Source organism: Endozoicomonas elysicola (assembly GCF_000710775.1).
Lineage (GTDB): Bacteria > Pseudomonadota > Gammaproteobacteria > Pseudomonadales > Endozoicomonadaceae > Endozoicomonas > Endozoicomonas elysicola.
In genome coordinates, this window is sequence record NZ_JOJP01000001.1 from 3,022,086 (window position 1) to 3,137,428 (window position 115,343).

99 protein-coding genes, 1 tRNA gene, 1 other RNA gene and 1 riboswitch (2 of these 102 cut by a window edge) are annotated in these 115,343 nt (G+C 46.6%); of the genes, 61 read left to right on the top strand and 40 right to left on the bottom strand.

The window, feature by feature from the left end; genetic code table 11:
* Nucleotides 1–1,030, top strand: partial view of an enoyl-ACP reductase FabV gene (gene fabV / locus GV64_RS12955; protein ID WP_020583339.1) — the 3' portion only. Its footprint begins 173 nt before the window's first position; the window shows 1,030 of its 1,203 coding nt (coding positions 174–1,203); its start codon lies beyond the left edge, outside the window; the stop codon is at nucleotides 1,028–1,030.
* Nucleotides 1,031–1,052: 22 nt separating this feature from the next.
* The gene (locus GV64_RS12960) at nucleotides 1,053–1,895 is read left to right on the top strand and encodes a hypothetical protein (protein WP_020583340.1); all 843 of its coding nucleotides are present in this window, start codon (nucleotides 1,053–1,055) and stop codon (nucleotides 1,893–1,895) included.
* A gap of 5 nt (nucleotides 1,896–1,900) precedes the next feature.
* On the opposite strand, the gene GV64_RS12965 is transcribed toward GV64_RS12960, so the two are convergent.
* The 4 genes from GV64_RS12965 to GV64_RS12980 form a co-directional block, all read right to left on the bottom strand.
* Nucleotides 1,901–2,989 (bottom strand): hypothetical protein, encoded by a 1,089-nt coding sequence (locus GV64_RS12965; RefSeq protein ID WP_020583341.1) that lies wholly within the window; start codon nucleotides 2,987–2,989, stop codon nucleotides 1,901–1,903.
* Between the two features lie 182 nt (nucleotides 2,990–3,171).
* Nucleotides 3,172–4,149, bottom strand: coding sequence for a YHYH protein (locus tag GV64_RS12970; RefSeq protein WP_020583342.1), 978 nt, complete (start codon nucleotides 4,147–4,149; stop codon nucleotides 3,172–3,174).
* A gap of 249 nt (nucleotides 4,150–4,398) precedes the next feature.
* Complete coding sequence (speG, locus tag GV64_RS12975) at nucleotides 4,399–4,950, bottom strand: spermidine N1-acetyltransferase (protein ID WP_020583343.1); 552 nt, start codon at nucleotides 4,948–4,950, stop codon at nucleotides 4,399–4,401.
* 261 nt (nucleotides 4,951–5,211) lie between these two features.
* The gene (locus GV64_RS12980) at nucleotides 5,212–6,174 is read right to left on the bottom strand and encodes a carcinine hydrolase/isopenicillin-N N-acyltransferase family protein (RefSeq protein ID WP_020583344.1); all 963 of its coding nucleotides are present in this window, start codon (nucleotides 6,172–6,174) and stop codon (nucleotides 5,212–5,214) included.
* Between the two features lie 378 nt (nucleotides 6,175–6,552).
* On the opposite strand from GV64_RS12980, the gene GV64_RS12985 reads away from it, so the two are divergent.
* The 6 genes from GV64_RS12985 to GV64_RS13010 all read left to right on the top strand — a co-directional run bounded on the left by GV64_RS12985 (nucleotide 6,553) and on the right by GV64_RS13010 (nucleotide 12,837).
* Entirely contained in the window at nucleotides 6,553–7,740 is a 1,188-nt protein-coding gene (locus GV64_RS12985) for a thiolase family protein (RefSeq protein WP_033403282.1), read from the top strand.
* Nucleotides 7,741–7,830: 90 nt separating this feature from the next.
* Entirely contained in the window at nucleotides 7,831–9,000 is a 1,170-nt protein-coding gene (locus GV64_RS12990) for an acyl-CoA dehydrogenase family protein (protein WP_020583347.1), read from the top strand.
* 2 nt (nucleotides 9,001–9,002) lie between these two features.
* Nucleotides 9,003–9,791, top strand: a complete 789-nt coding sequence (locus tag GV64_RS12995; RefSeq protein WP_020583348.1) for an enoyl-CoA hydratase — start codon at nucleotides 9,003–9,005, stop codon at nucleotides 9,789–9,791.
* Between the two features lie 73 nt (nucleotides 9,792–9,864).
* A complete protein-coding gene (mmsB, locus tag GV64_RS13000) occupies nucleotides 9,865–10,755 on the top strand; it encodes a 3-hydroxyisobutyrate dehydrogenase (protein ID WP_020583349.1) in 891 nt (296 codons plus the stop codon).
* A 317-nt stretch (nucleotides 10,756–11,072) separates the two neighbouring features.
* Nucleotides 11,073–12,323 carry a NupC/NupG family nucleoside CNT transporter gene (locus GV64_RS13005; RefSeq protein WP_026258365.1) on the top strand — a complete coding sequence of 417 codons (1,251 nt, stop codon included), beginning with the start codon at nucleotides 11,073–11,075 and terminating at the stop codon, nucleotides 12,321–12,323.
* A gap of 184 nt (nucleotides 12,324–12,507) precedes the next feature.
* Complete coding sequence (locus GV64_RS13010) at nucleotides 12,508–12,837, top strand: helix-turn-helix domain-containing protein (RefSeq protein WP_020583351.1); 330 nt, start codon at nucleotides 12,508–12,510, stop codon at nucleotides 12,835–12,837.
* A gap of 305 nt (nucleotides 12,838–13,142) precedes the next feature.
* Here GV64_RS13010 and GV64_RS13015 read toward each other — a convergent pair whose 3' ends face one another.
* Both GV64_RS13015 and GV64_RS13020 read right to left on the bottom strand, forming a co-directional pair.
* A complete protein-coding gene (locus GV64_RS13015) occupies nucleotides 13,143–13,415 on the bottom strand; it encodes an HU family DNA-binding protein (RefSeq protein WP_026258366.1) in 273 nt (90 codons plus the stop codon).
* Nucleotides 13,416–13,690: 275 nt separating this feature from the next.
* On the bottom strand, nucleotides 13,691–14,551 hold the full coding sequence (locus GV64_RS13020; RefSeq protein ID WP_020583353.1) for a universal stress protein: 861 nt from the start codon (nucleotides 14,549–14,551) through the stop codon (nucleotides 13,691–13,693).
* A gap of 270 nt (nucleotides 14,552–14,821) precedes the next feature.
* Here GV64_RS13020 and GV64_RS13025 point away from each other — a divergent pair, with 270 nt between their 5' ends.
* Nucleotides 14,822–15,496 carry an OmpW/AlkL family protein gene (locus tag GV64_RS13025; protein ID WP_020583354.1) on the top strand — a complete coding sequence of 225 codons (675 nt, stop codon included), beginning with the start codon at nucleotides 14,822–14,824 and terminating at the stop codon, nucleotides 15,494–15,496.
* Nucleotides 15,497–15,558: 62 nt separating this feature from the next.
* On the opposite strand, the gene GV64_RS13030 is transcribed toward GV64_RS13025, so the two are convergent.
* Nucleotides 15,559–16,818 carry a pepsin-like aspartyl protease gene (locus GV64_RS13030; protein WP_020583355.1) on the bottom strand — a complete coding sequence of 420 codons (1,260 nt, stop codon included), beginning with the start codon at nucleotides 16,816–16,818 and terminating at the stop codon, nucleotides 15,559–15,561.
* Nucleotides 16,819–16,978: 160 nt separating this feature from the next.
* On the opposite strand from GV64_RS13030, the gene GV64_RS13035 reads away from it, so the two are divergent.
* Complete coding sequence (locus tag GV64_RS13035; protein WP_020583356.1) at nucleotides 16,979–17,494, top strand: TIGR00645 family protein; 516 nt, start codon at nucleotides 16,979–16,981, stop codon at nucleotides 17,492–17,494.
* Nucleotides 17,495–17,565: 71 nt separating this feature from the next.
* Nucleotides 17,566–18,240 (top strand): tRNA-(ms[2]io[6]A)-hydroxylase, encoded by a 675-nt coding sequence (miaE, locus tag GV64_RS13040; protein ID WP_020583357.1) that lies wholly within the window; start codon nucleotides 17,566–17,568, stop codon nucleotides 18,238–18,240.
* An 83-nt stretch (nucleotides 18,241–18,323) separates the two neighbouring features.
* On the opposite strand, the gene GV64_RS13045 is transcribed toward miaE, so the two are convergent.
* Both GV64_RS13045 and GV64_RS13050 read right to left on the bottom strand, forming a co-directional pair.
* Nucleotides 18,324–19,052 (bottom strand): UDP-2,3-diacylglucosamine diphosphatase, encoded by a 729-nt coding sequence (locus tag GV64_RS13045; protein WP_020583358.1) that lies wholly within the window; start codon nucleotides 19,050–19,052, stop codon nucleotides 18,324–18,326.
* On the bottom strand, nucleotides 19,052–19,564 hold the full coding sequence (locus tag GV64_RS13050; protein WP_020583359.1) for a peptidylprolyl isomerase: 513 nt from the start codon (nucleotides 19,562–19,564) through the stop codon (nucleotides 19,052–19,054). Before GV64_RS13050 ends, GV64_RS13045 begins: the two co-directional genes overlap by 1 nt.
* A gap of 351 nt (nucleotides 19,565–19,915) precedes the next feature.
* Here GV64_RS13050 and GV64_RS13055 point away from each other — a divergent pair, with 351 nt between their 5' ends.
* The 3 genes from GV64_RS13055 to cysS all read left to right on the top strand — a co-directional run bounded on the left by GV64_RS13055 (nucleotide 19,916) and on the right by cysS (nucleotide 23,425).
* Entirely contained in the window at nucleotides 19,916–21,589 is a 1,674-nt protein-coding gene (locus GV64_RS13055) for a glutamine--tRNA ligase/YqeY domain fusion protein (RefSeq protein WP_020583360.1), read from the top strand.
* 66 nt (nucleotides 21,590–21,655) lie between these two features.
* A complete protein-coding gene (locus GV64_RS13060; protein WP_020583361.1) occupies nucleotides 21,656–22,015 on the top strand; it encodes a nuclear transport factor 2 family protein in 360 nt (119 codons plus the stop codon).
* A gap of 30 nt (nucleotides 22,016–22,045) precedes the next feature.
* Nucleotides 22,046–23,425, top strand: coding sequence for a cysteine--tRNA ligase (cysS, locus tag GV64_RS13065; protein WP_201772545.1), 1,380 nt, complete (start codon nucleotides 22,046–22,048; stop codon nucleotides 23,423–23,425).
* Between the two features lie 24 nt (nucleotides 23,426–23,449).
* On the opposite strand, the gene GV64_RS24730 is transcribed toward cysS, so the two are convergent.
* From GV64_RS24730 to GV64_RS13080, 3 genes are all read right to left on the bottom strand, one after another.
* Nucleotides 23,450–24,871, bottom strand: a complete 1,422-nt coding sequence (locus tag GV64_RS24730) for a hypothetical protein (RefSeq protein WP_152554047.1) — start codon at nucleotides 24,869–24,871, stop codon at nucleotides 23,450–23,452.
* Between the two features lie 49 nt (nucleotides 24,872–24,920).
* Complete coding sequence (locus GV64_RS24735; protein ID WP_152554048.1) at nucleotides 24,921–25,946, bottom strand: hypothetical protein; 1,026 nt, start codon at nucleotides 25,944–25,946, stop codon at nucleotides 24,921–24,923.
* Between the two features lie 180 nt (nucleotides 25,947–26,126).
* Nucleotides 26,127–26,801 carry an NUDIX hydrolase gene (locus tag GV64_RS13080; RefSeq protein WP_020583366.1) on the bottom strand — a complete coding sequence of 225 codons (675 nt, stop codon included), beginning with the start codon at nucleotides 26,799–26,801 and terminating at the stop codon, nucleotides 26,127–26,129.
* Between the two features lie 94 nt (nucleotides 26,802–26,895).
* Between GV64_RS13080 and GV64_RS13085 the strand changes: the two genes are divergently transcribed.
* The 10 genes from GV64_RS13085 (at nucleotide 26,896) to GV64_RS13125 (ending at nucleotide 36,329) form a co-directional block, all read left to right on the top strand.
* On the top strand, nucleotides 26,896–27,570 hold the full coding sequence (locus tag GV64_RS13085) for an isochorismatase family protein (RefSeq protein ID WP_033403285.1): 675 nt from the start codon (nucleotides 26,896–26,898) through the stop codon (nucleotides 27,568–27,570).
* A gap of 11 nt (nucleotides 27,571–27,581) precedes the next feature.
* On the top strand, nucleotides 27,582–28,766 hold the full coding sequence (gene pncB / locus GV64_RS13090; RefSeq protein ID WP_020583368.1) for a nicotinate phosphoribosyltransferase: 1,185 nt from the start codon (nucleotides 27,582–27,584) through the stop codon (nucleotides 28,764–28,766).
* A gap of 39 nt (nucleotides 28,767–28,805) precedes the next feature.
* A riboswitch (yybP-ykoY riboswitch) is annotated at nucleotides 28,806–28,920 on the top strand.
* Nucleotides 28,921–28,999: 79 nt separating this feature from the next.
* Nucleotides 29,000–29,551, top strand: a complete 552-nt coding sequence (locus GV64_RS13095; RefSeq protein WP_020583369.1) for a TMEM165/GDT1 family protein — start codon at nucleotides 29,000–29,002, stop codon at nucleotides 29,549–29,551.
* Between the two features lie 362 nt (nucleotides 29,552–29,913).
* Entirely contained in the window at nucleotides 29,914–31,218 is a 1,305-nt protein-coding gene (locus tag GV64_RS13100) for a hypothetical protein (RefSeq protein ID WP_020583370.1), read from the top strand.
* Between the two features lie 130 nt (nucleotides 31,219–31,348).
* On the top strand, nucleotides 31,349–31,573 hold the full coding sequence (locus GV64_RS13105; protein ID WP_020583371.1) for a hypothetical protein: 225 nt from the start codon (nucleotides 31,349–31,351) through the stop codon (nucleotides 31,571–31,573).
* 414 nt (nucleotides 31,574–31,987) lie between these two features.
* An RNA gene (ffs, locus tag GV64_RS24255) (signal recognition particle sRNA small type) lies at nucleotides 31,988–32,084 on the top strand.
* A gap of 167 nt (nucleotides 32,085–32,251) precedes the next feature.
* Nucleotides 32,252–34,381, top strand: a complete 2,130-nt coding sequence (gene dnaX, locus GV64_RS13110) for a DNA polymerase III subunit gamma/tau (protein WP_020583372.1) — start codon at nucleotides 32,252–32,254, stop codon at nucleotides 34,379–34,381.
* Between the two features lie 67 nt (nucleotides 34,382–34,448).
* Complete coding sequence (locus GV64_RS13115; protein ID WP_020583373.1) at nucleotides 34,449–34,775, top strand: YbaB/EbfC family nucleoid-associated protein; 327 nt, start codon at nucleotides 34,449–34,451, stop codon at nucleotides 34,773–34,775.
* Nucleotides 34,776–34,858: 83 nt separating this feature from the next.
* The gene (gene recR / locus GV64_RS13120; protein WP_020583374.1) at nucleotides 34,859–35,458 is read left to right on the top strand and encodes a recombination mediator RecR; all 600 of its coding nucleotides are present in this window, start codon (nucleotides 34,859–34,861) and stop codon (nucleotides 35,456–35,458) included.
* 16 nt (nucleotides 35,459–35,474) lie between these two features.
* A complete protein-coding gene (locus GV64_RS13125; protein ID WP_026258370.1) occupies nucleotides 35,475–36,329 on the top strand; it encodes a DUF72 domain-containing protein in 855 nt (284 codons plus the stop codon).
* Between the two features lie 154 nt (nucleotides 36,330–36,483).
* Here the strand turns inward: GV64_RS13125 and GV64_RS13130 are convergent.
* A tRNA-Pro gene (locus GV64_RS13130) sits at nucleotides 36,484–36,560 on the bottom strand.
* 560 nt (nucleotides 36,561–37,120) lie between these two features.
* On the opposite strand from GV64_RS13130, the gene lon reads away from it, so the two are divergent.
* The 3 genes from lon to GV64_RS13145 all read left to right on the top strand — a co-directional run bounded on the left by lon (nucleotide 37,121) and on the right by GV64_RS13145 (nucleotide 42,629).
* On the top strand, nucleotides 37,121–39,544 hold the full coding sequence (gene lon, locus GV64_RS13135; protein WP_020583376.1) for an endopeptidase La: 2,424 nt from the start codon (nucleotides 37,121–37,123) through the stop codon (nucleotides 39,542–39,544).
* A gap of 697 nt (nucleotides 39,545–40,241) precedes the next feature.
* Nucleotides 40,242–40,514, top strand: coding sequence for a nucleoid-associated protein HU-beta (gene hupB, locus GV64_RS13140; RefSeq protein WP_020583377.1), 273 nt, complete (start codon nucleotides 40,242–40,244; stop codon nucleotides 40,512–40,514).
* A gap of 213 nt (nucleotides 40,515–40,727) precedes the next feature.
* Nucleotides 40,728–42,629 (top strand): SurA N-terminal domain-containing protein, encoded by a 1,902-nt coding sequence (locus tag GV64_RS13145; protein ID WP_020583378.1) that lies wholly within the window; start codon nucleotides 40,728–40,730, stop codon nucleotides 42,627–42,629.
* Between the two features lie 117 nt (nucleotides 42,630–42,746).
* Here the strand turns inward: GV64_RS13145 and GV64_RS13150 are convergent, their stop codons facing one another.
* The gene (locus GV64_RS13150; RefSeq protein WP_020583379.1) at nucleotides 42,747–43,622 is read right to left on the bottom strand and encodes a LysR family transcriptional regulator; all 876 of its coding nucleotides are present in this window, start codon (nucleotides 43,620–43,622) and stop codon (nucleotides 42,747–42,749) included.
* Nucleotides 43,623–43,765: 143 nt separating this feature from the next.
* Between GV64_RS13150 and GV64_RS13155 the strand changes: the two genes are divergently transcribed.
* Together GV64_RS13155 and fghA are read left to right on the top strand one after the other, a co-directional pair.
* Entirely contained in the window at nucleotides 43,766–44,896 is a 1,131-nt protein-coding gene (locus GV64_RS13155; RefSeq protein ID WP_026258372.1) for an S-(hydroxymethyl)glutathione dehydrogenase/class III alcohol dehydrogenase, read from the top strand.
* A 113-nt stretch (nucleotides 44,897–45,009) separates the two neighbouring features.
* Nucleotides 45,010–45,849, top strand: a complete 840-nt coding sequence (fghA, locus tag GV64_RS13160; RefSeq protein ID WP_020583381.1) for an S-formylglutathione hydrolase — start codon at nucleotides 45,010–45,012, stop codon at nucleotides 45,847–45,849.
* Between the two features lie 79 nt (nucleotides 45,850–45,928).
* On the opposite strand, the gene GV64_RS13165 is transcribed toward fghA, so the two are convergent.
* The 3 genes from GV64_RS13165 to GV64_RS13175 all read right to left on the bottom strand — a co-directional run bounded on the left by GV64_RS13165 (nucleotide 45,929) and on the right by GV64_RS13175 (nucleotide 48,030).
* The gene (locus GV64_RS13165; protein WP_020583382.1) at nucleotides 45,929–46,498 is read right to left on the bottom strand and encodes a cytidine/deoxycytidylate deaminase family protein; all 570 of its coding nucleotides are present in this window, start codon (nucleotides 46,496–46,498) and stop codon (nucleotides 45,929–45,931) included.
* A 282-nt stretch (nucleotides 46,499–46,780) separates the two neighbouring features.
* Complete coding sequence (gene phnP, locus GV64_RS13170) at nucleotides 46,781–47,533, bottom strand: phosphonate metabolism protein PhnP (protein WP_020583383.1); 753 nt, start codon at nucleotides 47,531–47,533, stop codon at nucleotides 46,781–46,783.
* Between the two features lie 20 nt (nucleotides 47,534–47,553).
* The gene (locus GV64_RS13175) at nucleotides 47,554–48,030 is read right to left on the bottom strand and encodes an Lrp/AsnC family transcriptional regulator (protein ID WP_033403288.1); all 477 of its coding nucleotides are present in this window, start codon (nucleotides 48,028–48,030) and stop codon (nucleotides 47,554–47,556) included.
* Between the two features lie 426 nt (nucleotides 48,031–48,456).
* On the opposite strand from GV64_RS13175, the gene hppD reads away from it, so the two are divergent.
* From hppD to GV64_RS13205, 6 genes are all read left to right on the top strand, one after another.
* On the top strand, nucleotides 48,457–49,536 hold the full coding sequence (gene hppD, locus GV64_RS13180; RefSeq protein ID WP_236632952.1) for a 4-hydroxyphenylpyruvate dioxygenase: 1,080 nt from the start codon (nucleotides 48,457–48,459) through the stop codon (nucleotides 49,534–49,536).
* Between the two features lie 172 nt (nucleotides 49,537–49,708).
* Complete coding sequence (gene phhA / locus GV64_RS13185) at nucleotides 49,709–50,509, top strand: phenylalanine 4-monooxygenase (RefSeq protein ID WP_020583387.1); 801 nt, start codon at nucleotides 49,709–49,711, stop codon at nucleotides 50,507–50,509.
* A gap of 274 nt (nucleotides 50,510–50,783) precedes the next feature.
* Nucleotides 50,784–51,560, top strand: coding sequence for a cyclase family protein (locus GV64_RS13190; RefSeq protein ID WP_026258374.1), 777 nt, complete (start codon nucleotides 50,784–50,786; stop codon nucleotides 51,558–51,560).
* 161 nt (nucleotides 51,561–51,721) lie between these two features.
* Nucleotides 51,722–52,396, top strand: coding sequence for a Bax inhibitor-1 family protein (locus GV64_RS13195; protein ID WP_152554049.1), 675 nt, complete (start codon nucleotides 51,722–51,724; stop codon nucleotides 52,394–52,396).
* Nucleotides 52,397–52,616: 220 nt separating this feature from the next.
* Nucleotides 52,617–53,474: an alpha/beta fold hydrolase gene (locus tag GV64_RS13200; RefSeq protein ID WP_020583391.1), complete on the top strand. Its 858-nt coding sequence runs from the start codon at nucleotides 52,617–52,619 to the stop codon at nucleotides 53,472–53,474.
* Nucleotides 53,475–53,513: 39 nt separating this feature from the next.
* Entirely contained in the window at nucleotides 53,514–54,434 is a 921-nt protein-coding gene (locus GV64_RS13205) for a DUF4892 domain-containing protein (RefSeq protein WP_157237051.1), read from the top strand.
* A gap of 12 nt (nucleotides 54,435–54,446) precedes the next feature.
* Here the strand turns inward: GV64_RS13205 and GV64_RS13210 are convergent, their stop codons facing one another.
* The 4 genes from GV64_RS13210 to GV64_RS13225 form a co-directional block, all read right to left on the bottom strand.
* Nucleotides 54,447–55,094, bottom strand: a complete 648-nt coding sequence (locus tag GV64_RS13210; RefSeq protein WP_020583393.1) for a hemerythrin domain-containing protein — start codon at nucleotides 55,092–55,094, stop codon at nucleotides 54,447–54,449.
* Nucleotides 55,095–55,203: 109 nt separating this feature from the next.
* The gene (locus GV64_RS13215) at nucleotides 55,204–55,746 is read right to left on the bottom strand and encodes a YaeQ family protein (RefSeq protein ID WP_020583394.1); all 543 of its coding nucleotides are present in this window, start codon (nucleotides 55,744–55,746) and stop codon (nucleotides 55,204–55,206) included.
* 88 nt (nucleotides 55,747–55,834) lie between these two features.
* Nucleotides 55,835–56,716, bottom strand: a complete 882-nt coding sequence (locus tag GV64_RS13220) for a hypothetical protein (RefSeq protein WP_152554050.1) — start codon at nucleotides 56,714–56,716, stop codon at nucleotides 55,835–55,837.
* A 437-nt stretch (nucleotides 56,717–57,153) separates the two neighbouring features.
* Nucleotides 57,154–57,393: a YecH family metal-binding protein gene (locus GV64_RS13225; protein ID WP_020583396.1), complete on the bottom strand. Its 240-nt coding sequence runs from the start codon at nucleotides 57,391–57,393 to the stop codon at nucleotides 57,154–57,156.
* A gap of 233 nt (nucleotides 57,394–57,626) precedes the next feature.
* Between GV64_RS13225 and GV64_RS13230 the strand changes: the two genes are divergently transcribed.
* Nucleotides 57,627–58,679, top strand: a complete 1,053-nt coding sequence (locus tag GV64_RS13230) for an ADP-ribosylglycohydrolase family protein (protein WP_020583397.1) — start codon at nucleotides 57,627–57,629, stop codon at nucleotides 58,677–58,679.
* Nucleotides 58,679–59,014: a hypothetical protein gene (locus GV64_RS24740; RefSeq protein ID WP_152554051.1), complete on the top strand. Its 336-nt coding sequence runs from the start codon at nucleotides 58,679–58,681 to the stop codon at nucleotides 59,012–59,014. The genes GV64_RS13230 and GV64_RS24740 overlap by 1 nt, the downstream gene beginning before the upstream one ends.
* A gap of 392 nt (nucleotides 59,015–59,406) precedes the next feature.
* On the opposite strand, the gene GV64_RS23835 is transcribed toward GV64_RS24740, so the two are convergent.
* Nucleotides 59,407–60,072, bottom strand: a complete 666-nt coding sequence (locus tag GV64_RS23835; protein WP_051700872.1) for a potassium channel family protein — start codon at nucleotides 60,070–60,072, stop codon at nucleotides 59,407–59,409.
* A gap of 339 nt (nucleotides 60,073–60,411) precedes the next feature.
* Between GV64_RS23835 and GV64_RS13245 the strand changes: the two genes are divergently transcribed.
* The 4 genes from GV64_RS13245 (at nucleotide 60,412) to GV64_RS13260 (ending at nucleotide 65,427) form a co-directional block, all read left to right on the top strand.
* The gene (locus GV64_RS13245) at nucleotides 60,412–62,820 is read left to right on the top strand and encodes a DNA translocase FtsK (RefSeq protein WP_020583400.1); all 2,409 of its coding nucleotides are present in this window, start codon (nucleotides 60,412–60,414) and stop codon (nucleotides 62,818–62,820) included.
* A gap of 27 nt (nucleotides 62,821–62,847) precedes the next feature.
* Complete coding sequence (lolA, locus tag GV64_RS13250) at nucleotides 62,848–63,567, top strand: outer membrane lipoprotein chaperone LolA (protein ID WP_020583401.1); 720 nt, start codon at nucleotides 62,848–62,850, stop codon at nucleotides 63,565–63,567.
* Nucleotides 63,564–64,889, top strand: a complete 1,326-nt coding sequence (locus tag GV64_RS13255; protein ID WP_020583402.1) for a replication-associated recombination protein A — start codon at nucleotides 63,564–63,566, stop codon at nucleotides 64,887–64,889. Before lolA ends, GV64_RS13255 begins: the two co-directional genes overlap by 4 nt.
* 160 nt (nucleotides 64,890–65,049) lie before the next feature.
* Nucleotides 65,050–65,427 carry a nuclear transport factor 2 family protein gene (locus tag GV64_RS13260; protein ID WP_026258378.1) on the top strand — a complete coding sequence of 126 codons (378 nt, stop codon included), beginning with the start codon at nucleotides 65,050–65,052 and terminating at the stop codon, nucleotides 65,425–65,427.
* 22 nt (nucleotides 65,428–65,449) lie between these two features.
* Here GV64_RS13260 and GV64_RS13265 read toward each other — a convergent pair whose 3' ends face one another.
* Both GV64_RS13265 and GV64_RS13270 read right to left on the bottom strand, forming a co-directional pair.
* Complete coding sequence (locus GV64_RS13265) at nucleotides 65,450–67,465, bottom strand: amidase (RefSeq protein ID WP_020583404.1); 2,016 nt, start codon at nucleotides 67,463–67,465, stop codon at nucleotides 65,450–65,452.
* 107 nt (nucleotides 67,466–67,572) lie between these two features.
* Nucleotides 67,573–68,004, bottom strand: coding sequence for a hypothetical protein (locus tag GV64_RS13270; RefSeq protein WP_020583405.1), 432 nt, complete (start codon nucleotides 68,002–68,004; stop codon nucleotides 67,573–67,575).
* Nucleotides 68,005–68,271: 267 nt separating this feature from the next.
* On the opposite strand from GV64_RS13270, the gene crcB reads away from it, so the two are divergent.
* Both crcB and serS read left to right on the top strand, forming a co-directional pair.
* Nucleotides 68,272–68,667: a fluoride efflux transporter CrcB gene (crcB, locus tag GV64_RS13275; RefSeq protein ID WP_020583406.1), complete on the top strand. Its 396-nt coding sequence runs from the start codon at nucleotides 68,272–68,274 to the stop codon at nucleotides 68,665–68,667.
* A gap of 135 nt (nucleotides 68,668–68,802) precedes the next feature.
* Nucleotides 68,803–70,092 (top strand): serine--tRNA ligase, encoded by a 1,290-nt coding sequence (serS, locus tag GV64_RS13280; protein ID WP_020583407.1) that lies wholly within the window; start codon nucleotides 68,803–68,805, stop codon nucleotides 70,090–70,092.
* 61 nt (nucleotides 70,093–70,153) lie between these two features.
* Here the strand turns inward: serS and GV64_RS13285 are convergent, their stop codons facing one another.
* On the bottom strand, nucleotides 70,154–71,539 hold the full coding sequence (locus tag GV64_RS13285) for an MATE family efflux transporter (protein ID WP_020583408.1): 1,386 nt from the start codon (nucleotides 71,537–71,539) through the stop codon (nucleotides 70,154–70,156).
* Between the two features lie 321 nt (nucleotides 71,540–71,860).
* On the opposite strand from GV64_RS13285, the gene cysG reads away from it, so the two are divergent.
* Nucleotides 71,861–73,258: a siroheme synthase CysG gene (gene cysG / locus GV64_RS13290; protein ID WP_020583409.1), complete on the top strand. Its 1,398-nt coding sequence runs from the start codon at nucleotides 71,861–71,863 to the stop codon at nucleotides 73,256–73,258.
* 23 nt (nucleotides 73,259–73,281) lie between these two features.
* Here cysG and GV64_RS13295 read toward each other — a convergent pair whose 3' ends face one another.
* Entirely contained in the window at nucleotides 73,282–74,097 is an 816-nt protein-coding gene (locus GV64_RS13295; protein WP_020583410.1) for a Rossmann-fold NAD(P)-binding domain-containing protein, read from the bottom strand.
* 175 nt (nucleotides 74,098–74,272) lie between these two features.
* Between GV64_RS13295 and nfuA the strand changes: the two genes are divergently transcribed.
* From nfuA to GV64_RS13310, 3 genes are all read left to right on the top strand, one after another.
* A complete protein-coding gene (nfuA, locus tag GV64_RS13300) occupies nucleotides 74,273–74,854 on the top strand; it encodes a Fe-S biogenesis protein NfuA (RefSeq protein WP_020583411.1) in 582 nt (193 codons plus the stop codon).
* Between the two features lie 81 nt (nucleotides 74,855–74,935).
* Nucleotides 74,936–75,418 carry a transcription elongation factor GreB gene (gene greB / locus GV64_RS13305; protein ID WP_020583412.1) on the top strand — a complete coding sequence of 161 codons (483 nt, stop codon included), beginning with the start codon at nucleotides 74,936–74,938 and terminating at the stop codon, nucleotides 75,416–75,418.
* A gap of 162 nt (nucleotides 75,419–75,580) precedes the next feature.
* Nucleotides 75,581–75,976: a hypothetical protein gene (locus tag GV64_RS13310; RefSeq protein ID WP_020583413.1), complete on the top strand. Its 396-nt coding sequence runs from the start codon at nucleotides 75,581–75,583 to the stop codon at nucleotides 75,974–75,976.
* A 23-nt stretch (nucleotides 75,977–75,999) separates the two neighbouring features.
* On the opposite strand, the gene GV64_RS13315 is transcribed toward GV64_RS13310, so the two are convergent.
* Both GV64_RS13315 and GV64_RS13320 read right to left on the bottom strand, forming a co-directional pair.
* Nucleotides 76,000–77,073 carry a 3-deoxy-7-phosphoheptulonate synthase gene (locus tag GV64_RS13315; protein ID WP_020583414.1) on the bottom strand — a complete coding sequence of 358 codons (1,074 nt, stop codon included), beginning with the start codon at nucleotides 77,071–77,073 and terminating at the stop codon, nucleotides 76,000–76,002.
* A gap of 350 nt (nucleotides 77,074–77,423) precedes the next feature.
* Entirely contained in the window at nucleotides 77,424–78,194 is a 771-nt protein-coding gene (locus GV64_RS13320) for a sulfite exporter TauE/SafE family protein (RefSeq protein ID WP_020583415.1), read from the bottom strand.
* 213 nt (nucleotides 78,195–78,407) lie between these two features.
* On the opposite strand from GV64_RS13320, the gene cysB reads away from it, so the two are divergent.
* Nucleotides 78,408–79,382 (top strand): HTH-type transcriptional regulator CysB, encoded by a 975-nt coding sequence (cysB, locus tag GV64_RS13325; RefSeq protein WP_020583416.1) that lies wholly within the window; start codon nucleotides 78,408–78,410, stop codon nucleotides 79,380–79,382.
* A 20-nt stretch (nucleotides 79,383–79,402) separates the two neighbouring features.
* Here cysB and GV64_RS13330 read toward each other — a convergent pair whose 3' ends face one another.
* Nucleotides 79,403–79,681, bottom strand: coding sequence for a hypothetical protein (locus GV64_RS13330; RefSeq protein ID WP_020583417.1), 279 nt, complete (start codon nucleotides 79,679–79,681; stop codon nucleotides 79,403–79,405).
* Nucleotides 79,682–79,848: 167 nt separating this feature from the next.
* On the opposite strand from GV64_RS13330, the gene thrH reads away from it, so the two are divergent.
* Nucleotides 79,849–80,451, top strand: coding sequence for a bifunctional phosphoserine phosphatase/homoserine phosphotransferase ThrH (thrH, locus tag GV64_RS13335; RefSeq protein WP_020583418.1), 603 nt, complete (start codon nucleotides 79,849–79,851; stop codon nucleotides 80,449–80,451).
* A gap of 106 nt (nucleotides 80,452–80,557) precedes the next feature.
* Here thrH and GV64_RS13340 read toward each other — a convergent pair whose 3' ends face one another.
* The 5 genes from GV64_RS13340 to GV64_RS13360 all read right to left on the bottom strand — a co-directional run bounded on the left by GV64_RS13340 (nucleotide 80,558) and on the right by GV64_RS13360 (nucleotide 90,101).
* Nucleotides 80,558–81,553: an ATP-grasp domain-containing protein gene (locus tag GV64_RS13340; RefSeq protein WP_020583419.1), complete on the bottom strand. Its 996-nt coding sequence runs from the start codon at nucleotides 81,551–81,553 to the stop codon at nucleotides 80,558–80,560.
* Between the two features lie 45 nt (nucleotides 81,554–81,598).
* Complete coding sequence (locus tag GV64_RS13345; RefSeq protein ID WP_020583420.1) at nucleotides 81,599–82,351, bottom strand: methyltransferase domain-containing protein; 753 nt, start codon at nucleotides 82,349–82,351, stop codon at nucleotides 81,599–81,601.
* 160 nt (nucleotides 82,352–82,511) lie between these two features.
* Nucleotides 82,512–82,784, bottom strand: coding sequence for a ComEA family DNA-binding protein (locus GV64_RS13350; RefSeq protein WP_020583421.1), 273 nt, complete (start codon nucleotides 82,782–82,784; stop codon nucleotides 82,512–82,514).
* A gap of 229 nt (nucleotides 82,785–83,013) precedes the next feature.
* Complete coding sequence (locus GV64_RS13355; RefSeq protein WP_020583422.1) at nucleotides 83,014–88,611, bottom strand: autotransporter domain-containing protein; 5,598 nt, start codon at nucleotides 88,609–88,611, stop codon at nucleotides 83,014–83,016.
* A gap of 44 nt (nucleotides 88,612–88,655) precedes the next feature.
* A complete protein-coding gene (locus GV64_RS13360) occupies nucleotides 88,656–90,101 on the bottom strand; it encodes a hypothetical protein (RefSeq protein ID WP_020583423.1) in 1,446 nt (481 codons plus the stop codon).
* Nucleotides 90,102–90,282: 181 nt separating this feature from the next.
* On the opposite strand from GV64_RS13360, the gene GV64_RS13365 reads away from it, so the two are divergent.
* Nucleotides 90,283–91,110 carry an alpha/beta fold hydrolase gene (locus tag GV64_RS13365; RefSeq protein WP_152554052.1) on the top strand — a complete coding sequence of 276 codons (828 nt, stop codon included), beginning with the start codon at nucleotides 90,283–90,285 and terminating at the stop codon, nucleotides 91,108–91,110.
* A gap of 12 nt (nucleotides 91,111–91,122) precedes the next feature.
* Here GV64_RS13365 and pabB read toward each other — a convergent pair whose 3' ends face one another.
* A complete protein-coding gene (gene pabB / locus GV64_RS13370) occupies nucleotides 91,123–92,523 on the bottom strand; it encodes an aminodeoxychorismate synthase component I (protein WP_020583425.1) in 1,401 nt (466 codons plus the stop codon).
* A 181-nt stretch (nucleotides 92,524–92,704) separates the two neighbouring features.
* Here pabB and GV64_RS13375 point away from each other — a divergent pair, with 181 nt between their 5' ends.
* Entirely contained in the window at nucleotides 92,705–94,402 is a 1,698-nt protein-coding gene (locus GV64_RS13375; protein WP_020583426.1) for an amidohydrolase, read from the top strand.
* A 95-nt stretch (nucleotides 94,403–94,497) separates the two neighbouring features.
* On the opposite strand, the gene GV64_RS13380 is transcribed toward GV64_RS13375, so the two are convergent.
* Nucleotides 94,498–95,205 carry a hypothetical protein gene (locus GV64_RS13380; protein WP_020583427.1) on the bottom strand — a complete coding sequence of 236 codons (708 nt, stop codon included), beginning with the start codon at nucleotides 95,203–95,205 and terminating at the stop codon, nucleotides 94,498–94,500.
* A 289-nt stretch (nucleotides 95,206–95,494) separates the two neighbouring features.
* Between GV64_RS13380 and GV64_RS13385 the strand changes: the two genes are divergently transcribed.
* From GV64_RS13385 to prpF, 5 genes are all read left to right on the top strand, one after another.
* Entirely contained in the window at nucleotides 95,495–96,172 is a 678-nt protein-coding gene (locus GV64_RS13385) for a GntR family transcriptional regulator (protein ID WP_020583428.1), read from the top strand.
* Nucleotides 96,173–96,223: 51 nt separating this feature from the next.
* Nucleotides 96,224–97,063: an isocitrate lyase/PEP mutase family protein gene (locus GV64_RS13390; protein ID WP_020583429.1), complete on the top strand. Its 840-nt coding sequence runs from the start codon at nucleotides 96,224–96,226 to the stop codon at nucleotides 97,061–97,063.
* Nucleotides 97,064–97,245: 182 nt separating this feature from the next.
* Complete coding sequence (prpC, locus tag GV64_RS13395) at nucleotides 97,246–98,373, top strand: bifunctional 2-methylcitrate synthase/citrate synthase (RefSeq protein WP_026258383.1); 1,128 nt, start codon at nucleotides 97,246–97,248, stop codon at nucleotides 98,371–98,373.
* A gap of 103 nt (nucleotides 98,374–98,476) precedes the next feature.
* Nucleotides 98,477–101,071 carry a Fe/S-dependent 2-methylisocitrate dehydratase AcnD gene (gene acnD / locus GV64_RS13400; RefSeq protein WP_020583431.1) on the top strand — a complete coding sequence of 865 codons (2,595 nt, stop codon included), beginning with the start codon at nucleotides 98,477–98,479 and terminating at the stop codon, nucleotides 101,069–101,071.
* A 139-nt stretch (nucleotides 101,072–101,210) separates the two neighbouring features.
* Nucleotides 101,211–102,383: a 2-methylaconitate cis-trans isomerase PrpF gene (gene prpF / locus GV64_RS13405; protein WP_020583432.1), complete on the top strand. Its 1,173-nt coding sequence runs from the start codon at nucleotides 101,211–101,213 to the stop codon at nucleotides 102,381–102,383.
* Between the two features lie 319 nt (nucleotides 102,384–102,702).
* Here prpF and ppsR read toward each other — a convergent pair whose 3' ends face one another.
* Nucleotides 102,703–103,524, bottom strand: coding sequence for a posphoenolpyruvate synthetase regulatory kinase/phosphorylase PpsR (gene ppsR, locus GV64_RS13410; RefSeq protein WP_020583433.1), 822 nt, complete (start codon nucleotides 103,522–103,524; stop codon nucleotides 102,703–102,705).
* A gap of 206 nt (nucleotides 103,525–103,730) precedes the next feature.
* Between ppsR and ppsA the strand changes: the two genes are divergently transcribed.
* The 5 genes from ppsA (at nucleotide 103,731) to GV64_RS13435 (ending at nucleotide 110,898) form a co-directional block, all read left to right on the top strand.
* Nucleotides 103,731–106,106, top strand: coding sequence for a phosphoenolpyruvate synthase (ppsA, locus tag GV64_RS13415; protein WP_020583434.1), 2,376 nt, complete (start codon nucleotides 103,731–103,733; stop codon nucleotides 106,104–106,106).
* 373 nt (nucleotides 106,107–106,479) lie between these two features.
* Nucleotides 106,480–106,959: a ribonuclease E activity regulator RraA gene (rraA, locus tag GV64_RS13420; RefSeq protein ID WP_020583436.1), complete on the top strand. Its 480-nt coding sequence runs from the start codon at nucleotides 106,480–106,482 to the stop codon at nucleotides 106,957–106,959.
* A gap of 306 nt (nucleotides 106,960–107,265) precedes the next feature.
* On the top strand, nucleotides 107,266–108,687 hold the full coding sequence (gene pykF / locus GV64_RS13425; protein WP_026258384.1) for a pyruvate kinase PykF: 1,422 nt from the start codon (nucleotides 107,266–107,268) through the stop codon (nucleotides 108,685–108,687).
* A 204-nt stretch (nucleotides 108,688–108,891) separates the two neighbouring features.
* Complete coding sequence (locus GV64_RS13430; RefSeq protein ID WP_020583438.1) at nucleotides 108,892–109,440, top strand: heme NO-binding domain-containing protein; 549 nt, start codon at nucleotides 108,892–108,894, stop codon at nucleotides 109,438–109,440.
* Between the two features lie 6 nt (nucleotides 109,441–109,446).
* On the top strand, nucleotides 109,447–110,898 hold the full coding sequence (locus tag GV64_RS13435) for an ATP-binding protein (RefSeq protein WP_020583439.1): 1,452 nt from the start codon (nucleotides 109,447–109,449) through the stop codon (nucleotides 110,896–110,898).
* 20 nt (nucleotides 110,899–110,918) lie between these two features.
* Here the strand turns inward: GV64_RS13435 and GV64_RS13440 are convergent, their stop codons facing one another.
* From GV64_RS13440 to GV64_RS13450, 3 genes are all read right to left on the bottom strand, one after another.
* Nucleotides 110,919–111,917 (bottom strand): threonine ammonia-lyase, encoded by a 999-nt coding sequence (locus GV64_RS13440; RefSeq protein WP_020583440.1) that lies wholly within the window; start codon nucleotides 111,915–111,917, stop codon nucleotides 110,919–110,921.
* Nucleotides 111,918–112,044: 127 nt separating this feature from the next.
* On the bottom strand, nucleotides 112,045–113,832 hold the full coding sequence (locus tag GV64_RS13445) for a hypothetical protein (RefSeq protein ID WP_152554056.1): 1,788 nt from the start codon (nucleotides 113,830–113,832) through the stop codon (nucleotides 112,045–112,047).
* A 134-nt stretch (nucleotides 113,833–113,966) separates the two neighbouring features.
* On the bottom strand, nucleotides 113,967–115,343 hold the 3' portion of the coding sequence (locus GV64_RS13450) for a sulfatase-like hydrolase/transferase (protein ID WP_020583442.1). 285 nt of this gene lie beyond the right edge of the window; the window shows 1,377 of its 1,662 coding nt (coding positions 286–1,662); the start codon falls outside the window, past its right edge — the gene reads right to left on this strand; it ends in the stop codon at nucleotides 113,967–113,969.

Genomic DNA, 115,343 nt, shown 5'->3' on the forward strand with positions numbered 1-115,343 from the left:
CATTACGGCTGCTTTTGGCTCACAAGCTGCCACTATTGGTGTGTTCTTTGAAAAGTCAGCGACAGAAACCAAGCCGGGCACTGCAGGCTGGCACAATTCTGCTGCCTTTGAAAAGCTGGCCCATGAAGCGGGCTTGTATGCAAAAAGTTTAAATGGCGATGCCTTCAGCCATGAAGCGAAGCAAAAAGCCATTGAACTGATCAAGCAGGATCTGGGGCAGGTGGATATGGTTGTTTATTCACTGGCATCGCCAGTGCGCAAACTGCCGGATACTGGTGAGGTGATCCGTTCTGTTCTGAAGCCGATGGGTGAAACCTATCGTGCTACTGCTGTGGATACCAATAAAGACACTTTGTTTGAAGCCACTGTCGAACCCGCTACTGCAGAGGAAGTAGCGGCGACTGTCACCGTAATGGGTGGTCAGGACTGGGAGCTCTGGATGAAGGCATTGTCTGAAGCGGGTGTTCTGGCAGAAGGCTGCAAGACGGTTGCTTACAGCTATATTGGTACTGAACTGACTTGGCCGATCTATTGGGATGGCGCCCTCGGTGAAGCCAAGAAAGACCTGGATCGCGCAGCCCATACTATTGATGACCAGATGAAGGCCCTGCACGGTTCTGCCAATATTGCCGTACTGAAGAGTGTGGTCACGCAAGCGAGTTCTGCAATTCCGGTCATGCCACTGTATATTTCCATGGTCTTTAAGAAGATGCGGGAAGAGGGTGTGCATGAGGGCTGTATTGAACAGATCAACCGGATGTTCCGTGAACGCCTCTACCGTTCGGATGGTGCTGCTCCAGAAGTTGATGAAAATAATCGCCTGCGTCTGGATGACCTGGAACTGAGAGAAGATATTCAGAAGCATTGCCAGGCTATCTGGCCGCAGCTGACCAATGAAAATCTGGCTGAACTGACAGATTACATCCTCTATAAAGAGGAGTTTCTGAAGCTGTTTGGTTTTGGCGTTGATGGTGTGGATTACGATGCCGATGTTAATCCCTTAGTACCTTTTGAGGTTATCAATATCTGAGAGGATTGATCAGGAGGCAGGGATGCCACAGGTTGAGATCACTGGCAGGGCTGACTTATCAGGTGCTTTGCCAGCAGTTAAGCGTACTCCTGAAAGTAGTCAATGGGGACATTGGCAGGTGAAGCCTGCTTCCGTTGAGAAGCAGATGCCTGTGATGGATTCTTCCAGTAGGACATGCTCTGAAAATACCAATATTCAGAAAAGCCGTAAGGTGAGTCTTGATTCAGGTATCGGTTCTATCAGTTCTTCCGGAGCTCTTGATATAAGCCGTGAGGATGCTGGAGAAATCAGCAAAGAACTTGAACGGATCTATCTGGGGCTGTTCGCAGGTGGCGCCCAGGTCAAGAACCTCCCTAAGGTGCGACAGGCTTTGGAGGGTAAAGGTTGCGAAGCTCTTTTTGACACGCTGGCAACCTATGGTTTACAGCATTACGCTGAAGGTTTAGTTGAATCTGGTACTAATATTTTAGATTGGTGTGAAAAAACGCCGACGCCTGAGGTCCCTAACGATTTAATAAAGAAGTCGAAGTATAGTGACAAGCTTCGAGCAGAGAGCAATAAATTAACCCAAAAGGTCAACCTGAAAGATACGCCTGCTAATGTCAAAAAGGCCATCCGAAAAAATGAAGAGTTGACTCAGTTTAAAAGGGATCAACTTGAGCCTGCCAGGCGGAAGTTTGACAATATGCTTTATTCACTGATTGACCAGCACCCCTCCACTCAGGAGCTAAAATCCTGCCTCCAATCGATTAAAGCCCTGCTGCCTGAAAGTGTGGAAGTCAGTGCTCCTATTGATACTACCATCAGAACCTGGGCTTTTAATGTTCTGTTGGAACGGGCAAAAACTGTTGCCGGGATCAATTAGTTAAATCAACCGCCACCCTGTAGGTTACCCGGACTGACAACTTGCGGAACAATGGGTTGCATGACATTGCTGTATTGCACGGTCTTTATGGTTGATGTCTGTGCCAGTTGGTGATGAAGGCCATTTTGTATATGAGCCAGTACTTGCCTGACATCTACGGATGAAGCAGGCTGGCCGGGCCGCTGTGCAAATATGCTACTACTGAATGCACATAGCCGTAATACGGGTACTGGTGCCAGACCATTTCTTATGCGCCATAGATTGTGCTCCTCAAAAGCTCGTACAGTGTTTATGGCCATTTTCTCAACAGCGTGGCAGAAAGACTGGTCATCAGGATAGTCCACCCGGTTGGGTGGAATGATATATAGCATGATACGGTTATTCAGGTTACCGTGAGGACATGCGGAATCTGTAAACTCTTCGACAAAGACTGTGCCATCACTTATCTGGTATTTGGGGTGGCCTTTTGGATGAGTTGCCAGACAGTCATACAGCACAGTAGCAGCCTGAAGTTTTGATGGAAAAATACCGAGCCTGGTTGCTGGTATTGCATGGACCAGTTGTTCACGACGAACCCCTTTCATAAACTGGTCGTGGAAATTGATAAACTCCAGATCATCCTGGCTGCCCTTTTGAATTCCCAGTGCATCTGCATGTCCTTTATTAATTCCTTTTCCACCAACATATTTGAACGGATCACCAGCATTCACGGAGCCTAAAGGCAGGTCTCCCGGCTGACTTACACGGTCATATATTGGACTAAAGCCTGACCTGCCGCTGCCAAGTAGCTGGTAATTGATAGAAGCAGGTGCTGTTCTTGGGGGGGCTGAGAATGAAGTTTGAGCTATCGTGGCAGGCATGGAAGCGGGTATGGCCTGACCGGGCATCGCAGCAGTAACCTGGCGGTTATCAATCGGTGTCGAGGGCGATTGCTTCTGGGTAGTTTGTCCAGAATTACCTGTCAGGTAGTTATAGACATTGGAAACCGCCTTGACCATTTTACCAATAAAAAAACAGCCAATACGCACAGGCAGAGTGACTGCCTTGTATAGGAAGCTTGCTACCGTCGATGCAGCATTAGAGAGTGTTTCCATTATTTCTATACCCTGTATTGCGGGTTTTGCCTCCAGGAAAAACGGATCTGTGTTTTTTTCTTTATTTGAGAGGTGCAAACCTGCTTTTTATATAAGACAGGCATAGAACGATTTAGTTTCAAATGGTCATACAGCTGGCTTTTGGGTGAGATGAGCAGGAGGGGGAGGTATTTGAATGATTGTTAATGCCGCCTTGCCGGAATACAGGCCAGGTTTTGCGCTGGTGTTCTTCTACAGGTTCCTGTGACCCTTTGTCCTCGACCCGGGGTTCTGAACTGGCAGTAATCATCTGACTGTTTACCGTAACAAGCATTGATGGCTTCCTGAGGCGCGGCAGGTTTTCGAGACCTCCTTTGAGAATCCTGGTTACGGCGGCTTTCACGATTGCTGTTTTTGTGAAGAAAGTCAGTGCTGATCTCTCCCCATAGACACCTTGGGTAGAACGGGTAGGTGTCCGTTGCGTAATAGACGAATGCTCCCTCGAGAGTCCCACCATTACATTCATCCAGCGTTCCTGATCCAACCTGATATTCCCAGTCCTGATTGTAGGTGCCATCGTATAGGCCTCCCGGGGGAGCGGGGCGGTTTCCTGGCTTCAGCTGGTAGCTGGATGTTTGCTGCTCGTATGCATAATGAATTTCAAATCCGTCCGCCGCATAGCCAATCAATGTTGAGTCAACGGTTTCTACCAGTACCTCAGGAATGCCGTGGTAATGGTATAAACCCCGCTGATCGACATGGGCGTTATTTTGGTCCATGCCTAACCGGTCTCTTGCACCGATGCCTTCAAGGTTCCAGCCAGAGCTGCGGTCACGACTGAATCCCCTGGGGCTTGATGCATCATAGTATTCCGCGGTGCCAGGACGGATCTGTACACCATTAATGGCAACACCAATAGAACCCCGTACGCTCTGTGGGATGCTTCCTTTATGGGGGACTTTTGAGAAGCAGAGACGTACATCCTGTTCTGTGATTGAGTTCGGGTTGCCCGGGTTGGGAAAACGACCGGTATCGTGGTCTGGTAAACCATTGGAGATAACACATCGTTTTCCATTGTCTATGGTGATGGTTACCGCATTATTGTGTGCCCATCCGGCAGAGGGTAATTGGGTAAGAATGACGGATAATAGGAGTGAGTTCCATCTGGTGGTTACTGGCATGGTCAATCCCTGATATAGCCATAATTGTTTTTATTCAAGATTATTATATGGGGATAGTTACAGGGGGTACTACTGTTTTCTACCGAGTAACACCGGACAAAATGTCCGGTGTTATAGAAGGGCTGGTGGTATTAAGAAGCATAGGGCCTGTTGACGTTTCGTTGCGGCATTTTGAAAGGCAACCAGCCTTCCTGCAATGCCGCGCCTCGTCATAGGAGCGGCCTGATACGCTGAGCACGCAACGAAACGTCAACTGGCCCTAGCCTGTTTGATTTTATTCAAATAGTCACGTTGGAGAATGTACATCCTTAATACATCACAGTAATGGCCATTGGTGAAGTATTCCTGAATCATACGACCTTCTTCAATAAAGCCGGTCTGCTGGTAGAGATGAATGGCTTTTTCATTTTCAACGGCGACCACCAGATAAACCTTATTCAGGTTCAGTATGGTAAAGGCATAATCCAGAGCGGACTTGATCAATGCCCGGGCATGGCCTTTGCCCTGATGACCCGGTGCAATAATGATCTGGAACTCTGCCTTGCGATGGACATAGTCGATTTCAATCAACTCAACCAAACCAATAGACTCAGCTTCATTGCTTTGTGTCGCGGTATGTTCCGCAACAAAACGGCGCTCGGTGTTGTCATGGATGTGTTTGCCATAGAGGTCTTCCAGTTCATCGAAAGACTCATAAGGCTCTTCAAACCAATAGGACATTATGCTGCGGTTATTATTGAGAGAGTGCACAAAACGCAGGTCTTTCTTTTCCAGCGCTCTCAAACGGATACTGCTTTTCATCCTGGAATCTCGTTAGCCAGAGACTGACTCTGTATAAAAAATTAGTGCTTAAAGTGCCAGCAGAAGGAGTGGCAAAAGCATCGGTATTTTACGTGAATTTAGGGGTAAATAACTATCTAATTGTTTGAGTATTTATTGATTATTCAATGAGTTATAGGGATATGTTTGAGGTGGGTATGACCTTTCGTTTTGATAATGTTTCAGGGGCTGGTCACATGTCTAATTGTGGACACCCCTAAGCTCTTTGATTTGCAGGTGAGGTTAAAGTTCACCTTCGGTATAGGTGTATCGTCGCTCACTGCCTACCGGTTCACTATCAATGCCGTCGGCATTCAGGGGAAGGGGCTGGATTTTTGCAGGGGGATAATTCCAGAACTCCGAATTTAGCTCCAGTTCATAGCGTTGAAAGGTCTGGCTGGGTGAAGTAAAGCGCACATTAAGATCAGGTGTGCCATTTTCAGGCAGGCTGACAACCCAGCTGGCAACGGTAACTTCCCGAAGAATACTGTTGTAGGGGCCATTCTGGGCGCTGTTCATCCAGCGGTAATAGTTACCTTCTGCCGTTAGCTGGCCAGGTGCACCCTTCATCAGCGCTTTTATGGTTTCAAACCGGTCTGCAGAGTCGGGGTAGAAAACCTTATTAAACCCTCGCATAGGTTCCAATACATAATGATTGGTATGGTATAGAAGGTTATTGTTTTCACTGGCATGGAGTATTTGATAGGAACCTTCTTTGGGCCCGACCTCGACCAGAATTGCTCCGGATTTATCGCCGATGATCAGAAAATTTGCCAGGCCATTGCCAAACAGTTTTTCCTGGTTTTCCAAAACTTCCGCAACGGAACGATGATCTTTAAGGATGGCGTAAATAGCCGCAGACTGGTCTGCATCATTAAATTTGTCTGCATTGTTAATAGAAGCGGACTCATTCTGTACCACTGATAGGCCATGCTCATTAATGCCTGCGGCAATATAAGGGTACGGTGTCTGATCAACACTGTTATAGAAAAGGCCAAGATAAGCATTTTCTCCGGGCTCTCTTTTTACTGCTAACTGTTCATATGCTGCCAGGGAGTCCCGGTTCTTGGCCATTAATAGCCCACCCTCATCATTAGCTGTGCCCACTGAGGCAAAAGTGGTACAGGCCTTGGCTTCTGATGGCTGGAACAGGAGGGATGAAAACAAAAGACTGGTCGAAATAGTAAGGCCTGATAAGAGGCGCATGGCCGGGTCCTTATACTGATGTTGTCTTTTAAAAAGTATCAGTGATCTGTTGTTTGTCCATCCTGTACCCGAAATGTGTATGCATAAATTGCATTCTTTGTAGTTCAAAAGGGTGAGCTGCAAGTGTTCAATGGGCCTTATAATTGCCGTCGGTAAGATTAAGGTCAGAAGGTGCTGGTTTGCTCCTGCCGTGTTCGCTCTGATATCGTTTTTTGGTAACAATAGAGCTATGATGCAAAAAGGCAGTAAATAGAAATAAACGATAAAACACTGTCTTTCTTAAAAAAATACAATGTGTAAATGCTGTTTTGATTCACTGGCAATGCATCCTGTGGCGTTTACAAAGAAAGAATAAATAACAAAAAAGCGAGTTTCAGTATGTCTTCTTCACGTAATCCGTTACAAGAGAGCATCGTCATTGTCTCCGCAGCCCGGACTCCCATGGGCGGATTTCAGGGTGATCTGTCGTCTACTACCGCTGTAGATCTGGGTACCATTGCCATCAAATCAGCCCTGGAACGTGCAGGTGTGGCTCCTGAAAAGGTTTCTGAGGTGCTGATGGGCTGTGTGTTGCCTGCTGGAACAGGGCAGGGGCCTGCACGACAGTCAGCGCTGAATGCAGGAATCCCAGTTCATGTACCCACCACAACACTCAATAAACTCTGCGGATCTGGGATGAAAACCGTGATGCTGGGTGCTACCCAGTTGCAAACTGGCGAAGCGGATATGGTGGTTGCCGGTGGTATGGAAAGCATGACCAATGCACCTTATCTGCTTGATAAAGCCCGGGGTGGTATGCGTCTTGGTCATGGTCAGGTGAAAGATCACATGTTTACTGATGGCCTTGAAGACGCTTACCGCGGTATAGCCATGGGGGTTTTTGCCCAGGAAACGGCTGATCGTTTTGGTTTAACCCGTGAGGCGATGGATGACTATGCTCTGACTTCTCTGGAACGGGCAAATAAGGCGATAGAGTCCGGTGCTTTTGCTGATGAAATTGTTCCTGTTGAAACCCGCAAAGGGCTGGTGGACATTGATGAGCAGCCTGGTAAAGCCAGACCGGAGAAAATACGTCAGCTTCGGCCGGCATTTACCAAAGATGGAACAGTAACTGCCGCTAACTCAAGCTCTATTTCTGATGGTGCAGCCGCGCTGGTGCTCATGCGAGAAGAAGATGCAAAAGCGCAGGGACTTCGGCCTATTGCCCGGATTCTTGGTTATCAGAGTCATGCCCAGAAGCCAGAGGAGTTTACCATTGCACCTATTGACTGTGTTCGTAAGCTTCTGGAGAAAATAGACTGGCAGGCCGGTGATGTTGATCTGTTCGAAATTAATGAGGCCTTCGCGGTAGTTGCCATGATGGCCATGCGTGAACTGGGGCTTGATCATAGTAAAGTAAATATTAACGGTGGTGCCTGTGCGCTTGGTCATCCTCTGGGTGCCAGTGGTGCCCGTATTCTGGTGACATTGCTGCATGCATTGAAAAAGACGGGTGGTAAAAAAGGTGTTGCTTCACTCTGCATTGGTGGTGGCGAAGCGACAGCCATTGCGGTTGAAATGATTTGATCAAGTAAAAGGGCTCTGTTGCCCTTTCTTTTTGTTGTCGAATGAGCCTTCCGGTCATTTGCTGTTAAATAAGAACAAGAGACTGAAGTCATGGATTACAACCTTTCTGAAGAGCAGATCGCCTTTCGTGATCTGGCCAGGCAATTTGCCGACGCTGAATTGGCTCCCCATGCTGCGCAGTGGGATCTTGATTCTCATTTTCCAGTTGATGTTATCAAGGCAGCGGGTGACCTTGGCTTCTGTGCCCTGTATACCAATGAATCCATGGGGGGGCTTGGTCTTTCCCGACTCGATTCACATATTGTCTTTGAGCAGCTGGCTATGGGATGTACGGCTACGACTGCCTATATCACCATTCATAATATGGTGACCTGGATGGTCAGTGAGTTTGCTACTGACAGGGTTAAGTCCGACTGGGGGGAAGGTTTGATCAGTGGCAGCAAGCTGTCTTCTTATTGTCTCACAGAGCCGGGGGCAGGCAGTGATGCTGCTTCACTGAAGACTAAAGCTGTTCGTGATGGTGGTGAGTATGTTCTCAACGGCTCTAAAATGTTTATTTCTGGTGCGGGTAGTACTGATCTGCTGCTGGTGATGGCCAGAACCGGAGAAGAAGGTCCGAAAGGTATATCGGCCTTTGCTGTACCTGCGAACCTTGAAGGCATTCACTATGGCAAGAAAGAAGAGAAAATGGGCTGGAATGCCCAGCCAACCCGACTGATTTCCTTTGATAATGTTCGTATACCCGCTGATCACCTGTTGGGATCCGAAGGTGAGGGGTTTTCGTTTGCCATGAAGGGGTTGGATGGTGGACGTATCAACATTGCTACCTGCTCGGTAGGTACGGCACAACAGGCATTGAATACCGCCAGAGCGTATATGAAAGAGCGCAAGCAGTTCGGCCGTGAACTGGCAGGATTTCAGGCGTTGCAGTTCAAGCTTGCTGATATGAATACTGAGCTGGTCGCTGCCCGTCAGATGGTGCGGCTGGCTGCGTTTAAACTGGATAATGGGGATCCGGAAGCAACGGCCTATTGTGCCATGGCCAAGCGTTTTGCCACGGATATCGGTTTCCAGGTGTGTAATGAGGCGCTCCAGATTCATGGTGGTTATGGCTACATCAAAGAATACCCACTGGAACGACATGTTCGTGATAACCGTGTGCACCAGATACTGGAAGGCACTAATGAAATCATGCGGCTGATCGTCGCTCGTCGTCTGCTCTCAGAGAGCATCTCTGAAACTGGTATGGAGTTACAGTAATTATGTCTGAGGCTATGTCTGAAAAGCTGCGCCTTACTTATGAAGGGCGTACCGCCATTCTGACCCTGGATAACCCGCCGGCTAATACCTGGACGCCTGAGAGTCTGGAAAAACTGGAGCAGATTATTCAGGAGTTAAACCGCAAACCGGATGTTGTTGCGCTGATTATTACTTCAGCTTCTGAGAAGTTTTTCAGTGCCGGTGCTGATTTAAAACGCTTTGATAACCTGACGCCTGAAGAAGCGAGACCTTTTGCAGAAGGGTTTGGCAAGGCCTTCGAAGCTCTCAGTGATTTTAATGGACTCACCATTGCGGCTATTAATGGTTATGCGATGGGCGGTGGTCTGGAAGTTGCGTTGGCTTGCGACTTGAGAGTGGCTGAAGAGCGAGCCATTATGGCTTTGCCGGAAGCTGCAGTGGGTTTGCTGCCTTGTGCTGGGGGAACTCAGAACCTGGCAATTCTTGTAGGAGAAGCTTGGGCCAAGCGCATGATTCTCTGTGGTGAGAAGGTAGGGGCCGAAAAAGCATTGGAAATTGGTCTGGTGGAAGAGGTTGTGGGGGCTGGTGAAAGTGTGGGGCGTGCGAAAGCATTGGCCGCTAATGCTGAAAAGCAGAGCCCCGATGCGTTGAGAGCTTGTAAAAAATTGGTACAAATGAGTCGATCAGGCTTCTCAAGGGATGCTTTGCCCAACGAAAGAGAGTTGTTTCTGGAATTGTTCAATGGCAAAAACCAGCAGGAAGGGGTTCGTGCATTTCTTGAGAAGCGCAAGCCTGAGTGGAGCTATGAATAAGCGCTGGGAATAAACGTATTTTGCCAGCAGGCTTTTGTCCTCATTTGGCCTGCTTTGGATAAGGATCATAATAATGACAAAAATTGCATTTATCGGCCTTGGTAATATGGGTGGTCCCATGGCTCAGAATCTGGTGAAAGCCGGTTATGAAGTCTGTGGTTTTGACCTGATGCCTGAAGCACTGGATCAGCTGGAGCAAGCAGGAGGCTCAAGAGCTGAGTCGGTAACCGATGCTGCTCAGGATGCCAGTGTTGTGATCAGTATGTTGCCTGCTGGCAAACATGTGGAAGCGCTTTATCTTGGTGATGAAGGCCTTTTTAATGTTATTGGCAGCCGTTGTCTGGTTATAGACTGCAGCACCATTGAGGCAGATGTTGCCAAAAAGGTGGGTGTAAAGGCCGAAGAGCAGGGCATTGATTTTATTGATGCTCCGGTTTCGGGTGGAACTGCCGGGGCTGCCGCCGGTACATTGACGTTTATGGTTGGAGGCAGTGCAGAAACAGTCGAACGAGCCAGACCTTACCTGGAGGTGATGGGGCAGAATATTTTTCATGCTGGTGGCGCTGGTGCCGGACAGCTGGCAAAAATATGTAACAATATGCTGTTGGCTGTTCTTATGACGGGGACATCGGAAGCCCTCAAGTTGGGTATTGATAATGGCCTTGATCCAGCAGTGCTCTCTGAAATCATGAATAAGAGTTCTGGGGGCAACTGGGTTCTGGAAAAATATAATCCAGTCCCGGGAGTCATGCCTCAAGCGCCAGCCAGTAATGGCTATCAGGGTGGCTTTATGGTGGGCTTGATGGCAAAGGATCTTGATTTGGCCCTGAATGCGGCGGCAGGCAGCAAGACAGCAACACCAATGGCCTCGCTGGCGGAAAACCTGTATAAAATGCATTCGATCCGCTCTGGAAACACTCAGGATTTTTCGAGCATTATTCAACTCTACGATCCAGCAGATTAGTGCGCATGGTGATCACTTATAACGGCTTTTTGTGAATTCATGAGATCCGTTGAGGAGTTTGTTTATCCTGGCAGCTGTTTTTCTGAATGCATGATCAAAATTATTATTCAATAGATAGTTGCCGGTCATCGTGCAGTTTGTTTTCCTTCTCTTGATTTAGCTCAATGTTTTGCTCTGAAGTTGTTCTAAATTTGAACAGTTGTGTCAGATAACTGTTCTGTTTTTGTAAATCAGGTTATACAATTCCGTGGATTTATCTATAGTTCTGGCTGGGTAACTGGTCGGAGCTGATCATCCATTTGAGGTAACCTGTTCCCATGCAAATACTTATGAGTCTGGTTGGTATTGCCAGCTTGTTGGCAATCGCCTTTTTGTTATCCGATAACCGGAAAGCCATTAACCTGCGAACGGTCGGTGGTGCGTTTGCCATCCAGGCTGTACTGGGGGCCTTGGTTCTTTATGTGCCATTGGGTCAGGAGATTCTGGGTAATGTCTCCAATGCGGTCAGTAATGTTATCAGTTATGCGAATCAGGGTATTGGTTTTCTTTTCGGTGATCTGGGTAATTTCAAGGTAGGTTTTATCTTCGCGATAAACGTTCTGCCCATTATCATCTTCTTCTCATCTCTCGTTGCTGTTCTGTACTATCTTGGCGTTATGCAGAAAGTGGTTACCATTCTCGGTGGTGCTCTGCAGAAGTTACTGGGTACCAGTCGTACAGAATCCCTGTCTGCAACCGCTAACATCTTTGTTGGTCAGACTGAAGCACCATTGGTGGTCAGACCTTATATTGGTCGTATGACAAACTCTGAGCTGTTCGCCGTTATGGTTGGTGGTCTTGCTTCCGTTGCCGGCTCTGTTCTGGCGGGCTATGCCAGTATGGGGGTTGAGCTGAAATACCTCATTGCAGCAAGTTTCATGGCTGCGCCGGGTGGTTTGTTGATGGCTAAGATGATCAAGCCAGAAACCGATACGCCTGATGACTCTGAACTGGTTGATGAGGAAGGTGACACTGATAAGCCTGCAAACCTGATTGATGCTGCTGCTTCTGGTGCTTCTTCTGGTATGAAGCTGGCAGCCAATGTGGGCGCCATGCTGCTGGCCTTCATCGCCCTGATTGCAATGCTCAATGGCATCATGGGCTGGGTTGGTGGGTTCTTTGATTATCCAGATCTGAGCCTTGAGATAATTCTGGGTTATCTGTTCAGTCCTTTGGCATTCCTGATTGGCGTGCCTATGAATGAGATTGTTACTGCAGGCAGTTTCATTGGACAGAAGTTGGTAGTTAATGAATTTGTTGCCTACATGGACTTCGTGAATTACCTGGACCCTCAGGCAGCCGCTGCTGCTGGTGTTGAGGTGCTGTCACAGCGTACTCAGATCATTATCACATTTGCTTTGTGTGGTTTTGCCAACCTGTCTTCCATTGCGATTCTGCTGGGTGGTCTGGGTGTTATGGCGCCACACCGTCGTCAGGACATTGCCCGTATGGGTGTTAAGGCGGTGGCTGCAGGTACTCTGTCTAACCTGATGAGTGCTACCATTGCTGGTCTAATGCTCTCTCTGTAATTCTTTTCCCTCAGGCCATGGTTATACTATGGCCTGTCTTAGCTTTTCTCCCGCTCTCCTTTTATCAACAGAATCTAACGCTTTTAAAGAAACAGCCGAATCACATAGTGAATATTATGTGTAGGGATTTCTGTGTGCTGATTGATCATGGAACTCTTTCTGAACCTTTCCTGAGTGTGCAAGGATGAACCTGACAACAAGGATTTTATGCTCCCGCAAAGATAAGAAGTTCTCACAGCAGGCACTGGCTGATTTGATTGGTATCTCCAGAAGTGCGCTGGCCCAGTGGGAAACCAGTATGAGTAGTCCCAGTCTGGATAATCTGCGTAAAATGGCAGAGATACTCGAAGTTTCCTTTGAGTGGCTGGCCACCGGGCGGGGAAATCAGTATCTGATTATATCCGATGAGGTGGTCAGTGATTCAGAGGTGGATGGGGAAATCATCAGCCAGCTGCACAGAATGAATCTGCTGAAGAAAAGGGCGATTCTCAATGTTATGAGGGCCATGGCATAAAAAGGATGGGTATTGCATAAAAAAGCGCCGTAAAGGCGCTTTTTTATGTCAAAGTACTTGTGCAGCAGTATGTGATATTACAGAAGTATTCGGCGGGCGTTCTCAATTAGACAGGTGGCCGACTATTCATGGTTTGTGCCAGAGAATACCCAAAGGGTATAAAGGCGCGAGCTGATTAGTAAGCAACGTAGAATGACGTAAACCATAGGGCGGCCCTTCGGTTTTTTCACACGCATTCAGACGAAGCGTGTGTGAAGAACGGGTCTCATGGCTAATTGAGAGCGCCCTTTGCAATATAAGCCTGTCTATTTGATCATTTCCCGGAACTTATTACCTGGTTTGAACTGTGGCAGTTTGCAGGCGGGTATATGAATTTCTTCACCGGTCTGGGGGTTACGCCCCTTTCTGGCCGCCCGGTCCGCCACTGAGAATGTGCCAAAACCAATGAGTTGAACGACATCTCCGCTTGCCAGCGTGTCCTGCGTGTTGCTGATAAAGGCATTGACAACCAGTTCTGCCTTGCTTCGTGGCAGGTTTGCTTGTTCAGCGACTTGCTCAACCAGTTCTTTCTTGTTCATATCCAGTCTCAGGGAATTACCAGTTATGTGGAAAGAAAATACCAGAAAATCTGATTGATCAGATTCTGGTTTCGCTCGGCCCAGGAAAATCCTGGGCAGGTGGTGAAACACAATCAGCCTGGGGGTTAATCTCTTGCTTGAAAAGATTGAAGGGAGAAAAGCCTCGATAAGACAATATAGAAGTTTTTAAGCGCTTTATCCGGTTTCGTTACAGAATGAGGGCAATTAATTTAAGTGATGCCTGTCAGATGGTGCTGACAAGGCATCACTGTTAGTCACTGACTCAATTCACGCTCAAGGGGGATCATATGGTGCTTTGGTTGAAGAACCAGGATGTCGGTTTTAACCTCTGAGATCAGCTGTTCAGCTGTATTACCAATGGCAATGGCACTGATGCCTGTTCGGGCATGCGTGCCAAGAATCAGTAATTTGGCATCAATTTCTTTCAGTAATGCCGGAATCATCGTTTCGGTAGGGCCGGGTTCAATATGGAAATGGCTCTCATTCAGGTTGAATTCACGGGCATATTCTCGACAATGCTTTTCGTAGTGGTTTTTGTCAGTTAAGCCATCACCCTGGTCTTGAATGGCCAGCATGGTAGTAGGGTATGCGGTAGCCAGATGCAGTTCTGAGGAGAAGTCATCGGCAATATCCGTAGCGTATTGTAGGATGGCCTGATTGAGAACACTGTGATAATGATCTCTTGGGTCTGCATTAATGGCTGCAAGTATTTTGCCTTTGGTCCAGTCGCTTCTCTCCTGGACCAGAAGGACAGGAACGCGGCAACGTCGCAACAGACTCCAGTCTTCAGGGGTGGAAAACGCTTTTTTCAGAGCGCTTATCAGCTTGGCATCTTTGACAACAAGGTGGCAACGTTCCATCTGGCGAACATGGATGATGGTTTCGATGACAGAGTCGTGCCAAGTTTCATGAAGATACACTTCTCGACCTTCTGCCATCAGGGGTTCAGCCAGGGCTTCCAGGCGAACCATGGACTCACCATCGGCTTTTGGGTTGGGTGCAAGAATATGCAGCGCAGCCCCGGTTACCCGACAGATCTGGTTGGCCCGCTCAAGGGCCAGTTGCTCTTCCTTTCTGGTATCAACAACGGCCAGAACTTTGGTGATTCCACGCATTTGTCTCTCCTTCTTGCTTGAAATTCTGTTTCTTTTGATTCCATCATGCATGAGATTAACTGATGATTTAATGATCTAAGTCAATAAAATACTGTGCTGTTAGGAGTATGTGAGCGTTGTTTTGTGAAAATTTACATTATTAAAAGAAATGGTGTGAATAAATTTGATGTTTTTTGTTGGTTTGATCTAAGTCAATAAATTTGCTGAATGAAGTTCATACAATAAAAAGATCTTACATATCCAGCCCATTAATAAAAAAAAGGATAAGGAATGAAGATCAAATCTCTTTCGCTTGCCATTATCAGTGCAACGGCTTTGTTATCTGGTGCTGCACAGGCTTATGAAGCTGGCGACTTTATTGTTCGTGCTGGCTTGGTCAGTGTTAATCCGGATGTTGATAGCGGTAATCTGCATGCAGCTGGCATTGAACAAGCTGATCAGAAAGTAGATGTTAATAACGATTCTCAGCTGGGCTTATCTTTGACCTATATGGTTCAGGATAATATTGGTATTGAATTGCTGGCAGCAACGCCTTTCTCGCATAACTTACAGGGCAAGGGTGGGCTTTCTGGCTTGAATGACTTTGCCGAAGTTAAGCATCTGCCGCCAACACTGACTGTCCAGTACTACCCTATGCAGAACAATTCTGCATTCCAGCCTTATGTTGGCCTTGGCTTGAATTACACCATCTTTTTCAGTGAGAAATTTATTAATGGAGCCGATGCTGCTTTTGGCAGTCTCGAGCTGGATGATTCGCTCGGTTTGGCGGCTCAGGCTGGTTTTGATTACCAGATTACTGATAACTGGAGTTTGAATGCTGCTGTCTGGTATATGGATATTGATACCACCGGAACATTTAAAAATGCAGATGGGTCCGGTGATTACAAAATCGACGTATCTCTCGATCCCTGGGTTTATATGGCAGGTGTAGCCTACCGTTTTTAATACCTTAGGTGTTCGTTGAACAACAAACCGCTGTCAGTTTTCTGTCAGCGGTTTTTTTCCTATTACTGTATCGGGTCTGAGACGATCATGGGGTGTGATGTGAAGTGCTTTCGCATTTCCTGAGGTGCTCCTAGCTCATCTACCAGTTTGGCAAAAGCAATCTGGCTATCAGTTTTATTAAAGACAACATAGAATCCCCGCATATAGGCATCCCCAAAGATCCAGAAATCCTGGTTTCCCGGTGCGAGCCCTGCGGTACACTGCTCCTGACCCCACCAGTCAACTTGCTTAACTATGTAGAACTCAGGCGGTACTGTGTACTTTGTGGCATCAATGGTGAAGACAAGGTCAGGCTGTTCATCAAGGTTTGAACAATCCGGGTTAATATTCAAGGCATTTTGGATGCTGGCAATATCATTGGCGGGACCAACAATCAGTGAGGTGCCGGAGTCAATGATGGCTCTACATTTGCCCTGATATTGGCAGGTCAGAGGAATGCTGTCTGAATTAACAGCTATACCATCGAAGGCAATGTTGTAATAAAAATCTATAGGGCTACCAGTCTCAAGAGATTGCAGGGAGTGCCAGTTAATATCTCCCTGATAATAGTCAGGATCAGGCTCGCCGATAATGAGCCGGCCGGCCCCATTGCCCGGGGAGTTTGACAGATAGAATGAGAAAATGGCTTTTGGGATGAGTCCTTGTGCAACGGCATTGTCCATCCACGGAGTAACCTGATCGCTGGCAATGGATTTGTAGGCAAGACCAAAAATGCCATCGAAGGGTGAATTCTGAAAATTGTTCGAAAGCTGGTTGGCCAGGCCTATACCCTGTTTAGTGACACTGATTCCGCCAAATGTAACTGTGTCATAGCCAACATACCCCTGCATACTGCCCGTTCCGTACTGTATGGAGAGTGGCTGACCATTTGTTGAGAATGTCTGGCTTAGATCGGGGTCAAACTTTTCCTTGCCTTCACAGCCTGGTGTGAGGCAGCTTTTTTCCGGTGTCCAGATATTGCTTGATCCGGTATCCAGCACTCCAGTGAATGTCTGGTTTTGGGACCCCATCAGGAATGTCCCGTAATACTGGGTATTATGCTTGTCTGTAAGAACAACTTCACCTTGCTCTGGTGTCTGTGTGATCAGTCCACTGCTTTGGAGCCTTTGCTCCACAGTAGGCTCAAGTATCTGAATATAAGCTTTTTTACCTCCCGAAGCTGCCTGCTGGTCCAGAATGGTTTTTTCTGTTAAACCCGCGTGGGTGACAAGTGCTTGAGACAATATTAATGAGGGGATTGATGCAATAAGTAATCTGTTCATAGCGCTATTCCACATTTAAGGAAAAGGTAGTGTTAGCACGCGTGCAATTTAGTCGTTCTCTGTCGTTTTATCCAATGTGACTATATATAATTTCCTCATGCGTAAATGTGATAGTATGCTGCAAAAATTTTACTGATTGGCTCTACTGGTTTAGCTACTTATGGAAAGATTGTTTGAGAAACTGCTGTATTCTGCCCGTTGGCTGCTTGCTCCGATTTATTTGGGGTTAAGCCTTGTTCTTGTGGCGCTGCTGATTGAGTTTTTTCAAAGTGCTCTCTATCTCTTGTTAAACGTCTCTCACATGAATGAGAATGACGTGACCCTTAAGGCACTCACTCTGATCGATGTCGCTTTAGTGGGTGGGCTGATCGTGATGGTCATGTATGCAGGCTATGAAAATTTTGTCTCTAAAATTGATATTGCCGAAGAGACAGATAAATTAAGCTGGTTAGGGAAAATGGATGCTGGCTCTCTGAAGGCGAAGGTAGCTGCTTCTATCGTTGCCATTTCTTCAATTCATCTGCTCAAAGTTTTCATGAACGCCAATAATGTGCCTAATGATAAACTTATGTGGGCTGTTTTGATGCATCTGACGTTTGTTGCCTCAGCTTTCTTTATGGGATTGCTGGATAATATGCTGCATAATAAAAAGAAAGGGCTTGATACTTCGTTATAAATACTTGCCAGCCATCTCCACTGCTGAATTTTGACTGTGTTAACATACTGGCTCAGTAAAGTGAGCCAGTTATGATCGATATTTCCCATATTCTTGAATTCTTACCCTGCCCAACGCCCGAAGTGTGGGTCGAAGAGGCCAGAAAGCCAGAAAATCTCTCTTTGATTCTGATTGATCATGCCAATAACGAATTGAAGGCCGCTCAAAGTGCCATTGCAATCATGAGCCGTTATCGTACCGGTCAGTTTGCTTCGGCTCGTGATAAAAATGAGGGCGGGATCAGGCGGCAGCTCAAGCCGCAAGATCAGTTTAGCCTTTTGAATAAGATGTCCAGACTGGCAAGAGAAGAGCTCAGGCATTATGAGCAGGTCCTGGCCATCATGGCACGCAGAAATATTACTTATACTCACCTGGGGGCTGGTCGTTATGCTGGTCAGCTAAGCTCTGTAATTCGAACCTTTGAGCCGGAAAAGCTGATCGATACCCTGATTATGGGAGCGTTTATTGAAGCCCGGTCCTGTGAGCGCTTTGCAGCGTTGTCACCCTGTCTTGATGATGAGTTGAAGAAATTCTATTTGTCCCTGCTGAAGTCTGAAAGTCGACATTTTCAGGATTATCTGACGCTTGCTGAAGCCATTAATGGCGGGCCTGTTGATGATCGGGTGATGTTATTTGCAGGAATTGAGCAAGATACCATTGAGTCACCGGACCCGAATTTTCGTTTCCATAGTGGGATTCCAGCCTGATACCGTTCAAACCATAGGGATTGCAAAGGCTCTCTATATCTTTTCTTTGTGCGCTTTGTGATCTCTGTGGTTTAAGATGGGGGTTATTCTGGAATAGGAAACTGATTCATGGACAAACCCTGCTCATTTAGCTCGATTTCCCAGCCTTTATCAGTCCAGTCGCCCAGCACGTAGCGCTTTCCAGTGCCTTTTTTTAAGGCAACTTCATGGATGTCGGGTCGGTGCGTATGGCCATGAATCAGGGTGTCTACCTGAAATTTCTCCATGACTTCAATAACGGCAGACGGCGTTACATCCATAATTTCCAGTGTTTTGCCAACTTTGGCAGTTTTACTGTTTTGACGAATTTTATGCCCAAGATTTTTTCGATAGGCCAAGGGCGTCTTTCGTAAGACAGCAATCACCAGTGGGTTGCGGATAATTTTCCGGTAACGCTGATACTGTTCATCATGGGTGCACAGGGAATCACCGTGCATAAGTAGAATTTTCTGGCTGTTAATCGTGACGAGTGTCGGGTCTTTCAGCCATTTCACGCCGGTTTCTTTCAGGAAAGATTTGCCAATAGCAAAATCCCGGTTGCCTGGCATCAGATAAACCACTTTGCCGGAATCGGTATACTCTTTCAGACGTCTGGCGATATCGTGCTGGAAGTCATCCATAGCATCATCCCCAACCCAGTACTCAAAGAAGTCTCCCAGGATATAGAGTTCATCCGCCTGAGGGGCACGATCCGTCAGGTAACGGCAGAATGCCCGGGCAATTGCCGGGCATTCTGGGGTTAGATGAAGGTCTGATATAAACAGAGCCTTCATCAAGCGGCTTCCACCGGCTCCAGGATTTCCGCAGACTCAATGATGATGTCATCAACCGGAACGTCCTGATGGCCAGCCTTGAAGGTGGTTTTGGCGCTCTTGATTTTGTTAACGATGTCCATGCCTTCGGATACCTTTCCAAATACACAGTAGCCCCAGCCATCATTGGTTTTACCGCTGTGATTAAGGAAATGGTTGTCTTTAACATTGATAAAGAACTGGGCGGATGCGGAGTGCGGGTCCATGGTTCTGGCCATGGCAATAGTGCCGGTTTCGTTCTTGAGGCCGTTATCAGCCTCATTTTCAATGGGCATTTTGGTCGACTTTTGAACCATGCCTGGCTCGAAACCACCGCCTTGAATCATAAAGCCATCAATCACACGGTGGAAAATAGTGCCATCAAAATGACCGTTTTTGACATATTCAAGAAAGTTGGCAACAGTTTTTGGCGCTTTTTCTGCATCCAGATCCAGCTTGATATCACCAAAGTTGGTGTGTAATACAACCGTCATAAGGGCACCACTCTTGTTAAAAAGGGATTCAGTCAGCCTGCCTGAGAAGCTGATAACTTGCGGGAGTGTGCAAGGCTAAGAGGCAGGTCAGGAAAATCACGGATTCTAGGTGTTTATCGTACTAGTGTAAAACCTATTCGATCAATGGAGGTCTTAATACCTGTGTTCAGACCAGCTTATACTACTGATGATGACGTGATATCAGTGAATACCCGGAATGAATGGAGTAAATCTTGCCAGTAGGCTAATGACTTATTTTCCCGGATTTGCAGATATGGTAGTCTCAGCCGATTATGGCGTAGGTGTATAGCCGGTATTCGCCAGTAACCTTTCATAGATGCATCAGTGACAATGACTGCTACCGATAAAGCCAGAAACTTTCTGGAACAGATTATTGAAAAAGACTTGGCTGAAGGCCGGGTCAGTCGTATTCATACCCGTTTTCCACCTGAGCCGAATGGGTTTCTTCATGTTGGCCACGCCACTTCTATCTGCCTGAACTTTGGTCTGGCAGAAAAGTATCAGGGTGAGTGTAATCTTCGTTTTGACGATACCAACCCGGAAAAAGAAGAGCAGGTCTACGTGGATGCTATTCAGGAGGATATTCGCTGGCTGGGCTTTAAATGGTCCGGAGATGTTTGTTATGCGTCCAGTTATTTTGACCAGTTCTATGACTGGGCTTTGCACCTGATCCGTGAAGGAAAGGCTTATGTTGATCATCAGGACGCCGAGTCCATGCGGATTAACCGGGGTGACTTTAATAAGCCAGGTGTTGAGAGCGCTGACAGAAACAAGTCTGTCGAAGAAAATCTGGCCGAATTTGAAAAAATGCGGGCCGGTGAATATGAAGAAGGTAAGGCTTCCCTGCGGGCGAAAATCGATCTGCAGAGTCCCAATATGAATCTTCGGGATCCTGTGCTCTATCGTATTCGCAAAGTCCCTCACCATCAGACCGGTGACAAATGGTGTATTTACCCCAGCTATGACTTCGCTCATGGGCAGGAAGATGCCATTGAGCACATTACTCACTCTATCTGCACCCTGGAATTTCAGGATCACCGTCCTCTGTATGAGTGGTTCCTGGATAATTTGCCAGTACCTGCAAGACCGCGTCAGTATGAGTTTGCCCGTACTAATCTGAACTACACCGTGACTTCCAAACGCAAGCTGAAAAAGCTGGTGGATGAAGGCGTTGTGGGTGGTTGGGATGATCCTCGTATGCCTACCATCTCCGGTATGCGTCGTCGTGGCTACACGCCAGCGTCTATCCGCCGCTTTTCCGAGATGGTGGGTGTCAGCCGTTCCGATGGTACTGCTGATGTATCCATGCTTGAGCATGCCATTCGTGATGATTTGAACACCAATGCTGCCCGTGCCATGGCGGTTCTTGCTCCGCTGAAGCTGGTGATTCAGAACCTGCCGGAAGGCGAAGTCCAAGAGATGACGGCAGCAGCGCATCCGAATCGTCCGGAGCTGGGACAGAGAACTCTGCCGTTTACCCGTGAGATCTATATCGATCATGAAGATTTTACTGAAGATACCATGCTTTCCCGCAAGAAGTTCAAGCGTCTGGTTATCGGTGATTACGTCCGCCTGAGAAGTGCTTATGTGATCAGGGCGGACGATGTGATTAAGGATGAGAATGGAAATATCGTCGAGGTTCATGCCTCCTTTGTACCAGGTACGGTCGGTGAAGATCCGCCCGAAGGTATTCGTCCCCGCGGTGTGATTCATTGGGTGTCGGCTACCCATGGCCAGCAGGCAGAACTGAGAATCTATGACCGTCTGTTCAATCATCCAGCTCCGGATCGTGGTGAAGAGGACTTCCTTAGCCATATTAATCCTGAATCATTGAAGGTGATGCAGGCATGGATTGAGCCATCGCTGGTGAATGCTGCTCCAGAGCAAACTTTCCAGTTTGAGCGTGAAGGTTACTTTGTGGCCGACCGCTGTGACCACTCAGCAGAACACCCTGTGTTTAACCTGACTATTGGCCTCAAAGATACTTGGGCCAATAAGGGCTGATTTGATATTCAGTAAGGGGTGTGAGTGAGCCCCTTATGTTTCTAGAACTCTTAAAGGTTGTACGTCATGGAGCCCAGGGACGTTGTTGCTGCGTGGGTTGAAGCTTTCAATAAGGCCGATGCTGAATTGGTTGCCAGCTTTTATGCGGATGATGCCATCAATCACCAGGTGGCGAATGATGAAATAGTGGGTAAAGTGGCGATACGCTCACGGTTTGAGCAGGAGTTTGCCACTGCTGAAATGGTCTGTATTGTTGAGCATATTTTTCAGGATCGTGACTGGGCGATCCTGGAGTGGAAAGACCCGTTAGGCTTGCGTGGGTGTGGGTTCTTCCAGATCAAGAATGGAAAAATAGTGTTTCAACGGGGATATTGGGACAAGTTGTCATTTTTACGGCAGCACGGACTTCCCATTCCTCAAAACTGACAGGCAATTGCAAACAGGATAGACAAAGTGCTGCAGATTTATAACAGCCTGACCCGAAAGAAAGAACCGTTTACTCCGCTGGATGGAAACCATGTGAGGATGTACGTTTGTGGCATGACTGTTTATGACTACTGTCATATCGGTCATGCTCGGACAGTGACGGCTTTTGATGTGGTGGCCCGTTATCTGCGAGCCCGTGGTTACGACCTGACCTATGTCCGCAATATTACGGATGTGGATGATAAAATCATTCGTAGGGCTGCAGAAAATGGTGAAGATTTTATGGCTCTGACCGGTCGTATGATCGCTGCCATGCAGGAAGATTTTCAGCGACTGGGTAACTTACCGCCAGATCATGAGCCAAAGGCTACTGAATTTGTGCCCGGTATGATTGAAATGATCGAGCAATTGATCGAAAAAGGTTTTGCTTATGCGCCGGGTAATGGAGATGTCTATTACCGGGTTCATAAATTTGCCGAATACGGCAAGCTCTCTGGCAAGGTGCTTGAAGATCTGAAAGCAGGTGCCCGTATTGAAGTGGATGAGCAGAAGGAAGATCCACTGGATTTTGTTCTGTGGAAAGCCGCGAAGCCCGGTGAGCCTAGCTGGTCTTCGCCCTGGGGTGATGGTCGTCCAGGGTGGCATATTGAGTGCTCGGTGATGGGCAAATGCTGTCTGGGTGATACGTTCGATATTCATGGTGGCGGGTCTGACCTTACATTTCCGCATCATGAGAACGAAATTGCCCAGAGTGAAGCGTGTAACGACACAAAGTTTGTAAATACATGGATGCACTCCGGAGCTATTCGCATTGATAATGTGAAGATGTCCAAAAGTCTTGGCAACTTCTTCACTATTCGTGAAGTGCTGGATAAGTACGATGAAGAAGTGGTGCGCTACTTCATGATCTCCAGTCATTACCGCAGCCCGATAAATTACTCGGAAGATAGCCTGAAAGAAGCCGGCGTTCGTCTTGAGCGACTTTATACGGCTCTTAAGGGGTTTGATCTGGCTGGTGTGGCTATCCCAGAAAATAATGAGTTTGAGCAGCGTTTCTTCAAGGTAATGGACGACGACTTCAATACGGCAGAAGCGCTGGCAGTATTGTTTGAGCTGGTACGTCATCTTAATACAGTCCGAGCTCAGGACGAGGCTGTTGCACTGCCATTGGCGGCGCTGCTTGTTAAGCTGGGAGGGGTTCTTGGTATTCTCCAGCGTAACCCTGAAGCGTTCCTGAAGTCTGGTGCTGATGTTGATGACGCCGTGATTGAGGATATGATTCAACAGCGCAACGATGCCAAGAAGAGTCGCGACTTTGCTGAAGCCGACCGTATCCGTGATGAGCTGGCGGCTCAGGGGATTATTCTGCAGGATGGCAGAGAGGGGACCACCTGGCGAATTGAAAGGTAGTTTATTTGTTTAAAATCGGCAGGTTTAAACCTGCCGATCATTTCTTTCTATTAATTTCTCTTCTCTTGCAAAAATTTGTAATTTGTATCTACTGCCTTTGGCATGTGTAAAGGCCTCAGCTCCAAGACTGCAAACATAATCCGTTAATTGAGTGTCGTCCATTGAAAAATGAATTTTTGCTTTCAAACGATCAAACTGTTGATACAGCTGATCTTGGGGGGTGTGCTGAAGTTCCTGTGGAAGCCTAAAGAGAAAACGAGTTTCAAATCCATCTATATTATAGCTCGCGATTCCTCCTCTACTGTTAATCTGAAAGAATACTATGTTGGCTGTTACCGTATTATCTTTCAGCGATTTTAAATGTTGAATGATCTGCTGAATATTGGGCGTGGGTATCATAAACCCATTTCTATGAACAAGTGCTGTAGGTTCCATAACAACCGGTATTGACCAAGCCGGTTTGTTTTGCGATCTTAGGTCTCTGAAGCTTCCTATCGGGTGGTTATATATATACCTGTTTACATTTTCCATATCCATTCTTAATTTTCCTTTAACCGAACAGCTTTTGATACCGTTTATGTCTAGAAAGTCGAGATGGTTTGTAGCCAATGGAAAGTCGAATTTAATGGGTAATTGAGACTCATCGGGTAGTTTGAAGAAACCAAGTCCTTTTAATTTCTCCTTGCTGATTGTTAATATCTGACCTGTGACAGTCTGGTGATTCATTTGGCTAAGACAGGTTGTTACCCATTTTCGATCGTCAATATCGCTGAAAGGAGCTGCACCAAGCAGTCCATCAGATTGTTGGGTGTAGACTTCAACGCATTGGTTTGTTTTCTGGGAAAGAGCATTTATTTGTTCTTGGTAAGTGGCGTTAAAAGGATTCGACAATGATGAGGCCATTGGCACATACGGGTACGGTGTTGCTGTATCTCTTTGGATCATTGTTCCGGGAGGTGGAATAAAAAAATAATGGGGGGAGAATGTATTGAAAAATTGACCGGCTGCTTGGACCGATGCTTCTGCTCTCAATGGCTCATGCTCTGTCGTCGATACGGACTGTTGCTCGGGATTCAAGCTTGACCCGTGAGCATGAGCTATTGCTTGTTGGCTTGATGAGCTTGTTACAACCGATGGAGGTGTATTGTCTTGGCTCAATGGTCTGACCATTCTGGACGGCATATTCGGGATGGGTTGATTTGATGTTATTGCTGCTGTCTGAAATGGACTTACCGAAGTGACAGGAAGTATTCCGGGAGTTGTATGCATCCAGGTTGGGTAAGTTGTAGTAGCGACTTGCCCGTTTGGACCAAAAAAAATACCCGGTTGTCCATGTGTTGGTTGTACATGCCGTTGCTGCCAGTTATTAGACGATAGCCCCGGGGAAATTACACTCTGTGTATTCTCGGGGTTGTAGATGTTGGGTGCTGGGTTATTTGAAATCATTACCTGTTAGCTATGTCTATTGATGGTTGTGGGTGATTTAAAGAGAGATTTAAGCTTCATCATTTTTTTTCTCAATGACTTTTATTTTATGTGGAATACTATCTGGAGCTCGATGCAGGGATGTGCCTTTCATGTGAATTGGAATATTCTCACCACGTTCTTTTTGTAATTTAAGCTGTCGAAATGCACCGGGTTGGTGTTTGTTTACATATTCTGACATTTTTGATCTGTCGAACTCGAAGGTGCCTCTAATTCTTAAATCTCTCTGATCAATATCTCTTGGTGGAATTTTCGATTCTTTATCAATTGAGAAATCGAACTTGATACAGAAGGGGGCGGTTTCGTAATAAGCGAGCCCTTTATTATTGTGTGGCCCGATGAATAAAACTTTACCAATGGCAGATTCTTTGTGTAATGAGTTGAGTATTTTTACTACCTCTTTATTATCATCTTGATACCCTTTTAGTTGTGCGAGTTCAATGGAAGGCGTTCTAACTTTTTCGACAAAATATGATCTGTTTTCTGACCTGCTCTGGTATTGTTCTGGCTTTGCATAATTAGGCCTTGCATAAGGAGTAGGGCGGTGGTTGGAATTTTTTCTCTGCCAGGGGAGAGTGTTTGGTGTGATGCTTTCTCCATGCATGCGTTGATTCATATATGAGGGGTGCAACGAAAATGGATTGCTAAAAATACTGGGCTGGCTGGCTGAAGGATGAAACGAAGGTGGTCTGAAATATTCCGGGTAGAGTGAAGGTGGAGCGACTATAGCAGGCATGTTTTGATTTGGCTGATGGAAAAAAACCGGGTGTGTGAAGCCGGTTGGCAGGCTGTGAGTAAAAGACGGGTTGAACGCCGCTTGAATATTCGCAGAACTGAGTCTTTCGCAAGATAGTGGTGCAGGCGTCAATGGTGGTGGGGGGGGTAATATGTTACAAACTTGGGTGGTTGTACTTACTGGCCGGTGTTGCCATTTTGCTGTTTGAGATGCAGAAATTGAAGGTGAGTTGAGGGTAGTTGTAGAGGTGCTTGTAACGAATCCATGTTGAGTAACAGGTATGTCGGTATTGGAATTCATTATATGGCCACTGCTTAAGCCGTTATTAAATGGGTTACCTTAATAAAGTTGAAGGTGGGGATATGTCAAATTTTTCAGTTTAGAGGAGTTAGTTTCAAATTTTTGTGAATTTTTTATTTATATGAACGTTTAAATTAGTTTTTATTTCATTTTGAAATCATTTTCTAGCGGCTATTAATACTAAGCTCGAGTGGTTAGGTACAAACGGTCAAATAGCCAGTTGTTTGAGTTTGCATTAGCCCGGTAAAGTGTTGCAGGTCGATTGCTACCATGGCGCTTCTGACCGGTATTGACAAGAAGGTCACTATTAATAAAGCGATTGCGGATTGAGCGCATTGGCGGCGCTTTGTCGAGGACAATAGAAAAAACGTTCTGAATATCCGAGAGCGTAAATGCTTCAGGGAGAAGGTAAATGGGCAGTGCGCTGTACTGTATTTTATTTTTCATTCTTGCCAGTGCTTCCATTACTAGCTGGCTGTGATCGTAGGCCAATGGCTCTGCAGGCTTGCCATCAATAATATCAATCCATCTTGAGTCCTCGGATAACATTTGCTCGTCGCAGGGTTGTAACAGGGCATAGTATACAACGGTTAAAGACCAGCCCCTTGAGTCCCGGTGGTTATCACCAATGGTAATGACCTGCTCATAATAAGTCGCGGGCTCCTTAGTAAATCTTTCCAGTTGTCGTTTTGCCGTATCTTGCAGGCTTTGATCCTGTTCTGAGTCGATTCTTCCTGCTGGTAATTGAAGTAATGGGGTTTCAGGTAATTGATGAGTGAGCACCTGTAGCCGGTTATTGCTGGCGAGTTTAAATGCGACCAAATCGACAGAAATAAGTGCCGTGCTCAAGCTCATTGATGATTCCTTGTGAAACAGTCTCTGGTTGACAGGTTAGTGAACATAATTCACTATGTTAGTGAATGTAGTTCCTTTTGTCACGGTGAAAATAATGTACTCCATAGGGTCGAGGAAGACCATAGCCGCGTTTGATGTGGATGCCCAGCAGTGTTTCACCCCACTTTGTCCGGATGAACTGCCAGTTCCTGATGGTCACAGGATCGCTCAGGAGCTGAACCATCAGGCCCGGCTAGCTGAAATTCGTGTTGGTTCCAAAGATGCCCATCCGGCCAATGCGGTATGGGTGGCCACCGAAGAGAGCCCTCAGCTAACGCCGATGACTGGCTACAAGAATGTTGACCTGCATTGGAACCGTCACGCGGTGCCCGGGACAAAAGGTTTTGAGCTGGTGGAAGGGCTTCCGGATGTCACGGATTATGATTTTTTTGTCTGGAAAGGGGTTGAGACGGATATTCACCCTTATGGTGCCTGTTTTCATGATCTGGAAGAGAGACTGAGTACGGGCGTTATCGAATTTTTAAAGAATAAAGGCGTTAACACCGTATTGGTAGGTGGCCTGGCGTTTGATTTCTGTGTGAAAACCACCGCTCTTCAGCTGCAACAGGCGGGTTTTCAGGTGTATGTCAACCGTGCAGCTACTCGTGGTCTGGCAGAATCATCGGTTGCAGATGCCATTGTTGAGATGGAAGCTGCCGGTATTATTCTGATAGAAAGTTCCAGTGACCTGACAATTGCTGATACTGTCAGTGATGTCTGCGCTATCTGAAGGAAAGGTGTATGGATAGCCCGATCATTCCCACTCTTCTCGATACCGATCTGTATAAATACACTATGCAGCAGTCCATGGTGCATCGCTATCCAGATGCCTGGGCCCGCATGGAGTTTCATTGCCGGAATGACAGCCCGTTAGCCCTATCTAAAAAGCAGCTTAAAAGGCAGTGTGAATTTCTGGGTGACCTGCGTCTGGGTTCAGAGGAGCTAGAGTGGCTGTCGACTCTGCCATTTATCGCTGAGGATTTCATTGATTACCTTGAGCGTTTCAGGCTTGAGCCTGGTGCGGTGCAGATTGAACAGAGTCAGGGGCAATTGTCGTTAGTTATCGAAGGGTTGTGGAGCGAAATTACTCACTTCGAAATTTTTCTGCTTGCAATTATTAGTGAGCTTCATAGTCACAGCGTCTATGGTCATGGGGGGCAGGATGATGTAATTGCTCAAGGCCAGCATCGCCTTGATGAGAAGCTGAATCAGCTTCCTGAAAATAGTGGATTTACATTGGTCGACTTTGGTACACGTCGGCGGTTTTCCAGGGACTGGCATTATCATGTGGTGGAGAGCCTGAAGTATCGGTTACCGGACAACTTTATGGGCACCAGTAACCTGAATCTGGCAAGAACGCTTGGGTTGCCACCGGTAGGAACGATGGCTCATGAGTGGCTGCAGTCCCATCAGGTGCTAGGCAAGAGTCTGCGGAGCAGTCAGAAAGATGCCCTAAAGGTCTGGCTGGAGGAATACAAAGGTCAGCTTGGTATTGCACTCACTGATACGATCAGTATGGAATCCTTCCTGAAAGACTTCGATGTTGAGCTGGCCAGGGCCTATCAGGGTATGCGACATGACTCCGGTGATCCTTTTGTGTGGGGAGAGCTGGCGATTGATCACTATCGCCGACTGGGTATTGATCCACGTACCAAAAGTCTGGTTTTCAGTGATAAGCTCAATTTCGATAAAGCGTTGGCCATACATCGGTGGTTTGCCGGCAAAATCAGTGTCAGTTTCGGAATTGGTACCTATCTCACCAATGATATGGGCTTTAAAGCGCCCAATATCGTTCTGAAATTAACGGAGCTGAATGGTGCGCCCGTTGCCAAACTTTCAGACAGTCCAGGTAAGACGTTGTGCCGTGATGAAGCGTATATTGAGCTGTTGAAGAAAACCTTTGGTTATGCACTCAGTGCTGCCTGATTTTGCGGGTTTGATTTTTCTTTTTTATCTCTGTATGTTTCCCCTCACTCAGGGGAGTAGTCTCTCTGTATTCAGAGGTTGTCGTCAACATACTTGAGCCTCAATGTTCATGGCGATAACGGCACAAGCCCATTCAATGCAATGGCTAGTGTTTGGCAAGACCTGTGGTATAGCTGACTCACATGGCGGGAGATTGGCTGTATCACTGCGTTCTGCTCCCGCCTGGATTTGTTATGGAAACCCTTTCTCTTTCTGCACTTGTGGTTTTTCTTGCCGAAATTGGCGATAAAACCCAGCTGCTTGCTCTTATGCTGACTTTGCGTTTCCGGGTGCCCTGGCTTATTTCCATTGCTATCCTTATTGCTACCTTGCTTAATCATGCAGCTGCGGCTTGGTTTGGTAGTTGGGTGGTAGGTTTTATTTCACCGAATTTTCTCGAATATCTTATTGCTGGCTCTTTTTTTGCGGTAGCCCTGTGGACCTTGCTTCCTGACAAACTTGATGAGGAAGAGGCTTTAATTAGTGGCTCTGGCGTATTTTTTACGACACTGGTTTTGTTCTTTGTTGCCGAAATTGGAGATAAGACTCAGGTAGCGACGGTGCTGTTGGCTGCAGAATATGACTCAATGATACTGGTGATTGTTGGTACGACTCTGGGCATGCTGCTGGCGAATATTCCTGTGGTTTTTTTTGGTGAGAAGTTAGCAAAAAGGCTGCCGCTGCAATGGATTCACCGTGGGGCTGCGCTGTTGTTTGTTGTATTGGGTATTGTTTCATTAACATGAGAGCGATGCTTAGAAAATGATGGCTGCGCTTTAGATACGGGAATCTCTATTTCGCTGGCTCTGGCTTGATGCCCGAAAGATAGCTGGATGACTGGGGCCAAACTTTTTATCATCGAACACACGTTTTATTAGAATAGAGTGCTTGCTTAGAGTTCAGATTTATAGCTGAAAGTACCTTGTAAATTCTTAGAATGAACATTGTTATGTATGATTTTTTGGGGTTCTGTTCCACCCACTGGTTATTGGGGTGAGTTGACTTATGAGTTCCAGATAAATTGTAGTTTTGAACTTATTCAGATTTGGTAGGGTCAATTCACTATTGATCCCCGTGTTTTAAAAAAAAACTCTGGAGTAAGTTGGTTTTGATTTCTATAGGTGCTGATTCTTCTCTATCAGGTAGCTTGAATGCTTATGCTGTTTCAATCAGTGAACAAATCAAAAAAGTTGTTTTTAACGATAGGGGATGTATCAACTTTGTTGCCCTTAAATGGTTGCTTGACCAGTCAGGGCAATGCGTGCAGACTTCTCTTGTAGAGCGTTCAGCAGTCGCAGTTGGTCGGGTTCATAAAAAAATAAAATGTGAAAATGAAACAGAATTCTATGGACCGTTAAAGAGTTTATTGGGCTGGGCAGGAAGCAAACTTGAACGTAGCAGTACATATCCATCGCTCATTCAAGACGAATTGAACGACACTCTTGTTGAATCTGTCAAGCGCTATAATTTCAACGTAAATGATGTCAAAAAGCTATGTGAATACGGTGCAAGGTTGACGTCTGAAAAGCGAGATGACTTAAGGGAATGGTTGTTGGAACAAGACTCGAAGTATCCAGATGATTTTAAAAAATACTTTGCTGCAGGCGGTGAAAAGACAGATGAGCTTCAAGCGATAATGGATAATATGTTGTTTAAAGACATCAAAGAGCTTATTACTAAAAGACGTCGAATTTTTGATGAATGCTTGAAAAGCCGGTGGGTAACGTTAGGTGCAGAATTATCCCAGAAGCACTGCAATGAATTATTAATGCATTCATTGACCGTAACTTATAAGTCTGGTAAGCCATTATTTGAATCAATGAAAAAATGTATTGAGTTAGGGGCGGAGATCTCTTCTGAAGTCCGTAAATTCGTAAAGCAAAAGATGCACGATTGTGTGAGTCAAGGTGATTTGGATTCTTTAAATCAATGGAAACAGTTGTTCGGGGAGAGAGATTTAGATGAATTGCAAAATGCTATGTCTGAACAACTTGCAATGTCCGCTGAGTCTCAGAATGTCGATCAAGTTTATCGTTGGAAAAAAGCTGGGGTACGGGTGAATGACAGGGCTCAGAAAGCTTTAAATGAAGCGTTGCTGAATGCGCTGGGGTCTGGAAATGTGGAACTTGCTGGGCGCTGGAGAAGGAGGGGGGCGATTGTTCCTCAAGAATCGCGGGAAGGATTAAAGGGCGTATTAGTATCTGCTTCAAGAAAGAATGAAATAGATCTAGTTGCTGAAATAATTAGACTGGGGGTGCCTCTACAGCCATCAATCCTGGCGGATGGTCTTGAAGCGGCAGTGTCGAGTTTTGAAAGAGGTGGTTATTTTCGTGGTGTCGAATACTGGTGCCGCAATGGAGCAGAGCTAAGTGAAGGGCAGTTAGCTAGAGGGGGTTCGGTCAGCTGCCAGTAGGGGAGAGTTTCGTCTTTTTCAACAGTGGCTGGAAATCGGTGCGCCATGCAATGATGTATTACTTTGGAGTGGTGTTTTTGCTGCATGTAAAAGCCGTTATACGTATGGCCTTAAAGAATGGATAGGTTATATGGGTATATCAATTTCTGAAGCCCCATTACATGTAGGTCTACTATTTAACCTGCGTGCTGGGGATGTTGATAGTGTTGAGGATTGGATAAAACTGGGTGCACCCACTCCGGCTGAAGCGCAACAGTTGTTGAATCAATTGGTTTTTGATGCAATTTCAAGAAGGGATTTTACTGATGCTGACCGTTGGGCTAAATGTGGTGGGAAAGTGCTCTGGACTTTATGAATGGTTGTTTTGTGCAATTCCAACCGTAATTTTTGATCGTGTTTTCAGGTTTTCTTAACCTGCTCACATTGGAGCTGACAAGAGTAGCGGCATTACTGGCAAGTCATAGGTGTTATTGTTTCTACTGTTTTTTGAATAGTAGGTGCTCCATCCCATGAAATATCATCGCTCCAATACTTCCTGGTCATATGGAATCATATATCGTTGACATCTCGTTCAGGTTCTCGGCTCTTTGTAGCGCCTGCCACACAACTAAGGCTATGTTTGATCAAGGGTGAATGCGGGAATCAGGCGGGTAATGATTTACGATAAGTATCTTTAGTATGTTCTGTGAGATGGCAGTTGACGTCAGGTCGGGTTTTATGGAGAATGCGCTGCATCGGGACGCGATGTCCTGGTCTCTATGGCGGACCTTGCCGGTCCCCCCGCAATAATCAGCTACGAACCCCGCCAGGCCCGGAAGGGAGCAACGGTAGTAGTGACATTATGTGCCGGGGTGTGGCTGGTAGGGTTCGCCTCCATTATTTCCGGGTTCTCCGGCGATTTTCCTCCAAGTTCAAATCCAAACTCTTCCCGATCGTGCAATCTCAAGGCTTCTTGGTTAGCATAGGTACTCTTTAATTGTGAAAAGCCGCTCAAGGCTGTTCTATTTCTGACATCAGGTGTTGACGCTACTCAATGAGCTATCAGGTTCTTGCACGCAAATGGCGACCCCGTTCTTTTAAAGAGCTGGTAGGGCAGTCTCATGTTCTTCAGGCGCTGGTTAACGCTCTGGATCAGGATCGTCTTCATCATGCCTACCTGTTTACCGGTACGCGTGGTGTTGGTAAGACGACGATTGCTCGTATTTTTGCCAAATGTCTGAACTGTGAGCAGGGTGTCAGTTCTACGCCCTGTGGCCAGTGTTCTGCCTGTAAAGAGATTGATGATGGCCGCTTTGTTGATCTGATTGAGGTGGATGCAGCCTCCAGGACCAGGGTAGAGGATACCCGGGAGCTGCTGGATAATGTCCAGTATGCGCCGACCCGTGGCCGTTATAAGGTGTACCTGATTGATGAGGTGCACATGCTCTCTGCTCACAGTTTTAATGCGCTGTTGAAAACGCTGGAAGAGCCGCCGCCTCATGTGAAATTCTTGCTGGCAACCACAGACCCCCAGAAACTGCCGGTAACTATTTTGTCCCGCTGCCTTCAGTTCAGCCTTAAAAATATGACGCCGGAGCGCATTGTCGGTCACTTGGAGAATATCCTCGGTCAGGAGCATATTCCTAATGATGTTGCCGCTCTCTGGCAGTTGGCTCGTGCTGCTGATGGCAGTATGCGGGATGCCTTGAGTCTGACGGATCAGGCCATTGCTTTTGGTAATGGTCGGGTTAGTGAGGCTGAAGTCGGGGCAATGCTGGGCACTATCGACCAGGGGCAGGTAATGAAGATGGTTGTGGCGCTTTCCACTGCCAACGCTGCTCAGATTCTGGGTTCTGTCTCATCACTGGCCGAACACTCGCCGGATTACCTGGCGGTGCTGGATGACATGCTCTCCCTGTTGCACAGGGTTGCCATTGCTCAAGCCGTTCCTGACGCTGTTGATAACAGTCAGGGTGACCGTGAACAGGTTGTCGAGCTGGCAGCGTCAATGACAGCAGAGGATGTTCAGCTCTATTACCAGATTGGTCTGGTAGGAAAGAAGGATTTGCCGTTGGCACCGGATCCCCGTGGTGGTTTTGAAATGGCCTTATTGCGCATGCTGGCCTTCAGGCCTGATGGTGCCCCGGCAGCGGCCAGGCCGCTAAATGTTACAGGTGTGTCAAGTGCTGGTGCTGTTTCAGCTTTGCCAGCCGGTAGCTCTTCTTCAGCGGAGGGCTCTTCATCAGCTAAAGGCTCAGCATCTCATAATAGCGCTTCCGATGAAGAAGGCGCCTCTGATCCGGAGCCTGAGCCTGTTGCTGATCCGTCAGAAGTTTCGGCAATGGCTCAGGAAGCGTCTGTATCAGATGATCTTTCTGCCCGGAGTCGTGTACAGAAGGATTCATTTGAACCTCCTGCCATTGTTGAAGAGCGGCAAGAGGCATTACCGTCAGAGCCTGTTACCGAACCTGTCGTCGTAACTGCGGATATCCCACCGGTTGTGGAAGAGGTTCCACTGTCGGCTTATGATCAGACTCCCTATGAAACACCTGTTTATGAGCATCATGGCAATAATACCGGTCCCTCATTTGATGATATGCAGGAGCACTGGTCTTCCGGAGCGGCCTCTCAGGAAGAAATGGATACTCCAGCTGTGTATCACGCGGATTCCATGGTTGGTGAACCTCAGCGCTTGCCAGCTGCTGAGTCTAAGGTTGTCGTATCTGATGCGCCTGTCAGGGCTGTTGTTGAATTGCCCGCAAAAGAAGACAGGGTGCATTTTGAACAGCTGGATGAGCTGAGTTGGGTTCAGGTTTTTCGTGGTCTTCCCCTGGGTGGGGTGACGGGAACCATTGGTTCTCATTGTGAGTTTGCTGGTAGTGAGCAGGGCGGTATCAGTCTGCGCCTGGATGAAGAGCGTAGCACCCTGTACAACGATACCCATCGACAGCGTATGGAAAAGGCACTGTGTGATTATTTTGAACAGTCCGTTAAACTGTCAATTGACACTGGTCGTATTGTTAATGAAACTCCTGCAGCCTGGCGGGAGCGGAAAATCGCTGAACGTCTTCAGGAGGCCAGAGAGAGTATTTATTCAGATACCAGAGTAAAGGGTCTTGTCGAGACGTTTTCTGCCATGGTACTGGATGACTCGATTCAGCCAGTGGGTAATATCATCAAGTAAAAGCTTGAGGAGGGTGGTCAGCAAATGTTGATGGCTTTCCTTGGGTGTTTTTTGTGCAGAGGTCAATATGTTTAAAGGTGGCATGGGCAATCTGATGAAGCAGGCCCAGAAAATGCAGGACGATATGCAGAAGCTCCAGGAAGAGCTGGCCAATGCAGAAGTTACCGGTGAAGCAGGTGCCGGGCTGGTTAAGGTAATCATGACCGGTCGTCATGATGTGAAGAAGGTTGAGATTGATCCAAGTCTTTTTGAAGAAGACAAGGAAATGCTGGAAGATCTTCTGGCGGCAGCTGTCAACGATGCGGTCCGCAAAGTTGAAGCTAATAGCAAGGAAAAAATGGGTGAGCTGACTTCAGGGCTCGGGCTGCCAGCAGGCATGAAGCTGCCATTTTAATCTCTGACTCCCGGCATCTTTGTTGATTTTTTTAATTATTGATTGATGTCGGGAAGCCTTATTTTTTGATTCAGGTTTACATTATGTTCAGCCCCATGATCAGGGAATTGATGGAGTCGTTGCGCTGCCTGCCGGGCGTTGGACCGCGCTCTGCTCAGCGAATGGCGTTGCATTTGCTGGAAAGGGATCGGGATGGGGCTGTGCGCTTGTCTGCTGCTCTCAAACAGGCTGCTGAAGGTGTTGGGCGCTGTCAGCACTGTCGGACACTGACTGAGGAGAAGGTTTGTCAGATCTGCGCTAACCCTGGTAGAGATGAAAAGCTTCTTTGTATCGTTGAGAATCCATCGGATGTGATGGCTTTTGAGCAGGCGGGTGGCTTTTCAGGGCGTTATTTTGTCCTGATGGGGCACTTGTCGCCTATTGATGGTATTGGTCCTGAAGATATTGGCATTGAGCAGATGCTGAAAACGGTGGCTGATAACCGGGTTGATGAAGTGATTCTGGCAACCAATCCAACCGTAGAGGGAGAGGCTACTGCTCACTATATCGCTGAAGAACTGAAGTCTCTCGGAGTAACGACCTCCCGGATTGCTCATGGCGTTCCTTTAGGGGGCGAGCTTGAGTTTGTCGATGGCGGTACTCTGGCTCACGCGCTTGCAGGGCGAAAAAAAGTAGAAATATAGTCGGAGTTTTTAAATAATGTCTCTACCTCCCTATTTTCTTGGATTGCCCATGTGGAGTAATCGGGATTGGCTGGGAGGTCTTTTCCCGCAGAATGCTTCCAGTAAAAGCTTTCTGAATCATTACAGTTCGGCCTTTAATACGGTGGAAGGTAATACAACGTTTTATGCGTTGCCCAGTGAGGCAGTCATAGCCAGCTGGAAGTCCCAGTTGAATCCCGGTTTTCGTTTCAGTTTCAAACTCCCAAAAGATGTCACTCATACCGGTCATTTATCCAGCAATGACTTGCTGCTACAGTTTTTTGAGCGGCTGGAGCCTTTGAAGGCTTCACTTGGCCCTTTTATGATTCAATTGCCCGCAGCGTTTGCTCCCTCCCGTTTTGTTGAGCTTGAGCGTTTCCTGAATTCTATTCCATCAGAGTATTCTTACGCGGTCGAAGTGCGTCATCCGGTTTTTTTTAATAAGGGTGATGAAGAGCGTCGGCTTAACCATCTGCTGATGAGTTTGAATATGAATCGTGTCTGTTTTGACAGCCGCTCCCTGTTTAGCAGGCCTGCCAGAAATCAAGTAGAGCAAGATGCTCAAAGCAAAAAGCCCCGCTTACCCGTTCATGCTATTGCTACCGGCGATTTTCCCGTTGTTCGCTTCATCGGGTTGGGTGATATGAGGTGTGATGAAGCGTACCTTGAACCCTGGAAACAAAAACTGAGAGAGTGGATTGCTGAAGGAAAGTGCCCTTACTTTTTTATGCATAGCCCCAGCAATCGGGAGGTTCCCCATCTGGCTCAGACTTTTCATAACAGTTTTCAGGATTTAGCTGGATGGGAGAAGTTGCAGATTGATTATCAAACGGATCAGCTGGATATTTTTTAAGGGCCTGTTCATGACCTTATGTAAATAGCGAAAACAGGGGGGGCTTGCCGTCTACAGCTCGACTAAAAAGTATTACCAGACTTTCAAATATGGGAAATGATTTGATTGTGGATAAAGGGAGAAGGGTATTAGCCATGATGGCGGGTAAAAGATTTGGTCGGAGCGAGAGGATTTGAACCTCCGACCCCCACAACCCCATTGTGGTGCGCTACCAGGCTGCGCTACGCTCCGACTCTCCTGAAGAGCCGATGCGACGTCTCTTCCGAATGATTTGTATGTTACCTGAAACCCGATCTTTTGCAAGTTCTTGATGTTGCAGACTTCTTTGGTTTGAAGCTTTACTCTTTTGTGGCTTCATAAGGCCAGTTGATGCTGTTTTGTTGAAATTATATAAACTATCGTGCATTGATTTCAATTTATACGTCTGTAGTCGCTTGCAGGGTCGTTCCTGATCATTAAGTGTTTCGTTAATTCGTGAGCCTATTATTACGCGTAGTTTTGTCAGACTTCAGACAAGTTATTGGTTAATGGAACTTTATCGATTTTCAAAGGACGAAAAGACACGGCTATTGTAATTTAGCTGGAAAAGCCCCATCTTAGAGACTATGGCCAGTTTTACAGGTGATTGAGACTGTATTTCAGGTGTTTCCTGCTGTGGGCTGACCATGTATTAAGCACGTAATAGATCGTGTCCTGAATGCCTGCCAGGTTTTCATTTTTCTATTTTTTATCCGGTGAACAGGCCGGTATATGGCAGGCTTTACTGGTAATGAACATATAGGGGCTGAGCTATGGATAATAAAGATACCCTGCAACCATCAGAGAGCTTCGATCTGCCGTTGTTACCCCTCCGTGATGTTGTGGTCTATCCACATATGGTGATCCCGCTCTTTGTTGGTCGGGAAAAATCCATTCAGGCGCTGGATCTGGCAATGTCAGGGGATAAGAGAATTCTACTGGTAGCTCAGAAAAGTGCACAGACCGATGATCCACAGGTGGAAGATCTGTTTTCTGTGGGTACAGTGGCCAGTATTCTTCAATTGCTGAAGCTGCCAGACGGTACCGTAAAAGTTCTGGTGGAAGGTGAAACTCGAGTAACCATTGATGCCATCTATGAAGATGACGGGCTGGTAAAAGCTAAAGTACATGAGCAGTTGTCAGAGCAAATCAGTGACCGGGAAGGTGAGTTGCTGGTTCGATCTGTAATGTCACAATTTGAACAGTATGTTCAATTGAGTAAGAAGGTGCCCAATGAGGTACTTAGCTCACTGTCTGGGATTAAAGACCCTGGCAAGCTGGTGGATACCATCAGTGCGCATATGCCAATGAAAATCGAGGACAAGCAGAAGATGCTTGAAATCGAAGATCTGGGTGATCGTCTGGAGTATCTGATCGGGATTATGCAGGGAGAGATGGATTTTCTTCAGGTAGAGAAGAAAATTCGTGGTCGCGTTAAAAAGCAGATGGAGCGCAGCCAGCGTGAGTATTATCTGAATGAGCAGATGAAGGCCATTCAGAAAGAGTTGGGCGATATGGACGATGCCCCCAATGAGCTGGAAGAGCTTAAGGCAAAAATTGATCAGGCAGGTATGACCCAGGAAGCCAGGGAAAAGACACTGGCGGAACTGGCAAAGCTCAAAATGATGTCACCGATGTCGGCAGAGGCAACGGTGGTTCGTGGGTACATTGACTGGATGCTCAGTGTACCCTGGAAAAAACGCAGCAAAGTTCGCCACGACATGAGACGTGCCCAGGATATTCTTGAGGCCGATCATTATGGACTGGAAGAAGTTAAGGAACGCATACTGGAATATCTCGCTGTACAGAAGCGGGTTCGTAAACTGAAGGGGCCTGTTCTCTGCCTGGTAGGACCTCCTGGTGTTGGTAAAACGTCGCTGGGTGAATCGCTGGCCAGGGCTACCAACCGTAAGTTTGTCCGGATGGCGTTGGGTGGGGTTCGTGATGAAGCCGAGATCCGTGGTCACCGTCGGACTTACATCGGTTCCATGCCGGGTAAGCTGATCCAGAAGATGGCGAAGGTTGAAGTTAAAAACCCTCTGATCCTGCTGGATGAGATTGATAAAATGGGTTCTGATATGCGTGGTGATCCCGCTTCAGCCTTGCTGGAGGTGCTGGATCCTGAGCAGAACAACTCATTTAACGATCACTACCTGGAAGTGGATTACGATCTTTCGGATGTCATGTTTGTCTGCACGTCTAACTCCATGGATATTCCAGGCCCGTTGCTGGATCGTATGGAAGTTATCCGTATCCCGGGTTATACCGAGGATGAGAAGCTTAATATCGCCAAGCGTTATCTGATTCCCAAGCAAATCAAGCGCAGCGGCCTCAGAAAAGGTGAGCTTTCCTTTGACGATGATGCAGTGCTCGATATCATTCGTTACTACTCCAAAGAAGCGGGAGTGCGTGGATTAGAGCGTGAAATTGCCAAAGTTTGTCGCCGTGCTGTGAAACAGGAAGCGCTCTCTGAAAAGGATCGCAGGAGTGTTGTAACTACAGAGGCTCTTGAAGACTTTCTGGGTGTTCGCAAGTTTACTTATGGGCGTGCTGAAGATCAGGATCAAATCGGGCAGGTAACAGGCTTGGCCTGGACTTCAGTGGGTGGTGAACTATTGACCATTGAGTCAGTAGCAGTACCTGGTAAAGGTCAGATCATCAAGACCGGTTCTCTGGGCGACGTTATGCAGGAGTCGATTCAGGCAGCTTTAACGGTGGTTCGTTCCCGTGCGGCAGCGTTGGGGATTGATCCTGAATTTCATCAAAAAAATGATCTGCACATCCACGTTCCCGAAGGCGCGACACCGAAAGATGGTCCAAGTGCGGGAGTGGGCATGTGTACCGCCCTGGTATCGATCCTGACTGGTATTCCTGTCAGAGCTGATGTTGCCATGACGGGGGAAATCACACTGAGAGGTCAGGTGCTGGCAATTGGTGGTCTTAAAGAGAAGCTGCTGGCAGCCCATCGTGGTGGTATTAAGAAGGTGCTGATTCCTGAAGAAAACCGCCGAGACCTCAAGGAGATTCCGGACAATATCAAGGCCGATCTTGAGATCATTCCAGTTCAATGGATTGATGAAGTTCTGGAGGTTGCCCTGTCGTATATGCCTGAAGCTTTGCCGGAAAAAGCACTGGAAGTTGCCGATTCTGAACAGAAATCCGGGCAGAAAAATGATGATCGTGTCAATACTCACTGATCATTGATTATGAATGGCCGTTCTAATTTGGGCGGTCGTTCAGTAATGACGGGGCTTTCCGGTTGATTCTTCAGTTGACAGAACCGTCGGACGATTGGTATAAATTGCCGCTACTTCGGATCAGGAGTTAGGTCTGAGCCATAGAACCAAAGGTGTTAAGCAGCTTTGGCTACATGCGGATAAAAGTAATCTTCTTTTACCGGAATAACCGAGCAGGTTAATGCTGTAACCGGTGATTTGCTTTCTAATGACCCTCCGAACAGGAACTAACTGCTTCCCCGATTTAATCAGCCCCCTGGATGATTGCAAGTGCTTTCAGAATCTTGGGGGAGGGCGGTCATTCCGCCAGACTTCATGAATATAGTTAGACAATTTGCTTGACGGCAGATTATCAGACTTCATACTGCCTCGGTATTATCGCTCGCGTTACGCGGTCGGTACGACTGGTTTCCATCGGGCAAAGTGAGTTCTGGCGATTATTTTCAGTGGTCAGAGATTAAATTGGCTGGTTGGCAGGCTATTAAGCACGAAGGTGCCTGTGTGGTGCTTGTTTTTCACTTGAAAATGCAGCAGCATAGCGGTCGCACCCGATTGGGTAGATGATAGAAGACCGGCAAATTACTCAGTTGCCAGCACGCTTTCTGTGTCTATCCTCTGTTAATGATTGAAATCGCATCCTACTTAGAAGGGGAATAGAGTGAACAAGTCCGAGCTTATTGATGCTATCGCTGCATCTGCAGACATTTCTAAGGCTGCCGCTGGTCGAGCCCTGGACGCCGTGATTAACTCTGTCACTGGTGCACTGAAAGATGGTGAGCAGGTTGTTCTGGTAGGTTTTGGCACATTTTCTGTGAAAGAGCGTGCCGCTCGTACTGGTCGCAACCCACAGACAGGCGAGCCTATTGAAATCGCTGCTGCAAGAATTCCAAGCTTCAAGGCTGGTAAGGCTCTTAAGGATGCCGTGAACTGATAAGGCACTCTCCGTAGGGCTTTCTATCGGTTCTATTTCATCAGGTGGACAAGGCAGGGTTCCACATGAATTATTTCAGGGGAGTTGTCTGCCGGTTCACGAGAAAGCGCATCCGATGATGCGCTTTTTTTTTAAAGCCCGGTCTTCATCACCGGGGGTGAAGAATAAGGGGTTTACTTTGCTGTCTCAGCGGCCCTGGTACCTGAGGTTTATATGCTGCAATCGATGAGGGACAAAGCGAAGAGTTGGGTGACATTTGTTGTCGTCGGCATCATCGCTTTTATGATGGCCATTACTGGCCTCGAAACACTTGCGCCCAATCCAAACAATCCAGAAGTGGCGTCAGTGAATGGTAAGGATATAACTCGGGCAGAGCTGGCTCAGGCTGTAGATCAGCAGAGACGGGTCTTGATTCAGCAAATGGGTGGGCAGTTTGATCCCTCCATGCTGGATGATCAGTTATTACAAAGCTCGGTTCTGGAAGCTTTGATTGATCGTCAGCTGTTGCTTCAAAATGCTGAAGATCAAAAAATGGACATCAGCCAGTCTCAGATTGATAAGCTGATCGTCTCCATGCCACAGTTTCAGCAAAATGGCCGCTTCGATGCAGATCGTTTTCAGATGATGGTGCGCAGTTATGGTATGTCGCCACTTCAATTCAGAGACGCCATCCGTGAAGAAACACTATTGCTTCAATTGCGCTCCGGGGTTGCGAATACCGAGTTTGTGACCGTGGAAGAACTCAAGCGCCTGCAAAGCCTTGAAGGTCAGACTCGAGACCTTGCCTGGGTCGTTCTGCCTGCAGATGAGGTTCGAAAAGCTATTGTGCCTTCTGATGATGAAATCAAGGCCTATTACGATGCCAATTCGAATCAGTTCATGACGCTCGAACAGGTTGTGGTGGACTATGTTGTTCTGAACAAGAATGACATTGCCAAAAGTATCGATGTTTCGGCTGAAGATATTAAAGCGGAATACCAGTACCGTATTGAGCAGTTGAAGCAGCAGTCTGGAAATAACGCTCATGTTTCCGTCATTCTGATTCAGACTGGTGAAGATCGCTCGTTCGATGAGGCAAAGGCCAGGGCTAATGAAGTTGTCGCTAAACTGGAAGCTGGAAACAGTTTTTCTGAATTGGCCAGGTCCTATTCTGATGATCCTATGACAGCTGAGAAGGGTGGTGATCTTGGGGCTGTAGAGCCAGGATTCTTCGGTGATGAGTTCGATAATACGGTAGCCGGGCTTGGTGTTGGTGAGGTGTCCGGGCCCATTGAAACTGACTTTGGCCTACAGATTTTGACAGTCACTTCTCGTGATGAAGTGGATGTTCCATCACTGAATGAAATGAGTGCAGAAATTGAAACAGCGCTCAAGCAAAACGAAGTTGACTCGTTGTTTCTGGAGCAGACAAGGCAGCTCGCTGATATCAGTTTTGAGGCTTCTGATCTGACTCAGCCTGCCGAGCAGCTAGGTCTTAACATTATGACCAGTGAGCCTTTTGGTCGTAATGGTGCTGATTCAGGTATTGCTAGTGATGGCCGTGTATCGGCTGCGGCTTTCAGTGATGATGTCCTGAATCTTGGCGCTAACAGTGAGCTGATTGAGATTACACCTGAACAGGCTGTTGTGCTCAGAGTCAAAGATCACAAGAAGCCTGAATTGATCCCATTGGTTGATGTTAAAGACGCCATTGCTGCAACATTGAAAGATAGCCGTGCCGCGGAACAACTGGCTGCAAGTTCTGAAGAGTTGATTGCCAAACTCCAGTCAGGTTCTTCGCTGAAAGTACTGGCTGATGAGCAGAAGCTAGAGGTTGTGGAAAGCCTGAAAACCAACAGAAATAAGGCTGATGTTCCTGCTCAATTACTTCAAAAAGCTTTCAAAATGCCTCATCCTGGTATGAGCGTATCTTATGATACCGCGATTCTTCCCAATGGCGATTATGCCATTGTTGCCTTGAGTGCTATCTATCCGGGCGAGGCCGCGGCAAATCCTGAGCAGTTAAAGGGGTTGGGTCAATTCATAGCGGCAAGCAATGGCCGGGTTATGTTTGATGAATACCTTGCTAGTTTAAAAGAAAGAGGGAAGGTTAATATCCTGCTTAACAACGAATAAGATTCTGTCTTATTCTGAGTGAGTGATTAAGGCCACCGAAAGGTGGCCTTTTTTATATGGATCAAAGGGCGCTCTCAATTAGGTCTGTGATCAGCCCTCATGACAAAAATTTATTGGTCAAACCACAGGTAACTTCTCTGCCAGCAGGTCTACAAGCATCCGTATTTTTGGTGAAAGCTGTCGGTTGTGCGGATACAGGGCCCATATACCTTCTCTGGGCTCGCAGAATGGCTCCAGTAAAACAATCAGATCACGTGATTGGATAGCGTTGCTTACATAGTAACCGGGTAATTGCACAAGCCCCATGCCCCGTTTCGCAGCATCTGTCAGGATATGACCACTCATGCAGGTTAGGTTGCCACTGACCTTTATCGTTCGTTGCCTGCTGTTTTCCATAAACCGCCAATAGGGAGTGTTACCGGTCAGGCAGTTGTGCTGAATTAGCTCTGACAGAGTGTGTGGTGTCCCATGACGTTCAAGGTAGGAAGGAGCGGCACAGACAAACTGGGTTCGTGTCGAGAGCTGTTTTGCGATCATTGATGAATCTTTCAGATGGCCAAGGCGAATCGCCAGATCATACCCTTCCTGAACCAGGTCCAGAGTCTGGTTGGTCAGGTTGCAACTAACCTCGATTTGCGGAAACATTTCCATGTAATCCAGTATGACTGGCATAACATACTGCTCACCGTATGCAACGGGTGCTGTCATTTTTATCAGACCCTGAGGCTTCTCCTGTCGATTGGAAATCGCTCTTTCTGCATCTTCAAGGTTATTGAGAATCTGGCGGCAGTGCTGATAGAAAATGCCGCCTTCTTCAGTCATGGATACTTTACGGGTTGTTCGATAAAACAGCTTTGTTTTCAGTCTGTTCTCCAAGTGATTAATTTGACGACTGACCTGGGCTGTTGAAATGCCCAGCCGTTTTCCTGAAGTTGTGAAACTACGCGTCTCAGCTACGGTTACAAATTCGGTAATACCTTCTAAAGAATACATTATTGCACTCAGGTAAAAATGATTTTCGAATCAGGTGGATTATCAATGGCTGAATAATAAATACAATAGTTGGAAAAGGCGTGTCGCCAATGGCCAGGCTCTCAGCTCTGCTGATGCTGGAATTGAGTACTAAAGGAAAATTTATGTCTGATCAATTTATTAAATCTAAAGCAGCTATTGCCTGGTCAGCAGGTGAGCCTCTCTCTGTCGAAGAGATTGATGTAATGTTACCGAGAGCAGGTGAGGTGCTCGTAAGAATCATTGCGACCGGGGTCTGTCATACCGATGCCTTTACCTTGTCAGGTGATGATCCGGAAGGTATTTTCCCGGCAGTACTGGGTCATGAAGGCGGCGGTATTGTTGAAATGGTGGGTGAGGGTGTGACCAGTGTTGTGGTTGGTGACCACGTCATTCCTCTTTATACCCCAGAATGTGGTGAGTGCAAGTTCTGCTTATCTGGAAAAACCAACCTTTGTCAGAAAATTCGTGAAACTCAGGGTAAAGGCCTGATGCCTGATGGCACAACCCGATTCTACAAAGATGGTCAGCCAATCTATCATTATATGGGCTGTTCGACGTTCTCTGAATACACTGTATTGCCAGAAATATCTCTGGCCAAAGTGAATCCGGAAGCACCTCTCGAGGAAGTCTGTCTGCTCGGTTGTGGCGTAACTACCGGTATGGGGGCAGTGCTTAAAACAGCCAAAGTGCAGAAAGGGGATACTGTTGCTATCTTCGGCTTGGGCGGCATTGGTCTTTCAGCGGTGATTGGTGCTGTTATGTCCGGTGCCAGCCGGATCATCGGTGTCGATATCAATGAATCCAAATACGAGCTCGCAAAAAAACTGGGTGCCACAGACTGTATTAATCCAAAGAATTATGATAGGCCGATTCAAGACGTTATTGTTGAGATGACTGATGGTGGAGTGGACTTTTCCTTTGAGTGCATCGGTAATGTTAACGTGATGCGTTCTGCACTGGAGTGCTGCCACAAAGGCTGGGGTGAATCCGTGATCATTGGGGTGGCTGGTGCAGGTCAGGAGATATCTACCCGTCCATTCCAGCTGGTTACTGGCCGTGTATGGCGTGGGTCTGCTTTTGGTGGGGTTAAAGGGCGCTCTGAACTGCCCGGAATCGTTGAGCAATATATGGCTGGCGAATTTCAACTTGATGATTTTATTACTCATACGATGGGGTTGGAGGACATTAACACTGCCTTTGATCTTATGCATAAGGGGGAAAGCATTCGGTCGGTTATTCATTACCAGCAATAATTACATTTATAGCCCCGCTACGACGTGTCAACAGGCCCTGGTAGCCTTTCTTTTCACAATAGCCCTGCTGCTTTATTGGTAGCTGCGGGGCTGCTCCTTACTGAGCCATAAATATGTCCCTGGAGAATATCAGCAGTAACAAACTGTTTGGTGGCTGGCATAAGCAGTACACTCATGAGTCAAAAAGTCTTGGTTGTGCTATGCGTTTTGCCATTTATCTTCCACCCCAAAGTCTGGAACAGCCGGTTCCTGTTCTTTACTGGTTATCCGGGCTGACGTGTACTGATGAGAATTTCATGCAGAAAGCGGGGGCCCAGCGTATTGCTTCAGAGTTGGGGATTGCGATTATTGCGCCTGACACCAGCCCAAGAGGGGATAACATTCCAGATGATCCTGAAGCAGCCTATGACTTTGGTCTCGGGGCTGGATTTTATGTGAATGCGACACAGTCTCCCTGGAGTCAGCATTATCGTATGTATGATTACGTGGTTTCTGAATTACCCGACCTGATTGAAGAACATTTTCCGGTCAGCAAAAAGCGCAGTATTTCCGGTCACTCAATGGGGGGGCATGGTGCCTTAACTATTGCCCTTAGAAATCCTGACCGTTACTTATCAGTTTCAGCTTTCAGTCCAATCAGTAACCCGATGAACACCCCCTGGGGACAAAAAGCGTTTATGGGATACCTGGGCAATGATCGTGAACTTTGGAAAACATATGATGCCAGTGAGTTGATAAAAACCTCGACTGTATATGTTCCTGCATTAGTTGATCAGGGGAGTGAGGATTCCTTTCTGCCAGAACAGTTACAGCCTGAGGCATTGAGGCTGTCTGCATCAGGAGTGGGTTATCCATTAACGTTGCGAATGCAGGAAGGCTATGATCACTCTTACTATTTTATCGCTACATTTATAGAGGATCACTTAAAGTTTCACGCTGAGTATATTCTTTAACTGCTTGAAAGTACGATATTTACCGCTTAAGTGGTAAATATCGTACATAATTTTCCAGGACTGTCTCAAGGAGTCTTCTCTACTCTATTTCTTCTTCCCAATCATCAATTAACCAGTCTCCGGTCATCCAGTACTGGTCAATGTCCATGCTTCTGACGGGATCATCGCCTTGATCAAACATCGTTTTGCCTTCTTCGAAGGCTTCATAGCATTCATCGGCCAGTATTTGTCCATGAATACTGAGACTGTTCCGGAAATCATCGGGATAACGCTTTAGGTTTTCATCCAGACCTTGGCTGGGATCTTGAGTCCAGATTTTCTTCAGGCTTGCTCTTGAAACGCCATAAATGATCTCGTCGATGTGAATTCCCTGGCAACGAGCCCAGAAGATTGCCATTAAGCTAAGGTCATCCGGTTCTGACGTTGTAATCAAAGTAAGTGGCTGTTTTTTATGGCAATCAAACTCACTGGCGAGTAAGTGTAGAGCAAGCCCTTCAGCGGTATAGAGAGGGCTGATATGGCAGGCGTTACAGGCAGTCACGAGTATTTGACCAGAGGAGTCCAGTATACAGGTAGTAAATGGAAATGCGGGATTAGCATTGATGCCCAGTTCCAGCAACTCACCCATCAGCTCGGTGTAATCAGACATAGCGATAACTCCAAACCACCATGAATCTGACAGGTAGTCCCGGACTCACAGTGAACATCATTGAGTACATGTTAACAACGATATCTCAACATAGTTGAAGGTCGGCATTTTGTCCGGTTTGAGGCCTTAATTATGCTTGTTGAATAGGGCGCTATATGATGGCAGCTTTTCTATTTAAGGGGTGTTATGGCGAAGATAGGTGCTGATCTTGGTGGTACGAAAATTGAATATTGAGCTTGATAAAACAAATAATGAATTATTTCGAATAAGGGTGGCCACTTTTTACAGCGTAATCACCAGACCATCATGCCCGGCCTCAATATCTTTTGGCAGCGGATGGGTATTCATCCAGTTATCCAGCTCATGACCTATATGGGTAAGAATCGTTCGGGAGGGCTGTATTTTGTTATGTAGCTCAATGACATCTTTGAGACTGTTATGAGATCCGGGAGGATCAGCCATATCGGGTGAATAACTACAGTCAATGATCATGATGTTGAGTGGGATCTCTGCGAAGAAAGTCAGAGTTTCTTCTGGCAGACCTAATGTATCAGTCAGATAGGCAAGCCTGCGGCCATTGCGATGGAAAACATAACCAACGGTTGGGCGAGAATGACTGAGCGAAATGGGAGTGATTTCAACACCTTCCAGCTGAAAGGGAGCAAAAGGAGTCACCGTCGGAGAAAAGTCAAGGATGCCAGGGGTTTTCAGCAGGTCTGTTGGTGCATCAGATGTATCCGGACCGATCACAGGAATCTTCAGGGAGCTTCCCCAGCGTAAACTGTATAGACCTGCAATATGGTCCATATGGTAATGTGTTAATAAAATCTGTTTCAACGATCCTGGAGGGAAACGCTCTTCAAGGTCTGTCAATCCCGCATCAATCAACGTTTGCTCACCTTCTGACTGCAGGATTGCAGATGCAGGCCGGCGGCGCAGAAATGGGTCCATAACTGCTTTTATACAGGCAGGACAATCACACCCATAGACCGGACATCCCTTCACGCTACCGGTACCAGTCAGAGTAAACTTCATCGGGAACTCCATAATACCCTCTATAGACTGAGCGGAAGTGCCGTGGTGGACTTGATGGCTGAAAGGGCCAGAGCGGTTTTTATCTGGCTGACTCCTGTTATCTTCATGAGCTCTTCCATCAGGAAAAACGAGAGTGCCTGCTGATTTTTGGCAACAACTTTTAACAGATAATCACCATCACTGCCCGTTATGGCGTGACACTCCATAACGGGTGGCATTTTCAGAATGGCCTCTTTGAAATGGGTTGCTGAATCCGGGGTGTGATTATCCAGAGAAACGGTAACAAAGGCTTCAACGTCAAGACCTACGGCTTGTGGGTTCAGTAAAGTGACCTGTTTATGTATGTAGCCTTTTGCTTTCAGCCGGCTGATACGGCGAGAGCATTGTGAGGCTGAGAGGCTTACCAGCTCAGCAAGACATTGCAATGACAGTGCATCGTCCTGCTGAAGTGCAGACAAAAGTCTTATGTCGTATGTGTCCAGTACATTCCTGTTCATCGCCCAATCCCTCGTTGCCTTATTACCGCTCTTCTTTTCAATACAGATACATGCGTGATGATCATCTGTTCTAACCGGGGTAATAATGTTCTTCTATTAGGGGCTGTTGATTTAACGTTCCCTTCAGTACCAGCCAGAATCCTTCTGCCGGATACCACTGGTTTGGAGCTTCATGTCAACAGAGCCTGAAACAACAGCCTCCGGCTATCAGAGCTTCTGCCGATTTTATTGACAGGAGCTATACAAAACTGCAGGTCCAGCTGTTTGTGACAGGAAGTGTAAGCCCAGTTTGCTGGCTCCGCCAATTCACATATGCAAAGCTTTTGTATCATCTTGCGTAACCAGGCTATAGATCGCAAGGCTTTTGCATCAGGCCAAACGTATACTTTCTCTATACTGTGGCTGGAATGTAAACGAGGACGAAGCATGACAACGAACAAAATGACGAAGATTACCAGCACGAACCCAATGGGAACTGATGGGTTTGAATTTGTTGAATATGCGGCGCCTGACCCAGTGGCTCTGGATAACCTTTTCAAACAGTTTGGATTTGTACCAGTTGCTCGACATCGTTCAAAGGAAGTGACCTTATATCGTCAGGGGGGAATCAATTTTATTGTTAACGGTGAGCCTGACTCTTTTGCTCAGCAGTTTGCCCGTGAACATGGACCTTGTGCCTGTGCTTTTGCCATCAGGGTTGAGGATGCCGCTTTTGCCTATGAAAGGGCACTCCAGTTGGGGTGTGAGCCTGGGCCGACCACAAGTGGGCCGATGGAATTAAATATTCCTTCCATTATTGGCATTGGTGGGAGTCTTATTTATCTGGTTGATCGTTATGGTGACAAGGGGTCCATTTATGATGTGGACTTTGTACCCATCGAAGGTGTTGATCAAGAGCCTGAGGGGGTTGGTCTTACATTTATTGATCACCTCACCCACAATGTTCATCAGGGGAATATGGATAAGTGGGCCTCTTTTTATGAAGATATCTTTAATTTCAAGGAAATTCGATACTTTGATATTGAGGGTAAGTTAACCGGGCTGAAATCCCGGGCCATGACTAGTCCCTGTGGGAAAGTCAAAATACCCATTAACGAATCATCCGATGATAAGAGTCAGATTGAAGAGTACCTTAAGCAATACAAGGGGGAGGGCATTCAACATATTGCTCTGTATTCAAAGGATATTTACCACAGTGTTCCGGCAATGCGCGCCAGTGGCACTGCTTTTATGACACCTCCTCCAGAAACTTATTATGAGATGCTTCCCGGGCGACTACCCTGGCACCATGAAGATTTAGAAGAACTTAAGAAAAACGCCATTCTTATGGATGGGGCACCGACAGAAGATGGCGGCCTGTTGCTACAGATATTTACAGAGACGGTCATCGGGCCGATTTTCTTTGAAATTATACAGCGAAAAGGTGATGAAGGGTTTGGTGAGGGTAACTTCACAGCCCTGTTTGAGAGTATTGAACGGGATCAAATACGCAGGGGGGTTCTTTAATTCTATTCAGGGTTAACATGCTGATTTTAAATCAGCTTAGCCCTTTAATGGAGACAGTGTGACTGCTGGTGGCCTATAGTTTACTAGAGGGCTTTTCAGGGAACGAACCTTCAATCAGATGGGGTAATACTTGCCTTTTATTATCCCGTCAAAAAGGTCGGGGAGAGTATTTATGAAGTCATCCAAATATCAGGCAAGAAAGCCTGATGAGTCGGGCTTTATTGAATATACGGAAGAGGAGCATGAAACCTGGAGTATCCTGTATCACCGGCAGATTGAGTTATTGAAAGGTCGGGCATGTGATGAGTACATGAATGGTATTGAAGAGCTGGCAATGCCATCTGACCGTATTCCCCAGCTTGATGAAATTAATCAGGTGCTCAAAGGTAAAACCGGTTGGGGCGTTGCCAGAGTCCCGGCACTGATTTCATTTGACAGTTTTTTTAAGCTTTTAGCGGATAAACAATTTCCGGTTGCGACCTTTATTCGTGTACGCGAAGAACTGGATTACCTGCAGGAACCCGATATCTTTCATGAAATATTTGGTCATTGCCCATTATTGACCAATCAGGATTTCGCAGATTTTACTGAGACCTATGGCAGGCTGGGTCTTGCTGCAACCAAGGAAGAGCGGGTTTATCTTGCCAGGTTATACTGGTTAACGGTGGAGTTTGGTCTGGTCGACACTTCCAAAGGGCTACGAATTTATGGTGGAGGAATACTGTCCAGTTATGGGGAAACAGGTTATGCGCTGGATAGTGATATTCCTGTCAGAACCGCATTTGATCCTCTGGCAGCTCTAAGAACACCCTATCGAATTGATATTCTCCAACCTTTATATTATGTGATTGATGACCTGTCAGTCCTTCATCGTCTCTGTGAAATGGATATTATGGCGCTTGTTCATCAGGCGATGGAAATGCCGTTGTTGCCTCCCATGTTCGAACCCAAACCTCAGGAAGGTGCTGCCTGAAGGTTTCACTCTACCGTCGTTGGTGTTAGCGGTAGAGTTCCCTCTATATCCAATTCCTGATGCTTGCGTTTCTTATCAATGTATGATTAATTCTGGATTATATCTATTATATTATCCAATCATATTTATTTAGTGAATCATTCAATAAACTGAACTTTTTGAATGATCAGTGTTGTTGATACTTCACTGGTAAAGCGGGTTATACATTTTGTCTGCATCATTGCTATTGTATTTTTTTCAAAAAGTATTTTAAAAACTTTCAGGAGGCGTTTTTGTGGCCAGGCGGATGATTGATATTTCAATGTATCTTGAGAATGATGTGATATCGGACCCTGTTGGATATGGCCCAAAAATAACCTATATGAGTCACAAGGATACTTTTTCGCAAATCGCTCCATTCTTTCCGGGTCTGGTTAAGGAGGATCTTCCAGATGGAGAAGCCTGGGCCATTGAGAAAGTAGAGTTAATTACTCATAACGGTACTCACCTCGATGCTCCTTACCACTTTCACTCCACGATGAATGACGGTGAACGCGCCATAGCCATAGATGAGGTTCCTTTGGAGTGGTGCTTTCAGAATGGTGTGAAACTTGATTTCCGGCACTTTGAAGATGGTTATGTTGTCACTGCCGAAGATGTTAGAAAAGAGTTAATCAGGATTGGTCATGAGCTTCAGCCTCTGGATATTGTCGTGGTCAATACCAGGGCAGGCAGCCGGTATGGGCATGATGACTATGTGTCTTCCGGCTGCGGAATGGGTCTGGAAGCCACACTTTATCTCCTTGAACGAGGTGTAAAGCTGACTGGAACGGATGCCTGGAGTTGGGACGCTCCATTTGTTCATACTGCGGAAAAATACCAGGAAACAAAAGATGCTTCGCTGATCTGGGAAGGCCATAAAGCAGGGAGGCATATGGCTTATTGTCATTTGGAAAAACTCCATAACCTGGAAGCGCTCCCGGATAAAGGCTTTATGGTTTCATGCTTTCCAGTGAAAATCCGCGGCGCATCTGCAGGCTGGACACGGGCGGTTGCTATTCTTGATGATTAGCTGGCGGAGGTTAATATTCGCTGCCTGCTCTGTAACGATGTTGCCTCATCTTTTTAGAGGAAAACACTGACTCCTCATTCGGCCTCTACATAATGTAATATTCGCCGCCATCTAAGCGTGGGCTGTCGTTTATACTATCTTGGTTTGGGGTGTTTATGGAAATGGGGCAGAAGAGGGATTTTACAGAGTATCTGACTCTGATTTTTCTTAAGGATAGGCAGGTCAGCAAATCGGTATTCAATCTGGTTGTTGGTCTTGTTCTGATGTGGGGTTTTCTGCTCAACTATTGGATTGTGCAGTATTTTCCTACTGAATGGTTGACAGCACTTAACCCTTGGGTCTTTCTGCTTCTCTATTTTGTGATGAGCGGAATTGGGATGGGCATTATGTTGTATTACGAACTGCCGCTTTTCAGTTTTATTGGTTATAGCATCATGACCTCCACCTTAGGCTTTCTGTTAAATATTTATCTTGGGTACTTCAGTGGTGAAGAGGTGATTCGTGCTATTCAGTATACAGCATGGACTACATTCGGAATGATTATTGCCGCAACCCTTTTGCCGAAATTATTTCTGCGTCTTCACACTATACTCGTTGTGATTGTTTCTTCTGTCGCAGTTATTGAGTTTGGCTGGATTATCCTGTTTGGCCAGAGTGGTGATTTTTTTCACTGGATTATTGCTATCAGTATGTGTGGCTATATTGGCTATCACTGGGCTGATATGCAAGATTGTGGTGATACGCTGGATCAGGCTATTGATTTTGGTGGTTTGCTATATCTGGCCATTATCAACTTGTTCATTCGTATTCTTGAGCTGCTGCGACTCTCAAAGTAGCTGGCTGACCGCTGAGCTGTCCATGCGTGTGAAGTGGGCAGCTGTTCAGGAACTGTTTTCGTTTTCTAACTCCCTGATCATTCCAGATACCCCTTATTTTCATGTTCCTTCTGTGTGTTAATATTCAACTATTTTGATCAGATCGGCCATGGTATTCATTCTCGAGTGTGCGATCTTGTTTTTTTAATGAGTCATTGCTTTGAGTTACAAGGAGTCTTCGATGCAGCCAAGGGAACTGAGCATTCAAACACCTCATCTGACATTTGCAGCCGTGGAGTGGGGAGATCCCCAGGGACATCCGGTGATAGCCCTTCATGGCTGGTTGGATAATCTGGCCAGTTTCACGCCCATGGCAGCAAAGCTCAAGGGAGTAAGGTTGATCGCAGTGGATCAGGCTGGTCATGGCCTTTCTGATCATCGCCCTCATTGGTTCAGTTATGATGTCTGGCATTATGTGGAAGATCTGGTCTACATAGCCGAAACCCTACAAATTGACCGGTTTGGTCTGCTTGGTCATTCAATGGGGGGCGTGGTCAGTGCCATGGCTGCGGGTTCAGTCCTGAAAGAGCAGGTAAGTGGGGTGGTGGCGATTGATGGATTGTTCCCCTGGCCCAGAAAAGCGGAAGATGCGCCAACGGCATTACGTGACTATATTAATCAGCGCAGAACACCCATAGATCAACTGCCTGTAACGCGATATCGCTCCAAACAGCAGGCCATTCGTGCACGTGCCATGAGCCTGTTCAAGGTATCCAGAGCGTCTTCTGAATTACTGGTTGAACGCTCAATACGGCAGGTAGGTGATGATTGGCTCTGGACCTCTGATCCGCGTTTAAAACTGGGATCTCCCGCTCGCTTCAGTCTGGAGCAGGCGCTCGCCTTTCCACAGCAGATTACCTGTCCTGCTCATATGATCCATGTTGATCATGGTGCTATCCATGATGCGATCCAGCAATACAAGGACCGACTGCCGAATATTGAATTTCATCCCATGAGCGGTAACCATCATCTTCACATGGATGATCAGGTTGAAGCCATTGCCGGGATTGTTAACTCGGTTTTTGGTGGTGGGTTATGATACCCTGAGAAGTACATGGGGGAAGCCTTGGGTTGTTCTATGAATAAAGTGACTACACGGTGTCTTGCTCGATTCAAGACTCATCAAAGGCGTATTGCAACCTCTGGTATTTTGCGAGGTTGTTTATTGTTACTGTCAATGACGCCTTTGCAGTTCATCCATGGTTCTGAGCTTCCTCCTTATCCCAATGCGAACCCGCAGCTTTCTGTTGAGGAAGACCGACAGAATCACCCGGTCATCACCAGTCGGATGAAAAGAGTTAACGGCGTTGTTACCTCTGATGGGGCGCAGTGGCTTGATGGTCATCTGAACAGAACTCTGTATTTATTACCTTCAGGTCACAGTAGTAGTCAGGGCTATGACTTTTATGTCAATAAGCTGCGTGATCTTGGCGTTGAGACACTTTTCCAATGTCGCAGCTTTTCCTGCGGTGCCAGTAACTTCTGGGCAAATGATATTTTTAATATATCAACCCTCTATGGTCAGGATAAAGAACAGGCCTTCTATATAGGGAAAAAGCAGGGAGGTTATTATTCTGTCTATTCTGTGAGGCGGGGAAACGGCCGCATTTATACCCTGGTTGATGTGTTTGAGCCTCATAAGTATGAAGCTGAGCGTGTGAATGAGTTGCAACAATCCAGCGGTACAATAAAACTGCTTATTGAAAGAAGTGGTTTGACCAAAAGTCCTGATCTTAAGTCATTTGTTGCCGCGATGAGCAGTGATACTGCAATGAATGCTCTGCTTATCATTCACAGCTCTGTACCGGACACACTGGCTGAACTGGATGCCTGGCAGGAGAAGATGGAAGAGCTGAAAAATGTTATCAAGAAACACTTGAACGATCAGGGCATTAATGATTCGCGCCTGCGCTTCAATGTTTCTGTCGGAACCTATGGGGATGCGCCAGAGCAGACACCTGTGCAATCATTCTGGTTGGAAGTTGTACCGTTAAGTTAGTGGCGTATATGCTCATAATTCACTGATACGCTTGAACTCTACTGACTTTAACTCGCGTTCTGCGATTTTCATGAGTTGGTTAAAAAAATCTTCTGGGGCACTGGCTTTCAACAGTTTAATTAGCCCAGTTCTTTCGCTCGGACTCAGAGCAGGAACAATGTATTTGAACCAGAGCGCTATCTGATCCGGATTCATACTGGACATAACCTGATCATGGAGTTTGTTCAGTTCATTGTCGCTGTAGTATTTCCAGAAAAGTGGAAGGAAGCGGATTTCCTCTGACTGCATATGCTCCAACAATTCGGGAATTAACAGGTTTGCCTTCTGCCGGATAAGCAGGAACTGTTCATCTGTTGGTGTCTCAGGTAATTCTGAAAATTGTTCCGACAGTTTGGAAATCTTTTGATCCAGCTGCTGGTGCTCTTTGACATCAGAGTCCGTCTTTAAACTGTGATCCATTTTTTCCGCGAGAGAGGTCATCAGTATTTCATTTTCTGACTGGGAGTGATTTCTGATCATAAATGCCAGCTCTGTCGCTTGCTGCTTAAGTTTATTCATTGCAGGCTGATCCTCAACATCGGTTGTATCCAGACTTGTTAAAAAAGACGTAAGACCGTGTCGAAGCCCTTTGTGGGGGAATGCGTAGAGGTTATGACGCATGAGGGAACCATTGGCATATTGGGAAAATACAGTCCCCCCAGTAGGGGGGATGTTCTATCCCACTCAGGATAGTCACCACCAAAAGGTTTAACCATTTGACAGATTGTTTTCAGTGATGTGGAAAGCGCTGAGAAATTTCGAGGGACAGGTTTTCTTTGTCATTGCCAATGGATATTTGTTGATCCTGAATAACGCAATGCAGTTTCATGGTCTTATCAATCAGTTTAACCAGTTCAGTAGCTTCAGGCGGAATTCGATAGATATGCAGATTATTGAAACGCTGAACTTTTTCCTGATACTGCTGCCACCAAATATCAGATGTTCGTGCTCCATAATTATAAATAAACACCTGTCTGGCACGACCACAGGCCTTACGGAGCCTTTTTTCATCGGGTTGACCCAGTTCTATCCAGGTTTCAATTTCACCGCTGAGATTTTTCTGCCAGATATCCGGCTCATCGTCGGTGCTGATACCACGAGTAAACAAAAGTTCTTTAGATGCGTGTAAGGACCATGCCAATAGTCTAAGCATTGCTCGCTCATCGCTCTCTGAAGGGTGGCGGGCAATGGTCAGGTCATGATCTGCATAATAATGGCGGTTCATATCCGCAATATTGACTGCAGCTTTGTATATCGTTGCTTTCAGTGCCATTAATCGTTAACTCGATTAAATAGCGGAGTGTAACCGTTCATGCCTTTCTGCTAAACAAAAAGCCATGAACAACGGTTGAAACGATGTATTAAAAGCCAGGATGGCGGAGTGAGAGTTCCCGAATGTGCTGGTAAATGATGGGGTAATCAATGCCCGCAAGCTGTAGTATTTGAGCCAGCTGCTGATAACTGTAACCGGTATCCATTCTTTCTCGGAGAATGCTGTTAAAAGCAGTTCTGCTTTCAAGGTAGGTCTTGTAGTAGGGCAGTGATTCTACTTTTTCCAGGTTTTCGATATAGCGGTAGGTCGTTGTCTTCATCGCAGAGTTTAACGTTTCAGAAGAACCTTCCTGGTTCGTAGTTTGACGGGTGATATTTCCCATGCTATGGCAGGCGGTTTGCTTTAAGTCATGGCTGGCAGGCTTACTTAAATGCTGACTGCATTCCCCCAGCTTATTGTTAAATTTGCTGAGGATTGTCTCCTGACTTGTTAGTGAAAATGCCTGTTTCTGATGCTTGTCAGACCATTCTGTCAGTAGCCCATTAAGCATGTCTATCCATTGTACTTTCTGGCTGTCAGGGTACTCAGCCTGGTCCAGTAAATCATTCCACTGTCGTAAGATCGATTCATTGGCCAGCTCAATGGTCTGCCCCGGAGTTTCAAGTGCTTTCGGAAGCCATGTCAGATAAAGTTGTCGAAGCTGATAACGATAGCCTTCAGTGATCATACCCTGGGCGCTTTTCTGATAAGCGTCGGCGAGCATTCCATATTGGAGCGCCTGCTCAATCAGATCCTTATTAGATCTGGCCACATTTGGCTTCATTACTAATGTGCTTTGTTTAACAGCAATGGTTTGATGATCATCATCAATGGTATAGACAGAGGTTTTGGCACTGGAGCTGCTCATTACTGATAAAGTAAACAAGCCGGATCCCAGCAGGATCATGATGGGTAGCTTCCTGATTGTCATGGTTCCTTCCGAGGGTTACAAGTTATACTATTAGTTCAATTGGTATCGGCATGTCTGGTTGTCTTTATTATGATTTTTCAGTGAGTGGTTCGTTAAGTGGCCGATGCCCCAAGGGCTGACGAAACAGCATGATACTAAGGGCTGAATTCGGCTAACTTTTGTCAAGGTGATGTAATGTTGACATGGGTCAATATGTCATAAAAAACAATACGTAATATGGCTTATGCCTGATGGAGGAAAAACAAGGGGGATTTCTCCAGTTAAAGGCCTTTGAATTGCGGGGGAGGTAATTCATTGGCCACGAAGATGACACAGGCGACAACAATAAAATTTTGAAACCGGTGCTTGCTGCCGGTTTTTTGTTTTGGTCACTTTTCAGATTACGTTCCAAAAAACTAAAAAAGCCCGCTAGACGGGCTTTTTTAGTGGTGTCATTTTTAATGGCAGTGGCAATTGCAGCCTTTGTACTGGATGCTGCCTTCCGCTTCTACCAATTTTCCTTTTTCTACAAACTGGTCGATCAATTCTTCAGCGGTCAGGTCTCTGGCTGAACAGGTGTGGTAGCGAGCGGTATCACCAAACTGCTCAGAGATGGCTACCAGAAGTGCATCTCTGGTCAGTGCGCTTTCCTGTTCCTTCACCAGGTTGAGCACATTGTGGCCGTGTACAGATTCCATGAATTTATTCTCATATAAATAGTGTGGACTTTAAGCAACAATACTCTGCCCACTGTATTTAAACAGTCGTATATATTCGTATACCAGAAACACGGTGTTCATTTTTCTGAAGCGGCCTCTCTGCACCTCTGTAATTTTTCATATTGATAAACTCAGCTATGTTCATTAGACAAGAGCTTCGAAACTTATCATGTTTCTGAAGCCAGTATACAGCGCATATGAGGGGCTGGTTTATGAGATCAATATCGATTGCCAAAGAATACCCTCCAGACATTGATAAACTCAGCAGAGTAAAAGGTGCCACTCTTGGCTTGCTGATTGGTGATGCCCTGGGTGTAGGTACCCAGTGGTACTATGATCTAAACCAACTTGAAAAAGACTATGGCTCATGGATCGATGACTATCAGGATCCTGCCGTCAATGGTAGTCATGGCTTTGCTAATATCAGTCATTTCCGTTATGAACAGGGAGTCAGGGCTGGTGATCTTTCGCAGTCAGGGCAGGTTATTGTCCTGTTGATTGAATCTCTCGCCAGCTGTGACGGTTTTAATCAGGCGGATTTTCTGGAGCGTCTGGATGATTTTTTTGCACCATTATCCGGTGAGTCCTTTTCAGGGCGTTATACCGATGAGCTGATGGTCGATCTTATCAAGGCACGGAGAATGGGGGTGCATTGGGGAGATCCTGCAGCAGCATCGGGTTGTGATACTTCTGAAGGTGCCCAGCTGGCAGCGGTTCTGGCACTGGTGATTGATGAGCCTGTTGAACTGGTTGAAACGGTTGGGAAACTACTTCAGGCGCTCTACCGAGAATCGTTTATTCGCCAGAATATGATTGTTTTCTCGCTTGTTGTGCAGGCAATGGCAAACAGTATTCCTTTGGATGATCTTCCTGCTCATTTGACGGGCATGGTGAAGAGCCCCGAAATAATGGCTGTGGTTCAACGCTACGATAACCTGTTGACCCCGGGAAATGGGCGTGTTGCCTGGCAACCTGATAATGTCAGGGTCGAGCCTGCTCTTTACATTAGTCAGGTCTACGGTATGGACTGCCAACTGATTCATGTTATTCCCTGTGCCTACTATCTTATGCATCGCTTTCCTGATCAATTTGAACAGGGAGTGCTTTCAGCTATTAATGGTGGTGGTAATAACATGGCCAGGGCTGCCTTAACCGGCGTGCTTTTAGGGGCTATGAATGGCGTTGAGGCCATTCCAGATCGTCTCGTTAAGGGGCTTCATGACAATGATCGCTATCTCCTACTTGCTGAAATGATGAGAGACTGATGATGTATCAGAAAATTCTGAAAGCGTTTACTGGTGAGTTCCATGTTAAGTCCACCCCTCTGGTCGAGCATGAAAAGATTATAGTGTCGGGTGTTCAGACAGGGACACTGGTCAATGATGGCAAGGGGGTTATCGCGTTGTATACGGCTAATCAAATTGATGGTGTTTTGCCGCCCATTCGAATGCAGGGATTCCTTACTTATAATACCGGTTATTCAAGGTTTGAATGCGTGTTTCTGGCAGCAATATGGATGGCCTCGCCTATTATCAAGGCCAGTTTGATGGCAAGAAACTGGTGCTTGCGCAGGTGGCTTCAGAAGGTGAGTCAAGGGTAATCACAACAGAGTTTATTGATGATGAGCACTTCAATGTGCTGCTTAGTCCCAGCGTCACCTATCCTGATCACCAGTCATTATAAGAGTTCGCAAGACTTTAATACTAGGCTCTGTTGACAATTAGCCCCTAGGGCTAACAGGTAAGGTTTACATTAAAGTATTTACCCTATTTTCATGAGATAAAGACTGAATCACAGTGATCATCAAGGGCACAAAGGAAAGAAAGCTCTTCTTCGTGCTCTTTGTGATCTCTGTGGTTCAAAATAATCCCTGCAACAGGTCAGTCTCCCAGAATAAATCAGTGGGTCAGAGTCAAACAGTCACTTTGCATATCCCCCAGGGGGGATTAAAAAAGGTTATTGATTTTTCTCTATGAAGGTTTACAGCGATGGTTACTTACCGACAAAGCGGGCAATCATAACGGTAGGGCTTAATACACCAATAACCGCTTCCAGTGTCACAAGGCTCTGAGCCAGAGAGCTCAGTGGGAGAATATCGCCATAACCCAGGGTGGTCAGGGTAACAAAGCTGAAATAGAGGTAGTCTGGCCAGCTGGAGATGCTCTGGCTGGACAGATCAAATGCACCTGGCGAAACCAGATTTACCATCAGGTAGAGGTAGCTGAAGGTTATGCCGGTTAATAAATAGAAGTTAATGGCTGCCAGCAGCTTTTCAGCCTGAGGTTTTACGCTGAACAAATGTCTGATCAGCATGAGCATCATACCCAGATGGAACAACATACTGGCAATCAGTGTGAAGAAGGGAAGCCATTGTGGTGATAGAGGGAACTCTGCAAAGCCCCTGAGTATAACAATGGTGATACCTGTTATTTGCAGCCATAGACGTATTCTCGGGCTGTCTTCCGTAAGAGCGCCAAGGGTTAATACAAAGCTGGCAATCATAAGGCAAGAGAAGAGTGTGCCTGCAAGAGACTGGTAGCCAATAATCAACGGCGAGAAAACAATACTGCTGATGAGAATGATCAGTAGCAACCCAAGAGAGACATCCGGACTACGGCTTATTGTTTGAGGAAAAGTGAAAAGTGATCTTCGAAGCATTCATACTGGCCATGTATTGGGCTGTTAAATCTAAACAGCCATGAGCTGAAAGTGTCGCTCAGTCCTAACCATGAAAATAAAATACCTGCAGAGTTTGAAAGCACAGTATTATCAGGGTGAAGGGTAGAGATAGCTGTGGCGCACTGTTTAAAAAAACAATAGCGCTCTAAAATACCCTGCTGAGCGATTGAGAGCTATCAAAACCTGTTCATCCTGCAGGCTTTGGCCGATATTGATCAGGTAGTTGAAGTGTGCGTCAGGATTGTCGGCGGTTCTGGGCTCGTGTTATCTTTTCACGTTAAACTACTGTGTTTATAGTCAGTTATCTCAGGGAGCCGAATGGCAGAGTCGGTTAGCAGGAAAAACAGTCAATCGGAAAGTGGCCCTTCAGAAGAGTCGGTTTCCATTCGGCGACGCAAGCGCTTAACTCAAGGAGAAACGGTGACAGAGACCCTTTCATCACGAGTGCGTGAAGGAATTATGTTTGGCTGGCTGGTACTGGCGGCTTTCCTGTTTCTGGCACTTATCACTTATGACAGGGTGGATCCAGGCTGGTCCTACGTTGGTTCGGCAAAAAATATTGTCAATAGTGCTGGCAGAATTGGTGCCTGGTCTGCGGACTTACTGTTAACCCTTTTCGGATTTCTGGCTTGGATGGTGCCTGTTATCCTGGTTTTAAAGGCGATCAAAGTCTTTCGCTACCGGCATGAACTGAGCGAGTGGAATTCCTGGTTGTTTCTGGTTCGCAGCATGGGCTTTATTCTTGCCATTGCTTCAGGCGCTGCTCTGGCGTCACTGCATTATCATGCGCTCAGTGAACTGTTTCCTTCATCCAGTGGCGGTATCATTGGGGAACTGCTGATTCAACAGTTCCTGCCAGCCTTTAATGTGACAGGCAGTACATTATTACTAATGGCTTTGTTCCTGCTTGGCATGACACTTTATACTGACCTTTCCTGGTTCCGTTTGATGGACAGTGTTGGCTATTGGAGTCTGCGTTTTGCGACCTTCTGCCAAGAGCGGGCTGTTATTCTCTATCTGTCCCTGAAAGAGAAAATCGAAGCTAGGGCGGATAGGGAACCAAAGAAGAGCATCATCCCTGTTCGAAAACAGGAACCGGCATTAAAGCTGAAAGAAGAAGATACTGCACCTGTTTCGCCAAAAGTTGTAGAAAAGAGCGTCGAGAAACCAAAAGCGCCGGTTATCGTTCCGCCCCCACCAAAAGAAAAGACATTGCCCCTGTTGGAAAATACGCCTCTAGGGAGCCTGCCAACCGTTTCCCTGCTTGATGAAGCACGTCATTCCGGCAAGGCCATGAGCCCCGAGTCTCTGGATGAAATGTCCCGACTGCTGGAACTGAAGCTGAAAGACTTCAATGTTGATGTGGAAGTGGTTGCTGTTCATCCGGGCCCAGTGATTACCCGGTTTGAAATTCAACCGGCCCCGGGCACCAAAGCCAGCAAAATTACCAATCTTGCCAGTGACCTCGCTCGTTCACTGGCGGTGGTCAGTGTTCGGGTGGTGGAAGTGATTCCCGGCAAGTCGGTCATGGGTATCGAGATACCTAATGATGACCGTGAAACCGTATTTTTCAGTGAGATAATTGCTTCTAAAACATTTGATAATGCTGAGTCACCGATCAGCCTTGCACTGGGTCATGATATTTCCGGACAGCCTGTGATTGTTGATCTGGCAAGAATGCCACACCTATTGGTAGCAGGTACGACCGGCTCGGGTAAGTCAGTGGGCATCAATGCGATGATTTTGTCCATGCTGTTTAAATCCAGCCCGGAAGACGTACGGTTGATTATGATCGACCCGAAAATGCTGGAGCTTTCGATATACGATGGCATACCGCATCTATTGGCACCGGTTGTAACCGATATGAAAGAAGCTGCCAATGCTTTGCGTTGGTGTGTTGCTGAGATGGAGCGACGGTATAAACTGATGGCCCATATGGGGGTTCGTAATATCGCTGGCTATAACCGTAAGGTTAAGGAAGGTATAGATAGGGGTGAGCCACTGAGAGACCCATTCTATCAGCCAGTCTCAGCTGAAGATGTTGCTCCAGAGTTAAATACGCTGCCCTTTATCGTAGTGGTGGTCGATGAGTTTGCCGACATGATGATGATTGTCGGGAAAAAGGTTGAGGAACTGATCGCCCGAATTGCCCAGAAGGCGCGCGCAGCAGGCATTCACCTGATTCTGGCGACTCAGCGTCCCTCTGTCGATGTTATTACTGGCCTGATCAAGGCCAACGTTCCCACAAGAATCAGTTTTCAGGTGTCCAGTAAGATCGACTCAAGAACCATTATCGACCAGGGAGGAGCAGAACAGCTTCTGGGGCATGGTGATATGCTCTATCTTCCACCAGGTACCAGCGTACCTGTACGGATTCATGGTGCCTTTGTTGCCGATGATGAGGTGCACCGGGTTGTGGCCGACTGGCAGCAACGGGGAACCCCTGACTTCGTTGAAGAGATTCTCAATGGTATCAGTGAAGGCTCAGAGGGCAGTGCTTTCTCAGGTGGGCTGGATAACAGTGAGCAGGACCCTCTTTATGATGAGGCGGTTGCTTTTGTTACAGAGTCGCGAAGAGCTTCTATCTCTTCGGTTCAGAGACAATTAAAAGTTGGCTATAACCGGGCTGCCAGAATGATTGAGGCTATGGAGGCGGCAGGTGTTGTCAGTCCCGCATTTAATAATGGTAACCGTGAAGTTATTGCTCCACCACCTCCCAAACACTAACATTTACCCTTGGATAAGTTCATTTACATGATAAAGAAGACACGCTTACTTGCTGTTTTACCATTGGTTTTTTCTGTCAGTCTGCCGGTCTGGTCTGTAGAGCAGAAGTCAGTGCAGGCATCCACTCTCCCAAAGTCTGAGAGTAGTACGCCTGCCAATGTTAAGCACGATACAAAAGCTGCGGATGAGCTGGCAAAAACACTGCAGTCAATGATTACTGTCAGCGCCAGTTTCTCCCAAAGTACCATCGATAAGAGTGGTCGTCCCAAGGTGGAGAAGGGAAGTATGCAGCTTAAACGGCCAAATCAGTTCCGCTGGAATATTACGTCACCGTTTAATCAGGAAATTATTGCCAAAGGTGGAAAGCTCTGGATGCTGGATCCGGATTTCAAACAGGTGGTGATTAAAAAGCAGGATGATCAGTCTGGTCCTACTGCGGTGCAGTTGCTCAGTGGTGATGCCAGTGTGTTTCTGAAAGAGTACGGTGTGACCCGTATGAATTATGGTCCTGAGGTGGTTTACACCCTTAGGCCCAGAAAAGTATCAGACCTGTTTGAAAAGCTTGAACTTCATTTCTCCAGAGATCAGATTTCTGCTATCAGTATTGTTGATTCTCTCGGTGGTAAACGGCGCATTGATTTTACCCGGGTTGAGTTAAATCAGCCGGTAGCCAACCATCTATTTGAGCCTGATGTCAAAAAATTAGAGAAGGCGGGTTTTGATGTGATCGATGAGAGTGGGGTATGACCTCCCTTTTTGATATTCCTGCTTCCAACCGCTACGAGCCTTTGGCGGCAAGAATGCGTCCCCGAACCCTCGATGAATATCTGGGGCAGAAGCATATACTGGCCAGAGGCAAGCCGCTTAGAGAAGCATTGGAGCAGGGTATGCTCCATTCTATGATTTTCTGGGGGCCTCCCGGCGTTGGTAAAACAACCCTTGCCAGGCTGATTGCCACCAAAACGGATGCTCATTTTGAAACCCTTTCAGCAGTACTGTCAGGCGTTAAAGACATACGGGAAGCGGTTGCAAGAGCAAAGGATGAACAGCGTTTTCAGCAGAGAAAAACGGTCCTGTTTGTTGACGAGGTTCACCGCTTTAATAAATCCCAGCAGGATGCTTTCCTGCCCCATATTGAAGATGGCACAGTTATTTTTATTGGTGCCACCACTGAAAACCCATCTTTCGAACTGAATAATGCCTTGCTCTCCAGGGCTAGAGTTTATGTTCTGAAAACGCTTGGCAATGATGCCATTGGTCAGGTCATTGATCAGGCGGTATCCAATGAGGAGAGGGGGCTGGGTGGAAAGGGGATCAAACTTGACCCTAGGGCTAGGGAAATCCTGATCCGTTATTCCGATGGCGATGGCCGAAAAGCACTGAACACTCTGGAGGTTGCTTCGGACCTTGCCGAAGATAGTGTGATCTCTGCTGATACGGTTCAGGCCATTCTTGCTGATACCGGTCGGCGTTTTGATAAAGGTGGTGATGCATTTTACGATACCATTTCTGCTTTTCATAAGTCGGTGCGTGGTTCCAACCCTGATGCCGCGCTCTATTGGGCTGCACGCATTGTTGATGGAGGGGGAGATCCGCTTTATGTCATACGACGGTTGGTGGCCATTGCCAGTGAGGATATTGGTAATGCGGACCCAAGGGCGCTTGAGATTGCCATGAATGCCTGGCAGGCGTTTGAACGGTTGGGAGCCCCTGAAGGGCTTCTGGCTCTAGCTCATGCAACGGTTTATTGTGCCTGTGCCCCGAAAAGTAATGCGGTATATAAAGCATGGAAAGCAGCGTTGGCGGATGTGAAAAGCAACCCGTCTTATGAAGTCCCTAACCACCTTCGAAATGCTCCAACCAAGTTGATGGGGAGTCTGGGTTATGGCGAAGGCTATCGCTATGCCCACGATGAACCCAATGCTTATGCGGCAGGTGAGTGCTATTTTCCAGAAGATATGGGTGTTCGACATTATTATCAGCCTAATGACCGTGGACTGGAAATAAAAATAAAAGAGAAGCTGGCCTGGTTAAACAAGCTTGATGCAGAGAGCACACAAAAGAGATAGATTTTTGTGATATTATCCAATCATATTGTTGGTTGAACTTAACCAAATAACCCTCTGGACTTAAATCTTTGTTAATCAACATGGTAGAGATTGTCTAAGTCGTCTACGTTTATTTTCTGAATAAATTTGTCGTGTATAAATGAATCGCCGAGGTGCCGGTATGGATCTGAAGCAAAATAAGCAAAATGCTATTGAATTCTATCGGATGGCTTATCAGGGAAACCCGACCAAGGCTCTTGAACTCTATGTTGGTCATGAGTACATCCAGCACAATCCTGATGTTGCAAACGGAAAGCAGGGCCTGATCGATTACTTTACTCGTATGCACAAGGAGTATCCGGATAAAGATATCAGTTTTGTCCGTGCGATAGCTGAAGACAACCTGGTCGCTCTACATACTCATCAGAGATGGCCGGACAATGACGAGTACGTCACGATGGATTTTTTCAGGTTTGATGAGCAGGGGAAAATTGTAGAGCACTGGGATTCTATTCAACAAATCCCAGGTCATTCTCTCAATGAAAATACGATGTACTAGATAGTCTGATTAGGTTGTGTTCTTAGTTTTGCGCCATTGGTGAGCTGTTTTTAAAGGGGTTAAAGTGTGGCCTTAGCTTCCATGCGGGATGGTCTTGATCTCTTGCTAAAATACTTTTCTCCACCGTAGCACCAAGCAACATTAACAGGTATTCACTGTTGTTATTGCCCATCAGTTGAAGGCCTATTGGCAGATAGTTTTCATCAAAGCCACACTGAACCGTAACTCGAGGGCCGCCGGTAAGGTTTGCGAGCCCGGTATGTGCTGTCATCAGATATGTTTTTGCCAGATTTAGTTCTCCATTATCAAAAACCTGAAACCAGGGACGCTCAGCTTTAGGAGCTGTCGTTAACAAGGTAGGCATGACGATGACATCGACTTTTGAAAATATGTTGTTCTGGAAATGATGGGTAAGTCTTTTCTTGTTTTCTTTTGCGTTTTCAATAGTGCTTCGGTCAAGTGATAACCCCATAATCAACGCCAGTTCAGTCTCGGCTGGAATGCCTTTATCGATAAATCCTGCTTTACCTTCTGCTTCCCCCCGCCCAAAGAGCACGGTGTGGGTATCCCACAGTGGTTTTTCATAGTCTTCTGGTAAGTAGTGCATTGCGAGCAGCTGCGGGGATAAACCTTCACGCTGTTGAAGGTTATTAATAAGTGTTTCAAGGCACGTTAAAGTTACAGTAGCAACGTCTCTGGATGCGTGTTGGAACCATCCAGGATCAACACCAATTCGAAGATTGCTCAGAGCTTCAAGAACGTGACTCGTTGGTACTTTTTGGCTGGTGACCCTATAGCCTTCAGCAAGATCGAAGAATGACTGTCCCAGAAGACCAATAGCGACCAGGCCCGGGGCAGCATCATCATAGTTTTTGGCAGTAATCTTGCCCTCTGTTGGCTTCAGTCCAGGGATTCCAGTGTTTGCTGCAGGAATGGAGACAGAGCCTCCACCATCAGTTCCTATTGCCAGTGGGCCTCCTATACCGACAAACATTGCGGATCCACTGGATGACCCTCCCGGGATATAGGCACTGTTATAAATATTTCCCATTCGGGGATAGTGGGGGTTCAGGCCAAAAGCACCCAGGCCAAAAATATGTTGATTGCTTTTGCCCAACACTATGGCACCTTCATCAGTCATTCGTTTGACCACTTCTGACTGGCTTTCTCTGGTATGAGAAGGAAAGTGTCTGTCAACGCGTAGCGGGTCCAGGCCATAGGATGTGGTATAGCCGGGTACACTGATCTCATCCTTCACAACAACTGGAATGCCATCAAGTGCTTTAATTATTCCAGCCAGTCGGCATTTCTCAATATCTCCAGAATAGAGTTCCCGACAGTGCTCCCACCTTTCAGCTGATGATTTGGCCTGATTCACTGCAAGTGTCTGGTTCCGCTTAATGACTATGTCTTTCACATGCCATGGGGCATGATGATCAAGCCACCGGTAAAAATTGTTTACTACATCTTCAGGTTGTAAATGATTATTTGCGTAGTGGTAGTAAAAGTATCCTATGCCGCTCTCACCAGTATTAATCCTATTAAATGTTGCTAACTCAGCCCCCTGATTCTGGTATTCAGTCTCATATATTCTTGGACTGATTTGTTCAGTGATGTCAGGGTTTAGATCATGAAGCGCCTGTTCATCAAACAGTATTGGGTTCTTTGGTGTAATGCCACTTTCCGGTAGTAAGCTATTTACCTTATGTTCTCTGTTCATTCTGAATTGAACTGCATCATAAGAACTGGAACCAAATAGCCATAGAAGGTTGGCCATTGGATCGGAAGCCATATTCAGTAGCATCCTTTTACTGGTCAGCTCAAAACCATATGCCTGATCAGAACTGCTTAGCCAGGAGGGGATAAATGATTTGGTGATGTGCTTTAAAGGATCGAGGGATTGTTTGATTTCTTCAACGGTAATTTCTGGCAGTGCGAAGGATATTGAATTATGGAATATAAGTAGTAAGTAAAGCAGTGTTTTTATTATCGAGCTCAGGCGTACTGATGTTAAAAATCCGAGTTGTTTTCTTATCATCTTCATTACTTGTTATTACACTTTGGCTTGCTAATGATGGAGTGTTACCAACAATGAAATTTTCGGGTCCATGTACTTCCCCCGTCTCAATAGTGCTCTTTTCTTTGTTATGTTATTGAAAAATGAAAGTTACAGCTGCTAGAACCCAATAAAGGTCTTGATACGTTAAGTTCATATGCAAAGCTGACAACGCTTTCATACGGAAATAGCTGTGCATTTGCACGAATCTCATCCATTTTTTCTGAGGCTGATTTCTCTGAAAAACCTGAAGCCACAAGGTGATTTTTGAGGTTTGTCAAAAAAGATGATTCTCCAGTAAGGTCGGCTATTTTCACCGTAGTAGATCTTGAGGAAAATTGATGCCCAGTAGGTGAGACAGCACTTGCAGCAGAGTTTCTACTTACTGAAATATGTGAGGGCGGGAAAATATATCTTCCAATTTCAAAGAGTATGCAGGCCCCAAAACCCAAGGCTGCTGCTAATGGGGCTGGAGCGCCTGCCAGCAGGGATAGCCCAAAAGTTGCGATGCCAACAATCACAGAGATAAATCGTCCTTTCCAGCAGGAAGATTCGACAGTTATCATTGACGGTGGAGTAGGTGGAGTAGGTGGAGTAGGTGGAGTAGGTGGTGTAGGTGGAGTAGGTGGTGTGTAAGTTCCTAACATCATAACAAACCGGTAATTGTGAATTAAATATTAAACTGGTCAACTCGTTCTCTGCTGACATAGACTGTTAGAATCATCATAAGTTTCTGAATTTAAAAACCTGTATTCTGTTTTCAAACAACTTTGATGAAGGGAAAATTAATGCAGTTCATGTTGAACTACCTCGCCGTAGCAGCAGGGGGTGCTCTTGGAGCATTGGCACGCTCGCTTGTTTATGAATGGTATGCGAAATCCGGTAATGACCAGCTATTCCCTCTGCCCACCTTAACCGTGAATGTCGTTGGCTCTTTTCTTATTGGTATTGGCTGGTATTGTCTGGTGGAAAAAAGCCTGCTTCCCCCTATCTGGAAAGATTTCGCTACCGTTGGCTTTCTTGGTGCATTAACTACCTTCTCAACATTCTCACTGGATATTTTCCGTCTTTTTCAGTCTGACCGCTTTATTGAGGCTATTGCCTATATGCTGGCCAGCGTTATTTTGTGTCTTGTAGGAACCTGGTTGGGTTATCAGGGAATCCGGGGGATCCTGAACGGATAAATATCACCGTTTTAACCCACTATCTTTATCGAATGTCCCGGGCTCATGGTGTATGATCAGCAGTTTACTCTGGACAGAGGTTTTACGCCGGTCAGGGTAAAAAACCATCATCCAATCAGTTAATTTGGTAGGAATATGCTAGACCCTAAAATCGTTCGCAGCACTCCTGAAGCTGTGGCGGAACAGCTGTTAAAGAAACACTACAACCTGGATGTTGAGCGTCTGGTTTCTCTTGAAGAGCGTAGGAAGTCGCTACAGGTTAAAACTGAGCAGCTGCAAAGCGAACGTAAGTCGGGTTCCAAGGAATTTGGCAAGATCAAAGCGCAGGGTGGTGACGTTTCGGCCCTTAAAGAGCGCATGGATCAAGTCAATGCTGCTGTTAAGGAAAATGAGCAGGCTCTTTCTGAACTGCAGGACGAGTTGAATAACCTGTTGCTGGAAGTGCCTAACCTGCCAGATAGCTCCGTTCCTGAAGGTAAGGACGAGAATGATAATGTTCTGGTTCGTACCTGGGGAGAGCCCCGCAAGTTTGAGTTTGAGGTTAAAGACCATATTGATCTCGGCGAAAACCTGGGTCTTGATTTTGAATCAGCGGCGAACATCTCAGGTGCGCGGTTTGCCATGCTTCGGGGTAAGATTGCTCGACTGCATCGTGCACTGGCTCAGTTCATGCTGGATGTTCAGACCACTGAGCACGGTTACGAGGAAGTCATTACACCTCTGCTGGTTCATGACAAGGCTCTTTATGGTACCGGTCAGCTGCCCAAGTTTGGTGAAGACCTGTTCAAGACTGCCTGTGACGACGATACTGGTACGGAACAAAAACAGTTTTTCCTGATTCCAACCGCGGAAGTGACGTTGACTAATCTGGTACGTGATCAGATTGTTGAAGCTGATCAACTTCCAATCCGTCTGACTGCGCATACTTCGTGTTTCCGAAGTGAGGCTGGGAGCTATGGTCGTGATACTCGTGGCTTGATTCGTCAGCACCAGTTTGAAAAAGTTGAGATGGTGCAGATTGTACATCCGGAGAAATCTTTTGAAGCACTGGAAGAGATGACTGGGCATGCAGAAGTCATTCTGCAGAAGCTTGGGCTGCCATATCGTGTTGTAGCACTGTGTGGTGGTGATATGGGTTTTGGTGCCGCCAAGACCTACGATCTTGAAGTCTGGTTGCCAGCTCAGGATCAGTATCGTGAGATTTCTTCAGTCAGTAACTGTGTCGATTTCCAGGCTCGCCGTATGATGGCCCGATTCCGAAATGAGTCAGGCAAACCAGAACTTGTTCACACCCTTAATGGTTCAGGCCTGGCAGTAGGTCGTACTCTGGTTGCAGTACTGGAGAACTATCAGGATGCGGAAGGTCGTATTCATGTGCCTGAAGCACTTCAGCCCTATATGGGTGGATTAACGATTATTGAATAATCGATAAAATCAAAAAAGGCTTCCTGAATGGAAGCCTTTTTTAATCTGAACGATAACTCTCTCAGGCTTCAGCCTCTACCGTCAGGTTTTTCAGCCAGTACTTAGCCAGTACGCGATAAAGTACCAGAATGGCTTTAGTTACTTCTTCCATCAGTGCGCAGATAAACACCAGGTATAGTGGCCAGTTCCAGATAGTAACGGCTGCCCAGGTCAGTGGTACACCCACAAACCACATACCAATGATATTGATTGCTGCAGTAGCCTTTACATCACCGCCACTGCGCAGCACTCCAACGATTCCAGTCAGATTGATTACTCGAATGCACAGAGCAAAACCAGCAATGATCAATACCTCACTGGCCATTTTCAATGTATCACCTTGAAACTTGCCAAACATTCTGACGATCTGCTCATTGAAAATCAGGGTAAGGAAACCAATCAACAGGGCAATGGCAGGTGCTGCCAGCATGAAATAGCGGCTTTGTTTCCAAGCCAGTTCAAATTCACCGGCACCAAGCTCTTTGCCAAGAATAATCGAGGTGGCGATGGCGAACCCGATAAACATGGATATCAGAACTCCTTCAACGGAAGAGATGGCGCTCATTACCGCCAGTTCGACAACACCCATCTGGGCAAACATCAGGTTGTACAGTACGAGACCAAATGACCACAGGCCATCCTGGATCAACATAGGTACACAGATACCAATATATTTAATCCAGTGTTTACGATTTTTGCATTGCAGCAAGTCTGCTCTTACTGGCTTAAGCCCTGGGCGTACTTCAAGAATGTAATAAATGAGCAGTCCAACCTGGATCAGCCGGGAAATTGTGGTTCCCCATGCAGAGCCTGCAACACCGAGGGCAGGCAGGCCAAAGTGGCCATAGATCAGCAGGTAGTTAAAGAACACGTTCATGAGAATGGTGATAAAGCCAATACGCGTCGGTGTTTTTGCGTCGTTATTGGTTCTCAGCAGTGCTTCCAGGGGAATTGTGATTGCTACAAAAAGAAAAGATGGTGCCGTGATCACCAGATAGCTACTGCCCAGCGCCTTAAGCGTTACATCATTACTGACCAGTCCCATGATCTGCGCCGGAAAAAGCAAATAAATAATGGCGAATGGGGTGGTGATTGCCAGTGCAGCAATAATGGTCTGTACAAGTGTGCGGCGCACGCCATCCATATTCCGGGCGCCAATATACTGTGCAGACAAAATACTCATCCCACTGCCCAGCGCGGCAATCAGTATCAGGTTAAAGAAGAATATTCGGTTACCCATGCCAACAGCCGCGACTTCCGTTTCTCCTAGCTGCGACACCATGAAAATATCGATCAGACCCAATAATGAAAACATCATCGACTGAATAGAGATCGGCAGAGCCAGTTGCCATAAGTTGCGCAGGAACTCCCTGTTGGGGGAGCTGTTTTCACAGGTTTGAGTGGTCATAGAGTGACTAACAATTATTGGTGCCAGAAGCGTGTTTCAATCCATGAAGGAGGAGGAGAGTCTCATTCGGATGTAAACGTTATATCGTCATATTCGATATCAACTGTACTCTCATAGTCGCATCAGATATAAGTCGGATTTTTCCCTATCCAACATATATAACTTTTAAGAATAAATAGTAAGGAAACATTATTATCTTTATTCTGTCGTATGCTGGTAAAATCTTGCGATCCATGGCCCGGATTGACTGTGCCGCAGGCCATCAGGTTGTCAATGCAGCCTGATGGCCTTGAGTGAATCATAAGTAATAACGAGAACAACATGGACTATCTACCATTATTTCTACAGGTACGTAACCAGAACTGCCTGGTCGTGGGTGGTGGAGATATCGCCCTACGGAAAATTCGACTTCTTAAGGCTTCCGGTGCCATCGTCAGGGTTGTTGCCAGAGAAATTTGTAAGGATATTCGAGTGTTTCTAGCTGATGGGGATGATCAGCTATTGAATAAATCGTTCGATGAGCAGGATCTTGACGACGTCTGTCTCGTTATTGCCGCAACAGATGATAGTGTTGTGAACCAGCAGGTGGCTCTTTCTGCCCAACGTCGTCATCTCTTTGTGAATGTTGTTGATGATGCGGATGCCGGAAATGCGGTAATGCCTGCTATTGTTGATCGATCCCCGGTAGTTGTGGCTTTTTCTACTGGCGGTAAGGCTCCTGTACTTGCCCGATTGTTGCGCCAGAAGCTGGAAACGCTTTTACCCCAGGGATATGGCCGGCTCGCAGCGTTGGCGGGTGAGTGTCGTGATATGGTTAAAGCAAAGTTCAGCCATATTAACGATCGCCGCTATTTCTGGGAGAAAGTCCTGGTTGGTCCTGCTGCAGAAAAGGCACTGACAGGTGACCTGAAAGGAGCCCGTAAGTTGATTGACCAGACGCTTCAAAGCTCATCTGCGCAGAAAATCGGGGAAGTTTACCTGGTTGGTGGCGGCCCGGGTGATCCGGATCTTCTTACATTTAAAGCACTACGGTTGATGCAACAGTCAGACGTGGTTCTTCATGATCGCCTGGTGTCTGAAGATGTTCTCGCTCTTTGTCGCCGTGATGCTGATTACATATATGTCGGTAAAAAAAGGGATCGTCATGCTCGCCCCCAGGAAGAGATCAATGCCTTGCTGGTTCAGCTTGCCAAAGAGGGTAAGCGGGTTCTGCGGTTGAAAGGTGGTGATCCATTTATTTTTGGCCGAGGTGGGGAAGAGATTGAAACACTGGCCAGTGAAGGAGTCCCATTTCAGGTGGTTCCAGGTATTACTGCTGCTTCTGGCTGTGCCAGCTATGCCGGTATTCCTCTTACTCATCGTGATCATGCCCAGTCTGTTCGCTTCGTCACAGGACACCTGAAAGATGGCAGTTATGCCTTAAACTGGAATGAGATGCTGGATCCTGGGCAAACGCTGGTGTTTTACATGGGGCTGCTGGGGTTGCCGCGTATCTGTCAGGAGTTAATTGACCATGGGCGGGATGCGCAGACACCGATTGCATTGATTCAACAGGGTACAACCCGGAATCAAAAAGTTTTTACCGGCACCTTGGCAACAATTAATAAAATTATCGAGCCTGAGAAGGTAAAGGCTCCCACATTGATCATCGTGGGCAGTGTGGTAACCCTTCATGAGATATTAAACTGGTATAATAATGACAAGCTCCTGAAACAGTAGGTTTCAGGAGTTTTAGCGTTAGACTAGACGTCCAGTGCTTCCAGTGGGTCCGGATAAACAAACTGGTAATTAAGGGCTTTTTTCAATTTATCGCAATTCACCAGCCGATAGGGCATGGGTTTATCGATAAAGATGGGAGGTGCAATACCCATGATTTCACAGGAACGGGTATAAAGCTGGCGTCGGGTAGGGTGCTCATCTGCGGATGCATTGAAGACTTCTCCAAACAGGTTTTTGGCAATAATCTGCTCAATGATTTGCAGGCAGTCTTCACGGTGGATCATATTCACTGGATCGTCAGCTCCTCCCAGCTCTTTGCCCGAAAAGTAGCGACCTGGCTGATATTCACCGCCAATAAGCCCTGAAAAACGAAGCACTGTAGTTTTCAGGTCTTCGTGCTGGGTGAACAGTTCTTCAATATCCAGCCATGCGGTGTCAGAGAATGGAGATTCAATTCGAACGGCATCTTCTTCCGTTACTTCATCGTTATTTTGAGGGTACACGGAGGTTGCACTGATCAGAATGATTTTTTTTACTCTGGATTGCTCAATATTTTTGAGTAGTTCCTGCATCTGGCGCAGGTAGAAGTTGGGTTGCCCATCACCTTTTGAGGGGGGAATATTAATGAAGAGAATATCAGTATCAAGAAACGATTGAATATCACCCTGTGGTTCCGGTGAAAGGCCGATAATATAAGGGTTCATGCCAGCCGAAGAAATCGCTTCCCGTTTTTCTTCCCGGGTGGTAGAGCCATTGACTGGATAGCCATCGTTTACCAGTCGTTCGCCCAGAGGCATGCCCAACCAGCCACAACCCAGAATGCTGATGGTTTCTTTCATTATTAATCTCTTTCTTGTCGATGAATAGCGGTCGATGAATTGCAAATGCGAACTATTCTCGCTGATTGTTAAAACAAAAGGAATAGTTGCTGAATAACCGAGTTAAGCGGTGGGGATTCTCTGATGCGTCCCAATGTCATAGAATAGCCTTGAAGTTAATAGAGGAAGTGTTGCGTTGAACATTACATTCACTGAAGCCGCACAGAAATATCTTGCAAAGTTACTGGAAAAACAGGGTGTTGAAGGGATTGGGGTGCGCCTGTTTGTCAGCAATCCCGGCACGCCTCATGCCGAGACATGTCTGGCCTACTGCAAGCCTGGTGAAGAGAAAGAGGAAGATATTACACTGGAGCTTGAGTATTTTAATTGTCATGTGGAAGGTCCCAGTGAGCCTTTCCTTGAAGAAGCAGTTGTTGATTTTGCCGAAGATAAGCTGGGTGGCCAGCTCACCATCAAGGCACCTAACGCCAAAATGCCTATGGTTAATGAAGATAGCCCACTGGATATGAAGGTGAGTTATTTCCTTCAGACTGAGGTGAACCCTGGCCTTGCTTCCCATGGTGGTGTGGTTTCTCTGGTTGAGTTGGATGATGGTGTTGCTGTGCTGCAGTTTGGTGGTGGTTGCCAGGGTTGTGCTGCCGTTGACATGACGCTTAAGGATGGTGTTGAAAAGACGCTCATGGAGCGAATCCCTGAATTGAAAGGGGTACGTGATGTGACGGACCACAGTAATACTGAGAATGCTTTCTATAAATAATATAGGCCTTTCAGGAAAGGGGAGTTGTTGCGTCCTCCCTTTTTCTGCTGCTCACTCACCGTTGAATCCCGGTTTCACTGTATGAAGTCCCCCCTTATCACCCGTGCAGGTAAAGAAAAGCTTGAGCAGGAGTTGCGCTATATCTGGCGGGTCAAGCGCCCTGAAGTGACTCAGGCTGTTTCTGAAGCTGCAGCACTGGGTGACCGCAGTGAGAATGCTGAATATAAAGAAGGGAAGCGGCTACTGAGAGAAATTGACCGTCGAATACGGTATCTCACTAAGCGACTCGAAATTCTGAAAGTGGTTGATTATTCAGAGGAGCAAGAGGGTAAGGCCTTTTTTGGAGCCTGGGTTGAGTTGGAAAGTGAAGAGGGTGAAGTTTTACAGTGCCGCATTGTTGGGGCGGATGAAATTGATGTTAAAAATAATCACATCACCATAGACTCTCCTATGGCCAGGGCGATGGTTGGACGTCAGGTGGATGATGAAATCACAGTGCATACTCCGGGCGGTCCAAAAATTTGGTTTATAAACAAAATACAGTATCAGCCATTCACATCCTGATATCGCCGATTTTTCTCTGTTTTTGTGGTAATTCAACCGTGGGTGATGGTATTTTTACTTAGTGGTAAAGATACCGGTATAACTATCTGAAATAATAGTGTATCTTCTCCCGCCTTTTTGAATTCTTCATCTCATTTAATCACCCTGTAGTCCGACGGAACTGTGAAGCGCTATAAACAGACCATTTTATCCAATTTTTTTGTCACCGAAGATGGCAGTGCTGCTCGCCATCTGGTTGAGGCAAACCTGGATATTGAGTCGAGAAGTGACCGTACGCTGTGTACCGAGGTGCTTAATAATGAGTGTCGCTACGAGGTGCTGGTCAACAACCATCTATCAAGTGTGTGTATGATCTGCTCAGCCATACTCGATCGCAGAATCAGTAATATGCCGGTTGAGCGTAAGATGAGCTATGGAAAAAAGCAGACATTGGAAGTTTATACACCACCCGATAGCCAGCTATGCCTGCTGGGTATTGTTGAACCTGTTCAGGCTGATGACAATAAAGTCATCCTTTCAAGGGAAGAGCAGCCCGAACAAATCGAGCTGTTTATCTAATCGAGAAAAGGGCTTAGAAGGCCTTACTTTCGTCGATCTGGTAATACATCCTTCAATTTATCCCTTATGCTACGAAGTGTTTTCTCTGTGGTGTCCCAGTCGATACAGGCATCAGTAATTGAAACACCATACTGAAGGTCTGCCAGGTCATCGGTCATCTTCTGACTGCCCCAGCCAATATTACTTTCCACCATCAGTCCAACTATCGACTTATTGCCTTCAAGAATCTGATTTGTCACATTTTCCATAACCAGTGGTTGCAGGGCAGGGTCCTTATTCGAATTGGCATGAGAGCAGTCCACCATGATATTGGGCTTGATGCCTGCTTTTTCCAGCTCCTTTTCACAGAGTGCAACACTAACAGAGTCATAGTTGGGCTTACCGTTACCACCTCGCAATACGATATGGCCATAAGGATTGCCTTTGGTATGCGTAACCGCAACCTGCCCCAGACCATTAAGACCCAGAAAACGGTGAGGGCTGGAAACAGACTGTAGGGCATTGATGGCCACTTCCAGACCACCATCGGTACCATTTTTAAAGCCAACGGCAGAAGAGAGGCCACTGGCCATCTCACGGTGAGTCTGGGACTCGGTGGTTCTGGCGCCAATGGCAGACCAGGCTACCAGATCTTGAAGATACTGAGGTGATATTGGGTCCAGGGCTTCGGTAGAAGCGGGAATTCCCATCTCGGCGACATCCATCAGCAGGCGACGGCCAATGTGCAGGCCTTCTTCAATTTTAAAAGAGTCATTCAAATGAGGGTCATTGATAAGACCCTTCCAGCCCACTGTTGTCCTTGGCTTTTCAAAATAGACTCGCATAACCAGGTATAGAGTGTCGCTCAGTTCTTCGCTGAGCTGCTGCAAACGACGGGCGTAATCTTTTGCGGCAGCAACATCATGGATTGAGCAGGGGCCAATGACGACGAACAGTCGATGGTCTTTCCCGTCAAGAATATCCCTGATGACTTCACGGCTTTCAGAAACCGTTTTTGCTGCTATTTCAGTCATTGGGATCTCAGCTTTGAGCCGCTCTGGGCTTAACAGTACTTCCTGAGATTCAATATTAAGGTCTTCAATGGGTAAAACAGCCATCTATACGGTTCCGTTATTTAAAAAGGTATTTCTATAATCTCCCAGTCAGCGGATTGAGTGCTTGCAGACAAAGTAAAATGTGAATTCATATCATGGGTTCGTTGATGTAGAACCTTTATCGAAACAGGTGCGATGAAACAACAGGGTTCGATTGAACTGATATTTATTGTGACGCTTTCTACTTTAATCCTGTTGCCGCTCACTGTAATGCCTGATGAAAATGGCACCCATACTGACAGAATGTGACCTCACTCCTTGTATAAAACCCGCTTGGTTATGGGTTTTCCATTGGTTGAATGAGGGTTTTCCACTTTATTCAAACTGACCCGAGGCTGCAACCCTGAAAAGCGCTAAAACAGGTATTTCAAGCCAAGTCCGAGCAATATCATGGCTAAAATGATCCGCATAAACGTATCAGGTAGCTTCATGCCTACTTTAGTTCCGGCGTATATGGCAGGGATGGAGCCGATTAACAGACTGCCTAAAAGAACAAAATCAACATTACCAAGCCAGATATGGCCAAGACCAGCCAATAGAGTCAGGGGCACTGCATGTGCCAGATCACTGCCCACAACTTTAACAGGTTTAAGAAGCGGGTAGAGCAGTACAATAGCTGCTGTTCCGAGAGCGCCTGCACCAACCGATGAAAGTGTTACCAGAACACCCAGGAAAATACCTGCAATAAATGTCAGCGTCGTCTGAAATTTACCTGGAATTATTGAGACACCAGTAGCCTGCCTTTTCTTTAACAAAGGACTCATAAACAAGGATAAAGCGGTCAGTGTCAGCATTATCCCGAGGCATAGTGTAAGGATCGGGCTATAATCAGCGCTTCTGTCAAAAAAAACCTTGAGTAGAACAATCGTCAGGGCTGTAGCAGGAAGGCTGCCAGCACAGAGTGTTTTGACCAGAGTCCAGTCAATACTCCTCTGACGGTGGTGGATGATGACACCGGTTGACTTGGTAATGGCTGCATACATCAGGTCCGTTCCGATGGCGATATGAGCCGGAAAGCCGAACATTAACAGCAGTGGTGTCATCAGTGAACCACCGCCGATACCTGTCAGGCCAACCGCAAAGCCAACGCCGGCACCGGTGGCAATGTATGTTAGAAAATCCATAAGCATCCTGAAATTTATGGTCTAAAGTTATAAGTAGCCAAGACGATGTTTGAAAATATTGACTAAAAATCGATGATTCGCTGGTAACTATATTGACTGGCTTGTATTCTGGAAAAGAATTTAATGTCATTCTTTTATGCTTTATAGAACTAACGGATCCTGTTTCACTCTGTTCATTTTTGTCAGCACCACCTGCCTGACCGGAGGCTATCAATGAAGCTGCAACAACTGCGCTATATCTGGGAGGTCGCCCACCATGATCTCAACGTATCAGCTACTGCGCAGAGTCTATATACTTCTCAGCCTGGTATAAGTAAACAAATCCGGCTTCTGGAAGATGAGCTGGGTGTTGAAGTTTTTGCCCGAAGCGGAAAACATCTGACTCGTATTACGCCTGCCGGAGAAAAAATCATTGATACAGCGGGTGAAATTCTGCGCAAGGTAGAGTCGATCAAGCAGGTTGCTCAAGAGTTCAGTGATGAGCGTAAGGGTAGTCTTTCCATTGCTACCACACATACTCAAGCCCGCTACGCCCTACCAGGAATTATTCAGCAATTTATTGGCCAATATCCCGATGTTGCGTTGCATATGCATCAGGGTACTCCCATTCAGATTGCTGAAATGGCTGCAGATGGTTCTGTTGACTTTGCAATTGCTACTGAAGCGCTTGAGCTGTTCAATGATCTGGTTATGATGCCATGTTATCGGTGGAACCGCTGTGTGCTGGTACCTAAAGATCATCCACTGGCCCAGATTTCTGAACTGACGTTAAAAGACATTGCCCGTTTTGCCTTGGTTACCTACGTCTTTGGCTTTACTGGACGCTCTAAGTTAGATGAAGCCTTTATGAATGAAGGGTTGTCTCCAAGAGTCGTCTTCACTGCTACCGATGCTGATGTAATCAAAACTTATGTACGTCTGGGTCTTGGCGTCGGCATCATTGCCAAAATGGCTTACGACCCTGAGTTGGATTCTGATCTTGTTCCTCTAAATGCCGACCACCTGTTTGAGCCAAGCATTACCAAAATTGGGTTCAGACGGGGTACCTTCCTCCGCGGCTTCATGTACGACTTCATTGAAGAGTTTGCTCCCCACCTGACCAAAGATGTGGTTCAGGAAGCGATCCTCCGCCATAACAAGGCCGAAGTTGATGAGTTATTTTCCCACGTTCAGCTGCCTAACCGGTAATGATATATAAGCGGCCTGATTCAAGCCGCTTTTTCAAGTATTTCCTTCACCAGCTTGAAATAAATGGTGTAAATAACCGGCTCCCTGCCTTCTTCCTCAACGATAAAGAAGGGGGCTTTGTCCACCTGATAAAGCTCCGCGAGCAGAGTTCCGGTACTACCAGCATCGCCTTCATCCGCAGTGATGAATTGATCGATCCTGTTGATGTGCCCTGAACTCTCCAGCCTCTCCTGTACTTCCTGACATTTCTTGCAGAGATTTCCATCGGCCATTATTTTTTTGACCATGGTTATTTTCATGATGCACTTCCCCTTGATGATTGTTTCCAAGTATCGCTGAATGTCATTGTAGCAATGGCAATATATTCAATAATAGAATCAATACCTATATTTATAGGTTTTTATGCTATATTCTCGAACAGCCGCTCAGGCTGCAATAAGTCTAATCATCATAGTGAGAATAACCAATGGATGTCGTCTGTCTTGACCTTGAAGGTGTGTTGATTCCTGAAATCTGGATTGAGTTTGCTGCACATACAGGTATTGATGAACTCAAGGCAACGACTCGTGATATTCCGGATTATGATGAACTGATGACCATGAGGTTATCCATTCTTGATAAGCACAATCTCGGATTGAACGAAATTCAGGAAGTGATTGCCGGAATGAAGCCACTGGAAGGTGCGGTAGATTTTGTGGACTGGCTGCGCAGTGAATTCCAGCTGATTATTCTTTCGGATACATTTTACGAATTTGCCGATCCTTTCATGGTTCAGTTGGGCCGTCCAACGCTCTTCTGTCATCGCCTTGAGGTTGCAGAGTCAGGCAAAGTGACCGGGTATAAACTGAGACAGAAAGACCCCAAAAGAGCTTCGGTCAAAGCGCTGAAAAGCCTTAACTATCGTATACTGGCGGCAGGTGACTCATATAACGATACTACCATGTTGTCTGAAGCTGATGCCGGGTTCCTGTTTATGGCGCCTGATAATGTGATTGCCGAGTTTCCTCAGTATCCCTCTATTACCAACTATGATGATCTGCGTACCGCATTGTTTGCAGCAAGAGGGTGATAAACTCATATGCCCAAAGAATTTCAAGTTGCTAAGCAGCCAAAAAAGTAGCGACTTGAAAGATGGGGGGTATAAGAGCGCACCGGGGCTGTGCGCTCTGATCCAATCAGGCTTTTGTTCTGGCCAGGATAACCGCTTTCAAATGCTCATGAATAGCTGAGATTGGGGCATCCCATAAATTGGGCGAAGGCTGAGTGTTAATCAGGATGTTCATGTTGGCATTGGCTTCAAAAATCAGCATATTTCCATCCTCATCGAGGTTGCAGTCGATCCCGAAGTAGTCCAGTTTCAGGCGATCCGCAATCTTCATGATTTTGCTGGTGAGCTCAACAGGTGGTTTTTTATAAAAAGTTTCGATCCATTGTTTTTCCTCTTCCTGAAGCGCTTTTCTGGACGACATAAATTCTCTCGCGGTTCTGTGTACCATCCAGTGATCATTAATCAGCATGTGTCTTAGATAAGGCACGCCTTCAATAACAACGATACGAAACTTTCTATAAAAACCGTCTCCGGATACGAAGTTTCTGAACTCAATTAAGTAGTAGGGTCGCCCATCCAGAGCAAAAGGGTAGAGCTGCTGCTCAATATTATACAGAGAATCAATTTTGGTCAGGCTTTTTCCGCCATGGGTACCCGCTTCCCTGAGCAGAACAGGGCCGGTGAAATGGGCATTGATCTGTTTGCGAACATCCTCAGGGGTTTTGGGCGAAAAACGGATCGTCTTGGGTGTTTCTACGCCAGGAATATCGTTCAAGGCCTCGGTCACCAGGTCTCGACGTGTCTGTTGGATTGCTTCAGGTCTATTAAGTACAGGAGCCTTCTGTTGATTACAGAAATCGATGCAGCGGCCCAATGAATGGCTATGGGTATCCGGATCACTGATCTCATTGAAAATGACGGCCGGATGAAACTGAAATCCGTAACGCTGATGACCACCAGTTCCTCCCAGAATGAATCGGTGACTTTTGAATTCGGTTATGTTTTCCATATGAGGAGCAACACTGCTTGAGCCATTCAGCAGATATTGAAATCGCCCATTTTTATCAAGCACTGCGCTGACCTTGTTGTCATTAGCGATGCCACTGATAAAAAGAATATCCATATACAGATCCTTTATTCATTGTTTTGTTCAGAGCTGTTTCCGTCCTCAGGACTGCTTCTGAAACGTTATATAAAGCAGCTCCCATTTCAGACTTACCCCCGGTTCACCTTGGCTATTGGTGATATCGGTATATCCGACATAGAAGCTCAGGGCATCCAGAACTTGCTGGTTAGATACAGCCTTCAGCCCAAAAAGAAGACGGCAAAATTCGACCATTTCTGTTTTGTTTTTAAATACCCAAGGGCAGGGCTTTAATGCATGCTCCACCAATGACAGCTGCTTTTGACTCATGTAGCCAGGGTAGGGCGCATCAATTTGCAGATAACTGCCTTTATGTCCGGTCAGGTTGTATTTACCGGCAAATTTATCCAGAAAGTGGCTGATACCCGAGTCTGCTGCAACATCTGAGAAACAACAAAAGCCACCCAGTTTAAGAGTATTTGCCACAGAATTAAGAAAGCCAGGCTTATTCTCAATATGGTGTAGTGCTGCCAGAGATATCACCAGATCATAATGGCTCTCAGGCAATACGAGACTCTCAAGATTAAGTTCATAAATCGCGTCTGATTTTCTGAACTGGGAACTTGGGTCAGCAGAGTCCAGTTCACAGTGTTCGGGAAGGAATTGAGACAGATACCCCCCGCCAGAAGGTAAATCAAGAATACGTCTGGCTTTCGTTAAATCTATCTGATCAAACAGATGTATAAACTCAAAATTCCTGGAGTCTGGAAAGCGTTGCATTGCCTGATCATAAGGGTGCCCCCTCTGCTCAAAGGCATCTGCATACTGACTACTCATATGAAGACAGTCCCTGTATGTTCTTATTCTGAAACAGAAAAATAGTTTCTGTGTTATCGAAGGATGCCTGAGAGGGAAGGTAATTGCACTATCTTTCAGATAATAAAAAGCACAGAAGAAATCTGTGCTAAATGACCATAAACATTATTTTTATAAGAATTTATTCAAAGCTAATTCGGCTACGGTTGTAACGGGCCAGACGCTTGCTGACACCTTTTACTTTAGCCAGTTCATGAATGCTATTGAACTTACCATGTTGATCACGGTATTCGACAATGCTTCGAGCAGTATCTTCACTGACAAACACCAGGGTTTTGTCAATTTCAGTTGCACTGGCTTGATTGATATTCAGACGATTGGACTCTCCAGCATGGGCTGAAACAGCCAAAGTAGAAAGCAGAATTGCGGCACCAAGGCTTTTTAGAGAAGACATGAGTATTACTCCTTAACAGCATTTACTCGTTATTGATTTAATAGTCCTACTAATCGGTTTAGCTCATGGTGCGGGCTGGGGCAAACAGTCAGCGCTTTTGAGGTGCCAAATAGCCTCAATCAAGTATATTCAACTTCGGTGGGCGTTTTACAAGGGAAAAGTGTCAACTTTCAGACACTGAAAACCGGCCATAAGGCCGGTTTGAAGAGGCTAGTTAGCTATCAGTGGATTAGAAGTCATACCGCAGCTTGGCTTGTACCGTGTCGGCTTTAAAGCCACTCTGCCAGTTATGATCGTAGTTGAGGGACAGGGTAAAGTTATTGTCCATCCAGTACTCCACGCCAGCACTGGCCTGATAGCGGTTCTTCACCGCTTCTGGGCCAAAGTAGGTGAAGGTTCCACCGGAGTTTTCAAAGCCAATTTCAGCTTCCACCGCCTCGGCCTTGAAATCGTGCCAGGCCATCAGGCTGACTTCGGGCAGAAGCTGACCGGAGCCCACATCGAAACTGGTCATATAACGAACCCCAGCTCCCAGTTCCAGTGCTTCAAGGCTTGTTTCACCGACATTGGTTGTATTGTAACTGTAACTGTCACTTTTCAGTTTGGTGAAGTTCACTCCAATACTGGGCTCGATCAAAGAGTCATTGCTGTTAAACAGGAAGCTTTTGCCGGCCAAGGCACTAATGGCTATTTGACTGGAATCAAACCGGGTATTCCATCCTGCACCGCTTAGGTCGGTTTTGCTGGAACCTATATTCAGGTTGGCATCAACAAAGTAGTCCTGATTTCTCCAGCCGGCATAGAGTGAGCCCAGGTACGTATCGGTCTCACCATTATTGCCTCTGGTACCGCTGCTTGTCTGGTTTGTAGTACTGGTGACCATGGTCATGCCCAGGCCAAGCGTCAGGTAATCGTTGATGTCCTTATCCGCTCCCAGGGTGAAGCCCTTACTGCGCAGGCTATAACCGCCAAACTCATCACGGGCTTTCTGGTCACCATCGGAATAAATCGCCCGAATCCAGAGAGAGTCAGGACGCAGGTTATTTCCAGCGGCTTCCCCATCACCTGCCGAGATACCGGAAGCACCGGTTCTCAGGTCCGCAATCCGGCCGAGAATGGTATTGATGGCTTCATTCTGGGCATTCTGGCTGGCAGCAATGCTGTTACCTGGATTACCCGCTATCAGCTGCTCGGCCAGTTCCGTCAGGCTTGCTTCTGTACCATCATAGATGGCGTTATACAGGTCGGGATTACTGGTATAAAGATCCACTAATCCCTCAGAGTTCTCACCCTGGAAAGTGCTGATGGCGTTCACCGCGTTAGTACTGGCACCACTACTGGAGGCCAGGGTACCAAGATCAGTTATGGTTCCAACAACTCCAAACTCTGTTCCTTCATTACTGCTGAAGGTCGAGTAGTTAAACAGAATGGAATCGGACGCAAGGGTGACCTTGTCATCACCGGTAACACCAGAGTCCGCATGGATCAGGTGGACATTTTCACCGGTAGCACCTGGATTGAAGTTGGCAATGTTGCGGTCTTCAACACTCATACTAATAGTACTGCCTTCATTCAGGCTTGCACTGCCAGTTACCTCAAGCACGGGGTCGGCAAGATCTGCTGTGTTTTCATTCAGTACGACACTCAATGTGCCATCCTGAGTGTAATCACCTTCTACAGAGACTGTATCAGTCACTCCAAAGGCTAGGGTGCCAGGCTCCTGGACATTCAATGTACTGCTGTTATTGAAGTGGAAGATGTCATTATTCAGGGTGCTGGTGCCGGTAATATCAATGGTTTCTACATCGTAGATATCACCATTTAGCTCACCGGCTGCCAACTCAATACGATCATTGTGCTCACTGCCGTAGATATCGCCATTAATGATCCCGTTATTTCCATCTTCAGAGCCGTTATACAGATCAAGTCCGGCGATAGCCGTTCTGAAGTCCATTGCAACAGTGGTGTCATTGATAATGGCTCTCTCAGTCTCCATCTCGTCACCGGAAACCTGGCCACCATTAAGGGTACCGATGTTGTAAATGGAGCCAAGGGATGAATCGGCTACACGGACAACAGCACCATTCTCAGAGGCAAGGGTGCCGCTATTTCTAATCTCTCCAACGCTCGATGTTTCATCGGAGTCTTCACCACCGATATCAATGGTAACATCGCCAGAAGTAATGTTGACTGAGTTGACAATCATCGCCGTAACAGTGCTGTCATCAATATCAATGGCATTTTCAACCGCTGTGATGATGCCACTGTTACCGATATCTCCCTCAACCAGGCTGTTGTTAGTAATGCGAATAGCATCATCACCGGCAATGAGCACGCCGTTGCTGTAGTTAATGATATTTCCACTGTTAAAGTCGCCATCATCTTCAATACGATCCAGCGAACTGTTGGAAAGTTTGATGGCATCGGTACCAACTTCAATGCGTCCTTCATTAAGAATGTTGGTAGCCCCATTGGTGCTGTTCAGGGAAATACCATGCGTCGCTGCCAGAATACTGCCATCAACATCATTGGAGATATTGCCCTGAAGTGCTGAATCAGAAAGATAAATACCTGTTCCACTGCCTGAAGGTACTGTCGCCTCCGAAACTGGCATTGGACCTTCTTCCTCTTCCTCCACATAGGTGCCAGCTGTAATGGTTCCATTGTTATAAATTGCGGAAGCTTCAAGATCGTGAAGGCTGATGCCATTGCCACCGGCAGCAATGGTTCCGGTATTGATGACGTTTTCGTCAAGCTCGCTATCAATTGCCGTAATGCCGTCACCATCAATAACGGTAATACGACCTTCATTGATCAGGTTATCGATATTCCAAACACCGCCCAGGAAAATTCCTGCCATGGATTCGGTATCAATAATGCCATCAGTACTGACACCGATATTTCCATTTACCGAAGACTCTATAACCACCATGGCAGGGCCTTCAGTAGTGATGATTCCCTCGTTGGTGAAACCTGTTGCTCCATCAGAACCGAACATCAACATACCGGTTTCAGCGTCAATGGTGCCGGTGTTCGCCATGACGCCATCCATGGTGATATCGATTGCCAGCATGCCATCACCAGAGGCGTCGTCAGTCGACGTGATTGTCCCATGGTTGATAAAATGGCCGACGCCAGTAACCGTATCCAGTCGAATACCGGACTCCGGATCATTACCTGTCATGGTGATTACTGCATCACTGGTATTGATCACATCACCTGAAAGTTGACTATCAGTAATGGTGATTCCGTAGTCATTGGCGGTGATATCGCCACTATTGCTGACACCACCATTAACAGAAACCTGATGTAGATCCAGACCTGAGTGGTAGGCACTGATGTCACCAGAGTTAATGAAAGCACCGCCGATTTCGGTATTCTCTATCGTAATACCAGAGCGAGGGTCGTATTCTGGTTCAAAGAGAGCAGGGGTGGGACTTGCCTGAGCGAGAATTTCTTCCGGCGCAAACGGGATGGTCAGAATTAGGTCACCTTGGAGCTGGCCAGCATTGACATAAAGCTCCTCTCCGGCTTCAACGGATGCGCCACTGAAGACTATTTCACCGGCCTCATCAATCAGAGTTACCGGGAAACTTCCACCAAACTCATCGTCAAAACGGACTTTAAACCATTCATCGCCGTTTTCATCAGTACCAGCAGCTTCCAGTACAAAGGGAGACTCTCCGTCATTAAGCTCACCATCCCAACTGCGCCGGTAGCTGTCTCCTGCCTGATAAACGTAAAGCTCATCCGCACTCAAATCGCCAGTATTGATAAAGTTACCGGCTATGGTCGAATCATTGATCTGTATAGCGGTACCACGGGTAACGTCGATATTCCCATGGTTTTCGAAGTTAGCGGCACCATCGGCTGTATCACCATTTGTGCCTATATCTGCCCGCTCAAGGACAATGCCATTCTGACCTGCCGTGATTTGGCCCTCGTTATAGAAAAAGCCACCGATTTCGAGTCTGTGGAGTTCCTCTACACTGAATACCATAGGGATGATTTCTGGTGGTTGTGATGGTTCCAACCCTTCAAGAACGATCCCGTTAGCTTCGACATCAAGGATCCCTGAGTTCGAGAAGTTGCCACCGATGCGGCTTTTCTGTATCAGAAAACCATGATGGATTGAGTTGATATTGCCACTGTTGATGAGATCCGTTCGAATATCGACAAAATCCATATCGAACCCGTTACCATCTCGGTCACTGTCTTCATCGTCAACTTCTTGGGTCAACAGGTTGCCAGAGTTGATCAGGCTTCCCTGTATTGTCATATAAACTGGAGTATCGCTATCGTCATCGCCGTCCAGTTCAAAGGCATTGTCACCACTGGCTATGCTGCCATAGTTCTCTACATTTCCATCAATATTGGTTTGGTCAAGATCAATGCCGTCGTGGTTACGGGCGATCAGAGTGCCATAGTTAATAAGGTTGCCCTGAACAGTGGTTCCATCATCCAGCAGGATAGCATCAGAATAGGCATCAATGGTTACGCTACCAATGGCGCTTTCATCGCCATTGACGATATTCCCTTCAACCCGTGTTTCCTCCAGATAAAAGCCTTCGGTGCCATTGATGTCCATATCACCCAGGTTGAGAATGCTGCCCTTGATATGGCTATCGATAACTGACAGTCCATGATTCTCATCATCATCTTCAGTGACGGTGAGTTTTCCATAGTTGATGATATTGCCATCAATGATGGCATCATCTATTTCTATGGCTGACCCTTCCTCAGAAGTGATGTCACCGTCATTAGTAAAGTTGCCATCCAGCTGAACGCCTTCGAGATGAATACCGTGCTTGCGGCCAATAATGGTTCCGGAATTGGTAAAATCACCACCTATTACAATCAGGCTATCGCCATCCATGATGCCTTCATCATTAATGTAAGAACTGCTCTCGATTTCAATGCCGCTTTCGTCAGCGGTAATGTCACCGGAGTTAATGAAGGCTCCGCCAATGGATACATTGTCCTGCAGAGCAATACCTGTACTGGTCAGGGAGGTGATATCTCCGTTGTTATCGAAATCACCAGCTATCATAGTATCTGAAATGTAAATCCCTTCATCAACAGCACGGATAGCGCCGATATTGGTAAACTTGCCGCCAATGGACACCTGGCTTTCCAGCTCAAGTTCACCATCGTCGTAGTAGTCGCCCATCAGTGAGATTCCCCGCTGAGTGGCTTCGATCTCCTGTGGGATAAACGGTTGATCAATGACACTGACTTCAGCCAATGGTTCACCTTCACCCACTGGGTACGTCAGAACAAAGGTTTGCGCGTCGCCGCTGTATTGTCCGGTATTAATGACAATCTGATCGCCAGAATCCAGTATCAGTTCGCCCGAGATAAACTCTCCAGAAGGATCACTTAACTGAACACCCTGCATCATGGGTCCTTCGTTGCGGATTTTGTACCACGCCTGACCGTACTCATCCACACCAAGGGATTCCAGTACCATTTCTCCCGATTCCGATGGGGCACCCAGCCATGGCTGATCATAACTTTCACCAACGGCGTAACGGGGTTCGATATCTGCAAACAAGTTGCCTTCATTAACAAAATCATTGCCTATTGAAGTAGCAGAGATATGAATTGCAGTGCCAGTGGTAGAGGTTACAGTTCCCGAATTGTGAAAGTTCAGGCCTATTTCCGACAGAGCCACTTCAATACCCTGTTCACCTGCATTAATGTCTCCCTGGTTGTTCAGGCTTCCATCAATTTTTCCCGCATTTATCACAGGTACAGTGGGCTCTTCAATCAGCATGGGAGCCGGCATCTCACCCTCTTCAGGGAGAGGAATCTCAATATCACCCACGAAGGAAATGCCTGCCTTGCCTGAACTGATGGTTCCGGAATTGCTCAGGTCTTGCTGACATGAGTATTGTCAAAGTCAAACCCATCACTTACCGCGTTAATGGCAGACAACGATATGACATTCCCATCGATGGTTGTGTCATCAATATCAATACCGTCTCTGCCCGTGATCGTAGTATTACTGTTTACATTCCCGGTCAGGACATCGCCGATAATTGTGCTGTCATCAATACTTAACGCATCATAGCGGGTACTGGATGTCAGTGTTCCATTAACTTGAACAGAGCCATCAATCTGTGAATCCTCAACGTCAATGGCATTATCAAACTCAGATATAATGAGTCCGGAACTGGTAACATTACCTTGTATATAAGCCTCATTCAGATAAATACCATTATCACCAGATCTGATTTCACCACCTTCGGCATTGATGATATTGCCTTCTACGACTGCACCGTCGATGTAAATACCGTAGGTGTCTGCAGAGATGGTTCCATAATTTTCTATATTACCTGACGAAGCATTTTCGATGACTTGAATACCATTGGCGGTATAGCCATCTTCAAATGCCTCGCCATCGTGTTCAAAACCAGGATGAACCTGAATCTCACCCTGATTAATGATAGTGCCTGCAGTGCTGTTATCTTCCAGTGAAATGCCTGCATGGGTATGACGGTTTGCTGGTTCGGTGACAAGAATATCTCCGTTATTGACCAATTCATCAACAGAGCTATTATTCTTCAGCTGGATACCGATGCGATTGGCTATAATCGCACCATCAACGCTATTCTCTAACAGCGTTGTAGCTGCCCGATTTTTGAATAAGATTCCAGTTTTTCTGGCCGTGATGGTTCCCTGATTAATAAGGGATTCTTTAATGATGGAGTTACCGGAAACGACGATGCCATGATTACGGGTACCCTCAATGTCACCCGAATTAAGGATGGACTCTTCTATTTGCGATTTATGAACCTGCAGGCCAGATTTTCCTGTTATGCTGCCATGGTTCTCAATGCCCACACCAATACTGGACTTTTTAACAGAGGCTCCATAACTTTTTCCACTGATATCCCTAGAATCCTGATTGACAAGTGAGCCAGTAATTATTGATTCTTCAATCGTCAGGTTCTTATCAATAGATCCTTTATTGACAACATCCTGTTCAACGGTTGCACCGTTGCTGATATCAATAACACGGACAGTACTATTATTGATAAACGAACCGTCAAGCGTTCCTGAACTGAGCCATAAATCACTGACTCCATTATTATTAATAACATCGCCGGAAACATAACCTTCTATGCGAATCTGATTGATTGGACCATTCGGTGAGATACCGCCTTCACAGGACTCGCTACTTGGAATATGGATATTTTTATCGATACTGGGTGGAGGGCAGGTGCCTGCAGATGCTAAAGAAGACTGGATTGAGAGTAAAACAGCAGAACTGAGCAGAGAACGTTTAAAAACACGCTTGCGAATACTATCCATAGTGTTCACTTCTTAAGTTTGGAGTGAGTTGTCGCCTATTACATGGCTGGCGAATTATGAAAAACGTTACTTTCGGTCAGTTAACAATAACGAGTTCACATTTACAACAAAAAACATATAACAACAGTTTACATTGATATAAATTTATGGAACTTACCTTTTCAGATAGTTATTGTCATTAATGAAGAAAATAACAGTAATAAAAGTATCGCTCTGTTTTTGTCTCTGGTTAATGGCTGGTTGTGCCAGTCGGTCGGTGATTCCTGAAATCGACCCTGGGGATTTGCAGCAGCCATTAAAAGTTGTCGTTTATGATGAGGTTTACTGGCCAGTTTATACCTGGTCACCTCAAGAAGCCGTGAGCCGTACGCTTAGAATTTATATTGAAGGAGATGGGCGTGCATGGTTAAGGTCTAACCGTCCTTCAATGGATCCAACCCCGGTTAACCGGCTTGTTCATCATTTGATGCTGAAGGATAAATCACCAGACCTTGCATACATAGCCCAGCCTTGCCAGTACCTCATGAATGACAATTGCAACAGGGAGGTATGGACTTTCAAACGTTACAGTCCGAAAGTGCTTGAGGCCATGAATTCGGCGGTGGCATTTCTGAAAGATAGTGGACAGTACGAAAAGCTGGAATTGATCGGTTATTCTGGTGGTGGGACGCTGGCTCTCTTAATCGCTGCACAGAGAACTGATGTCATAAGTGTCCGAACTGTGGCTGGTAACCTTTCTCCTGAATTTTTAAACCGTCATCATGGTGTCTCCGAAATACCAGCAGCACTTGATCCACTTGCTTTCAGTTCTCAATTATCGTCAATTACGCAAGCGCACTTTTTTGGGGCCAGAGACTCGATAGTCCCGAGACAGGTCAGCCATCACTACCTTAAGGCATTTGAGGATACTTCCTGCATTAATATAGAGAGAGTCGATGCTGACCACCAATCAGGCTGGATTGAACAGTGGGCACTTCTACTAGAGAGGCCACTGCCATGTGGCCTGTAAATAGAGTTATTTTTATAAACAGGTTTCCAAAGTGTTCATCAGGTTTCTGACTTTGGTAATGGATTCCTGATATTCATCGTCACAGTTCGAATCAGCAACAATGGCCCCACCTCCCCAGCAATGTAACTCACCATCTTTTGCCAGAATGGTTCGGATGGTGATGCTGGTGTCCATATTGCCATCACAGCTGATATAGCCGATGGAACCACAGTATACTGTGCGAGCAACAGGCTCCAGCTCCCTGATAATTTCCATGGCTCGTATTTTTGGGGCTCCCGTGATTGAACCTCCAGGGAATGTACTTCTGAGCAGGTCAAATGCGTCATGGTTCTCCATAAGCTGGCCTTTGATGGTACTGACCAGATGGTGGACATTGGCATAACTTTCCAGTGCAAACAACCTGGGAACAGAAACCGTTCCGGTCTTACAAACTTTACCTAGATCATTCCTCAGCAAATCGACAATCATCAGATTTTCCGATTGATCTTTCTGGCTATGTTGCAGCTCTTCAGCAATAGCGCGATCTTCTTCAGGAATATTTCCTCTTGGGCGGGTACCCTTTATCGGATTTGTAGAAACATAACCATTTTCCAGTCGAATAAATTGCTCTGGAGAGTGACTGAGAATGGTCAGATCCGGACGTGAAATATACGCTGAGTAGGGGGCTTTTGTTACGGTTCTAAGCCTTTTAAAAGCCTCCCACGAATTGCCACTATAGGAGGCAGTAAAACGCTGGGTTAGGTTAACCTCATAGCAATCGCCCGCCGCAATATAGTCCTGAATTTTCTGGAATGCAGCCTGATACTCAGTTGGGGACTGGGTTGGGGCGAATCGGTTGAGCAGCTTGAATGGTGAACGTTCTGAATGAATACCCATTTGATCAATGGTGCTCAGGATTTCATTTTTGAGTGATTCTGAAATATCAGGGTGAAATACCAGGCAGGTTTGTCGCTCCTTATGATCAGAGATCAGAGCCCACTGGTAGAGACCGACGGACATAAGCGGTGTTGAAATATCACGATGGTCTATTCGGCCCGGCTCAAGGTATTCACACAGTTCATAGCCCCAGAAACCAACCATCCCTCCCACAAAAGGCAATCCAGCATTATCGACTTTGCTCATATCGTGAAGCCGGTTTGACAATTGCGAAAAAGGCTCTGTATCAGAAAGCGTTTCTGTTTTTTGTTGAATGAGGTCTTCAATAATCAAATCACCTTCTGAGGTGAAGGTGAAGTGCAGTTCGGGGGATGCAGTCATGATGTCATAACGGCTGAAATGATCTTTATAGATCGCCTGATTACCATCAAACGCCGAGCTGTCCAAAAAGCATGGATAAGGGAGGTTAATAAAATGTTCAAAGTAGAGACTGGTGTCGTCTTTATATTCCAGTTCCAGTATCGTCAGAGTCTTCATACAGGTGTCCGAACAAAACAGCCGGCATTTTAACTGGAGCCGGAGTGCAATGTCATTGCTTGCGGTGCTTTCTTACAGACTATGACTCCACCATCAAAAAATGACATAGTGACTATTTTTATTGATCAGCCATGAGCATATAGAGTTTCTGTCATTCTTCCACTGAAATATCAGGATAATTATGAAAGCTATTGTTTTCCTATCAGTTATTTTTCTAATGACAGGTGTCAGGGTGGTGTATCCAAACAGTTCGAATGCAGCTGATTTGATTTTTACCCACGGCAATATCATCACTATGGATGAGGCTTTGCCTCGTGCAGAAGCCGTTGCTGTAAAAAGTGGAAAAATTGTTTATGTAGGTACCAGCCAAAAGGTAATGGAGTTGGCTGGAGAGTATAGTGAAGTTATCGATCTGCAAGGCCTGACCATGATTCCCGGAATTCATGATGCACATATTCATGCATTAGAAGCGGGTAGTGAAGTGGGAGGGAATTGCTGGCTGGAAGCAAAGAGCCTGAAAGGCTTGAAGTCACAGCTGTTATCTTGCCTGAAAAAACAGAAAGGTACCGACTGGCTCTTGGCGTATGGGCATCATCTGGAAACGTTACTGGAAGAAGCTGAAGACCCAAAAGGTCTTCTCGATAGCTGGGTCAGTGATCGCCCGGTCGCCGTCATGGAAAGTACGTCACACTCAATATGGGTTAACTCCAGGGCTCTGGCTGCAGCCGGCATTAAAAAAAACACAAAAGATCCTGATGGTGGCATCATCATGCGCTACTTGGACGGGGCGAATGCTGGTGAACCCAATGGAATCCTGTTAGAAACAGCAGGTGAAATGGTTTTTGACCTTGCCCTGCAACCCAACCCAACAGCTGAAGCTATTAACTATGAAGGGTTGCAATGGGTGATGGATGAGTTGCCACAATATGGCATAACCTCCATTGCGGATGCTCGGGTTTATTGGAAGCGTGGCTGGCTGGATGTCTGGAAAAAGGCTGAAAACAATGATGACCTTACGGTACGGGTCAACCTGGGTCTTTGGGCGTATCCGAACGAAGAAGATGAAAGCCAGATTGAGTTTTTGAAAAAACAGTACCGCTTTAACCCTGAACGACTCATGCAAATCAACCAGATCAAGATTTACAGTGATGGAATCATTCACAATACCACTGCCGCTTTAAAACAACCTTATCAATTAAGCCTCTATGGCGTTCCACCCACAGGGTTGAATTATTTCGATGAGCAACGCCTGAGCACATACATCGCCCGTCTGCAGCCTTCGGGATATGACTTTCACATACATACGATTGGTGATCGTGGTGTTCATGAAGCGTTAAATGCCATTGAAAAGAATTATCTGGAAAACCCGGGTCACCGTCATCGACTCACCCATGTTGAGATGATTGATAATGAAGACATGCCCAGATTTGCCAAACTGAATGCTATTGCTGATATGCAGGTTGCCGGCGACTTTACCCTGCCTGAAAATCATCACTGGCAAGAACCTTACCTGGGTGAACGGGCATTTCACTCTTACCGCCTGAAAGATCTGCATGATTCCGGAGCCCACTATGTTTTAAGCAGTGACTGGACCGTTAATGATCTGAACCCATTTGTGGGAATACATAATGCAGTCAGTCGAGGTCGCGAGAGCATTTCCGTTCAACAGGCGCTCAAAGCTTATACATTGGGTGCTGCTTACGTGATGCGCAGCGAAACCCGGACAGGGAGTATCCAGACTGGTAAAGAGGCCGACCTGGTAGTGCTTGATCGGGATATCCTGTCGGTTCCCAAAAAGGCTATCAAAGAGAGCAGGGTATTGTTAACACTGTTATCCGGCGTTACCACTTACCGAGCTGAAGACTTTGTGTTGGAATAACCGGTTTTTTCTGTGTCGCATCAACGAAGTATCAAAGGTGCTTCGTTCGATAACGAAGCATTAACATCCCACGAGAAAGGGATGTATTGATCTTCTTAGAAGTATTCATGTTGGTGTAGTAAAAAAAGTTGAGCTTTAAGTGCTTTTCTTTCCTGAATGAGCGCTGTATTTATAGCAGTAATGCTTGCATTTTCCTGATCAAGTTGAGCATTTACCCTGGTTTGCGCATTTGCATAGGCTATAGCAGTGAACTGCAATCTGTTGCCCCTCATGCTGGTTAATTTCAGATCTAAAGCTCTCAATGCAGCTTCATTTAATTCCTGAGTTTTGTGAACTTCAGTTCTTAAGGCTTCGAGCTTTTCTTTCAATAACTCGATATCAGTGATAAAGCTTGACTCTGTAAGATCTCTGCCGCTTTTTTGGATATTTCCTTTATTAGCGGGATGTTTTTCTTCACTCTCTTTTGAAAGCTGATTCCTTAGGGTTTTGTTTTCAATAACAAGCTCAAGGTTTAAATCTATGACTCTTTTATGCTCTTTAGACAGTTCACAGTAAGCCTCCTTGGCGCTTTTTATTTTCTTCAATTCATTTTCAACATTAACCAGAACAGTAAATCTACGGTTGGTAAGGGCTCTCATGAACAGCGTGTTGTCGGAAAAGCAAGCCCATTCATATTCTATGTATCTTTGTACTACTTCAGGTACTGCCTTGATCTGAAGGTTGTTTTCTTTCCGGTGTTTCAATATTTCACTGAACAACCCAGTAGGGCTGTCTTTATTTTGCCGAGTGTTTTGTATGTCCATGATATTAAATTCTGTTTTTAATATAAAGTAAGATAAATCAGATGGTTATCATTTGTTTCGATCTGCTGGAAAGCATGTTTTTGATGTTCTTTAACAGTACTCGCCACGATTAAAGCGACGATGCCAAGTGGTATGGGGATGCCTGTGATATGAGACTTTTTTCTTGCTCTATAGTTCAGAAAAACGTCAGAGCTCTGGAGAATTGTTTACAATATAGGTAGAAATACTGATAAAAGTTCGGTATAAATGCCTCGAGCTAAAATATTGTCAACAATATTCAATGATGCCTATGACCTCAATAGAACCAACAATTCGCCTTACTCAGGCCAGCGAAGTTACTGAGGTTCTGGTTCAGGACATTATCAGTGGCCAGTTGCCAGAGGGAAGTCGGATTTCTGAGCCAGAGCTTTCACGGCGTTATGGCATCGGTCGTGGGCCACTGCGTGAAGCCATTCTAAGGCTTGAGGGCATGGGGCTCGTGGTTCGAGCACCGCATGTGGGTGCCAGAGTTGTCACACTGACAAGGCAGGAACTTTCGGAAATCTTTGCCATTCGAGAAGCTCTGGAAGGCATTGCTGCCCGGGAAGCGGCAAGAAACATGACCAATGAAGACCTTATTGATCTGGGTCAACTCATTGAAAGTCATGCCCGTTATGTTGATGCACATAATGGTGAAGCCTACATGGATCAGGAAGGTGACTATGACTTTCACTATCGCATCATCAAAGCATCCGGTAACAAACGACTAATCAGAGCACTTTGCGATGAGCTATACCATCTGGTTCGCATTTACCGGCGATCATCCAATTCTGCCGCAAGACCTGAACAGGCGCTGACAGAACACCAGATGATATATAAAGCACTCAAGGATCGAGATGGTGAATTGGCTGAGATTCTCATGCGCCGACATATCGCCCGAGCACGCCGGGAAATTGAGGCCGCCATCGAGCAGCAACAGAACGAGTAATGCTGTTGTTAAAACTCTTAATAACAAGAAGTAAGAATCAGAGGTAACACAATGAATCAAAAGAATAATGCATTAGATCGACTGATCGCCGAGCAGGGCATTGTTACCGCTCCCGGTGTCTACGATGGTATTTCTGCACGCCTGGGTGAAGAAGCCGGTTTCTCTGCATTATACGCCAGTGGTGGTGCGATCGCTCGTAGTACTGGTGTTCCTGATATAGGTCTGCTGACGCTGACAGAAGTGGTTGATCGTGTTCGTCAGATTGTTGAAGCCACAACATTGCCTGTTATTGCCGACGCTGATACCGGTTTTGGTAATGAGGTGAATGTTAAGCGGACAGTAGAACTGTTCCGTAATGCCGGCGTCAGTGCTTTCCACCTGGAAGATCAGGAATTTCCCAAGCGTTGCGGTCATCTCGATGGTAAGTCTCTGGTGTCTCTTGAAGAGATGTGTAAAAAAGTCTCTGTTGCCAAAAAATACGCTGGTGATGTAACCGTGATCGCCCGTACTGATGCGATTGCCGTCAGCGGCTTTGACGATGCTATTGATCGCGCCAGAGCTTACGTCGATGCCGGTGCCGACATGTTGTTTGTTGAAGCGCCACAAACCATTGAACAGATCGAAGAGATAGCCCGACAGGCTCCTGGCCCCAAGCTGATTAACATGTTTTACAGTGGTAAAACGCCACTGGTGCCCACAGAAGATCTCAAAGCGATGGGCTATCAGCTGATCATCATTCCATCGGATCTGCAAAGAGCCGCTGTAACGGCCATGCGAGAAGTGTTGAACGTTATCAAGCGTGATGGGAACAGTGGTGCCATTGCTGACGGCATGATGACCTTCCAGGAGCGTGAGCAACTGGTTAAAACCAAAGAGTTCCTGAACCCATAAATTGATCACTGCTGGTACTTCATCATTAAGTGATCACCAGCTTTATAGTCAATTTGAGGGAAGTCTTTTTTACAGGGAATCACAATAATTCCCGGGTACCGGCTGATGAGATGGGTAGCCTGGCTACTCTTCTGGTGCCTGACACTCAGCAAGTGAACGAAATAAAAAAACGGAGAAGTTCCATGGCAGAGAAGAAATTAAGTGGTGCTGGTCTGCGTGGCCAGTCAGCTGGTGAAACCGCACTGTGTACTGTTGGCCAAACCGGATCAGGCCTGACTTACCGTGGATACGATATCAAAGAACTGGCGGATAAAGCTCAGTTTGAAGAAGTTGCTTATCTCTTGCTTTACGGCAAACTGCCCAATCAAACCGAACTGGACGGCTACAAAGCCAAGCTGAAAGGCCTCCGCTCTCTGCCCGCTGCATTGAAAACAGTTCTGGAACAGATTCCTGCCGATGCTCATCCAATGGATGTTATGCGCACCGGCTGCTCAATGCTGGGCAACCTGGAAACCGAACAGGATTTCTCAGAACAGAACGATCACATTGATCGCATGCTGGCTGTATTCCCAGGCATGATTAACTACTGGTACAACTTCAGCCACAACGGTGTTCGGGTTGATGTTGATACCGATGCTGATTCCATTGCTGAGCAGTTCCTATGGACTCTGCACAACAAAAAGCCTGAGCCTCTGCATGTTCAGGTAATGCACGCCTCTCTTGTACTGTACGCTGAGCATGAGTTCAATGCTTCAACATTTACCGGCCGTGTTTGTGCTTCAACGCTCTCCGATATTCACAGCTGTGTAACCGGTGCAATCGGCTCTCTGCGTGGCCCATTGCATGGTGGTGCCAACGAAGCGGCCATGGAAATGATCGAGAACTGGCGCTCTCCAGAAGAAGCTGAAGACAAAATCATGGGCATGCTGGCCCGTAAAGATAAGATAATGGGTTTTGGTCATGCTATTTATCGTGAATCGGACCCACGGAATGCCATCATCAAAGAATGGTCACAAAAACTGTCTGAGCAGGTGGGTGATGAGTACCTGTATGCGGTTTCCGAGCGCGTTGAAGCCGTTATGTGGCGTGAGAAGAAACTGTTCTGTAATGCGGACTTCTTCCATGCCTCAGCCTATAACTTTATGGGTATTCCCACCAAGTTGTTTACCCCGATCTTTGTCTGTTCACGGGTAGCAGGCTGGACCGCCCACGTTATGGAGCAGCGAGCTAACAACCGTATCATCCGTCCATCTGCAGACTATACCGGACCAGAGAGTGCGGAATGGGTAGCGATTGAAGACCGCGATTAACCACAAAGGTCACAAGGTGCACAGAGAAGAACGTTATCTTTGTGCTCTTTGTGTTCTTCGTGGTTCATAACAATAAATTTCTTGCCCGGTGGACGTTCGACGTATGAACACTGATTTTCGTAAAGCCTTACCCGGCACCCAGCTGGATTACTATGACACCCGTGAAGCCGTGGAAGCGATTCAGCCGGGCGCCTATAAAACCTTACCCTATACCTCCCGAGTACTGGCTGAGCAACTGGTTCGCCGCTGTGACCCGGAAACGCTGACCGATTCCCTGAAGCAGATCATTGAGCGCAAGCGAGATCTGGATTTTCCCTGGTATCCTGCCCGTGTTGTCTGTCATGACATTCTTGGACAGACCGCTCTCGTTGACCTTGCCGGCCTGAGAGATGCCATTGCGGAGCAGGGTGGGGACCCTTCTAAAGTTAACCCGGTTGTTCCTACCCAGTTGATCGTTGACCACTCCCTGGCCGTTGAGCACGGTGGTTTCGATCCGGATGCGTTTGAAAAGAACCGGGCGATTGAAGATCGTCGTAACGAAGATCGTTTTCACTTCATTGAATGGACCAAAACCGCCTTTGAAAATGTGGATGTGATTCCTGCCGGCAATGGCATTATGCACCAGATCAATCTGGAGAAAATGTCTCCGGTTATTCAGGCTCGCGATGGCATTGCCTATCCGGATACCTGTGTCGGTACCGACAGCCATACGCCACACGTCGATGCCCTGGGCGTTATCGCCATTGGTGTCGGTGGCCTTGAAGCTGAAACCGTGATGTTGGGTCGCCCTTCCATGATGCGCCTACCGAATATCGTCGGTGTTGAATTGGTGGGCAAGCGCCAACCCGGTATTACTGCCACCGATATCGTTTTGGCGTTAACCGAATTTCTGAGAAAAGAGCGCGTAGTCTCTGCTTATCTTGAGTTCTTTGGTGAAGGTGCTGCCAATCTGACCATTGGTGACCGTGCGACCATCTCCAACATGACGCCAGAGTTTGGTGCTTCTGCTGGCATGTTCTATATCGATGAGCAGACCATTGACTACCTCAAGCTGACCGGACGTGAGCCTGAGCAGGTGGCTCTGGTTGAAAATTATGCGAAGACCACCGGGCTCTGGGCGAATGATCTGGAAACCGCTGAATATGAGCGGGTACTGACGTTTGACCTTTCTTCCGTATGTCGAAATATGGCTGGTCCTTCCAATCCACATCGACGTCTGCCAACCTCAGAGCTGCAGAGCCGTGGTGTTGCTGGTGAGTGGGAAGAAAAGAGTGGTGAAATGCCTGATGGTGCCATCATCATCGCAGCCATTACCAGCTGTACCAATACCAGTAATCCCCGTAATGTTGTGGCCGCCGGTCTGGTTGCACGCAAAGCCAATGAGCTGGGCCTTATTCGTAAGCCATGGGTGAAATCCTCTTTTGCTCCTGGCTCAAAAGTTGCCAAACTTTATCTTGAGGAAGCTGGTCTTCTCTCGGAGATGGAAAAGCTGGGCTTTGGCATTGTTGCCTACGCCTGTACTACTTGTAATGGCATGAGTGGTGCCCTTGATCCCGAGATTCAACAGGAAGTGATTGATCGTGATCTCTATGCAACCGCTGTCCTGTCCGGTAACCGTAACTTTGATGGCCGTATTCATCCTTATGCCAAGCAGGCTTTCCTTGCATCACCACCGCTGGTTGTTGCCTATGCCATTGCCGGTACCGTGCGCTTTGATATTGAAAAGGACGTACTGGGTACAGATAACAAGGGTAATCCCGTTACTCTGAAAGATATCTGGCCCAGCGATGAAGAGATTGATGCGATTGTTGCTGAATCCGTGAAGCCTGAGCAGTTTAAGCAGGTTTACATTCCGATGTTCGATTTGGGTAAAGCCGAAGAGGCAGAGAGCCCACTGTACGACTGGAAGCCAATGAGTACCTATATCCGCCGCCCCCCTTATTGGGAAGGCGCTTTGGCGGGTGAGCGCACGTTGAAGGGTATGCGCCCTCTGGCGGTATTGGGTGACAATATCACCACAGACCATCTTTCACCTTCCAATGCGATTATGGCCAGCAGTGCTGCCGGAGAGTACCTGGCAAAAATGGGCTTGCCTGAAGAAGACTTTAACTCTTATGCAACCCACAGGGGTGATCACCTCACCGCCCAGAGAGCGACATTTGCCAATCCAAAGCTCCTAAATGAGATGTGTCTCGACGCCAATGGCGAGGTTAAACAGGGTTCTCTGGCACGGGTTGAGCCTGAAGGCAAAGAAACCCGGATGTGGGAAGCCATTGAAACCTATATGGAGCGCAAGCAACCATTGATCATTGTGGCTGGTGCTGACTACGGTCAGGGCTCATCCCGTGACTGGGCGGCCAAAGGGGTTCGTTTGGCAGGCGTAGAAGCGATTGCAGCCGAAGGTTTTGAGCGTATTCACCGGACCAACCTGGTGGGTATGGGGGTGCTGCCTCTTGAGTTTAAAGCAGGTACTACCCGTAAAACACTGGGTCTGGATGGCACTGAAATTTACGATGTGCTGGGTGAGCCTACACCGGGTGCAACGCTGGCTCTGCTGATCCACCGTAACAATGGAGAAACATTGGAAGTGCCTGTGACCTGCCGACTTGATACTGCAGAAGAAGTATCTGTCTATGCGGCAGGTGGTGTTCTGCAGCGATTTGCCAAGGATTTCCTGGAGTCAGAGGCGGTAGCCTGAGCAAACCCTTCTCCTTGCTCCCATGCCATACGTGGGAGCTTTGGTATGCATTCTCATGCAACGGGGTTGTCGCAAAAGATGCGAGCGCAGCCCTTTTGCGACAAGCTCGCAACGTGTGGGAACGAGAGAGAATACGGATATGATTTATTCCCCCCAGATAAAAGTTCCTGCTACCTACATGCGTGGGGGCACCAGTAAAGGTGTCTTTTTCAATCTCACCGATTTACCCGAAGCTGCACAGGTACCGGGTGAAGCTCGTGATGCATTGTTACTTCGGGTGATTGGCAGCCCTGATCCCTACGGTAAGCAAATCGATGGTATGGGCGGGGCAACGTCCAGTACCAGCAAAACCGTGATTCTTTCAAAAACCAGTCAGCCAGATCACGATGTGGACTACCTGTTTGGACAGGTGTCTATTGATAAGTCCTTTGTTGATTGGAGCGGCAACTGCGGTAACCTCACAGCGGCTGTTGGTGCTTTTGCCATCAGTAGTGGCCTGGTTGATGCCGAACGGATACCTGATAATGGCATTGCAATGGTAAGAATCTGGCAGGCCAATATCAAGAAAACCATTATTGCCAATGTGCCCATCACGGATGGTGCGGTTCAGGAAACCGGTGACTTTGTTCTTGATGGCGTGACCTTTCCGGCGGCTGAAGTTCAGGTTGAGTTTCTGGATCCGGCGGATGGTGAGGGCGCCATGTTCCCAACCGGTCATCTCGTGGATAATCTTGAAGTGCCGGGCGTCGGAACATTGAAAGCCACCATGATCAATGCCGGTATTCCCACTATTTTCGTCAATGCAGAAGAGATTGGTTACCAGGGAACCGAACTGCAGGAAGCCATTAATGGTGATGCAAAAGCACTGGCCATGTTTGAGAGCATTCGAGCTCACGGTGCTATTCGGATGGGATTGATCAGTAATATCGAAGAAGCGGCTACCCGACAGCATACGCCAAAAGTTGCCTTTGTCTCCAAGCCAAAAAGTTACCTTTCTTCCAGCGGTAAAGAAGTCTCTGAAGGTGATGTGGATCTGCTGGTTCGGGCACTCTCTATGGGTAAACTGCACCATGCCATGATGGGTACCGCTGCAGTGGCCATTGGGACTGCTGCAGCGATTCCCGGAACCCTGGTTAATCTGGCCGCTGGTGGTGGCGAAAAGAACGCCGTTCGCTTTGGTCATCCTTCCGGTACATTAAAGGTGGGTGCTGAAGCAGCATTGCAAGATGGTCAGTGGTCTGTGACCAAAGCCATTATGAGTCGCAGTGCCAGAGTTTTAATGGAAGGCTGGGTGCGAGTGCCAGTCGATTAAGCACAGGTTGTCTTATCAATAACGCCACCCTGTCTTGATATGTTTATAGTCTGGGCAGGGTGCGATTCTTTTCTTTTAGGCGTTGGACAATTGGACACTTGAAATGACAGATCACCCTGACACAGATGCCAGCGTACTTAAAAGCTGGGAGCTTTAGATTGGTTTTCATGATAATAAATCGAGGGTGAATGTCTAAATAAGTGTCATGGCTATAAAAAAGCGGATGATAAGAGAAATCTGCTCTACTATATTGATTGATCTGTATCAGATCATTCTGCTGCCTAATGAGAATATTTCATTAGGCAGCAGAATCGGCTTCCTATTTCAGTCGCCTCACTAAATTAGCCTGATCCATTATCCGTGTCGCAATCTCTTCGACAGAAAACTCCGTCGTATCGATATAACTGATCTGCTCCTGCCTATAAATCTGTTCTACGGCATGTACCTCATACTGGCACTGTCTTGCTGATGAATAACGGCTGTTAGGACGGCGTTCATTTCGAATTCCTGCCAATCGAACCGGGTTAATCGTCAGACCAAACAGTCGCTCTTTATGAGGTTTGAGCACATCTGGAAGTTTTGTCCCTTTATCAAGGTCATCCTCTGTAATAGGGTAATTTGCCGCAAAAATGCCAAACTGCAATCCTAGGTAAATGCAGGTTGGTGTTTTTCCGGAACGTGAAGCCCCCAACAGAATGATATCTGCCTTTTCATAGTGCCTGAATCGTGCGCCATCATCGTTATCCAAAGCAAACTGAACCGCTTCAATACGGCGGTGGTAACTGTCACTGCTGGTGGTAGAGCGCTTCTTGCCAACGGTGTAAAGAGGGTGGGATTCCAGTTCAATCTCCAAACCAGGCAAAAACGTCGAAAAAAGGTCGATAATATAGGCACCACTGGTATGCATTAACTGACTGACTTCTTCATTCAGAACTGTCATGAAAATAATGGGCTGAACCTTCTCAGCCTGGTGGGCTTCAGTGATCTGCATGAGTGCTTTTACTGCTTTTTCCCGTGTATCTATATAGGGCAGCGTGTGATGACAAAACGTCGGGCCAGAAAATTGGGCGAGTAAGCTCTGGCCAAAGGACTCAGCCGTTATGCCGGTTCCATCTGAGATGAAAAATACCGATCTTTCCACAAAATGACTCCCCGATGAAAACGGATGTTAAAAAATACTTCCAATTAATAACAATATCTAACAAACTATACCGGAATCTTTCCAGTAATATAACCATTGTCGTCTGCTTTTGCTGTGCAACCCCCAATGATTCAATGGCATATGCATAAACTGGAATTGGCAGTGATCAATCTGATCTTTTATTAGAGAAACGTTGGGAGAATGGCTTGAACAGTTCATCTTTACCAGAGTTTGTGGTCAGTCTGGATGCTTTGGGCAATGGCGATGTCGATAAGGTTGGCGGTAAAAATGCCTCTCTGGGTGAAATGCTGAGCCATCTGGGCAAGGCGGGCGTTAGCGTGCCTGGCGGTTTTGCTACAACAGCTGCAGCTTATCGGGACTTTCTGGATGGTTCCGGATTGTATGACCGGATTCACACACTGCTGGATGAACTGGATATTGATGATATTCAGCAACTGACCCAGGGCGGTGCCAAAATTCGCCAATGGATTATGGATGAGCCATTCAGGCCAGAGTTTGAGGAAGCTATTGTTAACAGCTATCGAGAGCTTTGTGGTGATCAAAAGGAGCTTGCCGTTGCAGTGCGCTCTTCAGCAACAGCTGAAGACTTGCCCGATGCCTCTTTTGCCGGTCAACAGGAAACCTTTCTTAATATTCGCGGTGAGCAAAATGTGCTCAGGGCGGTTCGAGAGGTCTTTGCTTCACTGTTTAACGACCGTGCTATTTCATACCGTGAGCATCAGGGCTTTGACCATCGTGATGTTGCACTGTCTGCAGGTATTCAGCGGATGGTGCGCAGTGAAACGGGCTCTGCCGGAGTTATGTTCACTCTGGATACTGAATCAGGCTTCCGGGATGCAGTGTTTATCACGTCATCCTACGGTTTGGGTGAAACGGTGGTTCAGGGGGCCGTAAACCCGGATGAGTTTTATGTCTACAAGCCTGCCCTGGAAGCCGGGCGTTCTGCCATTTTGAGGCGGAATATGGGCAGTAAAGCGATTCAAATGGTCTACGGCGATGCGGGGGAGACCGGTAGATCCGTTCAAACGGTTGATGTAGATCTGGCTGAACGGAATAAGTTTTCTATTAATGACCAGGATGTCCTCGAGCTTGCCCGACAAGCAATGGCCATTGAGGCGCACTATGGGTGCCCTATGGATATTGAATGGGCCAAAGATGGTGATGATCAGCAGCTTTATGTTGTTCAGGCAAGGCCGGAAACCGTACAGAGTCGAACCGAGTCGAGAACGCTTGAACGTTATCGTTTGCTTGAACAGGGTCATGTTCTGGCGGAAGGTAGGAGCATTGGTCAGCGTATTGGTCAGGGCAGAGTCTGTATGGTTGACGATCTGGCGGATATGGATCGTGTCAAAGTGGGTGATGTGCTGGTTACGGATATGACGGATCCGGACTGGGAACCTGTCATGAAACGTGCCTCAGCCATTGTCACCAACCGCGGTGGGCGTACCTGCCACGCAGCTATTATCGCCAGAGAGCTTGGTATTCCAGCGGTCGTAGGTTGTGGTGATGCAACTGATCGACTGAAAGATGGTCAGGCTGTCACGGTTTCCTGTGCTGAAGGGGATACCGGCTTTATCTATGAAGGTGAGCTACCGTTTGAGCACCAGAAGAAAGACTTGGATCAGATGCCAGAGCTGCCATTCAAGATCATGATGAATGTGGGTAATCCTGACCGGGCTTTCAGTTTCTCCCGACTGCCAAATGCTGGTGTAGGTCTCGCTCGACTGGAATTCATTATCAACAAAATGATTGGCGTTCACCCCAAGGCGTTGCTGAACTACGGCAGCATGCCCGATGCCGTCAAACAGCAGATTGATGAACGCATGGCAGGCTATGGGGATCCTGTTGATTTTTACGTCGAGAAACTGGTTGAAGGTGTAGCGTCTATTGCTGCAGCTTTTGCTCCGGAAAAGGTCATTGTCCGCCTTTCCGACTTTAAATCTAACGAATACGCCAACCTTATTGGCGGCAAGATTTATGAGCCCCATGAAGAGAACCCGATGCTGGGCTTCCGCGGTGCTTCACGCTACATTTCAGAATCCTTCAGAGACTGTTTCGAATTGGAATGCCGGGCCATGAAGCGGGTGAGAGAAGAGTTCGGTCTGACCAATGTTGAACTGATGGTGCCATTCGTTAGGACGCCGGATGAAGCTCATCAAGTTATCAAGATCATGTCAGACTTTGGGCTCCGTCGTGGCGAAAATGAGCTCAGGATCATCATGATGTGTGAGCTGCCGTCCAATGCGCTTCTGGCTGATGAGTTTCTTAACTATTTTGATGGCTTTTCCATTGGCTCTAATGACATGACGCAGCTGACGCTGGGATTGGATCGTGATTCTGGGCTAATCGCCCATCTGTTTGATGAGCGTAACCCCGCCGTTAAACAGTTACTGTCTATGGCCATTCAGGCTTGTCGCCGGCAGGGTAAATACATTGGTATCTGTGGTCAGGGACCCAGTGACCATCCCGATCTTGCCCGCTGGTTAATGGAAGAGGGGATTGATACAGTCTCTTTAAATCCGGACTCAGTCCTGGAAACCTGGCTCTATCTGGCTGAATGAGTTCTCAGGGCCTGTTGACGTTTCGTTGCGTGCTCAGCGTATCAGGGCGCTCCTACGGCGAGGCGCGGCATTGCAGGAAGGCTGGTTGCCTTTCAAAATGCCGCAACGAAGTCAGAGGGGCACCCTGATCCGCCCGAAGGGTAGCCCAGAAAAGCACCATCTGCTTTGTCAGGCTTGCTTGATGTAGAATAACTACACGCTGCGCAAGCCTCTCGCGCATATGACGCTTTTCTGGGCCACTGAGAACGCAACGAAACGTCAACAGGCCCTAGCCACAAAGATCACTTATCTCACAGAGTTACTCGCTTTTCTTTGTGTTTTTTGTGATCTTTGTGGTTATCATTTCAGTCTGAATTGCCTTGGGAGAATAATAATGACTTTTACCACCCCTGATCTCTGCGATGATTTTTCCGACCGTATACAAGTGGTTGAGCCTGGTTTTAAAAGTTTGGGTGGCACTTCTGTTTTCAGTGGTGAAATTGTCACCATAAAGTGCCATGAAGATAATTCCATGGTTCGGGAGCAGGTTTTCCGTGATGGTTACGGTAAGGTATTGGTTGTTGATGGAGGAGGCTCCCTGAGAAAAGCGCTGTTGGGCGATATGCTGGCAGAGCAGGCAGTTAGTAATGGCTGGCAGGGCATCATCGTTTATGGTTGTATTAGAGATGTGGAAGTTATCTCTCAATTGCCACTTGGTGTTCAGGCGTTAGCGACTCACCCAATGAAAACTGATAAAAAGGGTCTTGGTGAAGTGAATCTTCCGGTTCGCTTCCATGGTACGGACTTTGTTCCTGGTCATTTCCTTTATGCTGACTTAAATGGCATTGTTGTTTCTTCTGAGCGTCTCGCTTAATTCTCACTTACCCTGTTTCAAGTTATATCTATAGGAACACGAAACGGGGTGATTTCTGACCTGTCATAAATAACGATTCTTTCTATAATAAGCCATTGTTTCACAAGCCTTTTCATAAGTTATTATCATTGATGATTAATTAAACACTTCTTCGGAAATTACTGATCTAAAACGACGAATTTCTTGTAAAAAGGCGAAGGTTTTCTTTCGTTTTTGCGGTAATATCCGCCCCCATTGAAGCGTCGGGAACTATTTTTACCTGACAGCCAACCATCCCAGAACCCCCCTCTGACGGAGAAAGTTCCAGTGAGAAAGACCAAGATCGTCTGTACCATCGGCCCTAAGTCTGAATCCCATGAAATGCTGACCAAACTGGTCGACAATGGCATGAATGTGATGCGACTGAACTTCTCCCATGGTAATTTTGACGAGCATGGTGCCCGTATTGCCAGCCTGCGTAAAGTAATGGTTGAAACCGGTAAGCGTGTTGCCATTCTTCTGGATACCAAAGGCCCTGAGATCCGTACCGTTAAGCTGCAGAATGGCGATGATGTCATGCTGACTGCTGGACAGGAATTTACTCTGACTACCGACATCTCAGTGGTTGGTGACAACACCCGTGTTGCAGTTACCTATGCTGGCCTGACGGATGATCTGAAGCCAGGTAACACAGTTCTGCTGGATGATGGATTAATTGAACTGACTGTGAAAGAAGTCAAGGCTCATGAAATCGTCTGCGAAGTTAAAAACAATGGCGAGCTGGGTGAAAACAAAGGTGTAAACCTACCTGGTGTTAAGGTTAACCTACCAGCGCTGTCTGAAAAAGATAAGGCTGACCTGGTATTTGGTTGTGAGCAGGGCGTTGATTTTGTAGCGGCTTCCTTCATCCGTAAAGCGAGCGATGTTAAAGAAATTCGTGAACTGCTGGATGCCAACGGTGGTCAGGAAATTCAGATTATTTCCAAAATCGAAAACCAGGAAGGCGTTGATAACTTTGACGAAATTCTGGCCGTCTCCGACGCTATTATGGTTGCTCGTGGTGATCTGGGCGTAGAAATTCCTGTTGATCAGGTTATCTTTGCCCAGAAGATGATGATCAATAAGTGTAACCATGCCCGTAAGCCAGTTATTACTGCGACGCAGATGCTGGATTCCATGATCAAGAATCCTCGTCCAACCCGTGCGGAAGCCGGTGACGTAGCGAATGCTATTCTTGACGGTACCGATGCGGTTATGCTGTCCGGTGAGAGTGCCAAGGGTAAGTATCCAGCTGAATCTGTCGCGGTAATGGCTACCATCTGTAACAGTACCGATGGCAGCATGGAACTTCGCGTTGAAGAGTTTGATGCTGAGATCGACAACTACCGTAGTATCACTCAGGCAGTTTGCCGTGGTGCCGTGAAGACTGCTGATATTCTGGCAGCAAAGCTGATCATTGTTGCCACTGAACAGGGTAAATCTGCGCGCTCACTGCGCAAGTTCTTCCCTAAAGCTCAGATCCTGGCGCTGACGTCTTCTGAGAAGACCGCTAATCAGCTGAGCCTGAGCAAAGGTATTACAACCAGTCTGGTACCTCAGCAGGAAAATACCGATGCTTTCTACAAGCTGGGTAAAGAGCTGGCTGTTGAGCACGGCTTCGTTAAGTCTGGTGATGTTGTTGTGATGGTTTCTGGTGCTTTGGTTGCATCTGGAACAACCAATACTTCTTCTGTTCATGTGATCGATTAATCTTTTAAATCCGAAGATTACTTTTCTCTATCTCCCGGGTTACTGATCATCAGCTAACCCGGGTTTTTCATAATTACCCTTCTAATCTCTCCTCTATTTTCTTACTTAAGACTTAATTTCTAACGGTTAACTGCAAAGATCGTAAATACTTCTGCCATTTCTGCCGACAAAAAGAAGCAATACTTAATTTTTGGGCTAGGGCAGATGAAAGGCATAATTTTCACCGAGTTTATAGAGATGGTGGAATCGCGATTTTCCGTTGAAGTTGCAGAACAGGTAATTGAAGCTGCCAATCTCCCATCGGGCGGCAGTTACACATCCCTGGGAACCTACTCTCATCATGAAATCCTGAAGTTAGTTATTAAGCTATCTTCTATCAGCGGTGCTAACCCAGCAGATATGCAGGTAGTCTTCGGAGAATATTTGTTTACCCGGTTTCACGAGGTGCATCCAGAGTTTTTTGATGGTATGGAAGGGTCTTTTGAATTTCTGGGTAAAGTACAGGGCTATATTCATATGGAGGTGCAGAAACTGTATCCAGAGGCTAACCCTCCGAAGTTGGTCTGTAAGCGAATTGACGATAACCATATGGAGTTGTTCTATCAGTCCCATCGCCCATTTGCTCCGCTTGCACTAGGTTTGATTAAAGGTTGCGCTATCCATTTTGGAGAAAATCTGACGATTCATTATGAACCACTTCCAGGCACTGGAGATGGTACCGAGGCTCGTTTTCACCTGACCCTTGAAGGATGATTGTTCATGGACGAAAAGGCATGGGAAAAACGCTATGAGCGAGAGAAAGCAGCCCGACTACAGGCAGAAAGAATTGCAGAAGAAAAAACCAGGGAGATTTTCTATCGCAATCTTGAGTTAAAGAATCTGGCTGAAAATCTGGAGAGGCAGGTTAAGGAGCGCACCACAGAATTGGAAGCCAACAATCATCGTTTGATGGATTCCAGAAATGCGTTAAGGGATCAGCAAAAAGCATTACAGGAAATAAACCAGCGTCTTCATGATAAAGCCGTGGAGCTGGAAAAAGCCAGCCATCACAAATCACAGTTCCTGGCCAATGTTTCCCATGAGCTAAGAACACCACTGAATAGTTTGATGATTCTGGCCAGCATTCTTGCTGATAATCAGGAGGGAAATCTTACATCCGACCAGGTTCAATCCGTTCAGATAATCTTCAATAGTGCCAACGAGTTACTGGAGATTATTGAAGATATACTGGATATGTCGAAAGCAGAGGCTGGTGAACTCAGTATTCATCACGAAGATATTTTGCTGGGTGATATATGGCGAAGTCTTACTGATCAGTTTATGCCCATCAGTAAGGAGAAAGAGGTTAACTTTGAAGTGGTCTGTGCACCCAATCTTCCCGAATGGATACATACGGACCGAAAGCGGCTTAAGCAAGTTTTGAAAAATTTATTATCCAATGCTTTCAAGTTCACGCCCAAAAACGGTTCCGTAAAACTTCTGATCCACAAAGAAGCCTGGCGCCTGGGGAAGGAGTACTCGTCAGAAGGACTGGTTTTTCAAGTTATTGACGATGGTGTAGGGATCCCAATTGAGAAACAGGAGACTGTTTTTCAGATGTTCAAGCAGGCCGATGGAACAACAAGCCGAAAATATGGTGGTACAGGTCTGGGTCTCTCAATTTCACGGAAACTTGCGCGCTTACTTGAGGGAGACCTGACACTGGAGAGTGAAGAAAACAAGGGGGCAACGTTCTCTCTGCTCCTACCGCCATTAACGTTGGTCACCACAGAAGAATCCATTCGAAACGTAAACAGTGACTTTATTATTGTCAGCGAAGAAGAGATAACTGAACCTTTTGCAGGGCAACAGGTGCTACTGGTGGATGATGACCTGAGAAACAGCTTTGCATTATCACGATTATTAGAGAGTTATGGACTCAGAGTGCATCTGGCAGAGAGTGGCCAGCAGGCATTGGAGTTTCTGGAAGAAAATAACCAGATAGAGTTACTTTTACTGGATATGATGATGCCAGTTATGGATGGCTGCGAGGTTCTTAAAAAGCTGAGAAGTAAAGTAGAGTTTCGACTAATGCCCGTGATTATGCTGACAGCCAGTATGTTGAAAGAGGATGAAATGCGCTGTCGTGCTGCAGGTGCGGATGACTATCTGCAGAAGCCTGTGGAAATAAGGGTGCTTATGGATCACATACGAAGCTGGATTACTGCATGAATAGCGTTTTGTGACTTTTGTTATTGTTGTAATAACGAGGCATATTTCTCTCGATCAACATTCCCTCCACTCCCCACAGCGACCACGGTCTCATTTTTAAAGAGTTCTGGTTTTTCCATCAGTGCTGCAATTGCAACAGCACCGCTGGGTTCCAGCACAAGATTCATCTCGCTGAAAGCGAGTCTGACGGCCTCATGAACCTTCTGCGAACTAACTGTAATACCCTTAACGCCGGTCTGAAGGATGATATCCAGGTTAGCAACTCCAGGCTCAAGTGCCATCAAGGCATCACAATCACAAAGAGTATTTCCCGGTGCGCGACTACGTTTGCCATTTTTGAGTGATAGATTCATGCCTTGATAACCATCGACCTCTATGGCCCACACCTGTACATCTTTATCGAATGCCAGGCTTGATCCGGCAACGAGACTACCACCACCTACTGGACAAAGCAGGTGATGACAGTTGTTTTGCATGTCATGAAGCTGCTCCTGAAGCTCTAGTGCGACAGAGGCCTGCCCTACAATAATCTGGTAGTCATCAAAAGGATGTAAGAGGGTTGCGCCATGGGTTTTAGCCAACTCCTGGGCCATGTTGCTTGCGGCTTCCTCTCTGGATGGGGTGTTTGAGTCACAAAGGGTAATATGAGCACCATAATATCTCGCATTTTTAATTTTGGACTCTGGCGCATCATGGGGCATTACAAGGCGAACAGGAATATTAAGTATTTGTCCTGCTGCAGCGAGACCTGCAGCAAAATTTCCTGAGGAGTATGCGGTAACGCCTTGTTCCTTTTGTACTTTGTCGAGATTTAAGAGTCTATAGAGAGCGCCACGGAATTTGAATGCACCAGTAATTTGCAGTGATTCAGCTTTAACCAATACTTCGCCTTGGATTAGGTTACTCAAAAAATCTGATCTTATGAGTGGTGTGGTGCGGACGAATTTCCTGATCTGATCAAAAGCACTGCTGAGTACCTGGTAGTTCGGAAGTGTACTAATAACTGGGACTGCTGACATAACCCTGATAATCAAAAAGTTGACGACGATTGAAAGTATGCAAGCAGCTCCAATGTCACTACGACAGAACTCCCAGCCAACATACAAGATAGTCGATGATTCGAGTTTAGGGTTGCGAGTTGTTCGCTCAGACGATTCTAATTGGGACGTCTCTCATCAAAAAATGTGCCTCGGTGGCAGCCGGTTTTACCATTCGATTGATTATCTCAGTAACAATGGACGGTATTGCTCCACATGAGGTTAATAGTGCAACAGTCATTGGGCAGATCACTGATTTTACTGGCCTGCTTAAGAAGCCAAAGTAAGAGAAGACATCAGCAATGATGGTACCAGCAGCACCAGCTATTGATGTAAACCGGTACGTTTTGCCCATAAGTTCATTCAGGAATTCGGGAATTCTGGCCTCCAGCTGGCTGCCCAGATAATACATGGTTTCACAGATACGTTTGAATAGAGGATTAACTGAGCTGCTCATGTCATTGTTCTGCGATTGCTCACCGCACTGGACCAGGCCGTCAATCAAGCCAATGCTTCCCATGACAATTATTGCCGCCATGGCAAATTCAGGATGGCCAAGATAACTGGCAATATCTGCACTTACCGTGCCTGCTGTTGCGTGGATTGCAACACGTTGTAATATCACTTTGATTACTTTTTTCGCATCCAGAGTTAAATCTTCGTTATCTACAGTTGTTTGTCTTAGTCCTTTGCAGGTAAGCACCGCTGCTAATATTGTTGGAAGAATAATAGTTAAAGGGCAGATAATTGGTTGAATAAACTCTGCATTCAAGATGCCTGCATCATTCATATGAGAAAGCAGGTCTGCCGGTACAGTAGATGCTGCTGCTATCCATGAACAGTTGTAATATAACTGCTTAAAAGCACTGATTGATGCGCCTGGTATACACTCCCGAATACTAAGCAGGCTTTGATGCACCCAGTTGCAGAATGAAAGCACATAGGAACTGCACTCCCTGTTTTTTTCACCAATCTTATAAGCACCATCGGTCAATCCAACGAATGACATGATTAAGATAGAAGCGCCAGCATAATATGGATGATTGAGATAGTTCAGTGAATCGGCAAGAGCAGTGCTTGATGCTGCATGACGGAACCAGCGTTTGATAGCAATCAAAATGATATCATCTACCGTTAATTTTTGTTTATCGCGCTCATTACTGGCATTAAGGCTATCCAGAAAGTTAGTAACCGTATCGGTTGAAGCTTGTGACACACTTTGTTGACGCATAGCAGGTGTGCTGCAGCTGCTTAGTAAAGAAATGCTTTCAGCGCTGCTCTCAGGCATCAGTAAATGGCTCGCTCCTGAGCCAGAAGTGTGGGCTGTTAAGATCGGGAGGCTTGCAAGAGATGAATCTGGATCACTTTCTGAACGCTCAGAATTATCCGGTCTGGGTAGATTACAAATACTATCAGGTAGTATTGGAGCTTCAGATAAGTGGATTCTTTGACTTTTGGTTGAGTCAACTCTGCTTTCTACGATATCGGGGCATGATTTGACTTTTTTTAAGTTACTTTGACCATGGTTGGTGTGGATTTGTCTCTCTGATAAAGAGCAAAGATATGAACCGGGATCACTTTCTGAACGCACAGAATTGTCCAGTCGGGAGGGGTTACAAACACTATTAGATTGTGTTGGGTGTTCATCTAAGCGGATTGTATGACTTATAACTGAGTAAGCGCTGCCCTTTACTATATCGGGGCATGATTTGACTCTTCGCAAGTTACTTTGAACAGAAACGATATCTGAACCGTCTGTTTTTACAATGGTACTGGCTAGAGAAACTGAAGACTCTGTTAAGTCAGAAGGTTTTTTGTATAAAGGTGGGTTAGTTTTTTTTCTGTAAATATCCGGCAGCGATACAGCTCTGGCCTGATTTCCTATTGAAATCGTCATATAACACTAAATCCCCCTAAAATAGCGCACACCTAATGACAAGTAGCCCTCATAGAAAGTTCATCAAATACTTGAGCAGAATAAGAAAGTACAGCAGCACTCACCGATCTGTGCGATGAGTGCAAAGGGAGGGTTTAGTTAAGGCAAGTTTTTCCAATTACCGGAATATCAAGAGGGTCGCAGTTATAAATCAGCCTTCCCCGGTCACCATGGAGATAATCAAGTGAAATTGCCGAACGAGCGGATGGAGCCATACTGGTTGCTGCCTCGTTCTGAAGCTCAGAGAGTGGTCGTGGGTAACTGGCCCAGTCTTTGGGTGGATGCCAGCCTGGTGGTGAGGCGATCCTGGCTCTTGTGCCATTGATTGGATATAGAGCTCGACGATCCAGAATGGCCTGGGCCATTCTGCCAACCCTGCGGGGGTGTTCGCTGGCCAGATTATTGTATTCACCAGGATCGTCCGCAACATTGTAGAGCTCATGGGTTACCGTCGTGGCCAAGGGCTCCATTGTCACCCACTGTACCAGTTTCCAATCACCATCAATGGCAGTAAAGCCGAATGAGTTGTAGATGGGGATTTCGGATGCAAAGAAAATGCTCTCATCCCTGGATATCTCCTTATTCTCCAGCAGGGCAGGCAGCATATTTATGCCATCGAACTCCAGTTCATTTTGAGGCTTAATGCCCGCAGCAGCTGCCAGAGATGGAAAGACATCCATAACCGTCATGGTCTGTTTCAGGTTAGAACCTTCCGGAACTTTCTCAGGCCAGCGGATCAGTGAAACAACCCGAATTCCACCCTCATAAACTTCAGCTTTGCCGCCTCGAAAGGGGGTATTGTCACCACCACCCCGTCCATGAACCCGGGTTGCCCCATTATCGGAGAAAAACAGGACAATCGTGTTATCTGCAATACCTTCTTCCTCAAGAGTATCCAACACCCGGCCAACGGATTGGTCCATGGCATCCACGACTGCAGCATAAAGAGGGCGACGACTCTCAACCCCGGAGAGTTTAGCCAGTTTGGATATTTTATCGGAAGGGCTTCGGGCTGGAGGCCGTTCATCTTTCATGTCGGCGTATTTGGCCACCAGATCATCCGGAGCTGCCAAAGGTTCGTGGGGAGCCAGAAAGGGAAGATAGAGAAAGAAAGGCCGGTTTTTATCCCGGTTCTTAATCCACTCTGAAGTGTGATCTGCCAGCATAAAGGTTTCATAACCTTCCATACCGCCATTCTCACCCTTAACAGTGTTAGCCAGAGACTTACCATTCTCCTGAAAGTCTGCCCCACCCAATGCATTGAAGGGAGGGTAATAACCGACATCGGTATGTAGGTGACCATAAAAATGATCAAACCCACGCTCGTTAGGGTGAAAGACCTGTTGTGAGTGGCCAAGGTGCCATTTTCCAACAATAGCGGTTTGATAGCCCGCAGCCTGGAAGCTTTCCGGCATAAAATGTTCATCCGTATGAACGCCGCCACTATCCCAGGGCAGCAGGACACTGTAGCC

Bases quoted from the DNA above. Each gene is read 5' to 3' on its own strand.
- GV64_RS13035 (WP_020583356.1), top strand. From the start codon at position 16,979: ATGGAAAGATTGTTTGAGAAACTGCTGTATTCTGCCCGTTGGCTGCTT.
- GV64_RS13175 (WP_033403288.1), bottom strand. From the start codon at position 48,030: ATGAACAGGAATGTACTGGACACATACGACATAAGACTTTTGTCTGCA.
- lon (WP_020583376.1), top strand. From the start codon at position 37,121: ATGGATAATAAAGATACCCTGCAACCATCAGAGAGCTTCGATCTGCCG.
- GV64_RS13155 (WP_026258372.1), top strand. From the start codon at position 43,766: ATGTCTGATCAATTTATTAAATCTAAAGCAGCTATTGCCTGGTCAGCA.
- GV64_RS13225 (WP_020583396.1), bottom strand. From the start codon at position 57,393: ATGGAATCTGTACACGGCCACAATGTGCTCAACCTGGTGAAGGAACAG.
- rraA (WP_020583436.1), top strand. From the start codon at position 106,480: ATGACTTTTACCACCCCTGATCTCTGCGATGATTTTTCCGACCGTATA.
- GV64_RS13430 (WP_020583438.1), top strand. From the start codon at position 108,892: ATGAAAGGCATAATTTTCACCGAGTTTATAGAGATGGTGGAATCGCGA.
- GV64_RS13215 (WP_020583394.1), bottom strand. From the start codon at position 55,746: ATGGCACTGAAAGCAACGATATACAAAGCTGCAGTCAATATTGCGGAT.
- GV64_RS13295 (WP_020583410.1), bottom strand. From the start codon at position 74,097: ATGAAAGAAACCATCAGCATTCTGGGTTGTGGCTGGTTGGGCATGCCT.
- greB (WP_020583412.1), top strand. From the start codon at position 74,936: ATGAAGTCCCCCCTTATCACCCGTGCAGGTAAAGAAAAGCTTGAGCAG.
- prpC (WP_026258383.1), top strand. From the start codon at position 97,246: ATGGCAGAGAAGAAATTAAGTGGTGCTGGTCTGCGTGGCCAGTCAGCT.
- acnD (WP_020583431.1), top strand. From the start codon at position 98,477: ATGAACACTGATTTTCGTAAAGCCTTACCCGGCACCCAGCTGGATTAC.
- GV64_RS13220 (WP_152554050.1), bottom strand. From the start codon at position 56,716: ATGACAATCAGGAAGCTACCCATCATGATCCTGCTGGGATCCGGCTTG.
- GV64_RS12980 (WP_020583344.1), bottom strand. From the start codon at position 6,174: ATGCGCCTCTTATCAGGCCTTACTATTTCGACCAGTCTTTTGTTTTCA.
- GV64_RS12965 (WP_020583341.1), bottom strand. From the start codon at position 2,989: ATGGAAACACTCTCTAATGCTGCATCGACGGTAGCAAGCTTCCTATAC.
- cysB (WP_020583416.1), top strand. From the start codon at position 78,408: ATGAAGCTGCAACAACTGCGCTATATCTGGGAGGTCGCCCACCATGAT.
- GV64_RS13165 (WP_020583382.1), bottom strand. From the start codon at position 46,498: ATGTCTGATTACACCGAGCTGATGGGTGAGTTGCTGGAACTGGGCATC.
- phhA (WP_020583387.1), top strand. From the start codon at position 49,709: ATGAAGTCATCCAAATATCAGGCAAGAAAGCCTGATGAGTCGGGCTTT.
- GV64_RS13115 (WP_020583373.1), top strand. From the start codon at position 34,449: ATGTTTAAAGGTGGCATGGGCAATCTGATGAAGCAGGCCCAGAAAATG.
- GV64_RS13195 (WP_152554049.1), top strand. From the start codon at position 51,722: ATGGGGCAGAAGAGGGATTTTACAGAGTATCTGACTCTGATTTTTCTT.
- GV64_RS13435 (WP_020583439.1), top strand. From the start codon at position 109,447: ATGGACGAAAAGGCATGGGAAAAACGCTATGAGCGAGAGAAAGCAGCC.
- miaE (WP_020583357.1), top strand. From the start codon at position 17,566: ATGATCGATATTTCCCATATTCTTGAATTCTTACCCTGCCCAACGCCC.
- GV64_RS13345 (WP_020583420.1), bottom strand. From the start codon at position 82,351: ATGAGTAGTCAGTATGCAGATGCCTTTGAGCAGAGGGGGCACCCTTAT.
- GV64_RS13445 (WP_152554056.1), bottom strand. From the start codon at position 113,832: ATGACGATTTCAATAGGAAATCAGGCCAGAGCTGTATCGCTGCCGGAT.
- GV64_RS13095 (WP_020583369.1), top strand. From the start codon at position 29,000: ATGGAAACCCTTTCTCTTTCTGCACTTGTGGTTTTTCTTGCCGAAATT.
- GV64_RS13350 (WP_020583421.1), bottom strand. From the start codon at position 82,784: ATGTCTTCTCTAAAAAGCCTTGGTGCCGCAATTCTGCTTTCTACTTTG.
- GV64_RS13015 (WP_026258366.1), bottom strand. From the start codon at position 13,415: ATGAACAAGAAAGAACTGGTTGAGCAAGTCGCTGAACAAGCAAACCTG.
- GV64_RS12970 (WP_020583342.1), bottom strand. From the start codon at position 4,149: ATGCCAGTAACCACCAGATGGAACTCACTCCTATTATCCGTCATTCTT.
- GV64_RS12985 (WP_033403282.1), top strand. From the start codon at position 6,553: ATGTCTTCTTCACGTAATCCGTTACAAGAGAGCATCGTCATTGTCTCC.
- GV64_RS13255 (WP_020583402.1), top strand. From the start codon at position 63,564: ATGACCTCCCTTTTTGATATTCCTGCTTCCAACCGCTACGAGCCTTTG.
- serS (WP_020583407.1), top strand. From the start codon at position 68,803: ATGCTAGACCCTAAAATCGTTCGCAGCACTCCTGAAGCTGTGGCGGAA.
- thrH (WP_020583418.1), top strand. From the start codon at position 79,849: ATGGATGTCGTCTGTCTTGACCTTGAAGGTGTGTTGATTCCTGAAATC.
- GV64_RS13340 (WP_020583419.1), bottom strand. From the start codon at position 81,553: ATGGATATTCTTTTTATCAGTGGCATCGCTAATGACAACAAGGTCAGC.
- GV64_RS13265 (WP_020583404.1), bottom strand. From the start codon at position 67,465: ATGATAAGAAAACAACTCGGATTTTTAACATCAGTACGCCTGAGCTCG.
- phnP (WP_020583383.1), bottom strand. From the start codon at position 47,533: ATGAAGTTTACTCTGACTGGTACCGGTAGCGTGAAGGGATGTCCGGTC.
- GV64_RS13050 (WP_020583359.1), bottom strand. From the start codon at position 19,564: ATGACGGTTGTATTACACACCAACTTTGGTGATATCAAGCTGGATCTG.
- dnaX (WP_020583372.1), top strand. From the start codon at position 32,252: ATGAGCTATCAGGTTCTTGCACGCAAATGGCGACCCCGTTCTTTTAAA.
- GV64_RS13025 (WP_020583354.1), top strand. From the start codon at position 14,822: ATGAAGATCAAATCTCTTTCGCTTGCCATTATCAGTGCAACGGCTTTG.
- GV64_RS13055 (WP_020583360.1), top strand. From the start codon at position 19,916: ATGACTGCTACCGATAAAGCCAGAAACTTTCTGGAACAGATTATTGAA.
- GV64_RS13005 (WP_026258365.1), top strand. From the start codon at position 11,073: ATGCAAATACTTATGAGTCTGGTTGGTATTGCCAGCTTGTTGGCAATC.
- GV64_RS13205 (WP_157237051.1), top strand. From the start codon at position 53,514: ATGAATAAAGTGACTACACGGTGTCTTGCTCGATTCAAGACTCATCAA.
- cysG (WP_020583409.1), top strand. From the start codon at position 71,861: ATGGACTATCTACCATTATTTCTACAGGTACGTAACCAGAACTGCCTG.
- GV64_RS13020 (WP_020583353.1), bottom strand. From the start codon at position 14,551: ATGCGTGGAATCACCAAAGTTCTGGCCGTTGTTGATACCAGAAAGGAA.
- GV64_RS13440 (WP_020583440.1), bottom strand. From the start codon at position 111,917: ATGTCAGCAGTCCCAGTTATTAGTACACTTCCGAACTACCAGGTACTC.
- GV64_RS13380 (WP_020583427.1), bottom strand. From the start codon at position 95,205: ATGGACATACAAAACACTCGGCAAAATAAAGACAGCCCTACTGGGTTG.
- GV64_RS13145 (WP_020583378.1), top strand. From the start codon at position 40,728: ATGCTGCAATCGATGAGGGACAAAGCGAAGAGTTGGGTGACATTTGTT.
- GV64_RS13360 (WP_020583423.1), bottom strand. From the start codon at position 90,101: ATGGATAGTATTCGCAAGCGTGTTTTTAAACGTTCTCTGCTCAGTTCT.
- GV64_RS24735 (WP_152554048.1), bottom strand. From the start codon at position 25,946: ATGAATTCCAATACCGACATACCTGTTACTCAACATGGATTCGTTACA.
- GV64_RS13230 (WP_020583397.1), top strand. From the start codon at position 57,627: ATGAGATCAATATCGATTGCCAAAGAATACCCTCCAGACATTGATAAA.
- GV64_RS24730 (WP_152554047.1), bottom strand. From the start codon at position 24,871: ATGATTTCAAATAACCCAGCACCCAACATCTACAACCCCGAGAATACA.
- GV64_RS13315 (WP_020583414.1), bottom strand. From the start codon at position 77,073: ATGGCTGTTTTACCCATTGAAGACCTTAATATTGAATCTCAGGAAGTA.
- pncB (WP_020583368.1), top strand. From the start codon at position 27,582: ATGGATAGCCCGATCATTCCCACTCTTCTCGATACCGATCTGTATAAA.
- GV64_RS24740 (WP_152554051.1), top strand. From the start codon at position 58,679: ATGATGTATCAGAAAATTCTGAAAGCGTTTACTGGTGAGTTCCATGTT.
- GV64_RS13285 (WP_020583408.1), bottom strand. From the start codon at position 71,539: ATGACCACTCAAACCTGTGAAAACAGCTCCCCCAACAGGGAGTTCCTG.
- prpF (WP_020583432.1), top strand. From the start codon at position 101,211: ATGATTTATTCCCCCCAGATAAAAGTTCCTGCTACCTACATGCGTGGG.
- GV64_RS13045 (WP_020583358.1), bottom strand. From the start codon at position 19,052: ATGAAGGCTCTGTTTATATCAGACCTTCATCTAACCCCAGAATGCCCG.
- GV64_RS13200 (WP_020583391.1), top strand. From the start codon at position 52,617: ATGCAGCCAAGGGAACTGAGCATTCAAACACCTCATCTGACATTTGCA.
- GV64_RS12995 (WP_020583348.1), top strand. From the start codon at position 9,003: ATGTCTGAGGCTATGTCTGAAAAGCTGCGCCTTACTTATGAAGGGCGT.
- GV64_RS13125 (WP_026258370.1), top strand. From the start codon at position 35,475: ATGTCTCTACCTCCCTATTTTCTTGGATTGCCCATGTGGAGTAATCGG.
- GV64_RS13060 (WP_020583361.1), top strand. From the start codon at position 21,656: ATGGAGCCCAGGGACGTTGTTGCTGCGTGGGTTGAAGCTTTCAATAAG.
- GV64_RS13030 (WP_020583355.1), bottom strand. From the start codon at position 16,818: ATGAACAGATTACTTATTGCATCAATCCCCTCATTAATATTGTCTCAA.
- GV64_RS13260 (WP_026258378.1), top strand. From the start codon at position 65,050: ATGGATCTGAAGCAAAATAAGCAAAATGCTATTGAATTCTATCGGATG.
- GV64_RS13365 (WP_152554052.1), top strand. From the start codon at position 90,283: ATGAAGAAAATAACAGTAATAAAAGTATCGCTCTGTTTTTGTCTCTGG.
- GV64_RS13150 (WP_020583379.1), bottom strand. From the start codon at position 43,622: ATGTATTCTTTAGAAGGTATTACCGAATTTGTAACCGTAGCTGAGACG.
- GV64_RS13375 (WP_020583426.1), top strand. From the start codon at position 92,705: ATGAAAGCTATTGTTTTCCTATCAGTTATTTTTCTAATGACAGGTGTC.
- GV64_RS12990 (WP_020583347.1), top strand. From the start codon at position 7,831: ATGGATTACAACCTTTCTGAAGAGCAGATCGCCTTTCGTGATCTGGCC.
- recR (WP_020583374.1), top strand. From the start codon at position 34,859: ATGTTCAGCCCCATGATCAGGGAATTGATGGAGTCGTTGCGCTGCCTG.
- crcB (WP_020583406.1), top strand. From the start codon at position 68,272: ATGCAGTTCATGTTGAACTACCTCGCCGTAGCAGCAGGGGGTGCTCTT.
- pabB (WP_020583425.1), bottom strand. From the start codon at position 92,523: ATGAAGACTCTGACGATACTGGAACTGGAATATAAAGACGACACCAGT.
- GV64_RS23835 (WP_051700872.1), bottom strand. From the start codon at position 60,072: ATGCTTCGAAGATCACTTTTCACTTTTCCTCAAACAATAAGCCGTAGT.
- GV64_RS13330 (WP_020583417.1), bottom strand. From the start codon at position 79,681: ATGAAAATAACCATGGTCAAAAAAATAATGGCCGATGGAAATCTCTGC.
- lolA (WP_020583401.1), top strand. From the start codon at position 62,848: ATGATAAAGAAGACACGCTTACTTGCTGTTTTACCATTGGTTTTTTCT.
- mmsB (WP_020583349.1), top strand. From the start codon at position 9,865: ATGACAAAAATTGCATTTATCGGCCTTGGTAATATGGGTGGTCCCATG.
- speG (WP_020583343.1), bottom strand. From the start codon at position 4,950: ATGAAAAGCAGTATCCGTTTGAGAGCGCTGGAAAAGAAAGACCTGCGT.
- hppD (WP_236632952.1), top strand. From the start codon at position 48,457: ATGACAACGAACAAAATGACGAAGATTACCAGCACGAACCCAATGGGA.
- GV64_RS13245 (WP_020583400.1), top strand. From the start codon at position 60,412: ATGGCAGAGTCGGTTAGCAGGAAAAACAGTCAATCGGAAAGTGGCCCT.
- GV64_RS12960 (WP_020583340.1), top strand. From the start codon at position 1,053: ATGCCACAGGTTGAGATCACTGGCAGGGCTGACTTATCAGGTGCTTTG.
- GV64_RS13085 (WP_033403285.1), top strand. From the start codon at position 26,896: ATGTACTCCATAGGGTCGAGGAAGACCATAGCCGCGTTTGATGTGGAT.
- GV64_RS13080 (WP_020583366.1), bottom strand. From the start codon at position 26,801: ATGAGCTTGAGCACGGCACTTATTTCTGTCGATTTGGTCGCATTTAAA.
- GV64_RS13390 (WP_020583429.1), top strand. From the start codon at position 96,224: ATGAATCAAAAGAATAATGCATTAGATCGACTGATCGCCGAGCAGGGC.
- GV64_RS13105 (WP_020583371.1), top strand. From the start codon at position 31,349: ATGGGTATATCAATTTCTGAAGCCCCATTACATGTAGGTCTACTATTT.
- GV64_RS13320 (WP_020583415.1), bottom strand. From the start codon at position 78,194: ATGGATTTTCTAACATACATTGCCACCGGTGCCGGCGTTGGCTTTGCG.
- GV64_RS13385 (WP_020583428.1), top strand. From the start codon at position 95,495: ATGACCTCAATAGAACCAACAATTCGCCTTACTCAGGCCAGCGAAGTT.
- fghA (WP_020583381.1), top strand. From the start codon at position 45,010: ATGTCCCTGGAGAATATCAGCAGTAACAAACTGTTTGGTGGCTGGCAT.
- GV64_RS13210 (WP_020583393.1), bottom strand. From the start codon at position 55,094: ATGCGTCATAACCTCTACGCATTCCCCCACAAAGGGCTTCGACACGGT.
- GV64_RS13010 (WP_020583351.1), top strand. From the start codon at position 12,508: ATGAACCTGACAACAAGGATTTTATGCTCCCGCAAAGATAAGAAGTTC.